General features: G+C 61.5%; 97 protein-coding genes, 1 tRNA gene, 4 pseudogenes and 1 riboswitch (1 of these 103 running past the window's edge). Of the genes and pseudogenes, 53 read left to right on the top strand and 49 right to left on the bottom strand.

Features of this window, described 5'->3' with window-relative positions:
* From AACY45_RS05480 to AACY45_RS05445, 8 genes are all read left to right on the top strand, one after another.
* A protein-coding gene (locus AACY45_RS05480; protein ID WP_339544515.1) for an AraC family transcriptional regulator crosses the window boundary here: on the top strand, positions 1–379 show its end. The gene continues 557 nt to the left of window position 1, outside the view; 379 of the gene's 936 nt are visible here — the last part of the coding sequence; its start codon lies off the left edge, out of view; the stop codon is at positions 377–379.
* Between the two features lie 182 nt (positions 380–561).
* Entirely contained in the window at positions 562–3228 is a 2667-nt protein-coding gene (locus tag AACY45_RS05475; RefSeq protein WP_339544514.1) for a helix-turn-helix transcriptional regulator, read from the top strand.
* Between the two features lie 162 nt (positions 3229–3390).
* Positions 3391–4554 (top strand): thiolase C-terminal domain-containing protein, encoded by a 1164-nt coding sequence (locus AACY45_RS05470; RefSeq protein ID WP_339544512.1) that lies wholly within the window; start codon positions 3391–3393, stop codon positions 4552–4554.
* Positions 4555–4622: 68 nt separating this feature from the next.
* Positions 4623–6452: a DUF1302 domain-containing protein gene (locus AACY45_RS05465; RefSeq protein WP_339544511.1), complete on the top strand. Its 1830-nt coding sequence runs from the start codon at positions 4623–4625 to the stop codon at positions 6450–6452.
* A gap of 33 nt (positions 6453–6485) precedes the next feature.
* Positions 6486–7847 carry a DUF1329 domain-containing protein gene (locus tag AACY45_RS05460; RefSeq protein ID WP_339544510.1) on the top strand — a complete coding sequence of 454 codons (1362 nt, stop codon included), beginning with the start codon at positions 6486–6488 and terminating at the stop codon, positions 7845–7847.
* Between the two features lie 76 nt (positions 7848–7923).
* Positions 7924–8988, top strand: a complete 1065-nt coding sequence (locus AACY45_RS05455) for a WD40/YVTN/BNR-like repeat-containing protein (RefSeq protein WP_339544509.1) — start codon at positions 7924–7926, stop codon at positions 8986–8988.
* Positions 8989–9026: 38 nt separating this feature from the next.
* On the top strand, positions 9027–11462 hold the full coding sequence (locus AACY45_RS05450) for an efflux RND transporter permease subunit (protein ID WP_339544508.1): 2436 nt from the start codon (positions 9027–9029) through the stop codon (positions 11460–11462).
* A gap of 96 nt (positions 11463–11558) precedes the next feature.
* Entirely contained in the window at positions 11559–13193 is a 1635-nt protein-coding gene (locus AACY45_RS05445) for a 3-(methylthio)propionyl-CoA ligase (protein WP_339544507.1), read from the top strand.
* Between the two features lie 4 nt (positions 13194–13197).
* On the opposite strand, the gene AACY45_RS05440 is transcribed toward AACY45_RS05445, so the two are convergent.
* From AACY45_RS05440 to AACY45_RS05395, 10 genes are all read right to left on the bottom strand, one after another.
* Positions 13198–14466 (bottom strand): anaerobic sulfatase maturase, encoded by a 1269-nt coding sequence (locus AACY45_RS05440; RefSeq protein ID WP_339544506.1) that lies wholly within the window; start codon positions 14464–14466, stop codon positions 13198–13200.
* Between the two features lie 59 nt (positions 14467–14525).
* Positions 14526–16889: an arylsulfatase gene (locus tag AACY45_RS05435; protein WP_339544505.1), complete on the bottom strand. Its 2364-nt coding sequence runs from the start codon at positions 16887–16889 to the stop codon at positions 14526–14528.
* Between the two features lie 79 nt (positions 16890–16968).
* Positions 16969–17445 carry a 2,4'-dihydroxyacetophenone dioxygenase family protein gene (locus AACY45_RS05430; RefSeq protein WP_339544504.1) on the bottom strand — a complete coding sequence of 159 codons (477 nt, stop codon included), beginning with the start codon at positions 17443–17445 and terminating at the stop codon, positions 16969–16971.
* A gap of 261 nt (positions 17446–17706) precedes the next feature.
* Complete coding sequence (locus tag AACY45_RS05425; protein WP_339544639.1) at positions 17707–19095, bottom strand: DUF1254 domain-containing protein; 1389 nt, start codon at positions 19093–19095, stop codon at positions 17707–17709.
* A gap of 110 nt (positions 19096–19205) precedes the next feature.
* On the bottom strand, positions 19206–20018 hold the full coding sequence (locus AACY45_RS05420; RefSeq protein WP_339544503.1) for a transporter: 813 nt from the start codon (positions 20016–20018) through the stop codon (positions 19206–19208).
* Positions 20019–20036: 18 nt separating this feature from the next.
* Positions 20037–20501, bottom strand: a complete 465-nt coding sequence (locus tag AACY45_RS05415; protein WP_339544502.1) for a glycine zipper 2TM domain-containing protein — start codon at positions 20499–20501, stop codon at positions 20037–20039.
* 43 nt (positions 20502–20544) lie between these two features.
* Positions 20545–21222, bottom strand: coding sequence for a DUF3313 domain-containing protein (locus AACY45_RS05410; RefSeq protein ID WP_339544501.1), 678 nt, complete (start codon positions 21220–21222; stop codon positions 20545–20547).
* Positions 21223–21373: 151 nt separating this feature from the next.
* Positions 21374–22825 carry a DUF1254 domain-containing protein gene (locus AACY45_RS05405; protein ID WP_339544638.1) on the bottom strand — a complete coding sequence of 484 codons (1452 nt, stop codon included), beginning with the start codon at positions 22823–22825 and terminating at the stop codon, positions 21374–21376.
* Between the two features lie 120 nt (positions 22826–22945).
* Positions 22946–24205 (bottom strand): OmpP1/FadL family transporter, encoded by a 1260-nt coding sequence (locus tag AACY45_RS05400; protein ID WP_339544637.1) that lies wholly within the window; start codon positions 24203–24205, stop codon positions 22946–22948.
* Positions 24206–24511: 306 nt separating this feature from the next.
* Positions 24512–25540 (bottom strand): AraC family transcriptional regulator, encoded by a 1029-nt coding sequence (locus AACY45_RS05395; protein WP_339544500.1) that lies wholly within the window; start codon positions 25538–25540, stop codon positions 24512–24514.
* Positions 25541–25624: 84 nt separating this feature from the next.
* Here AACY45_RS05395 and AACY45_RS05390 point away from each other — a divergent pair, with 84 nt between their 5' ends.
* From AACY45_RS05390 to AACY45_RS05380, 3 genes and pseudogenes are all read left to right on the top strand, one after another.
* Positions 25625–25942, top strand: a complete 318-nt coding sequence (locus AACY45_RS05390) for a hypothetical protein (RefSeq protein WP_339544499.1) — start codon at positions 25625–25627, stop codon at positions 25940–25942.
* 92 nt (positions 25943–26034) lie between these two features.
* The gene (locus tag AACY45_RS05385) at positions 26035–26706 is read left to right on the top strand and encodes a DUF3313 domain-containing protein (protein WP_339544498.1); all 672 of its coding nucleotides are present in this window, start codon (positions 26035–26037) and stop codon (positions 26704–26706) included.
* A gap of 65 nt (positions 26707–26771) precedes the next feature.
* Positions 26772–27017: pseudogene (locus tag AACY45_RS05380) on the top strand (PLP-dependent aminotransferase family protein); the annotation flags it as partial.
* Positions 27018–27342: 325 nt separating this feature from the next.
* Here the strand turns inward: AACY45_RS05380 and AACY45_RS05375 are convergent.
* Positions 27343–28272 carry a LysR family transcriptional regulator gene (locus AACY45_RS05375; protein ID WP_339544497.1) on the bottom strand — a complete coding sequence of 310 codons (930 nt, stop codon included), beginning with the start codon at positions 28270–28272 and terminating at the stop codon, positions 27343–27345.
* A 98-nt stretch (positions 28273–28370) separates the two neighbouring features.
* Here AACY45_RS05375 and AACY45_RS05370 point away from each other — a divergent pair, with 98 nt between their 5' ends.
* The 5 genes from AACY45_RS05370 (at position 28371) to AACY45_RS05350 (ending at position 35347) form a co-directional block, all read left to right on the top strand.
* Positions 28371–29234 carry a helix-turn-helix transcriptional regulator gene (locus AACY45_RS05370; RefSeq protein WP_339544496.1) on the top strand — a complete coding sequence of 288 codons (864 nt, stop codon included), beginning with the start codon at positions 28371–28373 and terminating at the stop codon, positions 29232–29234.
* 98 nt (positions 29235–29332) lie between these two features.
* On the top strand, positions 29333–31159 hold the full coding sequence (locus AACY45_RS05365; protein WP_339544495.1) for a DUF1302 domain-containing protein: 1827 nt from the start codon (positions 29333–29335) through the stop codon (positions 31157–31159).
* Positions 31160–31171: 12 nt separating this feature from the next.
* Positions 31172–32509, top strand: coding sequence for a DUF1329 domain-containing protein (locus AACY45_RS05360; RefSeq protein WP_339544494.1), 1338 nt, complete (start codon positions 31172–31174; stop codon positions 32507–32509).
* Positions 32510–32584: 75 nt separating this feature from the next.
* Positions 32585–33940: a DUF1254 domain-containing protein gene (locus AACY45_RS05355; protein ID WP_339544493.1), complete on the top strand. Its 1356-nt coding sequence runs from the start codon at positions 32585–32587 to the stop codon at positions 33938–33940.
* Between the two features lie 3 nt (positions 33941–33943).
* Entirely contained in the window at positions 33944–35347 is a 1404-nt protein-coding gene (locus AACY45_RS05350; RefSeq protein WP_339544492.1) for a DUF1254 domain-containing protein, read from the top strand.
* A gap of 94 nt (positions 35348–35441) precedes the next feature.
* Here AACY45_RS05350 and AACY45_RS05345 read toward each other — a convergent pair whose 3' ends face one another.
* Complete coding sequence (locus AACY45_RS05345) at positions 35442–37415, bottom strand: alkyl/aryl-sulfatase (RefSeq protein ID WP_339544491.1); 1974 nt, start codon at positions 37413–37415, stop codon at positions 35442–35444.
* A gap of 151 nt (positions 37416–37566) precedes the next feature.
* Between AACY45_RS05345 and AACY45_RS05340 the strand changes: the two genes are divergently transcribed.
* The 4 genes from AACY45_RS05340 to AACY45_RS05325 all read left to right on the top strand — a co-directional run bounded on the left by AACY45_RS05340 (position 37567) and on the right by AACY45_RS05325 (position 42495).
* Complete coding sequence (locus AACY45_RS05340) at positions 37567–38238, top strand: ABC transporter ATP-binding protein (protein ID WP_339544490.1); 672 nt, start codon at positions 37567–37569, stop codon at positions 38236–38238.
* Entirely contained in the window at positions 38235–40712 is a 2478-nt protein-coding gene (locus AACY45_RS05335) for an ABC transporter permease (protein ID WP_339544489.1), read from the top strand. Before AACY45_RS05340 ends, AACY45_RS05335 begins: the two co-directional genes overlap by 4 nt.
* Positions 40702–41775, top strand: a complete 1074-nt coding sequence (locus AACY45_RS05330) for a lipocalin-like domain-containing protein (protein ID WP_339544488.1) — start codon at positions 40702–40704, stop codon at positions 41773–41775. Before AACY45_RS05335 ends, AACY45_RS05330 begins: the two co-directional genes overlap by 11 nt.
* Before the next feature lie 141 nt (positions 41776–41916).
* The gene (locus tag AACY45_RS05325; protein ID WP_339544487.1) at positions 41917–42495 is read left to right on the top strand and encodes a hypothetical protein; all 579 of its coding nucleotides are present in this window, start codon (positions 41917–41919) and stop codon (positions 42493–42495) included.
* A 278-nt stretch (positions 42496–42773) separates the two neighbouring features.
* Here the strand turns inward: AACY45_RS05325 and hglS are convergent, their stop codons facing one another.
* From hglS to AACY45_RS05310, 3 genes are all read right to left on the bottom strand, one after another.
* A complete protein-coding gene (gene hglS, locus AACY45_RS05320; protein ID WP_339544486.1) occupies positions 42774–44171 on the bottom strand; it encodes a 2-oxoadipate dioxygenase/decarboxylase HglS in 1398 nt (465 codons plus the stop codon).
* 180 nt (positions 44172–44351) lie between these two features.
* Positions 44352–45281, bottom strand: coding sequence for an alpha/beta fold hydrolase (locus tag AACY45_RS05315; RefSeq protein ID WP_339544485.1), 930 nt, complete (start codon positions 45279–45281; stop codon positions 44352–44354).
* Positions 45282–45301: 20 nt separating this feature from the next.
* Positions 45302–46756, bottom strand: a complete 1455-nt coding sequence (locus AACY45_RS05310) for a flavin-containing monooxygenase (RefSeq protein WP_339544484.1) — start codon at positions 46754–46756, stop codon at positions 45302–45304.
* A 227-nt stretch (positions 46757–46983) separates the two neighbouring features.
* Between AACY45_RS05310 and AACY45_RS05305 the strand changes: the two genes are divergently transcribed.
* On the top strand, positions 46984–48057 hold the full coding sequence (locus tag AACY45_RS05305; protein ID WP_339544483.1) for a diguanylate cyclase: 1074 nt from the start codon (positions 46984–46986) through the stop codon (positions 48055–48057).
* A 3-nt stretch (positions 48058–48060) separates the two neighbouring features.
* Here the strand turns inward: AACY45_RS05305 and AACY45_RS05300 are convergent.
* The 4 genes and pseudogenes from AACY45_RS05300 to AACY45_RS05285 form a co-directional block, all read right to left on the bottom strand.
* Positions 48061–48993: pseudogene (locus AACY45_RS05300) on the bottom strand (ABC transporter substrate-binding protein).
* Positions 48986–49357, bottom strand: a complete 372-nt coding sequence (locus AACY45_RS05295; protein WP_339544482.1) for a (2Fe-2S) ferredoxin domain-containing protein — start codon at positions 49355–49357, stop codon at positions 48986–48988. Before AACY45_RS05295 ends, AACY45_RS05300 begins: the two are co-directional and overlap by 8 nt.
* 13 nt (positions 49358–49370) lie before the next feature.
* On the bottom strand, positions 49371–51236 hold the full coding sequence (locus AACY45_RS05290) for a TonB-dependent receptor plug domain-containing protein (protein ID WP_339544636.1): 1866 nt from the start codon (positions 51234–51236) through the stop codon (positions 49371–49373).
* Positions 51237–51441: 205 nt separating this feature from the next.
* Positions 51442–51646, bottom strand: a riboswitch (cobalamin riboswitch).
* A gap of 119 nt (positions 51647–51765) precedes the next feature.
* Entirely contained in the window at positions 51766–52377 is a 612-nt protein-coding gene (locus tag AACY45_RS05285; protein ID WP_339544481.1) for a glutathione S-transferase, read from the bottom strand.
* 363 nt (positions 52378–52740) lie between these two features.
* On the opposite strand from AACY45_RS05285, the gene AACY45_RS05280 reads away from it, so the two are divergent.
* Both AACY45_RS05280 and AACY45_RS05275 read left to right on the top strand, forming a co-directional pair.
* Complete coding sequence (locus AACY45_RS05280) at positions 52741–53145, top strand: TraR/DksA family transcriptional regulator (protein WP_166589039.1); 405 nt, start codon at positions 52741–52743, stop codon at positions 53143–53145.
* 240 nt (positions 53146–53385) lie between these two features.
* Positions 53386–53607: a hypothetical protein gene (locus tag AACY45_RS05275; RefSeq protein ID WP_339544480.1), complete on the top strand. Its 222-nt coding sequence runs from the start codon at positions 53386–53388 to the stop codon at positions 53605–53607.
* Here the strand turns inward: AACY45_RS05275 and AACY45_RS05270 are convergent, their stop codons facing one another.
* On the bottom strand, positions 53608–53838 hold the full coding sequence (locus tag AACY45_RS05270; RefSeq protein ID WP_339544479.1) for a hypothetical protein: 231 nt from the start codon (positions 53836–53838) through the stop codon (positions 53608–53610).
* Between the two features lie 662 nt (positions 53839–54500).
* A complete protein-coding gene (locus AACY45_RS05265; protein ID WP_339544478.1) occupies positions 54501–54680 on the bottom strand; it encodes a hypothetical protein in 180 nt (59 codons plus the stop codon).
* Between AACY45_RS05265 and AACY45_RS05260 the strand changes: the two genes are divergently transcribed.
* The 4 genes from AACY45_RS05260 to AACY45_RS05245 all read left to right on the top strand — a co-directional run bounded on the left by AACY45_RS05260 (position 54675) and on the right by AACY45_RS05245 (position 57031).
* Positions 54675–55124, top strand: coding sequence for a hypothetical protein (locus AACY45_RS05260; protein WP_339544477.1), 450 nt, complete (start codon positions 54675–54677; stop codon positions 55122–55124). The two genes, AACY45_RS05265 and AACY45_RS05260, sit on opposite strands and share 6 nt — an antisense overlap.
* A complete protein-coding gene (locus tag AACY45_RS05255; RefSeq protein ID WP_339544476.1) occupies positions 55124–55327 on the top strand; it encodes a hypothetical protein in 204 nt (67 codons plus the stop codon). Before AACY45_RS05260 ends, AACY45_RS05255 begins: the two co-directional genes overlap by 1 nt.
* A gap of 119 nt (positions 55328–55446) precedes the next feature.
* Positions 55447–56460: an ABC transporter substrate-binding protein gene (locus AACY45_RS05250; protein WP_339544475.1), complete on the top strand. Its 1014-nt coding sequence runs from the start codon at positions 55447–55449 to the stop codon at positions 56458–56460.
* 133 nt (positions 56461–56593) lie between these two features.
* Positions 56594–57031, top strand: coding sequence for a DUF3995 domain-containing protein (locus AACY45_RS05245; RefSeq protein WP_339544474.1), 438 nt, complete (start codon positions 56594–56596; stop codon positions 57029–57031).
* Between the two features lie 8 nt (positions 57032–57039).
* On the opposite strand, the gene AACY45_RS05240 is transcribed toward AACY45_RS05245, so the two are convergent.
* The 7 genes from AACY45_RS05240 to AACY45_RS05210 all read right to left on the bottom strand — a co-directional run bounded on the left by AACY45_RS05240 (position 57040) and on the right by AACY45_RS05210 (position 64472).
* A complete protein-coding gene (locus tag AACY45_RS05240) occupies positions 57040–57408 on the bottom strand; it encodes a Na+/H+ antiporter subunit G (RefSeq protein ID WP_339544473.1) in 369 nt (122 codons plus the stop codon).
* Positions 57405–57683, bottom strand: a complete 279-nt coding sequence (locus AACY45_RS05235; RefSeq protein WP_339544472.1) for a K+/H+ antiporter subunit F — start codon at positions 57681–57683, stop codon at positions 57405–57407. The genes AACY45_RS05240 and AACY45_RS05235 overlap by 4 nt, the downstream gene beginning before the upstream one ends.
* A complete protein-coding gene (locus tag AACY45_RS05230; RefSeq protein ID WP_339544471.1) occupies positions 57680–58168 on the bottom strand; it encodes a Na+/H+ antiporter subunit E in 489 nt (162 codons plus the stop codon). Before AACY45_RS05230 ends, AACY45_RS05235 begins: the two co-directional genes overlap by 4 nt.
* On the bottom strand, positions 58165–59850 hold the full coding sequence (locus tag AACY45_RS05225) for a monovalent cation/H+ antiporter subunit D (RefSeq protein WP_339544470.1): 1686 nt from the start codon (positions 59848–59850) through the stop codon (positions 58165–58167). Before AACY45_RS05225 ends, AACY45_RS05230 begins: the two co-directional genes overlap by 4 nt.
* Positions 59847–60191, bottom strand: coding sequence for a Na+/H+ antiporter subunit C (locus tag AACY45_RS05220; RefSeq protein ID WP_005789164.1), 345 nt, complete (start codon positions 60189–60191; stop codon positions 59847–59849). Before AACY45_RS05220 ends, AACY45_RS05225 begins: the two co-directional genes overlap by 4 nt.
* Complete coding sequence (locus tag AACY45_RS05215) at positions 60191–63109, bottom strand: monovalent cation/H+ antiporter subunit A (RefSeq protein ID WP_339544469.1); 2919 nt, start codon at positions 63107–63109, stop codon at positions 60191–60193. The genes AACY45_RS05220 and AACY45_RS05215 overlap by 1 nt, the downstream gene beginning before the upstream one ends.
* A 352-nt stretch (positions 63110–63461) precedes the next feature.
* On the bottom strand, positions 63462–64472 hold the full coding sequence (locus tag AACY45_RS05210; RefSeq protein ID WP_339544635.1) for a DMT family transporter: 1011 nt from the start codon (positions 64470–64472) through the stop codon (positions 63462–63464).
* On the opposite strand from AACY45_RS05210, the gene AACY45_RS05205 reads away from it, so the two are divergent.
* Both AACY45_RS05205 and AACY45_RS05200 read left to right on the top strand, forming a co-directional pair.
* Positions 64467–65030, top strand: coding sequence for a helix-turn-helix domain-containing protein (locus tag AACY45_RS05205; protein WP_339544468.1), 564 nt, complete (start codon positions 64467–64469; stop codon positions 65028–65030). The genes AACY45_RS05210 and AACY45_RS05205 overlap by 6 nt on opposite strands.
* A gap of 63 nt (positions 65031–65093) precedes the next feature.
* Positions 65094–66527 carry an FAD/NAD(P)-binding protein gene (locus AACY45_RS05200; RefSeq protein WP_339544467.1) on the top strand — a complete coding sequence of 478 codons (1434 nt, stop codon included), beginning with the start codon at positions 65094–65096 and terminating at the stop codon, positions 66525–66527.
* A gap of 98 nt (positions 66528–66625) precedes the next feature.
* On the opposite strand, the gene AACY45_RS05195 is transcribed toward AACY45_RS05200, so the two are convergent.
* From AACY45_RS05195 to AACY45_RS05175, 5 genes and pseudogenes are all read right to left on the bottom strand, one after another.
* Positions 66626–67393, bottom strand: coding sequence for an SDR family oxidoreductase (locus tag AACY45_RS05195; RefSeq protein ID WP_095171437.1), 768 nt, complete (start codon positions 67391–67393; stop codon positions 66626–66628).
* Between the two features lie 38 nt (positions 67394–67431).
* A complete protein-coding gene (locus AACY45_RS05190) occupies positions 67432–68499 on the bottom strand; it encodes a phosphotransferase family protein (protein WP_339544466.1) in 1068 nt (355 codons plus the stop codon).
* 145 nt (positions 68500–68644) lie between these two features.
* Positions 68645–69610: a 2-hydroxyacid dehydrogenase gene (locus AACY45_RS05185; RefSeq protein ID WP_339544465.1), complete on the bottom strand. Its 966-nt coding sequence runs from the start codon at positions 69608–69610 to the stop codon at positions 68645–68647.
* A gap of 215 nt (positions 69611–69825) precedes the next feature.
* Complete coding sequence (locus AACY45_RS05180; RefSeq protein WP_339544464.1) at positions 69826–70266, bottom strand: hypothetical protein; 441 nt, start codon at positions 70264–70266, stop codon at positions 69826–69828.
* A gap of 102 nt (positions 70267–70368) precedes the next feature.
* Positions 70369–70894 (bottom strand): annotated as a pseudogene (locus AACY45_RS05175) (DUF4822 domain-containing protein).
* Positions 70895–71541: 647 nt separating this feature from the next.
* On the opposite strand from AACY45_RS05175, the gene AACY45_RS05165 reads away from it, so the two are divergent.
* Entirely contained in the window at positions 71542–72822 is a 1281-nt protein-coding gene (locus tag AACY45_RS05165; protein WP_339544463.1) for an HAAAP family serine/threonine permease, read from the top strand.
* Between the two features lie 249 nt (positions 72823–73071).
* Entirely contained in the window at positions 73072–73320 is a 249-nt protein-coding gene (locus tag AACY45_RS05160; protein ID WP_339544462.1) for a hypothetical protein, read from the top strand.
* 113 nt (positions 73321–73433) lie between these two features.
* On the opposite strand, the gene acnB is transcribed toward AACY45_RS05160, so the two are convergent.
* Positions 73434–76034, bottom strand: a complete 2601-nt coding sequence (gene acnB / locus AACY45_RS05155; RefSeq protein WP_339544634.1) for a bifunctional aconitate hydratase 2/2-methylisocitrate dehydratase — start codon at positions 76032–76034, stop codon at positions 73434–73436.
* Between the two features lie 406 nt (positions 76035–76440).
* Between acnB and AACY45_RS05150 the strand changes: the two genes are divergently transcribed.
* Complete coding sequence (locus AACY45_RS05150) at positions 76441–76911, top strand: DUF1289 domain-containing protein (RefSeq protein WP_159996767.1); 471 nt, start codon at positions 76441–76443, stop codon at positions 76909–76911.
* A gap of 65 nt (positions 76912–76976) precedes the next feature.
* Here the strand turns inward: AACY45_RS05150 and AACY45_RS05145 are convergent, their stop codons facing one another.
* Positions 76977–77843 (bottom strand): universal stress protein, encoded by an 867-nt coding sequence (locus AACY45_RS05145; RefSeq protein ID WP_339544461.1) that lies wholly within the window; start codon positions 77841–77843, stop codon positions 76977–76979.
* Positions 77844–78067: 224 nt separating this feature from the next.
* Between AACY45_RS05145 and AACY45_RS05140 the strand changes: the two genes are divergently transcribed.
* The 3 genes from AACY45_RS05140 to AACY45_RS05130 all read left to right on the top strand — a co-directional run bounded on the left by AACY45_RS05140 (position 78068) and on the right by AACY45_RS05130 (position 80835).
* Positions 78068–78676, top strand: a complete 609-nt coding sequence (locus AACY45_RS05140; RefSeq protein WP_339544460.1) for a tRNA-(ms[2]io[6]A)-hydroxylase — start codon at positions 78068–78070, stop codon at positions 78674–78676.
* Between the two features lie 164 nt (positions 78677–78840).
* Positions 78841–79548, top strand: a complete 708-nt coding sequence (locus tag AACY45_RS05135; RefSeq protein WP_339544459.1) for a winged helix-turn-helix domain-containing protein — start codon at positions 78841–78843, stop codon at positions 79546–79548.
* Complete coding sequence (locus tag AACY45_RS05130; RefSeq protein WP_339544458.1) at positions 79549–80835, top strand: ATP-binding protein; 1287 nt, start codon at positions 79549–79551, stop codon at positions 80833–80835.
* A 148-nt stretch (positions 80836–80983) separates the two neighbouring features.
* Here the strand turns inward: AACY45_RS05130 and AACY45_RS05125 are convergent, their stop codons facing one another.
* Both AACY45_RS05125 and AACY45_RS05120 read right to left on the bottom strand, forming a co-directional pair.
* A complete protein-coding gene (locus AACY45_RS05125) occupies positions 80984–81784 on the bottom strand; it encodes a MipA/OmpV family protein (RefSeq protein ID WP_339544457.1) in 801 nt (266 codons plus the stop codon).
* 111 nt (positions 81785–81895) lie between these two features.
* A complete protein-coding gene (locus AACY45_RS05120; protein ID WP_339544456.1) occupies positions 81896–82300 on the bottom strand; it encodes a PaaI family thioesterase in 405 nt (134 codons plus the stop codon).
* Positions 82301–82664: 364 nt separating this feature from the next.
* Between AACY45_RS05120 and AACY45_RS05115 the strand changes: the two genes are divergently transcribed.
* From AACY45_RS05115 to AACY45_RS05100, 4 genes are all read left to right on the top strand, one after another.
* Entirely contained in the window at positions 82665–83303 is a 639-nt protein-coding gene (locus AACY45_RS05115) for a cytochrome b/b6 domain-containing protein (RefSeq protein WP_339544455.1), read from the top strand.
* Entirely contained in the window at positions 83300–84091 is a 792-nt protein-coding gene (locus AACY45_RS05110) for a molybdopterin-dependent oxidoreductase (RefSeq protein ID WP_339544454.1), read from the top strand. Before AACY45_RS05115 ends, AACY45_RS05110 begins: the two co-directional genes overlap by 4 nt.
* A gap of 72 nt (positions 84092–84163) precedes the next feature.
* Positions 84164–84475 (top strand): pentapeptide MXKDX repeat protein, encoded by a 312-nt coding sequence (locus AACY45_RS05105; RefSeq protein ID WP_339544453.1) that lies wholly within the window; start codon positions 84164–84166, stop codon positions 84473–84475.
* A gap of 177 nt (positions 84476–84652) precedes the next feature.
* On the top strand, positions 84653–85006 hold the full coding sequence (locus AACY45_RS05100; RefSeq protein ID WP_339544452.1) for a BON domain-containing protein: 354 nt from the start codon (positions 84653–84655) through the stop codon (positions 85004–85006).
* 59 nt (positions 85007–85065) lie between these two features.
* Here the strand turns inward: AACY45_RS05100 and AACY45_RS05095 are convergent, their stop codons facing one another.
* The 7 genes from AACY45_RS05095 to AACY45_RS05065 all read right to left on the bottom strand — a co-directional run bounded on the left by AACY45_RS05095 (position 85066) and on the right by AACY45_RS05065 (position 92179).
* Complete coding sequence (locus AACY45_RS05095) at positions 85066–86037, bottom strand: oligopeptide/dipeptide ABC transporter ATP-binding protein (protein WP_339544451.1); 972 nt, start codon at positions 86035–86037, stop codon at positions 85066–85068.
* Complete coding sequence (locus AACY45_RS05090) at positions 86037–87026, bottom strand: ABC transporter ATP-binding protein (RefSeq protein WP_445261163.1); 990 nt, start codon at positions 87024–87026, stop codon at positions 86037–86039. Before AACY45_RS05090 ends, AACY45_RS05095 begins: the two co-directional genes overlap by 1 nt.
* Before the next feature lie 2 nt (positions 87027–87028).
* Positions 87029–87910, bottom strand: a complete 882-nt coding sequence (gene ddpC, locus AACY45_RS05085; protein WP_339544449.1) for a D,D-dipeptide ABC transporter permease — start codon at positions 87908–87910, stop codon at positions 87029–87031.
* Between the two features lies 1 nt (position 87911).
* Positions 87912–88928 (bottom strand): ABC transporter permease, encoded by a 1017-nt coding sequence (locus tag AACY45_RS05080; RefSeq protein ID WP_339544448.1) that lies wholly within the window; start codon positions 88926–88928, stop codon positions 87912–87914.
* 75 nt (positions 88929–89003) lie between these two features.
* On the bottom strand, positions 89004–90584 hold the full coding sequence (locus tag AACY45_RS05075) for an ABC transporter substrate-binding protein (protein WP_339544447.1): 1581 nt from the start codon (positions 90582–90584) through the stop codon (positions 89004–89006).
* Positions 90585–90745: 161 nt separating this feature from the next.
* The gene (gene ddpX / locus AACY45_RS05070; RefSeq protein WP_339544446.1) at positions 90746–91282 is read right to left on the bottom strand and encodes a D-alanyl-D-alanine dipeptidase; all 537 of its coding nucleotides are present in this window, start codon (positions 91280–91282) and stop codon (positions 90746–90748) included.
* A 36-nt stretch (positions 91283–91318) separates the two neighbouring features.
* Positions 91319–92179 carry a MurR/RpiR family transcriptional regulator gene (locus AACY45_RS05065; protein ID WP_339544445.1) on the bottom strand — a complete coding sequence of 287 codons (861 nt, stop codon included), beginning with the start codon at positions 92177–92179 and terminating at the stop codon, positions 91319–91321.
* A 234-nt stretch (positions 92180–92413) separates the two neighbouring features.
* Here AACY45_RS05065 and AACY45_RS05060 point away from each other — a divergent pair, with 234 nt between their 5' ends.
* From AACY45_RS05060 to AACY45_RS05035, 6 genes are all read left to right on the top strand, one after another.
* The gene (locus AACY45_RS05060; RefSeq protein WP_445261165.1) at positions 92414–93373 is read left to right on the top strand and encodes a helix-turn-helix transcriptional regulator; all 960 of its coding nucleotides are present in this window, start codon (positions 92414–92416) and stop codon (positions 93371–93373) included.
* A gap of 276 nt (positions 93374–93649) precedes the next feature.
* Positions 93650–95392 carry an amidohydrolase gene (locus AACY45_RS05055; RefSeq protein ID WP_339544443.1) on the top strand — a complete coding sequence of 581 codons (1743 nt, stop codon included), beginning with the start codon at positions 93650–93652 and terminating at the stop codon, positions 95390–95392.
* 116 nt (positions 95393–95508) lie between these two features.
* A complete protein-coding gene (locus AACY45_RS05050; RefSeq protein ID WP_339544442.1) occupies positions 95509–96249 on the top strand; it encodes a TorF family putative porin in 741 nt (246 codons plus the stop codon).
* A gap of 53 nt (positions 96250–96302) precedes the next feature.
* Positions 96303–97709 carry a purine-cytosine permease family protein gene (locus tag AACY45_RS05045; protein ID WP_339544441.1) on the top strand — a complete coding sequence of 469 codons (1407 nt, stop codon included), beginning with the start codon at positions 96303–96305 and terminating at the stop codon, positions 97707–97709.
* Between the two features lie 88 nt (positions 97710–97797).
* On the top strand, positions 97798–98250 hold the full coding sequence (locus tag AACY45_RS05040; RefSeq protein WP_339544440.1) for a hypothetical protein: 453 nt from the start codon (positions 97798–97800) through the stop codon (positions 98248–98250).
* Between the two features lie 41 nt (positions 98251–98291).
* Positions 98292–98816, top strand: a complete 525-nt coding sequence (locus AACY45_RS05035) for a transporter suffix domain-containing protein (RefSeq protein WP_339544439.1) — start codon at positions 98292–98294, stop codon at positions 98814–98816.
* Between the two features lie 343 nt (positions 98817–99159).
* Here AACY45_RS05035 and AACY45_RS05030 read toward each other — a convergent pair whose 3' ends face one another.
* Genes AACY45_RS05030 through AACY45_RS05020 form a run of 3 tightly spaced genes read right to left on the bottom strand, consistent with a single transcriptional unit; the run spans position 99160 to position 103096 of the window.
* A complete protein-coding gene (locus tag AACY45_RS05030) occupies positions 99160–100320 on the bottom strand; it encodes an iron-containing alcohol dehydrogenase (RefSeq protein ID WP_339544438.1) in 1161 nt (386 codons plus the stop codon).
* 3 nt (positions 100321–100323) lie between these two features.
* Positions 100324–101715, bottom strand: coding sequence for an aldehyde dehydrogenase family protein (locus AACY45_RS05025; RefSeq protein WP_339544437.1), 1392 nt, complete (start codon positions 101713–101715; stop codon positions 100324–100326).
* A gap of 7 nt (positions 101716–101722) precedes the next feature.
* Positions 101723–103096 (bottom strand): glutamine synthetase family protein, encoded by a 1374-nt coding sequence (locus AACY45_RS05020; RefSeq protein WP_339544436.1) that lies wholly within the window; start codon positions 103094–103096, stop codon positions 101723–101725.
* A 355-nt stretch (positions 103097–103451) separates the two neighbouring features.
* On the opposite strand from AACY45_RS05020, the gene AACY45_RS05015 reads away from it, so the two are divergent.
* The 6 genes from AACY45_RS05015 (at position 103452) to AACY45_RS04990 (ending at position 111441) form a co-directional block, all read left to right on the top strand.
* A tRNA-Gln gene (locus AACY45_RS05015) sits at positions 103452–103526 on the top strand.
* A gap of 155 nt (positions 103527–103681) precedes the next feature.
* Entirely contained in the window at positions 103682–104062 is a 381-nt protein-coding gene (locus tag AACY45_RS05010; RefSeq protein ID WP_339544435.1) for a RidA family protein, read from the top strand.
* Positions 104063–104184: 122 nt separating this feature from the next.
* Positions 104185–106188, top strand: coding sequence for a peptidase U32 family protein (locus AACY45_RS05005; protein WP_339544434.1), 2004 nt, complete (start codon positions 104185–104187; stop codon positions 106186–106188).
* A 508-nt stretch (positions 106189–106696) separates the two neighbouring features.
* Positions 106697–107869, top strand: coding sequence for a DUF2252 domain-containing protein (locus tag AACY45_RS05000; protein ID WP_339544633.1), 1173 nt, complete (start codon positions 106697–106699; stop codon positions 107867–107869).
* A gap of 43 nt (positions 107870–107912) precedes the next feature.
* Complete coding sequence (locus tag AACY45_RS04995; protein ID WP_339544433.1) at positions 107913–108611, top strand: dihydrofolate reductase family protein; 699 nt, start codon at positions 107913–107915, stop codon at positions 108609–108611.
* 37 nt (positions 108612–108648) lie between these two features.
* On the top strand, positions 108649–111441 hold the full coding sequence (locus tag AACY45_RS04990) for an RHS repeat domain-containing protein (protein WP_339544432.1): 2793 nt from the start codon (positions 108649–108651) through the stop codon (positions 111439–111441).
* A gap of 50 nt (positions 111442–111491) precedes the next feature.
* Here AACY45_RS04990 and AACY45_RS04985 read toward each other — a convergent pair whose 3' ends face one another.
* Together AACY45_RS04985 and AACY45_RS04980 are read right to left on the bottom strand one after the other, a co-directional pair.
* Positions 111492–112409, bottom strand: coding sequence for a DUF2950 domain-containing protein (locus AACY45_RS04985; protein WP_445261162.1), 918 nt, complete (start codon positions 112407–112409; stop codon positions 111492–111494).
* The gene (locus tag AACY45_RS04980; RefSeq protein ID WP_339544431.1) at positions 112406–113884 is read right to left on the bottom strand and encodes a DUF3300 domain-containing protein; all 1479 of its coding nucleotides are present in this window, start codon (positions 113882–113884) and stop codon (positions 112406–112408) included. The genes AACY45_RS04985 and AACY45_RS04980 overlap by 4 nt, the downstream gene beginning before the upstream one ends.
* A gap of 272 nt (positions 113885–114156) precedes the next feature.
* Here AACY45_RS04980 and AACY45_RS04975 point away from each other — a divergent pair, with 272 nt between their 5' ends.
* Positions 114157–114723 (top strand): nucleotidyltransferase family protein, encoded by a 567-nt coding sequence (locus AACY45_RS04975; RefSeq protein WP_339544430.1) that lies wholly within the window; start codon positions 114157–114159, stop codon positions 114721–114723.
* A gap of 409 nt (positions 114724–115132) precedes the next feature.
* A pseudogene (locus tag AACY45_RS04970) lies at positions 115133–115343 on the top strand (IS110 family transposase); the annotation flags it as partial.

The raw sequence follows: 115343 nt of genomic DNA, 5'->3' as shown, positions 1-115343 counted from the left end.
GGTGTATCGTGCGCTGCGAGTTGACGTGAGCCGAGGTATTTATCCGCCGCATATTCATCTGGCGCGCCTGCATACCGTACTGGTCTACATTCGCGAGCATCTGGGGCAGGAACTCTCGATCAGCACGCTGGCTGACCAGGCGGGTGTCAGCCCGGCTCATTTCCGACGGCTGTTTCAGCGCGCCATGGGTATGCCACCCCATCGCTATGTGATGAATCTACGACTCGAACATGCGCGTGATCTGCTCATGCAGACCGATCTCCCTATTTTGCATGTGGCACTGGAGTGTGGCTTCAGCTCTCAGAGCCACCTGACTGCAGCGTTCAAAGTTGCGCACGCCAGTACACCGGCCGAATACAGAGCCCTGGCTGGAAGGTAGCGGATACTTTGGCGTGGCGAGCAGGTCACTGCACCGAAAGTACGCAAGCGGCTTGCGTTGGATTGCACCGGGGTTCAAGCCCTCGGGCTATTCCATGGTAGTGTTCGACCGTTTGGAACTGTATCCAGGGACCTTCAGACGCTCCTTGGGTAAGCGTCTCTCAACCACTCAGGTCTGAAACAATGGACTGCATAGAGCCCCAACTGATCCTCAAAACGACGCCGCCGCGTAGTCAGAAATCAGCACGGATACGAAGCCGCCTGGGTATTCATACCCAGGAACTGACAGACAAAGTGGTGATCGCCGTCCAAGCGCCGGCAGGCTTCGGCAAAACCTTTCTGCTGACCCAATGGCGCCGTGAATGTTTGTCTCACGGCGCCGTGGTGGCCTGGATGACGCTGGATGCACAGGATGATGGCGCGCGTTTTGTCCAGGGGCTGGGAGTTGCCATGGCCATTGGCAGCGGTCGGCCGTCGTTTGCCCGCGCATTCGAGCCTATTGCGGGACTGGGGCGTGACGAACAGGAAGGGCTGACGCAATGGTTGGCGGAAGTGGCTGATCTGGGTAGTGAAACCGTATTGATTCTGGATGAAGCGGATACCTTGCCCAAGCTGACGATCCGTTACTCCCTGACGTACCTGTTGCACAACGCGCCAGCCAATTTGCGCATCATCATGGCCTCTCGCACACGGTTGAATCTGCAAGTGACGGACCTCGCGGCAAGAGGGCTTTTCACGACGATCATGACTGCGGCTTTACGACTGAATGTGGAAGAGGCGATCGCCATCCTCAATGACCGTTTCGGCGCAAGGGTTGATGCCGACCTCTGCGTGCGGCTGCACGAGATAACCGAAGGCTGGCCGCTCGGCCTGCAATTAGCGATTTCGGCGTTGGAGAAGAGCTCGAATCGGAGTGCGGCAGTCGAAGAACTGTCGACTTGTCTGGGGGACATCCAGCGTTATTTCGTCGACAGTTTGCTCGCACATCTTCGGGAGGAGCAGGTTCGCTTTCTGACCGGCATTGCAGTGTTGGAAATGGTCCAGCCCTTGTTATGCGAGGCGCTGACGGGCAACGCTCGCTCGGGTGAATTGCTGAAGGAACTGTGTGCCTCGACACCGATTTTTGTTGAAAGTATCGACAGTGACTGGGTGCGCATCCATCCATTGGCGCGGGAATTTCTGCTTGGCCGCTTTGCCGACTTGTCGGTGGAGGAACGTCAGGGTTATCACCGGCGCGGCGCTGTGTGGCTGGAGCACCACGGTTTCCTGGAGCAGGCCGCCCGGCAATATCTGTTGGCCGGCATGCCCCAACCGGCCTATACGTTGATCGGCAATTGCCTGTACGAAGTCATGTTGCAAGGGCAGTTCAGTCGGGTGCTGGAGTGGGTCGAGGAGCTTGGTCCCGCTGACGTGTTGTCGCATCCGCGCATCTGCCTGGCGGCGGCCTGGACATTAGCCATGGGAGAGCGTCAGGCAGAAGCGGCGCAATTGATTGCGGCTATTGAACAGCATCCGTCCGCCGACGAGGCGACACGCTGTGAAGCGGCCGCCATCGCCGCCGCCGCTGCCTACTTTGCGGACCATCCGGATCAATCGCATGAACTCATCATGCCTTGGGTCGATCGATTGCCTTCATTCTCAATCAAGGTGCAAGCCATTGTCGCGAGCCAGATCGCCCGGCTGACGCTGTTGCAGGGACAACCGGAGAAAGCCCGGCGAATCCTTCAGCGAGCACCGCGTTACGCGGGTAGTCCTGGCCTTGATGCCATTCGCGGGTATGGCGAGTGGGTGGTCGGTCTTGCTTATTTATACGAGGGTCGAATGGTGTCGGCGCGTACGGCGTTGCACGACAGCCTGTTGCATGCCGAACGGGACATCGGTCGGCGCAGTCCGGTGGCGGTCATGTTAGCGAGCGCTCTGGCGACGGTGTTGCTGGAACAGGGGGAAGTCCAGGAGACCGCTACGGTGCTGGCGAACAGGCTGGATATCGTTGAGCGATTGGCCTCTCCCGATGCGATTGTGCAGGGTTTCCTCGCCGCCTCTCGACTGGCCTCACTCCAGGGGCAGGGGCATCGCGGGCAGGATCTGCTCGAGGCGTTATTCGCCCTTGGAGAAGAGCGAAATATCCCACGATTTTGCATTGCCTCCCTGGGAGAACAAATACGCCTGCATGCCTTGCAGGGACGCAGTGATACCTGTCAGGCATTATGGCGACGGCTGGACAGTTTCACGCCAGTTATTACCCGTGAGCGAGCAGGGTTGCTGGGTCCGGAGCTGGACTTGCTGGCCGGGGTAGCCAACGCTTATGCCTTACTGGCCCAACGTGATTGGGAGGCGATGCTGGCGGTGCTGGACAAGGTTAGTGAAACAGCCGAATACCTGCGTCGTGGGCGAGACATCGTGCAGATCAAGCTGCTCAGGGCACTGGCACTCAGGGCGACCGGACAGGGCGGTACTGACTATTTGCTGGAGGCTGTCAGCCTCGCGCAAGAAAACGGTATGTTGCGTGTGGTGCAGGACACCCATCCGGACCTGATCAAATGGGAGCGGACGCTCCAGGGTGAAACGGTCCCATTGCTTGCGACGACCTCTACGCCCGCACCTGTTGCGCGACCGGAATCCACCCCATTGAGCGTGTCCGCGAGTCGTCTCCTGACGCCCAAGGAACGCGAGGTGTTGCAGTTATTGGCTCGCAACCTGTCCAACAAGCAAATCGCCCTGGCGCTGAATGTCGGCGAGGAAACCGTGAAGTGGCACTTGAAAAACCTGTTTGGAAAATTCCAGGCCGGTACAAGACAGCATGTAGTCGCGCGCGCATACATGCTGGGAATTCTCGAGACAGCGAGCTGATGCGAACTCACCACCCGAGGTGATCCGTTCGGATCATCCTTTAACTCCCCCCCTAATCCGATTTCCAGCCACCCCCCCAGTCAATGGGGGGGTACGCTTTTCGACTTCGCAATAGTCTGAATCCACAAAAGCACCAACGTATCGGTGAGTGGGAGCAGGTTTATGTCTGTAAAAGTGCTGATCGCCGGTGCAGCAATGGTGCCGTTTCTACCGCTGGGTGGCTCTGACAGTCATGCGGCGTTGGCGGGGCAAGCCATCCGTGCGGCGCTGGCCGATGCGCGGATCGACTATGACCTGGTCGACCAGGTGTTTACTTCCTGCGTACACGCAGAAGCCGGTATCGCCGAGCAAATGTTGTCGCAGATTGGCTACTCGGGGGTGCCGACTTTCAGCCTCGGCGATGGCTGTGCGTCGGCCAGTAGTGCTTTCCATCTGGCCCGCAATAGCCTGCTGTGCGGCCAGGCTGAATGTGTCCTGTTGGTGGGTGTCGAGTGCATGCCGGCACACATCTCCAATCGTGAGTTTTTCGGTTTGAAAGATCACGCTCACGATGAGTCGGCAACGGTCAGGCTGGATGAAAACCCCATCGGCTTTATCGAGCGTCGACAACAACCGGCGCTGCTGTTCGCTGCCCAAACCCGCTGGTTATTGACACGCATGGGCATTGCTCAAAGCAGCTTCGATCAAGTGATTGAGCGGGCACGGGCCCAGGCTGGGCGCAATCCCTATGCCGTATTGAACCGCATGCCGGATCGCGACGACTGGCTCCCGCCTTATCTGTGCCCGCCCGCCTGCGGTGCGGCGGCCATCCTGCTCTGTACCCCGGCCTTCGCCCTGCGCTTCGGCGCTCGGGCGGACGTCACCGTGCTGGCCAGTGTCAGGGGCAGTGACAGCGCTTCAGAGCAGGAAGCGGGTTGCGTGCTGGATGTGCTCGGACAGGCGACTACCCGACGAGTCGCGCAGTTGGCCTATCAGCAGGCGGGCCTCGGTGCGGAAGACATCGATGTGGTTGAACTGCACGACCAAAGCGTCGGCGACTTCATGGTCAGTAGCGCCGCGCTGGGTTTTTGCCGGGAGGACGAGATCGATCGATTCGTGCAGCAAGGACACCGCTTGAAAGGACAGATGAATGCGGTGTGCCCATCGGGTGGCTTGCTGGGACGTGGTCACGCCCCGGGTGCCACCGGGTTGGCGCAACTGGTCGAGTTGGTCTGGCAACTGCGCGACATGGCTGACGGCAGGCAAATTGCCGGTGCCCGTACGGCTTTGCAACATAGCACTGCCCTGGGCCGGGCGGTGTCGGTCACCCTTTTGCAGCGCACTTGAGAGGAGGCTCATTACGCCGTGATTCAACCCATGACTTTTCGTAAACCATAGAGCAGGTGGCAAGCTAGATGAACAAAAATAATAAGATCTGCCATGCAAACCTTCGCAAAGGGTTGTTGGCCTCCGCCATTCTCACCGGCCTGGGCATCGCGCCCGTGGGGGCTGTGGAGATCAACACGGGGAATGAAGATTTTGCGGTTCGCTTCGACAACACGCTGAAGTTCAACTACGCCCAGCGCGTGGAAGCCCCCAACAGTAAGTTGGCCAATTCATGGAACAACAATGACGGGAATCGCAACTTCTCCTCCGGCAGTCCCGTTGCTCAGCGACTGGATGTGCTGTCCGAACTGGACGTGGTTTACAAAGAAAAAGCCGGTTTTCGTGTCAGCGCCAACACCTGGTACGACCATGCCTACGACGATATTGGCCGTGACAACGCCTCGACCAATCAGCTCAACAACGGTAAGCCGGACTCTCGTCATCAAAGCGGTTACGCCGATCGGTATTACAACGGCCCTTCTTCGGAAATCCTTGATGCCTTCGTCTTTGGCAGCACTGAAGTCGGCGATGAATCACTGCTCAGCGGCAAGCTCGGCAAGCACACCGTTTACTGGGGCGAAAGCATCCTCGCCTTTGCCCATGGCAACAGTTATGGCCAGTCCGGCCTGGATATTTCCAAGTCGCTGGCGGTCCCGGGAACAGAAGCCAAAGAACTGTTCATTCCGCGTAATCAGTTGTCTACCAGCTTAACGGTCAACCCGGAACTGACCCTCGCCGCGCAGTACTTCCTGGACTGGGACGCCGCGCGGTTGCCGGAGTCGGGCACTTATCTGGGGTTCAACGACGGCATTCAAAATGGCGGGCACAACCTGTCGTTGATCGGCGGCCAAAACCCGCTGTTCGGCGCACCTGGCCCACTGGGTGCCAACCGGTTTTTACGGCTGTCCAACGGGCATACGTTTACCCCGGACAACCAGGGTGACTTTGGCCTGATGGCCAAGTGGAGCCCGGAATGGCTGCAGGGTACGCTGGGTTTCTACTACCGCAAAACCTCCGACATTCTGCCCAACCTGGTGTTGCAGCCAACGGCGGTCGGCCCTGCGCAACTGATTTCCGGCAATGCCGGCAGCTACAACCAGTTCTATGTCGACGACATCGATATCTATGGCATCAGCCTGTCGAAAAGCATCGAAGGTGTCAGCGTCGGTCTCGACCTGAACTATCGCCACAACATGCCGCTGGCCAGCGTGCCGGCAACGGTCAGTCCGGCAGCCGGTGCTGCCGGTTTGCCTGGCTTCATCAGCAGCTTTGATGGTGATAACGGCGTGGCGCGAGGCAACACCGTGCACGCGGTGCTCAACGGCTTGACCACTTTCGGTGCGACACCGGTCTGGGACAGTTCGACCTTGCTGGTTGAACTCGCCTACAGCCGCTGGCTGGACGTCACCGAGAACAAGCAGCTGTTCAAAGGCGAAGACTGGTATCGCGGTGTCGACAAGGTCACCAGGGACAACTACGTCCTGGGCGTCAACTTCAACCCGACCTGGTATCAGGTGTTCCCCGGCATCGATATGTACCTGCCGGCCAACTACAGCGTCGGCCTTGCGGGCAACTCGTCGGTTCAGCTCGGGGGTAACAAGGATTCCGGCAGTTACTCGGTGGGCGTTGGCATGGACGTGCACAACCAGTACCGGTTTGACCTGAAGTACGTGGACAACTTTGGTCCGTTCGACACCTGCGGCTCAGCCGGTGGTGCAGGTGCACAGGGCGAGGGTGCCGCACCAGGGGCCAACGGCCAATACAACTGCGTACCGGGGCAGACCACTGCTTTCGGCGGTACTCAGCCTCAGCTCAAGGATCGGGGCATGGTCACTTTTACCTTCAAAACGACCATTTGATCGAAGTCTTTGCTTGATAGCAGGAGTCACTCCATGAAGTTCGTCAATACGCTTTTGTCCACTGCCTTGACCGTTGCCATCGCGGGTGCGGCACACGCAGCCGTGTCCCCTGATGAAGCAGCCAAACTCGGCAACAGCCTGACAGGCGTCGGCGCTGAAAAGGCCGGCAATGCCGACAACACCATTCCGTCCTACACCGGCGGTCTCACCACGGCGCCGGCCAGTTTTCAACCCGGTAGTTCGTTCCGTCCGGACCCTTACGAGGCCGACAAGCCACGCGTTGTCGTCGATGGCAAAAACGTCAGTCAATACATCGACAAACTGACCGCAACCACGCAAGAACTGCTCAAGCGTTACCCGACGTTCCGGGTCGATGTGTTTCCGACCCATCGCAGCGTTGCGCTCCCTCAACGGTTGCTGGACAACACCGCAAAAAATGCCGTCGGCACCCAGACACTCGAAGGCGGGGTAGCACTGGAAAACGCGTTGCCGGGCGTTCCGTTCCCGATCCCGAAAGATGGCTATGAGGCCATGTGGAACCACCTGCTGCGTTATCAGGGTTATGCCACCAATATCAAATATGACTCCTGGAACGTCGACAGTTCCGGCCGGGCGATACTGGCCACGACCGGTAATGGCTATCTGGAGTACCCGCTATACGATCCGAAGCGTACGGAACCGGCGAAAGAGACGGATCTGTTCTTCAAGACCAAACTCTACTACCAGGCCCCGGCCCGTCGCGCAGGCGAAGCCATCCTGGTGCAGGATGCCGTCAACCCTCTGAAAATGGAGCGTCGTGGCTGGCAATACCTGCCAGGTCAGCGCCGCGTGAAACTCGCACCGGATATCGCCTACGACACGCCAAACCCTGGCTCGGCCGGTGCTTCGACCTATGACGATGCCTGGGTATTCAACGGCGCAATGGACCGTTACGACTTCAAACTCGTCGGCAAAAAGGAAATGATCATTCCTTACAACACGTACAAGTTGAACTACCACAAGGTCGCTGCGGAGATCACCACGCCGCATCACGTCAATCCGGACCTGGTGCGCTGGGAGTTGCACCGCGTGTGGGTGGTTGAAGCCACGCTGAAACCGGGCAAACGCCACATCTACAGCAAGCGCACCTTCTACCTCGACGAAGACAGTTGGATCGCCCTGGCCTCGGATGAATATGACGCCAGCGGCAAGCTGTACCGCGGGTCCTTTGCACACCTGGCATACAGCTATGACGTGCAGGCGCCGAATTCCGATAACCACATGATTTATGACCTGGTCTCTGGCAGCTACAACATCACCGGCATCTACGGGCCGTACGGCGGCGTCAAGTACATCGACCCGCTTTCGAAAGCGCAATGGGCACCTGAGTCATTGGCCGGCACGGGTATTCGCTGAGCCATAACGCAGGTGTTTTCTTGTCGCCGACAGTGTGTATCGCACTGTTCGGCGGTTTTTTTGCCGAGTAGACCTCATGAATACATTTAGATGGATTGCGCTCACTGCGCTAATTTTGGCGTTGGCTACCCCATTCACCAGATCCGTCGTCGCCGCTGACGTTGTCGACGTGCTGTCGAGCCCCGCGATTCAGAGTGACAAGGCGATTGGCGGGGTGTTCACCGGGTTGACCCGTGCAGGTCAGCGCCTGGTCGCCGTGGGCCAACGCGGCCATATTTTTTATTCCGATGACAACGGCGTCCGCTGGCACCAGGCAGACGTGCCGGTGAGTTCCGATCTGGTGGCCGTGCATTTTCCGAGCCCGACGCAGGGGTGGGCGGTCGGGCACGACGGCATTGTGTTGCACAGCGACAACAGGGGTGAAACCTGGAAGCGTCAGCTCGATGGCCGTCAGGTGGGGCAGATCATGCTCGAACATTTTCAGAGGCAAGAAGGGCAACAGCCCAATGATGCGTTATTGGCCGAGGCTCAACGAATGGTCGATGAAGGGGCTGACAAACCTTTTCTGGACGTTTGGTTCGCCAATGATAAAACCGGCTATATCGTCGGCGCGTTCAATCTGATTTTCCGCACTGAAGACGGCGGGCGGAGCTGGGTTCCGTTGATGGATCGCACCGACAATCCGGGAGCACTGAATTTCTACGGGATACGAGCAATCGGCGATGACCTGTTCATTGTCGGCGAGCAAGGCCTGGTATTGAAACTGGACTTGGCAACGCAACGCTTCATCAACCTCCCGACGCCCTACAGCGGCAGCTATTTCGGCATCACCGGCAAGCCGGGCTCGGTGCTCGTTTATGGCCTGCGGGGCAATGTTTATCGCAGCGTCGATCACGGCGTGAACTGGGACAAGGTTGAACTGGGGCTGGCCTCAAGCATCACCGCGAGCACGATCACCGCCGACGGCCGAATCATCCTGGTCAGCCAGGCCGGGCATGTGCTTGTCAGCACCGACGACGGCGCCAGTTTCACGCTAAAGCCACAAGACCGCCTGGGGCCCGCCGCTGCGGCGCAGGTCATCGCATCAGACGTCGTGGTGGTCGCGGGCGCACGGGGCTTGCGCCAGTTGCCCTTCGAATGAGCCCACATCCCACATAATAAAAAGAGACGAGCCACTTCATGGGTAACTACAACCTCGATACGATGCCGGTGATCCGAGAGCTGAAGGGCTTCGATGCACGCTCCGGCAATGTCCTTGAACGCCTGATTTTCAACAACCGCCTGCTGGTGGTGCTGACCTGCCTGATCGTGACGGTAGTGCTGAGCTATTTCGCGGCCACTGGGCTAACGCTCAATGCCAGCTTCGAAAAGATGATTCCGCAGAGTCAGCCGTACATCAAAAACTACCTTGAGAATCGCCAGTCGTTACGCGGGCTGGGCAATACGGTTCGGGTGGTGGTGGAAAACACCGACGGCGACATCTACGACCCGAAATACCTGGAGGTGCTCAAGCAGGTCAATGACACCTTGTTCCTGACCCCGGGCGTGGACCGGGCCTGGATAAAGTCATTGTGGACGCCTGCCGTGCGCTGGACCGAGGTCACGGAGGAGGGCTTCCGTGGTGGCCCGGTCATGCCGGACTCCTACGACGGCTCGGCCAGTGGGGTCGAGCAACTGCGCTTGAACATCGCCCGTTCCGGCATCATCGGCAGTCTTGTCGGCAATAATTTCAAATCGAGCATGATTGTGGTGCCGCTGCTGGAGAAGGATCCGGTCACGGGCGCCGCAATCGACTATCACCATTTTTCGCGGATGCTTGAAGAGCAGCTACGCAACAAGTTTGAGTTTGCCGGCAGTAGCGCGGTACACCTCGCCGGTGAAGAGGGCAAAGGCCCGATCAAGATCCGCGTGATCGGTTTTGCCAAACTGGTGGGCGATCTGATCGACGGCCTGATGCTGATCATGATGTACTTCGGCGCCGCAGCGCTGATTGCCACCGCCATCATCTTTGCCTTTACCCGTTGCGTGCGCAGCACCGCGCTGGTGATTCTGTGCTCGGTGGTTGCGGTGGTCTGGCAACTGGGCCTGATCACCTTGTTCGGTTATGTACTCGACCCGTTTTCGATTCTGGTGCCGTTTCTGGTGTTCGCCATCGGCGTGTCCCACGGTGCGCAGAAAATGAACGGGATCATGCAGGACGTCGGACGCGGCACCCATCAGTTGATCGCCGCGCGTTACACCTTCCGTCGTCTGTTCCTGGCCGGACTGACCGCATTGCTGGCCGATGCCGTGGGTTTTGCGGTGCTGATGCTAATCGACATTCCGGTGATCCAGGACCTGGCCGTCACCGCCAGCATTGGCGTGGCGGTGCTGATCTTCACCAACCTGGTGCTGCTGCCAGTGCTGCTGTCTTATTGGGGTGTCAGTCCCAAGGCGGCGGCGCGCAGCTTGCGTCAGGAAAGTCAGGAACTGAAAGGGAAAGGGCTGGGCAATGTGTGGAGCCTGCTTGACCGCTTTACCGAGCGTCGTTGGGCAACAGTGGCGGTGGTGGTGGCCGGGTTGCTGGCGGTAGGTGGCTTCATGGTCAGCACGCAGTTGAAGATTGGTGATCTCGATCCGGGCGCACCCGAACTGCGCGCCGACTCACGTTACAACCGCGACAACGCCTACATCACTGCCAATTATTCGCTGTCCAGCGACCAGTTTGCGGTCATGGTCAAAACCGCCAGCGAAGGTTGCCTGAAGTACGAAACCCTGGTGGAAGCCGATCGTCTCGGCTGGCTGCTGCAACAGCAACCGGGTGTGCAGACTACCGTGTCGCTGGTCAACGCTGTGCGCCAGATTACGGCGGGTTCCTATGAAGGCAACCCGAAAATGCTGACCGTCGCGCGCAACCAGAACGTGTTGAACTACGGCGCGCAACAGGCCTCGGTGAACAACCCGGAACTGTTCGACAGTGATTGTTCGATGATGCCGGTGATCGCTTATCTCTCCGACCACAAGGCCGAAACCCTCGATCACGTGGTGAAAGTGGCCGATCAGTTCGCCCGTGAACACAGTAACGACGATCGGCAGTTCATGCTCGCCGCCGGTAGCGCCGGGATCGAAGCGGCGACCAATATCGTCGTGCGCGACGCCAATCGCACCATGTTGTTCTACGTGTATGGCGCGGTGATCGTGCTGTGCTTCATCACCTTCCGCAGCTGGCGGGCGGTGGTGGTGGCAGTCGTGCCGTTGATGCTGACGTCGATTCTCTGCGAGGCGTTGATGGTCTGGCTGGGCATGGGCGTGAAGGTCGCGACCTTGCCGGTGATTGCCTTGGGTGTCGGCATCGGTGTCGATTACGCGCTGTACCTGCTCAGTGTTCAGTTGGCTCAGCAGCGTGCCGGTCTGTCGTTGACCGAAGCCTACAAAAACTCCGTTGCGTTCACCGGCAAAGTGGTGGCGCTGGTTGGCATCACCCTGGCGGCGGGCGTCATCACCTGGGCCTGGTCGCCGATCAAGTTCCAGGCCGACATGGGCATCCTGCTGACCTTCATGTTCATCTGGAACATGGTCGGCGCCTTGGTGCTGATCCCGGCGCTGTCGTATTTCCTGCTCCGTCGTGCTCCTTGAAGCGGCTGCTTGCATGCTTTATCCGCTCGGCTACCAGTGAGTCTCCGCCGCTTCTGAAACATCGACATCAAACAAGAATAAAAGGAACACAAAACCATGTTGGGCTTGATGCAAGATCAACCGCTGTTGATTTCTTCCGTTCTGGAACATGCGCTGAAGGCGCATCCGCACACCGAAATTGCCTCACGCATGGCAGATGGAGCGGTGCATCACTGCACTTACGCCGACATCGGCGAACGCGCTAAACAAGTGGCCAATGCGCTGGTTGCGTTGGGTGTACAACCCGGCGAGCGAATCGGCACCCTGGCCTGGAACGGTTACCGGCATATGGAATTGTATTTCGGTGTGTCGGGCATGGGCGCGGTACTGCATACGATCAACCCGCGGCTGTTCGCCGAGCAGATCGAATTCATCGCCAACCACGCCGAGGATCAGTACCTGCTTTTCGACCTGTCGTTCGCTGAGTTGGTCGAGCAGATCGCGCCGCGCCTGAAGACAGTCAAAGCGTTCATCGCTCTGTGTGAGCGGGAGCAAATGCCGGCAATCGATGTGCCTGGCTTGATGTGCTACGAAGACCTGATCGCCGGGCACAGCAACGACTTCATCTGGCCTGAGTTCGATGAGCGCACGGCGTCGTCCATGTGCTACACCTCGGGCACCACTGGCAATCCCAAGGGTGTGCTGTATTCGCACCGTTCTTCGATCCTGCATTCGCTGGCGCTGTGTACCTCGGATGGCTTCGGTCTATCGGCGGCGGATTCAGCGTTGTTGGTTGTGCCGATGTTCCACGTCAATGCCTGGGGAATGCCGTATGCCGCCGCAATGTGTGGCGCAAAATTGGTGTTGCCGGGCGCCGCACTTGACGGTGAGAGCCTCTACACGCTGATGCGAGATGAGCAGGTGACCCTGGCGCTGGGTGTGCCGACGGTGTGGATGATGCTGCAACAGCATGTTGAGGCGCAGGCTTTGCAACCGGCGACAGAGCTGTGCCTGAACCGGGTGGTGATCGGCGGAGCCGCCGCGCCGCGCAGCCAGGTCGATACGTTTGAAACCCGTTTCAATGCGCGTGTTTTGCATGCCTGGGGGATGACCGAGATGTCCCCGCTGGGCACCATCTGCAATCCGTTGCCCAAACACCGTGATGCTCCGCTGGAAGCCGTGCTTGACCTGCAGGCCAAACAAGGGCGGGCGTTGTTTGGGGTGTCGATGAAGATTGTCGACGAGCAAGGCGCTGAACTACCGCGAGATGGCAAGGCAAGCGGTCTTCTACTGGTCAAGGGACCATGGATCGCCAGCCAGTATTACGGCGGCGAGGGAGGGCAGATTCTTGATAGCGAGGGCTGGCTCGATACCGGTGACATCGCAACGATCGACACTGACGGCTACATGCAGATCACCGACCGCGCCAAGGACGTTATCAAGTCGGGTGGCGAGTGGATTTCCTCGATTGATCTGGAAAACGCTGCCGTCAGTCACCCGGCCGTCGCCGAAGCGGCGGTGATCGGCATCCCTCATCCCAAATGGCAGGAACGGCCGTTGTTGGTGGTGGTGCTCAAACCTGGTAGAACCGCGAGCAAAGACGATCTGCTGACGGTGTTGCAAAGCCGCGTGGCGAAATGGTGGCTGCCGGACGATGTGGCCTTCGTCGAAGCGCTGCCGCATACCGCCACCGGCAAACTGCAAAAGATGAAGCTTCGCGAACAGTTTCGCGACTTCAGATTTCAGAGCTGAAAGGCTATTTATCCAGGGGCACGATCAGCGGGCCGGCGAAGGCCTGCATGATCAACGCCACGGGTTGGTTGTGGCTGACCAGTTGGGCCATGGCGTTCATGTAGGGCGTCAGGTGACGAAAGTATTTCTTGTAGCTCGGACACAGATAGTTCAGACCCGGCTCGCCGTTGGGCGCGTTCATGAAGCGGTTTTTCGGGCATTCGCCATGGCAGGCGAAGCGGTAATCGCACTGCTGGCAATACGTCGGCAGTGTCTCTTCCTTGGCGGCGCCAAAGGCTTGTTGCGCAGCAGAGGCGAGTAGCACGGCAGGATCATCGGTCTTCAGGTTACCCAGCAGATACTCGGGATACATGTAGTGATCGCAGGAGTAGACATTGCCGTCGTGTTCCACGATCGCCGCTTTGCCGCAGCGGGGGCTGAACAGGCACACCGAGGCCGGCAGCTGGCACCATGAGGCCAGTGCCCATTCGAAGTTCATGACATGAACCTCCCCGACATCCTGGCGCACCCACTCGTCGAAAATCGTAATGAGAAAATCGCCATAGGCCTCGGGGGCGACCGTTTGCTCCGTCACCATCGCGGGCTCCGGCACCACGTGCAAGCGCAATTCCGGCGGGATAGCGAAATGCAGACCCAGGCTGACCTGTGAGGCGCTGGGCTCGCGTTCCACCACGGGGTTGAACTGAATATGACGAACGCCTTCAGACTTGAGGAATCGATAGATTTCCAAGGGAAATCTGGCGACATCGTGCGCCACGGTAACCAACACATTGAAGTCGACGCCATGCTGCTTGAGCAGTTCCAGACCGTGCATCACGTCATCGAAACTGGAGTGCCCGCGCTTGTCGGGGCGATAGAGGTCGTGAACGAATCGCGGGCCATCGAGGCTGATCCCCACCATGAAGCGTTCACGGGCGAGGAACGCGCACCAGTCGTCATCGAGTAACGTGCCATTGGTCTGCAGCGTGTTGCGAATGACTTTGTTCCCTGCGAACTGGCGTTGATACAGGACCGCGCGTTGAAAAAAATCCAACCCCAGCAACGTCGGTTCGCCGCCTTGCCAGGTAAATTCGACCTCAGGCGTGGGCTGGGCCTCGATGTAGCGCTGCACATACAGACGCAGCACCTCGTCGGTCATGCTGAAGCGTTCCCTGGGCGGGTAAAGCTGTTCTTTTTCGAGATAGAAACAGTAACTGCAATCGAGGTTGCAGATCGGCCCGACGGGTTTGGCCATGAGATGCAAGCCCTGGGGCGGGGTTTCGTGGGTAGGCATGGGGGGCAGGGTCCGGGAGTCATCAGTCTGCCGCCCGGTTTTCCGGGCGGCATTGAGGGTCAAGGCAAATACGTCACGTGTACATCCTTGACCTTGCCATTGAATGCAAAGGGCGCACGTTCGAAATAGTCCAGGGTGACGGGGGAACCGAGGTCTTGAGCGACGTCGAAGGTTTCGCTGGCGGTGAACGTCAGTGCCGGCGTGAACGGTGTCACCCCTTTGGCGGCTTCCTGCCCGTCAAGTCGCAAGCTCAGATTGGCCGGCGCTCCGGGCTTGGCTGACGACAGGGTCGTCAGCACTTCGATACTGACTTTGCCTGCGGGTACTCGTTCGGCCGAACGCAGTTTGACTCGAGAGATAGCCAGCGCGTTGTACTCGTAGTTCAGGAAACCGTCATCCATGTACAGGCTGACCCCGCCACCGATACCGCCCAACGCATACAACACGCCGGTGGCGTTAGCTGGAACCTCGGCGTCGACGACAACTTTGCTGTTCTGATTGCGCAGGTTGGGGGCCGCAAATTCCGGAAAGCGCTGGATGCGATCACTGAAATGCCATTCGCGTTGGCTGCTGGAGATTCGTGCAGTCGGATCGAGGAAGGGGTAGAGACCGGCACCAATCGGATAGACATGGTTAGCCTTGGCCTGCACGTCAAACTCGGCCTTCAGCTCCGCAAGTTTTTCCGGATTGCTCGCGGCTACGTCGTTGGCCTGGGAGTAGTCGTCTTGCAGGTTGTAGAGCGACCATTGATCGTTCACCGGATTCCAGCCCATGAACTGCGCGAAGCCTTGCACCCAGGGTTTGCGCGGGCCAAAAACCGAGGCCATCCAACCATCCTTGTAGACGCCGCGACTGCCGAAGACTTCGAAGTATTGCGCCGGTTTTTTCGACTTCACCTGAGCGTCGTTGAAGGTGTAGCGCAGGCTGACGCCATCCATTGGGTCCTGAGCGATACCGTTGACCTCTTTGGGTGGCGTGATCGACAGCACGTCATAGACCGTCGGGACAATGTCGTTGACATGGTGGAATTGTCCGCGAACGCTGGCGTCGGCTTTGATCTGTTTCGGCCAGGAAACAGCCAGCGGTGTGCGCGTACCACCGAAGTAGCCAGCGACCAGTTTAGTGCCGACGAATGGCCCTGAACCTGCCCAGGCCCACGCGGCGTTGTACATGCTTTCAAGTTTAGGGCCGCCGAGCGCGGACAAGCCGCCATACATCTCGTCGAGGACTTTCAGCTGCTGCTCTTTGGGAACTGGAATCCCATTTTGGGCCAGCAACTCATTAATCGTGCCCTCCATCCCTTCGGAAGAAGCGCCGTTGTCGCTGAAGACATAAAAGATCAGCGTGTTGTCGCGCTTACCTTCACGCTCCAGTTCGTCGAGGATCTTGCCGGCCTGCGTGTCGGCATGTTCCAGGAAGCCGGCATACACCTCCATCAACCGCGCCTGATACTGTTTCTGTTCGGAAGACAAGCTGTCCCAGGCTGGGAGTTCCGCCGGGCGTGGGGTGAGGACGGCGTCCCGGGGGATAAAGCCCAGCGCTTTCTGGCGAACGAACGTCTGTTCACGATAGGCGTCCCAGCCACCGTCGAACTTGCCTTTGTATTTATCGGCCCATTGCGCATTCACTTGGTGCGGGCCATGCACGGCACCCGGTGTCCAATACATGAAAAATGGTTTTGCCGGCGCGTAGGTCTGATGGTCTTGCAACCAGTTTACGGCCTGATTGGCGAGGTCTTCGCTGAGGTGATATTTCGGATCTCGCGCCGGTTCGATTGGCGTTGTGTCGCGGTACAGACGCGGTTCGTACTGAGAGGTTTCGCCGGCCAGGAAACCGTAAAAATGTTCAAAACCGTAGGCCGTCGGCCACGTATCGAAAGGACCGGCCACCGTGGTGTTCAGGGGGGGCGTGTTATGCCATTTGCCGAACGCGGCGGTGCTGTAGCCATATTGCTTGAGCACCTCGGCCATGGTCGCCGAGCTTTTGGGGATCTTGCCGGTGTAGCCTTCCCAATCGGTGGCCAGCTCTGCGATGACGCCGTTGCCAACCCGGTGATGGTTGCGTCCGGTGAGCAATGCGGCGCGAGTAGCGGAGCTGATGGCCGCGGTATGAAAAGCGTTGTAGCGCACACCACTGTCGGCGACTCGACTCAGGGTCGGCGTATGGACTGCGCCGCCGACGGTGTCGGACTGCGCGAAGCCGGCGTCATCGAGCATGATCACCAGAATATTGGGGGCCTCGGCAGGAAGCCGGGATTGCTGCTGACGTTTCTGGTGCTTGGATTCTTGCAGCGTCGGTTTGGCGTCACTGGCCGAAGGCGTCGGCGGGAAGGGCAGCGAGTCTTGTGCGGATGCGACCGAGCTGGCCAACAGTGCGCAGAGTTTCAGGGTGAAACGTCCGGCGGGTTGCAGCTTCTGGGACATGGGTGTCTCCGTTTTTTATTCATTGCAACGGCGCAGCCGCCCGGTCGAACACCGGACGGCCGAGAGATTGGAAGGCTGGTCAGACCGCAAAGCTGGTGATGTCTTTGGGCTCGATATCATTGGCTTTGCAGAACGCCAGGTAACGATCCACGCTGGATTTCCAGTTCTCGATGGCCACGACGTTGTTGTTATCGTCGTAATACAGCAGGTCGCCCTGGGTGATATTCAAGGTGATCAGTTCATCGCCATATTCACTCAGCACGATCGGCGTATGGCTGGAACCTGCGGTTTCGAACACCACGCCGCCCGGTTTTGAGATCCAGTCGTGCTCCAGGTATTTCCAGCCACCCTTGATGGTGTAAACGATGACCGTGCCGGAGTGATGGTGCTTGGGCAGAGAAGACCCGGCCGGGGCCTTGAGCAGGGTGATGGTTTCCCCGCGAACCGGGTCGCATTTGATGTATTTGATGAAGATTTCATCGCTGTAAGGTGCGAACGGAACCCACGGCAGGTCCTCGTCGTTGATGGAGGAGGTGTCGATGTTTTCATAAAACATGCTTGTTGTTCTCTGTTGGACGGTGGAAGGATATACACGGTGCGTCAAGCGCATCGTGAACACGCCGTGCTCACACCGCCCCCCTCTTGAGGAGGGGGATCCATCCAATGGCGTTGAATCGCGGCATGCGCAGTGCCGTGCAAATAACGCCAAAACAACAATATCTACGGTTTGCGGCCACCGTCGGCCTTTGGGTATCACTGCGCACGTCAGGGCCTGTGCGAAACCCTGACGCCCACTACAACTGATCGTCAGGTGAACTCAATTGATTTTAACGATCGCGGGCGGACTCCACGTGCCTTTGCCAGGCGGCAGGACGGAAGGGTTTTGCGTCTTCGGCCAATACAGGCGCATCACCATGTAGATCAGATCATTCGGTGCGGGCAGCCAGTTGCTTTCCTTGTCCGCGCCGGGCGAGTCCTTCTGGATGTAGAGCGTCAACGAGCCGTCTGCGTTCTTCTTCATGTCGGGTAGCATCGGCGAGTTGATGAGGTAGCGATTGATCGGGTTTTTAATCAGCAATTGCGACTTGCCGTCGTACATCGTCACCGACCAGAAAGCATTGACCGGCGGAAGCTGTCCAGCGGGAAAGGTGATGGTGTAGTTGTGTTTGCTGCCGTCAAGCGGCGTACCATCGGACAGGATCTTGGCCATCGGATACGTGGCCTCTTCGGCGTCGTTGGCATAGATGCCTGCTTGTGCGATGGCGGCGCGCTTTAGCCAATCACCCTTGTAGAACGCGGCATTACCGCCGGAACTCACGATGTTCCAGCCATTGACCTGCGTGCCGAGATGATTGACCGCGTCCTGGACCTTCGCATGCCCAGCCTGCATGCCCTCGACCACTGCGGCTTTTTGCTCGGCGGACAGATCCTGGAAGTTGAAGTCCTTGCCGGCGCCAATGCCCAGGCGGGCCAGCTTCGCGCGGATCGCCGTTTCTTCCGGTGTAGCAGGGGCAAGCTGCATTACAAGACCCAGATATTTGAAGAAGTCGGTCTTCATCAAGTCTTTGTCGATCTTCGGCAAGTCGAGCGCCGGCGCGGCAGGCGGCGCAGGCTGCTTGAGATAAGCCGATAGCGGCCGGGCCGCATAACCGGACTGGATCTTCTCGACGTTTGGCATGTCCGCCGGGTTGTAGAGCTGAGTGCGAAAGATCACGAAGGGCAGTTGTGTGCTGGAACGAAAAACCTTCTTGATGCCTGTCGGGGTCACGCCCTTCCAGTCTGGGCCGACCAGCATGTAATCGCCGGCTGCGTTGCCGGTGGTACGGCTGCCGATGTAACCGAAGTTGTTGGTGCTGTTATCGATGAGCTGCACCGAGTAGTACCGCGGTTTCTCTACCGCCGGTACCGAGAGCACGATCGGCTCGCTACGCAGGTCCATGAACATTAAGGAATACGGGGTGTCGCTGTTCGGCGAGACGATGGCCGTGTCCTTGTAGGTAAAAACATTGTGCATGCTGTGAATGTGGTTGAACGGTGCCTTGTACTGGCCGGAGCTCTTGTCCACGGCATAGTCGTACATGATCGCGTAGTTCATCACGATGGGCAGACCGTAGATATAGCCTTCTTCGGCGATGGCTTTCGTTTCGGCAGGAGTGATGTCCGCTGTTTGGGCGTGCGTAAATCCAATGGACGCGAGCAATACCATCGCACAGCCAAATGTTCTCCGGAGTGTGGTTATCATGAACTTGAAACTCCATTTTTCGTATTGGATGAGTGAATCGGACAGTCAACTGCCGGTCCGCTGATACTCTAGTTTCACTTAGGAAAAAGTAGGGTGTACGCCACTCGAAAGCCCCAGCCGTGTGCACCCTCTTCAGGACTGTCCGCCCAATATCGCGGTCCCATCTGAAGGCTCATGGGCTGCTTGCCGACTTTGAACAATTGCGTCACGAACAAGTTGATCGGCACATTCCACTCCCTGGCTTCCCAGTCGTAAGTGGATTCGGTATTAATTCCATAACTGGTGTACGACGTTGTCGTATAAACCAGGAAGGGTTGTAGATACGTCTGGTTGACCTTCTCCTTGTCATCGGCCGGGTCGTTGTCCAGTGACCAGATATGGTTCGCCAGAATACCGGTCGTCCAACCGTTGGCTTGCTTCAATGCCACCGCTGTCGGTCCAATTCCCCATTGTTCGCTACTCAGAAGCTCATCACTGCCGGTCGGTAACAACAACGCGGGGCCTGCGCCCCAGATCCAGCCGTCCTCGGTGGGCTTTTTGGGCGAGAAAAAGAAGCTTTGAGAGGTGTCGCCCACTCCGCTTTTATCGGCGATACCCCTCGGAGCCAACCCGTGCTGATCAATGATCGGGAGGATCGTGCGAGAAATCAGATTCCAATCTTCATTAAGTGTGAAGGGTAATACCGGCTGGATATTGGTTACGCTCTGGATTCCATTACCGGAGGGACCCATTTTCTGATTCCAGTTGTATTGAATGGGCAAGCTGTACAGTGCCGCGACTGGATTTAATGACTGCTTAGCCAGTTCCGCCTGATCGTCAGCCTGGCTGGAAACGGAAATACCTAAACACAAAGGTGATAGCAAGAGTCGTTCAACGTACTTGTTCATGTCGAGTTCCGTTTACAGTCAGCCTTCACTGCCTTGCGGCACAACGCGGGCATCATTGCCTGAGCCCTGGATATACACCTTCGAGCCCTTGGCCAGGGACGGATTGATCGGTTGAGTCACCGATACGAGCACGCCACTGCTGACCCGCACGATGATCTGTTGCGCCTCGACCGGTTGGTCATACTTTTTCTTCTCGGCGTAGTTACCGCCAGCAGCACCGGCGAGCGCGCCGGCAACCATGGCGACGTCACGCCCGGTGCCACCCCCGACCAAGCTGCCAAGCGCCAGACCGCCAAGGCCACCGAGTACGGCGCCGACACCACTGTCGTGGTTGGTCTGCATCTGCGTCAGCGATATCTGCTCGATCTTCCCTGAGCGAATCTCGATTTCACCAGCGCCGCCATCGGTTGACCCGACGGCGGAACAGGCACTTATCAGCACCGTCATCAACGTGACTGACAGCCAGGACAGGATTATTTTCATTACGGTTCACCTCGTTATTGGTATCTGGCAGTTCAATCAAGGCTTAACTGCGAATGAACGCCCAGAGATCGACATTCAACTTGTCGATCGCCGCTTTGAAGTCCTGGGCGGTGATCTTCTGGCTTTCGTTTTCCAGCGTTGTACCAAACACCTTGCGTACTACCTTGGCTACCGTCTGGTTGGTTCTCGCATCGATAATCTCGGCCTCGATGAACAAAGTGCTGTCCTGATCACGGTGGCCGGTGGCGGCTTGTGTTGCTCCGACCACGGCGGCGATCGGCACCACTTCGTACCATTTCATCCCTTCGTTTTCGGCGTTCACCCCGGTGATCGCCGCACGCATCAGCAGGGTGTTGGAACCCACCGGCGCGGCGCTGGTATTGGAAACCACACGGTATTTCTGACCCAGGGTGCCTTTAACCTTACTGGTCATGTAGTTCTGGATGTCGGTCAGCGTTTGCTGGTTGACCCGCTCATCGGGCTTGGGCGCGGGATAAAGCTCCAGATTGTTGAACACCACCGTGTCATAGGCATTCGGGTTCCACGATGGACTGACCCAACGCATTGTTGTACCGCCGCTTGCCGTTTTGACTTCCTGCAAGTTGTTGTAGTTGGACAGGTAGCCCGAGTATTGCTCAACTTCAGTGACTTTCGATACGCAGCCGGTCAATAACAAGCTGCTCAGTGCGGCACCCGTTATCCATTTGTGCGAGAAGTTCATATAACGGTACTCCTTGAGAGATATGTTCCTGAATGTCTTTTATTCAAGGTCAGACCCTGTGGCCTCAGCCCTTTCGGAATAGGGTCCATTGGATCTCAGCCTGAGCAATCAAACGACTGCTTGCCAACTGCAAGCAGTCGCAAGCGTCGCGTTACTTCGATGCCACCACTGCCGGCGGCTGCCAGCTGCCCGCGCCAGCGGGAAGAATTGAAGGCGGCGTGGCCTTCGGCCAATAGAGGCGCATCACTAGATAGGCCGTGTCGTCAGGCGCGGGCAACCAGTTGGACTCCTTGGTCTTGCCCGGCGAATCCTTCTGGATATACAGCGTCAGTGAACCGTCCGCGTTCTTTTTCATGGCCGACAGCATCGGCGAATTGATCAGGTAGCGGTTGATCGGATTCTTGATCAGCAGTTGGCTCTTGCCGTCGTACATGGTCACCGACCAGAAGGCATTGACGGGCGGCAATTCGCCGGCAGGGAAGGTCAGCGTGTAGTTGTGCTTGCCGGTATTCAACGTCTGGCCAGTGCCATCGGTACGCGTAATGGGGTACATCGCCTCGGCAGCGTCGTTACCGTACAGACCAGCCTTCGCGGCGCCAGCCCGCATCAGCCAGTCGCCTTTGTAGAACGCCTGGTCGCCGAAGAACGCGCCGACGCTCCAGCCGTTGATGTTTTTCATGCCGCTCGAGAGGAACTTGTCGACTTTCTCATCACCGGCCTTCATCCCGAGCAGGACCACGGCCTTGTGCTCGAGCGAGAGGTCCTTAAATTCGAAGCTGCGACCGGGACCTACCCCGATGCTGGCCAGCTTCGCACGGATCGCCTTGTCCTCAGCCGATGGCGGCACATACTGCAACGCCGCCGACAGGTACTCGAAGAAGTTGGCCTTGATGCCCTCCGTGGTGGCTGGCACGAAAGCGATCTTCGGCGCAGCGGGCGGCGCGGGTTGATGGAGGAAAGCGGACAGCGGCTGGACCTTGTAACCCGCCTGCACCTTCTCGACATTCGGCATGTCGGCCGGATTGAACAGCTGGGTGCGGATCAGCGTCAGTGCGAAAGGGGTCGTGGAGCTGAACACCTTGTCGATGCCTGGAGGTGTCGCCCCCTTCCAGTCGGGGCCTGCAATCAAATAGCTCCCGGGTGCGCTGGCCGTGGCCCGACTGCCGATGTAGCCGTAGTTATAGGTGTTGCCGTCGATCAGTTGCACCGAGTAGTAGCGTTTTTTGGAGATGGCCGGCACGTTGATCACCAACGGCTCGGCGCGCAGGTCGGTCCAGAGAAAGGAGTAAGGCGTGTCGCTGTTGGGGGTAATGATGGCTGTGTCAGCGGGGGTCGCGACCTTATGATCGTGGTGCAGTTGGTTGAAGGGGGCCTTGAACTGGCTGGACTTGGAGTCCACCGCGAATTCGTTCATTACGGCGTAGTTCATGACCAGCGGCAAGCCGTAGATAAAGCCTTCCTCGGCGATCGCCTTGGTTTGCTCCAGGCTCGGGGCGGGAACGCCCTTGGCTACATCCGCCTTGTCTGCTTGCGCGATCGGATCGTTCTTGTTCGCACACCCCGCGAAAAGCGTTGAACCTACTACGACGAGTGCTGCAGCCATTGTCCAGCTACTGTGAGACTTCCTGTTCATTTTCACCTCGTTGGTTTTGTGCAAGCTGGCGTCGTGAGTGTTCATATCTACGGTTAAGTCATCTGAAGATCTGAAACGCTCGCCGACTTTTTAGTAGCGCCAAGTCATGTTCGCGGTCAGGGCTTGAATCCAGGCGTTGTCGAACTCGCCTGAGACACGATTGCCTGACAGCGTTTTTTGCTGATCGACGGACATGTCCCCCATCCATACCGTGACCCAACTGAAATTCACGTCTGTCTCTTTATTCAGTGAATAAGTAAAGCCTGTGGCGAAGCGCCAGGCGGCGCCCATGGGCACGGTGAGCGTACGATTACCGTCGGACACAGCGGACGTGTCATAGGCGACACCGAAATCCCAGGCCCAGTCCGGGTTCATCTGGTATTGAGCGCCAAGCGCCAATTGATACGTGTCTTTGTAATGCGCATCGATCGAGGTAGACCGGGAACCGGTTCTGGAAGTGTCTACGTCAATGCCGATGTCACCGAATTTCGACCAGTCCTGCCAATTAACCGAGGCCAGGACCGCCCATTGCGTGTCCAGTTGCTGGTACAGGCTGAGGGTCGCCGTTTGCGGTACTTTCAGGTCGATCTTGGTGTTGAGGCTGTTGAGGCGACTCACCAACGGAGCACTGCTCTCCACATCCAGGCGATCCTCGAAGTCGAGGTCAACCTGACTGGTGTAAGCCAAGCCGATCCGGGTACCGGGCTTTGGGGCATAAATTACGCCTGCGTTGGCGCCGTAACCCCATGTGCTGTCCCGGTATTTGTATTGGCCGTCACCCCGTTGTGTCAGTCCGAGCGGCGCTTGATCGATGGCGGCTTCGCTCTTCAACATCCCGTACATGGCTTTGAGTCCGACGCCGACGGACCATTGATCGTTGAAGCGATAGGCGACACTGGGTACCAGTGACAGTCCCGCAATGCTCGCGTTTTGCACGAAATAACGGCCGGACCAGTCGTTGTCGTAGTTTTCAGCGAGGCCGAAATCGCCATAGGAACCGAAGCCGACGGACCACCGATCATCCAGTTGATGGCTGATGAAGAAACTGCCACCCGGTATGGGATCGAGCGCGTTACCGCTGCCAGTGCCCGGCGTATTGGTTTCACTGTCCCGATCGAACGATAAGTCACCAAAAAGAACCTGAGCGCCAGCGGAGATCTGTGTTCCGCTGAGATAGCTTAAGCCAGCGGGGTTGCTGGCTATGGTCGAAGGACCCTGTGCCCGGGCCGCTGCACCGGCATTGGCCAGTCCGACGTTGTCGGTGGCGATTTCGTACAACATCAGGCCACCGGCAACACTGCGACCACTGGTAAAGAGTGTCAGCGCACCGAGAACAGTAATCGACAACATACTTTTATTTAATGGCATGAAATCCCTCTCTATCAGATCACTCAATCGATATAGCTTAGATCGCCCCAAGGCCAGGGCATCGACTTTTTTTGTGCGGCTTTTTTGAGTGTCTGCGCGGAGCTCCAACCGCATGTGCAACTAATCGCCAGCCTCATGAACAGCACAAAAAAACCGAAGGTCAGCTTTGCAACCAGTCTGTTGTTGCGTTCACTTTACGGCAATCATCAGAAAGGCACCTTGCATTTTCGGACAGTGCGCGCGGTATCGCGGGGGGTATGGAAGTTGTTGAATCAACCCCAACGGAGGCTATCCCAGCTCATTTCTCCAATGCTGTGGTGACGTGTTTGTCCATGTTTTGAATGCGCGGGAGAAGGCGTTTGGATCCTGGTACTGAAGGGCCTGAGAGATTGTGGATATCGGCAAATCCGTATTTTTCAAGAGCTGCCGCGCGAAGTTGCTTCTGGAGTCGGTGATCAGTTCTTTAAGGTGAGAACCTTCCGCATCCAGCCGGCGTCGTAGCGTTCTTTCATTTAATGAGAATTGACCGGCGATGTGCTTGGAGTTTGCCTGGCCTTTCAATAATAGAGCGTATGTCTGGCTCTTTATTTGTTCTGAAATCGTCAAGGGTGACGTGGCGGTCGAAATGGCCAGTTTAAGAAAGTGGTGTAAGCGTGGATTCGCCGTACATTGAATTTGCCGGAGTTGCTGATTGTTTATTACAAGCCCGGAGATGCTTGCATTGAACTGAATGTTACAGCGAAATTTTCTGACGTACGGGGTGATATCGGATGGCTTGCGATATGAAAACTGAACACGAACGGGTGTCCAGTTAGCGCCTAACAATGTCCGCAACATTTGCAGGCCAACCATGACGGCAGTGTCAACGAGTAATGATTGATTGGGCAGGTCGTGGCGATAAATGACATACCCCAACAAACTGTGTTGACCCGCCAAGGGAAGAAGGAGTGGGGTCGCGCCACGATCATAGAGATTGGCATGCCCAACCAGGTCGATCAATGCGTCGCCTGGTGTAGTCGCGAGACGCATAAGCTGACCGACCGGCCCCAAATTATCCAGCGAAAAGCGCTCACCGATCAGCAGGCCAATATGGGGGCACTGAGTGTGTTTGAATGCCGTGTTGAACAAACGGGCAACATCAATGTAGGCGAGGTGGTTGTCTTCATTTGCAAATTGCTCAAGGCTGATACCAGCGTCTTTGAAAACGCTTCGCGAGGAACCCCCTATCGCGTCAACTACTTCCGGGAACCTACGCAATGGGCTTGTACTAATTTCTCCAGGCCCGCTCATTCTTAAAGATGATTTTTTGGAGGGCATATAAGCTCGCTATCATTCCTGAAATGGGCGCATTGGCCACGTTGGTGACGTCTAACACATGACGAGCAAAAGAGCAGAGCGCCCATGAGCCAGCGCCTGACACCTCTCGGCTGTGCTGCGACGCCCCCTCAGTCCTTGGGCGAATCATCGAATAGGCGAGTCGTGTGCATTGATTGCATCCAAAAATACATAGTATTGAATACATTGGTTTTAGCACGGATGCGCTTTTTTTCAAATGGTCCATACAGACTCTGCTCCACCCTGATAGCCGCTTCCATAGATGATTTTGTGCGTGACGGCGGACAGTTACAGGCGGCCACCGGCTCTCGTTATTCGGCAGGGTCAAAAATCGTCGTTCTGTCGTTCCACCCAAGCGGGTTCGGCAGCGAGCACGCCGACTGATAACGAATCAAAAGATGACGCTCCCTTGTCGATTCGCGCACAGCACTCACGTACAGTTCGATGGCTACGCTACCCAATAAGGAAGACCGTATATGGCGTGTTCAACTAATTTGTCGATGGTTATTGCTCTCAGTTGTCTCCTGCTATCCGGTTGTGTCTCAAGGACGACTGATAAAGGACAGTATTCAGGTTATCTGGATCGATACGATGTACTTAAATCGACCCTTTCGCCGAGTGGCGCTCCCACCCTGCGCTGGGTGTCGCCAGCGTTCAGATCTAAAAATTACGACACGGTAATTTTTGACCCCCTCATCCTGTACCCCGCGCCGAAGGCTACCGACCGCGTCGATATCCAAACCTTTGAACGGTTGCGAAGAACAGCTGATACCCGTGTGTATGAAGTGCTGTCCAAACGATATCGAGTACTTGGATCGCAGGACCCCATTCCATTCGCCTCAAGACTTTTGGTGCTGCACACCGCGATCACAGGCGTCAGTGCATCTAACGAGGAGATGAGGTGGTACGAGGTGATTCCGGTAGCCGCGGCTATTGGTGGTGTCAATGTCGCTACCGGGCAGCGGAATCAGAATTCAGAGCTTTATGTCGAGGCTTTACTGGTCAACGCCGCGAATGAGCCAATGTTCAGAGTCGCACGCAAGGTGTTCGGCAAGACTTTGGACAATAACAAGACTCCGATCACCGCAGACGACTTCACTGAGGCAATAGAGGAACTTGTTGCTGATATGAATGAGCATCTAAAGTAAAAGTAATGCGTACGCAACTTCTTCTTGTTCGAGGACGAGGCGAATCTCAACCCTTTGATTTGGTGCTCGGGTATCGCTGGCCATTGAGGCGACGGCTTCTACTGCTCGAATGGGCAGCCTCCAACGACGCCTGGATCATCGAAGATGACTACCTCAGCGAGCTGCAGCTGTAGGGCAGGGCGGCCCCGGCGCTGGCGTCTTTAGACAGGAGCAACCGGGTTATCCACATCGGTTCTTTCAGCAAGACGATAAGCCCGGGACTGCGACTTGGATTTGTAGTAGCTCCAACCGACCTGGTAACTGCGCTCAGCCTGCCGATGGGGCGGGTGGATCAAAATCAAAAGCCAGAGCACGGCGACCTGCCGGTCGGTCTGAGTGGTAAAGGCGTCCGAGGCGGTCTGCCGGCCGGCCTGTTTGCCCGCGCTGGATTTTCCCTGTGGGAGCGAGCCTGCTCGCGATGGCGATCTGCGCCACACCGTAAATTTTTGCCATACTCCCAATCCCCCGTAGCAGCTGTCGAGCCCGCGAGGCTGCGTTCGAGGACGCAGTCCTCGCCGCCTTTCAATCCTGCCGACGGTGCAGGGGGGATCAAGATCAAAAGTCGCCGCACGGCGACCTGACAGTCGGCCGGGTGGGTTATACCATTGCGCCTTCCAGTTCCAGCAAGCGCCGATCCACCCGCACAATCGCATCGACCATGGCCAAGGCCGCCGGGGTCAGGGAGTGTCCGGCGCGGCTGACGATTCCGTAATGCAACTGCAGTCCCGGGTCGTCCGTGGGGATGTCGGTGAAGCTCAGCAGGCTGATTTCGCCCTTGATCGCCAACTCGCTCAAGGCCTCCATGGTGGCGAGGCCCACGGCGTCGGAGCGCATCACGACGCGGCGGATCGCGTCGAACTGGGCACATTCGACGCGGGTCTCGAAGTCGGCTTCACCCTGCACGTCGGCGAGGATCTTGCGGATCATCGGCGGGATCCGTGTGCCCACCACCGGGTAGTCGAGCAGGGTCCGCAGTGCCAGCGGCCGGCCGTGGCTCAAGGGGTGTCCGGCGCGACAGAAGAACCGTCCGCGACGGGGGCGCAGCAACTGCACCTGATACTGCGGATCGCCGGTGAAATAGCGCGAGTCTGCGACCAGGAACTCGATCTGCTGCTCCTTGAGCCAGCCCGCCAGTTGCTCCCAGTCGCCCTGGTGAAAGCGGGTGCGGATGGCCGGGTGGGCGCTGATGAATTCGGCCAGGGCTTCAGGTACCAGCAATTGCGCGGGGTAGGGGCCGCAGCCGAAATGCAGCTCACCACCGGTCAGGCCGTTGTACTGCCTTAACTCGTTGTGCAACGCCTGGCTGCCCGCCAGCAGGCGTCGAGCGTGCTGCAGCACCAGTTGGCCCTGGCCGGTCAGGCGAAACTCGCGGCTGCTGCGCTCCACCAGCGCACAATCGAGGTCGCGCTCCAGGGTCTGGATGCTGCGACTGAAGGCCGGTTGGCTGGGATTGATCGCCTCGGCCGCCCGCACAAAACTGCGGTAATCGGCCAGGGCCACCAGGTGGCGAAGCTGACGGAGGTCCACGATGCGTCTCCTGCATTCATTGGATACTTTTAATGCATTTGATCGATAACATACGGGCTGGCATAAGTACAACCCTCCTTTGCCTGCAGCGCCTGCTCATGCCTGATCAAACGTTCGCCTCCAGCGCTTTCACCCGCACCATCCTCAGCCATGCCCGCCAGCTTGGGCTGTGTGAGCAGGCCTTGTTGCAGCGCGCTGGCATCAGCCTGTCCTGGCTCGATGACCAGCACCGGCACATCCCGGCGCACCTGGTGGAACAGTTGTGGCGTGAATGCGAAAACGCTGGCGTTGGGCGCCATTTCGGCTGTGACCTGGTCAATGGCATGGCCACCAGTTGCCTGCAAGGCATGAACATCCTGCTGGACTCGGCGGCCACCTTGCGCGCCAGCCTGCGCTGCTTCACCGACTACCTGCCGCGAGTCACCAACTATGTAGTGGCCGCGCTCGAGGAAAGCGCCGACGAGGCCCGCTTGCACCTGCGTCCGGCCCGTCAATTGCCGCATTTTTTTGGTCTTGATGCTGCCACCCTGAGCCTGGTGCGCAACATCTCGCGGCGAGTTGGCCAGGCACCGGCCCAGTTGTTCAGCCGCGTGCACTTGGCCCCCGGGCAGGCGGCTGGCGAATGGCTGGACGGGCAGGGGGTGAGCACCGAGGTGGCCGAGCACCCGTGCCTGATCCTACCAAGGCTAAGCCTGGCGCTGCCGGTGCTCAGTGCCCATGCCTTTTTGCACCAGAGCATGCTGCGCCACTGGCAAGCGGCGGCGCCCAACGAGACCCGCACCGACAGCCTGGAGTTGGCGCGGCACTGGCTGACTGCCGGTGACCAGCCGATCGAGCGAATTGCCGAGCGCCTGGGGTATCGCCAGCCGAGCAATTTCATCCGCGCCTTTCGCAAGCAATTCGGCATAACTCCCAAGCAATTTCGCCTCGGGCACTTCCAAGGTTGTGCTGAATCGGCCTAAAAAACCGGATGATCATTTTTTGTCGCGCCGCGCTTGCGCCTGTTGTTGGATCGTTGGGCATTTTGACTGGGCTGAGTACATCCGACCGGAGCCTAATAATGATAAAAACATGCTCGGCCAACGCCTGCGTCGCGCCACGACGCAAAAGGCTTGGCCACACCCGACCGCAACCGCTAGCCCTGGCCATCCTGGCGGCCATGGTTGCGCCTGCCCAGGCGAGCACCTTCGAGTTCAACGAAGACTGGAGCCTGTCGACCAAGACCACCCTGTCGATGGGCAGCAGTTGGTCGACGCAAAATCCCGACAAAAGCATGATGACCCGGGCCAATGCCCTGCAGGCGCAAAATGTGCAGGTCAATGGCAGCAGCGTCAGCGCCGATGACAACCGGCTGAACTTCGAGAAGGGCGACCAGATCTCGCAGATCTTCAAGGGTCTGACCGATTTCAGTCTGGACGGACAAGGACAGGGGGCCTTCCTGCGGTTCAAGTACTGGTACGACGAGGCCTACGAAAACGGCGAAGGACGCTTCAAGCCGTTCGACGATTCGGGCTGGGACGACCTGTCCAAGTTCAAGGGTTTCAAGACCCTGGACGCCTACCTGTGGAAAGACTTCGTGGTCGCTGACCGGCCGCTCAACGTCAAGGTCGGCAACCAGGTATTGTCCTGGGGTGAGTCGCTGCTGATCCAGAACGGCATCAACGTGATCAACCCGCTGGACGTCTCGGCGTTCAACCGTCCCGGGGTGGAGATCAAGGAAGGCCAGTTGCCGGTGGAAATGCTCTCCTTCAGCCTCGGCCTGACCGACACCCTGAACCTGGAAGGCTTCTACCAGTACAACTGGCGGCCCAGCGTGCTCGACGGCTGCGGCACGTTCTTCGCCAGCAGCGACGCGATCCAGAAGGGCTGCGGACCGCTGTACCTGAGCCAGGTGCAGACCGACCAGCAAATGCAGAACGCCGGGCTGTACGCCACCTCCCGTGGCAACGAGTCGCCGTCCGACAACGGCCAGTTCGGCTTTGCCCTGCGCAATATGATCCCTGCACTGAACGACGCGGAAGCGGCGATCTACTTCATCAACTATCACTCGCGCCTGCCGTACTTCACCCTGAACGCGCGGGATGTCACCGAGCCCGGTACGTTCCCCGGCGGCATCCAGAACCCCAGTTATGCGGCGGCATTCCCCGAGGATGTTCGCCTGTACGGTTTCAGCCTCAATGGTGTCGAGCCGAATTCAGGGATCTCCCTGGCCGGCGAAATCAGCTACCGGCCGAACATGCCGCTGGCGATCAACGCCCCGGACATCAACGTCGCGGTGATTTCCGGGCCGGGCGGCAGCTCCTGGGTCGACCTGCCGAGCGGGTTTGATAACACCCACGGCGACCGCTATGACGGTTGGGTGCGCAAGGGTGTGTGGCAGATGACCGGTTCGGCGACCCAGGCCTACGACAACATCCTCGGCGCCACGCGCCTGAGCCTGTTCGGCGAGGCCGGTGTGGTGCACATCGAGGACCTGGGCGACGAGCGTCTGGGTCGCAACGCCGCCTTTGGCCGCAGCAGCCCGAAAAACGGTGCGCAGTGCAACACCATGGCTTCGGGTGTGACCAACCAGTATTGCACCGACAAGGGCTTCGCTACCGACTGGTCGTGGGGCTATCGCCTGCGCGCCAGCCTGGAATACAGCGACGTGTTCCCGGGGGTCAACCTGATCCCGGCGGTCAACTGGCGCCACGACGTCTCGGGTTATTCCTATGACCCCCAGGGTCCGTTCCAGGAAGGCCAGCAAGCGCTGGGCCTGAGCCTGACCACCAACTACCTCAACGACTACAGCGTGGAGCTGGCCTACAACAGCTTCTTCGGCTCGAACGACTACAGCACCCTGGACGACCGCGATTTTGCCTCGGTCAGCTTCAAGGTCGACTTCTAAGGAGTATCAGTGATGCGTATGCAACTTTGTGTGCTGGCCTTGGCCTGCGCCGCGAGCCTGGCGCAAGCCAAAGGCAGTGATACGGCGGCCCTGGGCAAGACCCTGACGCCGATGGGTTCGCAAATGGCCGCCAACGCCGACGGCAGTATTCCGGCCTGGACCGGTGGCCTGGCGAGCAACGCCGGCACGGTCGACGCCAAGGGCGGGTACAGCGACCCCTATGCCAACGAAAAGCCGTTGTTCACCATCACCGCGCAAAACCTGGCGCAGTACCAGCAGTTCCTGAGCCCGGGGCAGGTGGCGTTGTTCAAGCGCTATCCCGATACCTACAAAATGCACATCTACCCCACGCACCGCAGCGCCAACCTGCCCAAGTCGGTGCTCGAGCAGAGCCGGGAAAACGTCGCCAAGACCAGCCTGGCCGATGGCGGCAACGGCCTGCACGACTACGTCCACGGCATTCCGTTTCCGCTGCCCACCGAAGCCCTGGAGGTAATGTGGAACCACATGACCCGCTACCGTGGCGGCAGCTACGAGCGCATCAGCAGTTCGGCGCTGGTGCGCGAGAACGGCGCCACCAGCTACGTGCGCAACCAGTCGTTGATCAACTTTGCCGACACCATCAGCGGGCTGGAACCGGGCAACAACACCCTGTTCATGTTCAAGAGCCGGGTGCTGGAACCGGCCCGTCTGTCCGGTGAAGCAGTGCTGGTGCACGAGCCGATCGACCAGGTGGCCGAGCCGCGTTCGGCCTGGCAGTACCTGCCGGGGCAACGCCGGGTACGCCGCGCGCCGATGATCGCCTACGACAACAGCGCCCGCTACAGCAACGGCCTGATCACCGCCGACAACATCGATGGCTACAACGGTGCGCCGGATCGCTTCGACTGGAAGCTGGTGGGCAAGCAAGAGCTGTACATCCCCTACAACAGCTACAAGATCGGCAGCCATGACCTCAAGTACGACGCGGTGATCAAGCCCAACCACGTCAACCAGGACCTGGCGCGCTACGAGAAGCACCGGGTCTGGGTGGTGGAAGCCACGCTCAAGCCCAACGCCCGGCACATCTACGGCAAGCGTCGGTTCTATGTCGATGAAGACAGTTGGCAGATCGCACAATCGGACCAGTACGACAGCCGTGGCGAACTGTGGCGCAGCGGTGAGTTGCACGCGATCCAGCACTACGATCACGGGTTCACCTACAACGTCCTGGAAACCTCCTACGACCTGATCGCCGGGCGCTACTACGCCGGTGGCCTGGCCAACGAAGAGACCGAGCCGATGCGCGTGGGTTTTGCCGCCAAGACCGACGACTACACCCCCTCGGACCTGCGGCGCTGGGCCAAATAACCTCGCCCAGCCCCTGCTGCCCAACAATGTCGGCAGGGTGCTGGGTCATTTGTGTATCAGTCAGGAGATTGTGCCGTGCGCCACTGGATAACCGCCTTAACCCTGGGGATCTGCGCCAGCACCGCGCACGCCGCCAGCCTCGATCAACCGCAAGCTCGGGCACTGGCCCAAGAGGCTTATGTGTTTGCCTACGCCACCGGCGAACATCTCAAGGTGCTCAGCGCCATCGCCGCCAAGCTGCCGTTCAACGTGCTGTACAGCGAGCCACGGCTGCTCGGCCCGCAAGACAACAAAGTGGTCTCCCCGAACAACGACACCTTCTATTCCCGCGCCTTGCTCGACCTGCGCGGCGAACCCCAGGTGCTGCAGGTGCCGGCCATCGCGCAGCGCTATTTCAGCTTCCAACTGGTGGACATGCGCACCGACAACCTCGACTACCTTGGCACTCGCGCCACCGGCAGCCAGGCCGGGCGCTACCTGATCGCCGGCCCCGACTGGCAGGGCCAGGTGCCGGCTGGTTTTGACGGGGTGATCCGCTCGCCGAGCCGGTTGGTATTCCTGCTGGGTCGCACCGAGGTCAAGGGCCCGGCCGACCAGGCCCAGGCCGCACAGGTGATGCAGGGCTACCGCCTGCAGCCGCTGTCAAAAGTCCTCGGTAGCAACGCGCCAGAGGCCTTGCCCGCACTGCAATTGCCCGTCTACGAAGACAGCAAGCAGGGCCCGGCAGTGGCCTTGTTCAGCCGCTTCAACCCCTTGGCCGCCCTGCACCAGTGGACCCCTGGCGAACAACAGAAACTCGCCCGGTACGCCGCGATCGGTATCCAGCCAGGGGCCCCTTTCGTGCCGCCGGCAGCGTTGCAGGAGGCGATTGCCGAAGGCGCCGAGGCGGGCCGCGAACAAGTGCGCCTGGCCTCCAGCAAACTGTCGCTGGAGCAGCAGGGCTGGTTCCGCTCGCCGGCCAACGTCGGCAAGTTTGGTGACGACGACCTGACCCGCGCCGCCGTGGCCTGGCGCTACATCTACGCCAATGACCCGGTCGAGGCGGTGTACCCGCTGGCGCTGCACGATGCCCAGGGTCAGGTGCTCGATGGCAACCGTAGCTATCGCCTGCATTTCGCCGCCGGGCAGTTGCCGCCGGTGAATGCCTTCTGGTCCCTGACCCTGTATGACGGCAAGACCCAGTTGCTGGTGGCCAACCCCCTGGCCCGGTATGCCCTGGGGGATCGCAGCGCGGACCTGCACTACGACGCCGACGGCGGCCTGACGCTGACCCTGGCCCACAGTGCCCCGGCCCAGGCGCCCCAGAGCAATTGGCTGCCGACTCCCCAAGGGCCGTTCAACCTGCTGCTGCGCCTGTACTTGCCACAACAGCCGGCACTGGATGGCAGCTATCCGTTACCGACCATTGAACCGATCCAGGGCGAGGGCTGAGTCATGACGATTGCTATGAGTCGGCGCCGCCTGCTCGGTGGCCTGAGTGTCTGTGGCGCCGCGCTGGTCTGCCCGAGCTGGGTGCTGGCGGCCAGTCAGGTCCGTGCCACCAGCGCCGAGGCGTTCCAGGCGATTACCCGCGAGGCCTGGATCTACGCGTTCCCGATGCTGATGCACTACCAGACTATGGAAAAACAGGTGCTCAATCCGGCGGCCAAGGCGTACGTCGGCGGCTTCAATCGCTTTCGTCACTACAGCAGCCTGTACACCCCGCAGAACCGCGAAATCGTCACGCCGAACAACGACACCCCGTATTCCTGGGCCTGGCTCGACCTGCGCAGCGAACCCCAGGTCCTGAGTGTGCCGGCGGTGTCGGCCGAGCGTTACTACGTGCATCAACTGGTGGACCAGTACACCCACAATTTTGCCTACGTCGGCGTGCTTAGCACCGGACGCGAGGCCGGCGATTACCTGGTGGCCGGGCCTGACTGGCAGGGGCCGACCCCGCCGGGGATCAAGGCGGTGCTGCGCAGTGAAACCCAGATCGTGATGATCCTCGGGCGTACCGCCCTGGAGAGCGCCGAGGACCTGCCGGCGGTGCGCGAGTTGCAGCAGCAGTATCGCTTGCGGGGGGTGCACGAGTACCTGGGAACCGCGCCACCACCCGCCGCTGCGGCAATAGCCTGGCAGGCGTGGAACAGCCAGACCGGCCTGGGGCCGGGGTGTATCGCGCAACTGAACCAGATCCTCACGCTGTGCCCGACCGTACCTTCGGAGCAGGCCCTGCGCGCGCGGTTTGCGCGGATCGGTATCGTCCCCGGGCAGGCGTTCGATCCGGCGGCCTTGTCCACCGCACAGTTGCAGGCGCTGCTGGCTGGGATCCAGCAGGCGCAGGCCGAGATGAAGGCGGCCGGGGCCAAGGTTCGCACGACCCTGGGCCTGTTCGGCAACCGGGAAGCCATGCACAACAACTACCTCAACCGCGCCCTGGGGGCGGCCATGGGTATCTACGGCAACAGTGTCGAAGAGGCGTTCTACACCGGCAGCCAGCGGGACAACCAGGGTCAGCCGTTGGTGGGCGGGCGCCGCTATCGCCTGCGCTTTGCCCCGGGGCAGTTGCCCCCGGCCAGCGAATTCTGGTCGCTGACCCTCTACGACCTGCCGGACCGGCAACTGGTGGCCAACCTCATCGACCGCTATTGCCTGAGCAGCCGCGATCACCTGCAGCCGGACGCCGACGGCGGCCTGACCCTGCTAGTACAGAGCACCGCCCCCGAGGTCCCGAGCAACTGGCTGCCGACCCCACAAGACGGCGCCTTCACCCTGATCCTGCGCCTGTATGGCCCAGAGCAACAGGTGATCGAACAGCACTGGCAGATGCCGGCGGTAGAGATCGCCCCGGCTTGAATCTCACCTGGGTGGGTGCATGCACAACCTGTGAGCCCCCCAAAACCACTGTAGGAGCGAGCAAGCTCGCTCCCACAGATACGCCTGCCAGCCCTCAGGGCGTGACGATGTTGAACTGCGGGCTGAATGTGTCCAGGCTGCCGAGCAGTTCGCCGAGTTTCTTGCCGTTACCCTGAACCTTGACCAGGCCTTTCTGGATCGCCGTCGGGAAGTCCAGTTGCTTGAGGCTGATCTGCTCCAGGGTGGCCTTGCTCATGCTGATACCGGCATCGGCCTGGGGGTTGCTGCCAGCGCGGTGGGTCAGTACGCCATTGCGCAGGGTCAGGTTGTAGGGCTGGTCGGGGTTCTCGAACGTCCAGTTCAGGGTCAGGTCATGGCCAACGGCTTTTTCGCTGTCCAGGCGGATCGCCAGGTAATCGAAAAACATCTGCGGGGTCATCGCCCGCACCATGTCCACCGACACCGAACTGCCGCTGTTGCTCGGCACGCCATGGCGCAGTTCCATGGCACCGGTCAGGTACATGTTGCGCCAGGTGGCGTTTTCGCTCTGGTAGCCCAACTGCTCCAGCGCCTGGGCCTGGGTTTCGCGACCTTCGCTGTTGTCCGGCTCGGCGAACAGCAACTGGTTGCCCAGTTGCGTGGCCCAGCGGTAATCGCCCTTGGTCATGGCCTCGCGCATCTTGCCGATCACGGCCGCGCCACCGCCGATGGCCTCGACATAATGCTTGGCGGTTTCCACTGGCGGTAGCGGGTTGAGGTTCGCCGGGTTGCCGTCATAGAAGCCCATGTAGCGCTGGTACACCGCCCGCGAGTTGTGGCTCAGCGAGCCGTAGTAGCCACGGGTGTACCACTTGTTCTCCAGCGCGCCGGGGAGCTTTTGCATGTTCTGCGCGATCTCCATCGGTGTCAGGCCCTGGTTCAGCAGGTGCAGGGTGCGGTCATTGAGAAAGGCATACATATCGCGCTGGTCGGCGAGGAAGGTACGGATCCGCTCACCACCCCAGGTCGGCCAGTTGTGCTGGGCGAACAGCACGTCGGCCTTGTCGCCGTAACGCGCCAGGCTGCTGTCCAGGTACTGCGCCCAGGCCTTGGCATCCCGCACTTGTGCACCGCGTGGGGTGAGGATGTTGTGCATCATCTGCGTGGCGTTCTCGGCCATGCACAGGGCCCGCAGTTGCGGCAGGTAGAGGTTCATCTCCGACGGTGCTTCGGTGCCCGGGGTCAACTGGAATTGCACCTCGATCCCGGCGATGGTGCGCGTCTCCAGTTCCTGGCTGATCAGGTCGGTGGGTTCGATCAGGGTTATGGTGCCGCCGGAGGGCACGGTCTTGCCCATGCCAGCGTCCACCTGGCCCTGGTCACCGCGGGGCAGCAGGCTGCCGAACTGGAACTGGGCGCGGCGGCTCATGGCGTTGCCGGCGTAGACGTTTTCGCTCATCACATGTTCCATGAACCCCGAGGGTGCGAACACCTTGACCTTGCCGGCCTTGACGTCGGCTTCGTCGATCACCCCGCGCACGCCACCGAAGTGGTCGACGTGGGTGTGGCTGTAGATCACTGCCACCACCGGCTTGTGCGCACGGTTCTGGTAGTACAGGTCGAGGGCGGCCTTGGCGGTCTCGGCCATGGTCAAGGGGTCGATGATGATCAGCCCGTCATCGCCTTCGATGATGGTCATGTTGGCCAGGTCCAGGCCGCGCACCTGATAGATCTTGTCGCTGACTTCAAACAACCCGGCGTGGGCGCTGAGCTGGGCCAGGCGCCACAGGCTCGGGTTGACGGTGTCGGGGGCCTGGTCCTTGTCGAGGAAGGCGTAGGCCTGCATGTCCCAGATCACCTTGCCCTCGGCGCTCTTGACCTGGCCCTTAAACGGGGCGATCAAGCCGCGGTTGACCGACTCGTAGTCGGTGCGGTCGCTGAACGGTAGTTGCTTGAGGACGGCGGCGTTGCTGGCGGCGGTCAGGGGGCTGGCGGCGACGGGGGGTTGGCTGGCGCCAGCGGACTGGGCCAGGCAGGCGGCGATCAAGGCGGCCAGGAGGCCACGGGTAGACAGTGTGAAACGAGGCATGGAGTCTCCGTTTTTATCGTTATGGCTATTGCAGTCTTGAGCTTAGGGCGTGCACCTGGCGCCCCGGCAATCGTCAAACGACAAAAACCATGCAGGGCCGAGGAGCTGGTCCGCTATCCTTGAGCTCTCTGTGACCGAGTGAGCGTTGCCCATGCTGGAGGTTCAAGGGGTGTTCAAGAGCTACGCCACTGCCCAGGGCCCGTTGGCGGTGTTGTTGGGGGTCGACCTGCGCCTGGAGCAGGGCAGCAGCCTGGCGCTGATGGGCGAGTCGGGCAGCGGTAAAAGCACGCTGCTGCACTTGGTGGCCGGGTTGGATCAGGTGGACCGCGGCAGCATCCGGATCAACCAGCAGCCGTTGGAGCGGATGAACGAACGCCAACGGGCCCACTGGCGGCGCACTGAAATCGGCCTGGTGTTCCAGCAGTTCAACCTGATCGGCAGTTTGCGCGTGGAAGACAACCTGGCCTTCCAGGCGCGCCTGGCCGGGCGCCTTGATCCGGCCTGGCAGGCGCAACTGGTGGAGCGCCTGGGCCTGGGGGATCTGCTCAGGCGCTACCCGGAACAACTGTCCGGCGGCCAGCAGCAACGGGTGGCGCTGGGTCGGGCGCTAGCCTCGCGACCGGCCTTGTTGCTGGCCGATGAACCCACCGGCAGTCTCGATGAAAGCACCAGCGATGAGGTGCTCGACTTGATGCTGGAACTGCTCGCCGACAGCCCCAGCAGTTTGCTGATGGTCACCCACAGTCCGCGGATCGCGGCGCGGCTGGCGCAGCGGGTGGTGTTGCACGGCGGACGCCTGGTCGACCCCGGCCCGCGACCATGAAGGTCTGGCGGGAAACCCTGCGGGCGCTGCTCAGCCACTGGCGTCGGCACCCGGTGCAGTTGTTCAGCGTGCTCACCGGCTTGTGGCTGGCCAGCGGCCTGCTGACCGGGGTCCAGGCGCTGAACAGCCAGGCGCGCGACAGCTACGCCCGGGCCAGTCAGTTGATTGGCGGCGAACCCCAGGCCAGCCTCGTAGCGGCCGATGGCGCGACCTTCGGGCAACAACTGTTCGTCGAGTTGCGCCAGGCCGGCTGGCCGGTGTCGCCGGTGTTGCAGGCGCGGGTGCAGCTCAAGGATCAGCCCAGCCAACGTTTGCAACTGCTGGGCATCGAGCCCCTGTCGTTGCCCGTGGGCTCGGCGCTGGCCGGGCAAGCCCTGACGCTGGAGCGGATGCTCGACTTTGTCAGCCCGCCGGGCCGGACCTGGATTGCCCCGACGACCTTGCAGGCCCTGGGGCTGCAGGAAGGCGACCGGCCGTTGACCACCACGGGCCGCACCTTGCCCGCCCTGCACGGGCAAGCCGACATGGCGCCCGGCGTGCTGTTGGTGGACATCGGCGTAGCGCAGCAAGTGCTGGCGTTGCCCGAGCAGCTTTCGCGCCTGCTGCTGCCCAAGGATTTCGCCGCCAGCGCGCCGCCGCTGCCCGAGGCGTTGAGCGCTCGTTTGCAGCTCAGACACAGTGGCGAAGAACACAATCTGGGGCGGCTCACCGAGAGCTTTCACCTGAATCTGGATGCCTTGGGCGTGCTGTCGTTTGTCGTCGGTCTGTTTATCGTCCACGCCGCCATCGGCCTGGCCCTGGAGCAGCGCCGTGGCCTGTTCCGGACCTTGCGTGCCTGTGGCGTGAGTGCGCGGACGCTGATCGGCTGCCTGTGCCTGGAACTGGCAGGCCTGGCTTTGCTCGGCGGTCTGCTGGGGGTGGCCAGTGGTTATCTGTTGGCCAGCGTCTTGCTGCCGGACGTCGCGGCCAGCCTGCGTGGGCTGTATGGCGCCGAGGTGGCGGGGCAGTTGAGCCTCAGCCCCTGGTGGTGGTTCAGTGGCCTGGGCTTGAGCCTGCTGGGCGCCTTGTTGGCGGGGGGCAACAGCCTGCTGCGGGCGGCGCGCATGCCGCTGCTGGCGCTGGCCAATCCGCAGGCCTGGCACCAGGCCCACGCCCGCTGGCTGCGACGCCAGGCCTGGATCGCCCTGGGTGCTGCAGTCATTGGTCTGCTGGCATGGGGCTGGGGTGACAGCCTGGCCAGTGGCTTTGTGCTGATGACGGCGCTGTTGCTGGGGGCTGCCCTGGGTTTGCCGGTGCTGCTCGACGCGCTCCTGAAGCTGTTGGCGCGGCGCCGTACCTCGGTGCTCGGGCAGTGGTTTCTCGCCGATTGCCGCCAGCAACTGCCGGCCCTGAGCCTGGCCCTGATGGCGTTGCTGCTGGCGCTGGCCGCCAACATCGGTGCCGGCAGCATGACCGCCGGCTTTCGCCTGACCTTCAATGACTGGCTGGAGCAACGGCTCAGCGCCGAGCTCTATGTCAATCCGCAGAGCCCGGCCCAGGCCACGGCATTGCAGCACTGGCTGCCCCGGCAAGACCTCGACGCGGTGCTACCCAGTTGGCAGGTCGCACTGTCGTTGCAAGGCTGGCCGGCGGACCTGTACGGGGTGATCGACGACCCGAGCTACCGGGCGCACTGGCCCTTGCTCGAAGCCCTGGGGGACCAGCCCTGGGACCAGTTGGCGACGGGGGACAGGCTGATGCTCAGCGAGCAATTGGCGCGCCGGCTCAAAGTGCGCCTGGGCGATCACCTGAACATTGCCACGCCCAAGGGGCCGTGGTCGGTGCAAGTGATCGGCATCTACGCCGACTACGGCAATCCCAAGGGGCACCTGTTGGTGAATGCCGAGCAGTTGCTACGGCATTGGCCAGGGCTGGCCCCCAATCGTTTCAACCTGCGGCTGGCGCCGGCACGGATTCCCGCGCTGGTCAGTGCCTTGCACAGGGACTTTGCCCTGGATGACAGCCGCATCGTCGATCAGGCCCGGCTCAAGGGCTGGTCGAGCGAGGTCTTCGAGCGCACCTTTGCCGCCACGGCGGCGCTCAACAGCCTGACCCTGGGGGTGGCCGGTGTGGCCTTGTTCATCAGCCTGTTGACCCAGAGCCACAGCCGTCTCGGGCAACTGGCCCCCTTGTGGGCGCTGGGGGTGACCCGGCGCCAGTTGATGCTGCTCAACCTTGGCCAGACCTGGCTGCTGGCACTGTTGACCCTGGTGCTGGCATTGCCCCTGGGGATCGCGTTGGCCTGGTGCCTGGACACGGTAATCAATGTGCAGGCATTCGGCTGGCGCCTGCCGTTGCGGGTGTTTCCCCTGCAATTAGCGCAACTGATGGGGCTGGCGCTGTTGGCCACGTTGCTGGCGTCGGCCTGGCCCTTGTTCAAGCTGTACCGCAGCCAGCCTGCGGACCTGCTCAGGCGGTTTGCCCATGAAGATTAACCGGCTGGCAGCGTTGCTGATGCTGGTATTGGCCGGCTGCGATGAGCCGTCGCCTGACGACCAGGGGTTCGCCGGGCTGGGCAGCGACGCGGCAGCCTTCAGCCAAGTGACACCCGGGCGTACGTTCAGCTTCCCCGCCGACCACGCCGCCCACGATGGCTACCGCGTTGAATGGTGGTACCTCACCGCCAATCTCAAGGACGCCCAGGGGCGGGAGTTCGGGGTGCAGTGGACGCTGTTTCGCAACGCCCTGAAGGCCGGTCCCGAACAGTCGGGTTGGGCCAGCCAGGTGATCTGGCTTGGTCACGCCGGCGTGACCTCGGCCACCGCGCACCATGCGGGCGAGCGCTATGCCCGCGGCGGTGTGGGTCAGGCCGGGGTCCAGGGCGTGCCCTTTGCGGCGTGGATCGATGACTGGCGCCTGAGTACCCGGGCTGGTGCCCAGGAGCCGCTGGCCGAGATGCAGGTGCAGGCCAGTGGCGCGGGCTTTGCCTATCAACTGCAACTGACGACTCGCCGGCCGTTGGTGCTGCAGGGCGAGCAGGGTTTCAGCCGCAAGTCCGAGCAGGGTCAGGCTTCGTACTACTACAGCCAGCCGTTTTTCCAGGCCCGTGGCACCCTGGACATCGACGGCGTGCGTTACCAGGTCAGTGGCCCGGCCTGGCTCGACCGGGAGTGGAGCAGCCAACCGTTGACGGCCGGGCAGAGTGGCTGGGACTGGTTTTCCCTGCACCTGGACAGTGGCGCGCACTTGATGCTGTTTCGGGTCCGGGAGAAGGAGGGGCCAGGTTACCTCAGTGGCACCTGGATCAACCCGGATGGCAGCCGCCGCAGCTTGTCGCGCCAGGACATCAGCCTGACGCCCTTGGCCCGTAGCGAAGTGGCGGGGCGCCGCCTGCCGACCCAGTGGTCGCTCAAGGTGGCGGGCGAGGGGCTGGACATCCGGGTCTCGGCGCTGAACCCCAGGGCCTGGATGGCTTTGCGCATTCCTTATTGGGAAGGACCGGTGCAATTGAGTGGTACTCATTCGGGCACCGGCTACCTGGAAATGACCGGTTATTGAAGGGGCAGTCGCCGTCCGCGGCCGGGTGCAGGAATGTTTTCGGAAAAGTGCTGATCTATGTCTATGCTCACTCGACACACAAGACTTTAGGCTTGCGTAGTAAGTCACTGCCCACATTTATTGCACAGGGAATGTATCGCCATGAAGCTACATACACTGACCACAGCCATCACTCTTGCCACCCTGCTTTCTGCCGGTAGTCTCAGTGCCTACGCTGCAGAGATTCCGCTGTCGGAAGCGGTTGAGGCCAACCAGGTGATCACCAAGGTGTTGTCTGTCGATGCGGCCAACCACGAAGTCGTTATCGAAGGCGCCGAAGGCAAGCCGGTACACATCCAGTTGAGCGACAAAGCCAAGGACCTGGGCAACCTCAAGGCCGGTGACAAGGTGCAACTGGACGTTATCCGTTCGATCGGCACTTTCCTCGACACCGATGTCGACAAGAGCCTGCCAGGCATGGTTGAACGGGTCGGCGAAATGCGCGCCACCGAGAACAATCCGAACCCGGGCGGCACCGCCTATCGCCAGGTCAAGGTCCAGCTGAAAATCACCCACATCGACCTGGCGAAAAACCAGGTAACGCTGCAGAACCCGGCGGGCCTGAAAAAGACCGTGACCGTGGAAAAACCTGAGCTGCAAGCCAAGCTCAAAGACCTCAAGGTCGACCAGAGCGTGGTGGTGGTCTACACCGACGTGCTGAAGGTCACCACGGCGCACTAAGACCCACGGCGGCACGATAAACCCAACCCGGCGATGGTGACCCCAACGCCGGGTTTCGTTTTTTTCGCTTATGAGTTCTGTTGAAATATGGCGTGCAGAATTATTCAGAATTTGTCACCGGACATATCTGCCAACCTGCATTAAAATTCGCCACGTTCGCCCAGTGTCATGGCTCTTTACCAGTGCAAGGATTGCCAGGCCATGACTTTGGGCGAACTCCTCTCTACACAGTTCGACAAACAACATTCAGAGGTACAACATTTTTGAATGTTCGCCCCTCAGTTGCGCGCGGGTAGTTTCAACGCCGCGTAACACGCTTCAATCGAACGCTGCTGCGTTTGCGCATACAACCCCAGTTCATCGATGGTCGAGCGCCCCAGTGCCTGTTCGAACGCGGCCTGGTTGGAGTGCTGCGCATAGTGGGTCTGTGCGGCGTCGCCCAGGTTCGACTGGAAGATTCCGGCGGCGCTGACCGGCAGGAAATCCTCGTACACCAGCGGCTCGAACCGCAGGAAACCCGCCTGCAGCAGAGCGTCCAGGCTCAGGCCCTTGAGCGCATCGGCAGGGGCCGCACGGCCGTGTTCGGTGACGAAGTAACGGAAGTAGGCCAGGTCTTGTTCGCGCAGGGCGGCGTAGCTGTCCGGGAACGCTTCGAAGTGCTGGTGCATCAGGCGGTTGTAGCGTTCGGCGTTGGCTTCGTTGGGGAAGTCCTGGAGTTCGTCGCGGGCGGCATTCAGTAGCCGGTCGTACAGGGCGCGGCCTTGAGGCGTCAGGGCCGCGCCGCGCTGCTCGATTTCACCGAAGCGCGCGCTGTGGCTGCCACTGGCCTGCTGCTGGTCGGTGAAGGCGATGGCTTCATCCAGTGCCTTGAAACTGGTCTGGCGCAGCAGGATCGGGCACTGGCGACGGGGCGGGCCTTCGATGACGGCTTTAGGGGTGATGCCATGCTTGGGCATCTGCGCCTGCACGATGTCGATGTCCAGGGTGCGCGGAGTCAGGTGGTTGATGTGCGGGCCCTTGAACGCCACCACGTCGGCGACCAGCCGGTGCTGGGCACTCAGTTGCTGGTACTGCGCGGCGGTGACGGTGGCGTGGTGGTGCCAGCGGAAGGTTTCCAGCGCCTGTTCGACAAACGCGTCGGCCTGAACCTCGTCGAGACCGCCTTGCTGTTCGGCCAGGGCGATCAGTTGCAGGGCCTGGGGCGTGAAGATCGAACGCCGGGCCAGCACCGACTCGGCAAAGGCACGCAGTTCGGGGTCGGCGATCAGTTCCAGGCGCAGCAGCGAGGTGAACACGCGAAACGGGCTGATCTGCAGGGCACTTTCATGCACCGCGCGAAACGCCGTGGAATGCACCGGCACCCCGGCCGGGGTGAGGTCGTAATAGCCCACCGGTTCCATGCCCATCACCGCAAACAACCGGCACAGGGTGGTCAGTTCGCCGACGCTGCCAACGCGGATCGCGCCATGGCGCTCCAGGTCCAGGCGGTCGATTTCGCCCGTAGCGCGCAGTTGCCGGGCGATGGCCGGATCCTGCTCCAGCACCTGGGCGTTGGTCTGGGCGACCAGCTCCATCAAGGCGCCGTACAGCGGCACTTCTTCGCGGTACATGTCCGACATTGCCCGCGAGAAGCGTTGGCGGATCAGGTCAGGGCTGACGACGTTCTGGTTGCTCATGAATAGGAATCCCGGCGCAGTGACAGTGAAGTAGGCCGATTCTGTTCGGCGCTGGCAGGGCTTGCAAACGAAGTTTCTTCCGAACTTCATTCTGCAAACGACTGCTGCACAGGTCGTTATGGCTTCTCTGGCTGTTGCCTTTGCGGATCAGTAGTTTTTCGACTGTCACCAGGCGTCGGGCTAACGCCGCGGGCGCTCAAGAAACTGCCGATACAAGGCTGCCGTCTGCGCGGGGCGCTCGACCATCGGCATATGGCCAATACCGTCCCAGATTTCCAGGCGGGCGCCGGCGATGCCCTTGGCCCAGACGTGGGCGCTGCTGACATGCAGCAAGCGGTCTTCACGCCCCCACAGCAGCAGAGTGGGGGCGTGGATCTGCGCCAGCCGGGAGCCGATCGGCTGGCTGGCGTGAAAGTCCTCGAAGATCTCCGCCAGCTCATCGCGCCGGTCCTGGTAACGTTCGGCGATGGCCGCCAGCACCACGCCCGGGACCCAGGGCGGGGACGCCATGGTCATGCCGTAGAACCGCTTGAAGTCGGCGGGTGAGTGGATCAGGAACGGGTTCGTGCCAGCGGCCAGCAGCCGCTCCATGTCGCTGGGCTCGGGCGAGCTCAGGCCCGCGGGGTCGATCAGCGTGAGAGACGCGACTCGGCCCGGGTGGGCGGCCGCCAGCCACGCGGCGACGTAGCCGCCCATGGAGTTGCCGATCAGGTGGACCTTGCCGATCCCGCAGGCATCCAGCAACTGGATCATGCGTTCGGCCTGGATCGCAATGTCATAGCCGCCGCCGGCCTTGAACCCGGTTTCGCCATGGCCGGCCTGGTCGGGGATGATCACCCGGCAGTCGTCGACAAAATGCCGGGCGAAGCGCAGCCAGATGGTCTTGTCGGCGCTGTAGCCGTGGAGCATCAGGAGAGTCCGGTCCGGCGTGTCCGGCCCGCCCTGATAGGTGACCATGCCCATTTCGGCAATCGGCATGGTGATTTTTTCCAGGCGATACAGGCGCGCCTCCAGCGCCGTGCTGGCGTCGTACAGCAGGTGGCCGATGCGCGGCCAGGTTCGCCAGGTCCAGTAGGCCAGCAGCAGGGCAAGGATCAGCACAATTACCATCGCGTTCTCCCCAGTACACGTCAGGACAGGATGTGGTCGCCCGGTTTCAGCCGGCGCGTCAGTTGGTGGTAGCTGAAGCTGAATCCGGGAAACATGGCGATCACGTGACCGCTCTTGCTTTGATACCAACTGTGGCAGCCACCGGATTTCCACACGGTGCGCTGCATCTGTTGGTGGATCATTTGGGTATAGGCGCTTTCGGCTTCCTTGCGTACTTCAATGCTGCGCAGGCCCTGCGCCTTGAGGGTGCGAATGCAGTCGAGGATGTAGTTCATCTGCGACTCGATGATGAACAGTGCCGAGGTGTGGCCGATGCCGGTGTTGGGGCCGGTGACGATAAACAGGTTGGGAAAGTCCGGCAGACTGGTGCCCAGGTAGGCCCGCGGGTACTGCGACCAGACGTCGCTCAGGCGGGTGCCGTGTTTACCCAGCACTGGATAGTTGATCACCCCGTCGGTGGCGTCGTAGCCGGTGGCCCAGACGATGAGGTCGAGGTCCAGGTGCTGGCCGTCCAGGGTGCGGATGCCTCGTTCGTCCAGGGCGGCGATGCCTTGGTCGCGGCCGTGCAGCGTGACGTTGGCGCGGGTCAGCGCCGGGTACAGGGTGCTGGACAGAATCACCCGCTTGCAGCCGATGGTGAAGTCCGGTGTGAGCTGTTGTCGAAACCGTGGGTCCGGCACCTGGCGCTTGAGATGATTGAGCGCCTGGCGCTGCACCAGCTTGAGGGCGGTTTTCGAGTATTTGAAGGCGATCACCCGGGTTTCGAATTGCCAGTAGATCAGCCAGCGCAGCAGTGTGTAGGCCGGCTTGAGCCCCAGCAGCCAGCGCTGGAAAGGGCCGAAGCGGCGATCGGCGCGGGGCAGTACCCAGTGTGGGGTGCGCTGGAACACATGCAAGTGGGCCACCTGCGGCGCAATGCTGGGAATGATCTGCGCCGCACTGGCTCCGCTGCCGACAATCGCGACCCGCTTGTTGCGGTAGTCGTAGCTGTGATCCCAGGCATTGCTGTGAAAGGTTTTGCCGGCAAAGCGTTGCAGGCCGTCGAACGCCGGGATCACCGGTTGGCTCAGCGGCCCGGAGGCGTTGATCAGGAATTGCGCCCGGAAGGTGCCTTTGCCCCGGGTGAAGACCTGCCATTGCCGGGCGTCGTCGTCCCATTCGACCCGCTCGACATCGGCCTGCAACTCGACCTTGTCGCGCAGTTGGTAGTGCTCGACCACGTGTTGGGTGTAGCGATGCAGTTCGGCCTGTTCGGCGAACATCTGCGTCCAGGGCCAGGAGGCGAACGACAGCGAGTAGAGCGGGGAGGGCACATCGACGGCGGCGCCGGGGTAGGTGTTCTGACACCAGGTGCCGCCAAAAAAATCACGTCGTTCCAGCAGGCGGAAATCGTCGATGCCAGCCTTGAGCAGGTTGACCGCCGCACACTGGCCGCCAAACCCGCTGCCGATGATCAGTACCTGATAGGTGTGCATGCTCCTCCTCGTTTATCGTTGCGCCGCCCACGAGCGCCGGCGGTGCGATGAGTCCCCCTCATTTATAGTCAATCTTTCGGCGCCGGGTACGCCAGGTCGGCTTTTTCTGGCTGCTGGACGGTGATGGCTATTTGCCGTTGCCCTGATAGACTCCGATGTGTTGCCGTCTGCGGGACTAGCCGTCGCAGGGTTCCCATTTGCCGTACCAAGAGGAGCTTTGGCCCCCTATGCAACCTGTTGCAGGAAAGGGACTTTCAATGGCCAGGAGGCTGTACACCTCGCGCTCCCTCGGCCTGGTACTGGGTCTGTTGTGCATAGGTGCGGCGCTGCTGCCCCTCAAGCCGCCGGTGTGGCTGGTGGCATTGATGCTGTTCAACGGCCTGGTATGGCCGCACCTGGCGTACCAGTGGACGCGCCGCTCGGCGCTGCCCTATCGCGCGGAACACCGCAACCTGCTGATCGACTCGTTCATGGGCGGTTTCTGGGTGGCGGCCATCCAGTTCAACCCGCTACCCAGCGTCGCCACGCTGTCGATGATGGCCATGAACAACGTGGCCATTGGCGGCTTGCGTTTCCTGCTCGCCGGTCTTGTGGCCCAACTGCTGGGTCTGGGGCTCGGGCTGTTGTTGTTCTGGCCGGCCTTTATCCCGCCGACCAGTTCCTTGCAGATGTACGCCTGCTTGCCGTTGCTGACCTTCTACCCGCTGGCACTGGGTTGGATCTGCTTTCGCCAGACCCACGCCCTGGGCAAAAGCAAACGTGAACTGCTGGCCCTCAGTCGCACCGACAGCCTGACCGGGTTGTTGAACCACGGGGCGTGGAAAGATGCGTTGGAAATCGAGTTCCAGCGCTGCCAGCGCCAGCAGGCCGGTGGGGCGATTGCCTTGATCGACATCGATCATTTCAAGGCAATCAACGACACCTACGGGCATGTCGCCGGGGACATTGTGCTGCGCCAGTTGAGCAAGATCCTCAAGCAGAACCTGCGTGCCACGGATGTCGCGGGGCGTTATGGCGGGGACGAGTTCTGCGTGATTCTTCCCGACGTGCCGCTGGCCCATGCGGTCCAGGCGATGGACGCCCTGCGCGATCGGTTCTCGGGCCTGGGCTACGAACAGAACCCGGCCCTGAAAGTCAGCCTGAGCATTGGCCTGGCGGCATTCAACCCGATGCACAGCGACGCCACGCAATGGCTCAGCGACGCCGACCTGGCGCTGTACGCCGCCAAGACCACCGGCCGCAACCGAGTCATCTGCCACGCCGATGGACTGGTCCAGCGCGTGGCGATGGGGATCGTGTAGCCGCTACGGTCTACTGCCCTCAACTCCCATTTCCTTTAAACGCTGCGCCAACTCCAGCGCCACGCGCCCGCTGGCGAACGTTGGCACCAGGTGGGCGAATGGCACGTCGAGCATCCGGTTTTCCTTCACCGCCCGCAGTTGCGAGAGCACCGGGTCGTGGCGCAGCAGATGACGTTTGCGGCTGGCCGGGGACCAGATGGCGTCGGCCAGCAACAGCACGTCGGGGTCACTGGCGAGCAGGGTCTCGCGGCTCACGCTCAGGCGGCCCAGGTCGACCTCGGCGAAGGTATTGCGTGCCCCGGCGGCGCTGAGCAGGGCCGTGACGAAGGCGTGTTTGCCGACGCTGTCCAGGCCGTCCGCCTCGCTGTCCAGGTAAAACACCGACAACGGTTTGGCACCGCTGTGCACCGCTGCGGCCCGGGCCAGGTCGGCGTCGAGGGCGGCGCTCAGTTGTTGCGCCTGCTCCGGGCGTTGCAGCAGCGCACCGAGGGTTCGCAGGTCGGCGCGGATGTGCGCGAAAAAGTCCGGGGAGCGCTGGTCGCAGGCGGACTCCAACAGGTAACTGGCAATGCCCTGGCGGGCCAGCATCGGCCGTGAGCCCAGGTGTTGCGCAAAAGCCGAGGCAAAACCACCCACCACCAGGTCGGCGCGCTGGGTGTACAGCACTTCGGCCGAGGGATAACGCTTGGAGATGAGCGGTATGCCGCGGTAGGCACCTTGTTTGATTGCCCCCTCGTCGTCATCGATATAGGCCACGCCGATCAGCGCCGGACCGACACCCAGGGCCAGCAAGGTGTCGGCGCTGTGCTGGTTGAGCGCGATGATGCGTTGCGGTGCCTGCTAGATCACCCGGGTTGTTGCGCAGTTGTCGTAGGCCTGCGCCAGTGCAGGTAGCGGGGCACAGAGCGACGCACTGAGCAGCAATCGCCTAAGCATCGGGCGGACCTCCCGCACGCGCGCCGATCAGCAAGTGCGCGACCACCGCACCCGCCACCAGGTGCCCGTCCACCAGTTGCTTGACCTCCTGCTCATCGCGCACCCGGTACCAGCAAGCATCCGGATAAACAGTCAGGACCGGCCCCAGGTTGCAGGGGAACTGGCAGGCGGTGCGGGTCAGCAGGACGCCCCCGGGTGTTTCGATCCGGTCGTGCTTGAGCAACTCCCGGCGCAGGGTTTTCCATAAGGCCAGGGAACCCCGGGCCACACACCGCGGGCCGGTGCACAGGAACACCTGGCGGGCGTGCGGCGGGACAGTCGACCAGGCCGGGTCGCTCGGTACGCCGTTGACGTCATATTCCATGGCAGGCACTCCCTCAGAAACGGTAGGTGTAACGCACCTCGGTGGTGAACGGCCGGCCGAGGTTCTCCACGGACGGGCTGCCGGTGGTCATGCTGGTGGCGTAGTCGCGGTCGAACAGGTTTTCCACCAGCAGGCTCAGGCGGTGGCGGCGGGCGTTGTCCAGGTAGCGATGGGCGTCGGCATCGACCACCGAGTAGTGGCCGTAGTCCACGTCCTTGGCACTGACCACCGAGCGGATGTAGCGCAGCGCGCCCCCGGCACCCCACCGGCGGTTGTCCGACTCATAGCCCAGGCGCGAGCGGGCGAAGAAGCTGGGGATGTTGCTGATGGTCACGCCGTTGCGGCCCTCCACCAGGTTGCGGGTCACGTCGCCTTGCAGGCGCCAGCGTTCATTGAGTTGCCATTGACCGTCGACTTCGATACCGCGCACCAGGATCTCGCCGTTACCGTTGACCCACTGGTCGCCGTCGAGGGCGATCAGGTCGTCGATTTCCCGGCGAAAGCCGGTGATGCTGGCGCTGAATTCGCGGTCCAGCAGAGTGCCCCGGTAATCCAGGCCCAGTTCGGCGTTGCGGCTTTTCTCGGCCTTGAGGTTGGGGTTGCCCATCTCCTCGCCGGGTTCGTTGACGTACAACTGTTCGGCATTGGGCAGCTTGTAGGCGCTGCCGAACTGGCCCCGCAACGCCCAGTGCTCTGTCAGGTCGTAGCGCGAGGTCAGCATGCCGACCGTGGCGCTTTCACCGCCGCTCAGGTGCTCCTGGCGTACGCCGATGCTGGGGTGCCAGTCGGGCAGCGCGGCGATCACCGGGCGCAGTTGGGTATAGAGCGCGTGGGCTTCGGCCTGCTGGTTGTCGATGACCATGACATCGTCCTGGCCCTTGAACCATTGGTTGTCGCTGCCGAACACCAGCACGTGGCCACCGGACAGCTCGGCCTTGCCCTCGGCTTGCAGGCCCCAGTCGGTGAAGCCCCAATAGTCGTTGTGATTGAGCACCCGGGTGCCGCCGCCATCGAGGTTGTAGACCCGGGTGTAGCGGGTGTCCCAGTCGTTGACGTGGCTTTTGACGAAGTAGCTCAGGGCTTGATTGACCTGCTGTTCGAAGGTGGCCGTGGCGATCTGTTGCACGCGGTCGTTGGTGGTGTGGCGGTTGTCGGTGGGGCGGGCGAAGTCCAGGTTGGCGTCGCTGTACTGGTAGAACAGTTCCAGGCGCGAATCGTCGCCGAAGGCCTGGGTGGCCTTGGCGCCGAAGGTGCTGACTTCGTAGCCGCGCTTGCGGTCGGTGGCGGTGCTGCGCATGTCACTGCTGCGAAATGGCTGGTAGCCGTCGGAGACGTTGTGGCTGACGTAGGCCAGCAAGCCAAGGTCGCCAAAGCCGTTGCTGACAATCTGCTCGGCCCGCGCATCGCCACTGCGGCCCATGAAACTGTCCAGGCCCATGTTGACTTCACCGGAGGTCTCGCGGGTCTGGGCGCTGCGGGTGACGATGTTGATCACCCCGGCCACGGCCTGGGTGCCGAACAGCAGGCTTTGTCCGCCCTTGAGCACTTCGATGCGTTCGATGGCATTGGCTGGCAGGGTGTCGAGGTAGAGCCCGCCGTACAGGCGGTTGTTCAGGCGCACGCCATCGAGCAGGATCAGCGTGTCGTCGTTGCGCCCACCCAGCAGCGAATAGTTGGCGTAGTCGAAGGGGCCGTTTTTCGGCGCGACGTAGAGGCCGGGCACCGACATCTGCAGCACACGGGTGATGTCGGCATCGGGGCCGGCGCGTTCGATCTGGGCGCGGTCGATGATCTCGACCTTGCTGCCAAAGCGCGCCATTTCGGCGACGGTGGTGGATTCCACCGAGGGTGCGCTGACGAGTTGCTGGTCGAGGGTCATGGCCGGGGTATCGGCCACTGCGGGTGGGCTGATCAGGCAGAGCAGGGCGCCACAGGCATACAGTCGCACAGGACGCCGGTCCTGGCTGGAAGGAGTTGGAATCTGAGTCATTGTTGGTCTTCTCGAAAAAAATCTTCGCAGAAGCACGCAGGAGAAAGTACCGGACACGCGCCAATACTGGCCCATGCCCGCCCACCGCAGGTTTGCCAAACAGAAATTCCAGGCCGGTCTCCGGGCTTGCGAGGCTAGAGGCGTTCACCTTCCCAGGCCCGTGGGCCCAGTGGTCTGTCGAACGCGTCACTCGCTTACCGTTGCGGGGGCAGCACCGGACTAACCCTGAAAAGGGCGCACCGGTTTCCCGTTTCACCTCATGCACGGCGGCATGAGGCACCTGAAACTGGGCGGTATCTGAACACTCGGATGACCGTTCGTCAAATAGCCAGGTCAGCGGCAGGCGCCAGGCGTGCGCGCGATGGCGATCTCAAGGACGCCATCGCGGGCACGTCATGCGCCCAGATCAGGCAGGGCCTCAGGTCATGGGGGTCTCGACAAACGCTGGCTGTTGTTCGGCATAAGCGGCAAAGGCGCTGATCCGTGGAAACTGCGCGGCATCGACCTGGTCAGGCACCACCAGCAGGGTGAAGCTCCAGGCCACGGCGAGGGTGATGCCGTCCTGTTGCAAGGTGCCATCCATGGGCAGCGGTTGCCTGGCCAGTTCCTGCTCCAGTGCCGAGTACGCTGCGTGCAATTGCCCGCTGACCCGCTCCAGCCAGGGCGCATGTTGCTTCTCGGCGGGGCGCAGGTTGCGTTCGTAATAGATCTGCACCGACTTCTCGCACGCGGCCAATGCCAGGCCGATCAGCCGCAGGGAGCGCAGGCGCTGGTCCAGGGACACCGGCATCAGGCTGTTACCCGGGGGGCTCAGGGCTTGCAGGTAGTCGATGATCAGGGTCGAATCCATCAGCACTTCGCCGTCGTCCAGCACCAGCGTGGGCGCCTTGACCACCGGGTTGATGGCCTGGAACGCCTCGAAACCGCGGAATACCGAAATCGAGGCGTGCTCGAACGGGATGTCCAGGGTCTTGAGGCTGATGGCGACACGTCTTACATAAGGTGAATCGAGCATTCCGATCAGCTTCATGTACAGCTCCTTGGAAAGGGGGGGGCAGCGGCCTGAATCTAGCGCTAAACGGCGGGCCTTGAACACTTCTGTCGAGTGTCCATGGCCGTTTGTCTTCTATATACAGCCGTTGGATTGAATTTCTTGCTATAAACGCACTCCGATGAACGCCCAAAGCTTGCCGCAGAGCAATTTAAGGGCTTTGTCAGACAAATTCCCTGTCTTTTCAGTTGCTGAGGCCGCCCCTCGGCCTTAGACTGCCGCCCCCTCGTAAATTGAGTGCCGGGTGGCGCGTGGAATGTATGGCGCCTTTGCGAAACCTGGCAGGTTGACCGGAACGCATCCTGATTCGCCTTAATGCACGTATTTTTTATAGAGAAATCAATGACAAAGGATAAGTTGCTGGCCATGCCGGCGGATGACTACATGAATGCCGAGCAACAGGCTTATTTCACTGAGCTGCTGCAAAACATGAAGGTGGAAACCCACGAGCGTATCGAGCAGAACCGCATCGCCATTGAAAGCCTGGACACCCCGGCTGATCCGGCTGACGCGGCCTCGGTCGAAGAAGAGCGCACCTGGCTGGTGAACGCCATTGATCGTGACCAGCGCATGCTGCCGCAACTGGAACGTGCCCTGGAGCGCATTGGCGACGACACGTTTGGCTGGTGCGACGACAGCGGCGAGCCTATCGGCCTCAAGCGCTTGCTGATCAGCCCGACCACCAAGTACTGCATCGAAGCTCAAGAACGCCACGAGCAGATCGACAAGCACCAGCGTCAAGCCTGATTCGCGCGGGTCACCCTTAGCGGGTCGACGCAGAAAAATCGCAGCCTGCAACAGCGTCCGAGCGGACGTCGGTGCAGGTTGCGATTTTTGCGTTATGCGCCCGGGAAAACCTTCCGCTACCGGCGGGATTGTTACCGGTTATGCAACTAAATAGTGCAGGCTCATCGCTATTTCTCTCCCGGGCTATTCATTACCATAGGCTTATTGTTAGGAAGCTAATGAATATCCCGAGGTGGGTGCATGCAATGTAAAGTCGATGTCGCCGTGATGATTGGCACTGGGGTGCCTGCCGGACTGCGGGCGTTGGGGCAAGCGGTGTGCTGGGTGGTCCTGCTCAATGGCGAACAGTTCGGGACGGCCTTCGGCAGTCGCGCCGAGGCCCAGGCGTGCAAGGATGCCTGGCTGGCGCAATTGAGTGTCCGGCCACCCGAGGTGGCTCGGGCCGCTGCGGCGAAAGCCTGATCAGCCCTTCAGGGCGCCTTGATCCACGGCGAGCTTGAGGGCCTTGGCCGACTCCCTGGCCGCGACAGCTGCCACTTCGCAGGTCTTGAACCAACGGTCTTTTTCGACCTGGTGATAGGTGACGGTGGTCAGCGGTGGTTTGGCACGCATCACAATCACTGCCTGGAATTCGCCGTCGATTTCTCTGGCTTCGCCCCGGATGAAAAACTCGCCGATATCAAATTCGGTCACGTGCGCCTTCCCTTGGAAATTATTCTATTGATTGCAACGCAGTCCGCCGAAGAGGCTGGGTCTCGATGGTCGGGCAGTATGGCAGTTGTTGCAGGGAGGCGGCGCAGTTATGTCATGGGTGTGACGAAACGCCTGCGCCGGTTTTCAGGGCGATGACTTAGTGGCTGACTTCGAGAGTACGGGCGAGGGCACAGGCTGCGTTGTGGCTCATACGGAAACCTCTTACACGACCTGTCGCGGTTTCTGTGATATGAAAGAAGCCATTCCCCGCGAGTACTACTTGATAACGCAGTTGAGGTGGCGCGGGTAGATGGCCGATCATTGCCTGGTAAGTCCCGCCGTGTGCGGTTTGTGGTGAATAGTTGAGGCTGTTGGGGGTTGGGCTGGGAAGGTGTTGTGGGTACATAGGAATTCCTTTTCTATGGTTTGCCGACGGTCGCACGTCACTTTCAGTAGTCTAGAAGCGCTTGGCTGCTCTAGAATCCCCTCCACTGACTGGAGGTAGGTGCTCATCTAAAGCAATTTTCTTCAGGCTATATGTCAGAAAAAATGCTTTTTTTTAAGCGTTTTTTCCCTGAAGTTGATAGTCCAGTAATCTCTGATTGTTAGAGGGAACATTTCCCTCAACATCTGACGACTGCCAGAGACGACGGCACGAGTGGTTATCCAGTAGCCTGCTCTTGCCTTGCGATGAAGCGGTGTTCTACCGGCTTCACGATGACAGCCTGGGTCATTGTTGCGACATCTTCGGTACGGCCGTTTTTTTGCTGCCTGTTTTCTGCCGGCAGTGTCATTTCTGATGTGGAGATATTTCGTTGGCAGTAAGTAATCTCGATATGCACGCTTTGTTTGTGCTGGGTGATTTGCGCGCAAAGCTGGTTAAACAGTTTCAATCCCGTTTTGTCTACATCACCGAGCAAAACCCGGAAGGTATCTACGTCGCCGAGATCGATACCGAATCGGCCCTGGTGGTGGATGACAAACAACGCCTTGAACTCAAGGTCGGCGATCATTTTCGCGCCGCGGTATTACCCAGCCGCGAAGGCGGCAAGTTGGAAATCAAGTTTCGCGAAATCAAACTGACGGTCTATGGCCTGGGTGATTACGCGTTCGTCACCACGGCCGACGGCCACGCCATCGTGTTCAAGGAAGGTCACAGTGTGGTCACCGTGTTTGCTGCGCACCAGCAACTGCAGGAAGGCCTGACCAAGACCCTGAAGGCCGTGACCGCCAAGGCGGCGAAATTCCGCAAGGGTGAGTTGGTGTCGTTCAAGGCCAGTGAGTAATGAGCCTGTCCCGGGCTGATTTTCATCAGCAGCACCTGGCAAGCGCCCGCGATCACGCATTGCAGTTGTTCGCCCAGAAGGCGGTCATGCAAGGCGCCTGGCTGAACTGGGTGGCATCACAGCTTTACCTGTTGCGCCCGGCAGAGTACGCCAGCATGGTGCGCCGAGAGTTGCAGCAGCTGCAGGAACCGCCCACCCGATAAACCTCGTCCCGCGATCACTGGAACCTCTACTACAGTCAATTGACTGAGTAAGCAGAGGCTGGCGTTTTTCCTGCGCCAGGCCGTCCTGTCATCGCTGTGAACAGAACGAGGTGCGAGGCATGAAAGGATTTCGACTGCTGCTGGCCAGCACGTTGACCGCCATTGGCCTGCTGACGTCGCCGACGGCCGCCACGGCCGCCCAGGCGCCGATCCACTTTGCCGACCTGAACTGGGAAAGCGGCAGCCTGATCACCGACATTTTGCGGATCATTGTCGAAAAGGGGTACGGCCTGCCCACTGACACCTTGCCGGGTACCACCATCACCCTGGAAACCGCCCTGGCCAACAATGACATCCAGGTCATCGGCGAGGAGTGGGCCGGTCGCAGTCCGGTCTGGGTCAAGGCGGAAGCTGAAGGCAAGGTGGTGAGCCTGGGGGATACCGTCAAGGGGGCTACCGAAGGCTGGTGGGTGCCCGAGTACGTGATCAAGGGCGACCCGGCCAAAGGCATCAAGCCCCTCGCGCCAGACCTGCGCAGCGTCAGCGACCTGCCGCGCTACAAGGATGTCTTCAGCGACCCGGAAACCCCCGGCAAGGGGCGCTTCCTCAACAGTCCGATTGGCTGGACCTCGGAAGTGGTCAATCAGCAGAAGCTCAAGGCCTATGGCCTGAGTGACAGCTACGTGAATTTTCGCAGCGGTTCGGGGGCCGCACTGGATGCGGAAATCACCTCGTCGATTCGCCGGGGCAAACCGGTGCTGTTCTACTACTGGTCACCGACCCCGCTGCTGGGGCGCTTCAAGCTGGTCCAGTTGCAGGAGCCGCCGTTTGACGCCGAGGCCTGGAAAACCCTGACCGATGCCGACCATCCCAACCCGCGCCCGACCCGTTCGCTGCCCTCCAAGCTGTCGATTGGGGTGTCCACGCCCTTTCAGAAACAGTACCCGCAGATCGCGCAATTCTTCAGCAAAGTCGATCTGCCCATCGATTCGTTGAACAAGGCGCTGGCCGAGATGAGCGAGAAACACAGCACTGCGCGCCAGGCGGCCGAAGCCTTCATGACCGATCATCCGGATGTTTGGAGAGCCTGGTTGCCCCAGGAGATCGCCGACAAGGTGGCGGCGTCGCTGTAGCCGGCGAATCTGCTTTGGCAAGCACATGAAGCATTCGTAATACCGATCGGCATTTCATTGATAAATCGCAAAGCATTGAAGAGTAGTCTGGTCTAGGCTGTTTTTTCTGCCAACGATTCAAGGAATTTCGATCATGACCTTCGTGCTTGCTCAGTGGCTTGCAGGGGCATTTGTGGTGATCAGCCTGATCCATGTGTACTGGGCGCTGGGTGGTCAATGGGCCAATGATGCGGTGGTGCCTTACGTCCCGACGCCCGAGGGCAAGGGGGTGCGCCCGGCCTTCAAACCTTCGTCCCTGGGTACCCTGGCGGTAGCCGTCGGACTGCTGCTGATTGCCCTGATGGTGAGTTTGCGAGTGGGGCTGCTGGTGCCACAGATTCAGCATTGGTCGCTGCAATGGCTGATCAGTGCCATCGCCCTGTTGATGTTTGCCCGGGCCATTGGTGATTCGGACCTGGTGGGGTTTTTCAAGGAACAGGTCGGGTCGAAGTTCGCGCGCCTCGACACCTGGGCCTTTTCACCCCTGTGCGTCGTCCTGGGGGCGGGGCTGCTGACCGTCGCCTGGGTCTGATCAGTCCCTCAACTGCCGCTCTCGTGGCGCCGGCTGCTGACTTCGGCCGGCACGTCATCGCCCGCCATGCGCTTGCGGAACAAGGCCGCGCGCGCCAGCAGCAGGGTGGTCACCGGCATGGTGATCGCCAGCAGCACCGGGATCAGCCACGCATGGAGCACCGGGCTGGATTTAAGCGTCGAAAAATAGATGATCGACGCCAGCGCTACGCACCAGGCCCCCAGGGTCGAGGCCAGTGCGGGCGGGTGCATGCGCTGGAAGTAGTCCTTCAGGCGCACCAGGCCGATGGCACCGATCAGGGCGCACAGGCTGCTGATCACCAGCAGAATGGCCACGGTGATCTCGACCCACAGGGGCAATTGAGCAGCCTGGTTCATTCGATCACCTCGCCACGCAGGAGGAATTTCGCCAAGGCAAAGGAGCCGACGAAGCCGAACAGCGCAATCAGCAGCGCCGCTTCAAAGTAGGTGTCGCTGGCATAGCGGATGCCCAGCACCAGCATCATCAGCATGGCGATGATGTACAGGTAGTCCAGCGCCAGGACCCGGTCCTGGGCCGAGGGGCCCTTGAACAGGCGGACCAGGGTCAGCACCATGGCCAGGGAAAACACAAACAGGCTGAACAGAATCGCATTGGCGAGCAGGGCACTCATTCGAAGATCTCCATCAGGGGGCGCTCGTAAGTCGCCTTGAAGTGCTCGATGAATTGCGCCTCGTCATCCAGGTCGAACACATGCAGCAGCAGAATGCTGCGATCCAGTGCCAGCTCCGACCAGACCGTGCCGGGAACCACCGTGGTGATCATCGACAGCGCCGCCAGGCCGTTGGCGTCGCGCAAGTCCAGCGGCACCTTGACGAACCGTGAGTGCGGCGGGCGTCGCTTGGCGTTCAAGACGCTCCAGGCCACGGCCAGGTTCGATCCCAGCACGTCACGCCCCACCAGCAGGAACAGACGCAGGATCACCCCTGGGCGGCGGATGCGGATCGGTAACGGGCGCAGCTTGCGCATCATCAGCGGGGCACAGAAGCCCAGCAGCGCACCGAGCAACAGGTTGCCCGGGCTGACCGACAGGTTCAGCACCAGCCACAGCACCCACAGCGCCAGGGATAACCAGGGAGCCGGAAACAGACGCCTCATGGGTGTACCTCCTGCGCCGCGGCCTGGGCGTCGGGGCTGGGCACGGCGTGGGTGCCGAGCACGGCCATGACGTATTGCTGGGGATTGTTCAGGGTGTCGGCGGCGGCCTGGGTGAAGCGCATCAGCGGTTCGGCCTTGAAGGTCAGCAAAATGCTCAAGGCCAGCAAGCCGAAGATCGGCACGCACTCCAGGCGCCGCAGTACCGGTGGCTGGCGTTCTTCCGGGGTCCAGAAACGCTGGATGCCCAGGCGCGAGAACGCGATCAGTGAGGCCAGCCCGGACAGGATCAACAGCGCCAGCAGGCTCCAGGCCGCGGTCGACACCGGCTGCCCCGAGGACGCGCCCAAGCCCAGCGGATTGAGCAGGGCGCTGAGCAGGCTGAGCTTGCCGATAAAGCCCGAGAGCGGCGGCATGCCGATGATCAGCAGGGCGCAGGCAATGAAACTGAGGCCGAGAAAGGCCATGGTCCAGGGAATGACCTGGCCGACCACGGCTTGTTGTTCGTCATCGAGGTTGATGCCTTTGGTCGGCGAGCTCACTCCTAGTGGGCGCGGCAAGGCTTCGGCTTCGTCATCCAGAGGGATTTCCACCGCCGTGCGCGAGCGCTCGATCAGTTCTGCCAGGAGAAACAGCGCACTGAGGGCCAGGGTCGAGCTGACCAGGTAGAACAGCGCCGCGGCCACCAGGTTCGGCTGGGCAAAGCCGATGGCCGAGAGCAGGATGCCGGCCGAGACCAGGATGCTCAGGCTGGCCATGCGTTCCAGGCGGCGCGCGGAGAGGATTGCCAGCGCCGCGCAGACAATGGTCGCCATGCCGCCGTAGATCAGCCAGTCACCGCCGAAATACGCCGAGGCGCCGGCCTGGCCGGAAAACAGCAGGGTCCACAGCCGCAGCAGGGTGTAGACGCCGACCTTGGTCATGATCGCGAACATCGCCGCCACCGGCGCGCTGGCCGAGGAGTAGGCGGGCACCAGCCAGAAGTTCAGTGGCCACATCCCGGCCTTGGCCAGGAACGCCACCGCAAGAATCGCCGCGCCGGCATGCAGCAGGCCGCGATCGGCTTCGGACACCAGGGGAATCTTCAGCGCCAGGTCAGCCATGTTCAGGGTGCCGGTGACGCCGTAGATCAGCGCCGCGCCAATCAGGAACAGCGAGGAGGCCAGCAGGTTGATCGAGATGTAGTGCAGGCCCGCTGACACCCGGGTGCGTCCCGAGCCGTGCAGCATCAGGCCGTAGGAGGCCGCCAGCAGCACTTCGAAGAACACGAACAGGTTGAACAGGTCGGCGGTCAGGAAGGCGCCGTACAGGCCCATCAGTTGAATCTGGAACAGCGCATGGAAACTGGCCCCGGCCCCGTCCCAGCGGGCCATGGCGAACAGCAGGGCGCTGACGCCAATGATCCCGGTCAGGACCAGCATCAAGGCCGACAGGCGATCGACCACCAGCACGATGCCGAACGGCACCGGCCAGTTGCCGGGCAGGTACACGCCGATGGAATTGGCTACGCCCTGTTGCTGAGTCCAGTACAGCAGCATCACCGAGATCCCCAGGCCGATCAGGCTGGAAAACAGGTTCAGCCGGGCCTTGAGCGGGCGATGTTTTTCCCCCAGCAGCAGCATCAAGGCCGCCGTCAGCAATGGCAGGAGGATGGGGGCGGCGATCAGATGTTGCATCCAGTTCATTCTTTAGGCTCCCGGCCATCGACATGGTCGGTGCCGGTCAGGCCCCGGGATGCCAGCAGCACCACCAGGAACAGCGCAGTCATGGCAAAGCTGATGACGATGGCGGTGAGCACCAGCGCCTGAGGCAGCGGGTCGGTGTAGTTCAGCAAGTCCTGGGGCACACCGTCCTTGATGATCGGCTCCTTGCCGATAAACAGGCTACCCATGCTGAAAATGAACAGGTTGACCCCGTAGGACAGCAGGCACAGGCCCATCACCACCTGGAAGGTCCGCGGGCGCAGTACCAGCCAGACCCCGGAGGCCGCCAGTACGCCGATGGCAATTGCGATGACTTCTTCCATCAGGCCGCTCCTGGCTTGGCAATGGGTTTGGACTGGCTGCTCGGCTTGTGGCCGCGCACCGATTGGTGCGCCAGGGCCGTCAGGATCAACAGGGTCGAACCGACCACCACGGCATATACGCCGATGTCGAAGAACAGCGCGCTGGCGATATGGATATCACCCAGCAGTGGCAAGCTGAGGTGCCAGGTATGGGTGGTCAGGAACGGATAGCCCGCCGCCATGGCACCCAGGCCGGTGACGCTGGCGAACAACAGCCCGGTGCCCATCCAGCGCAAGGGACGCAGGCTCATCTGCGCCTCGACCCATTGGGTGCCGGCGACCATGTATTGCAGGATGAACGCCACCGACATCACCAGGCCAGCGACAAAGCCGCCGCCAGGCTGGTTGTGCCCGCGCATGAACAGGTAGAGCGAGACCACCAGGGCAATCGGCAGCAACAGGCGCACCAGCACTGCCGGGACCATCATGAAGCCCAGGGCGGTGTCGCTGGCCTGGCGCGGGTTGACCAGGTCGGTGACCACGTCCGGCGCCAGTAGGCGCTGTTGCGCCGGCAGCTGCATGCTTTCCTTGGGCGGGCGGAAGCGTCGCAGCAGGGCGAACACGGTCAGCGCCACGGCCGCCAGCACGGTGATTTCGCCCAGGGTGTCGAAGCCGCGGAAGTCCACCAGCATCACGTTGACCACGTTGCTGCCGCCACCTTCGGGCAAGGCGCGGCTGAGGTAGAACGAGGAAATGTCGTTGGGTGTCTGGCGGGTCAGCATGGCGTAGGACAGCAGCGCCATGCCGGCACCGACCGCGATCGACAGCAACAAGTCGCGCAGGCGGCGCACCTTGGCCCGGGCTTCGCTGCCCGGCAGTGGCGAGACGTCCTCGATCCGCCGTGGCAACCAGCGCAGGCCCAGCAGGATCAGCACGGTGGTCACCACCTCGACCACCAGTTGGGTCAGGGCCAGGTCCGGGGCCGAGAACCAGACGAAGGTGATGCACGTCATCAGGCCGCAGACACTGACCATGGTCAGGGCGGCAAGACGGTGGTACTTGGCCTGCCAGGCGGCGCCGAGGGCGCAGACAATCGCCAGCAGCCACAGGGTGACAAAGACAATCGACCCCGGGATCTTCGGCCGGTCGCCCCAGCTGATACCGCTGCCGAGCATCGGGATCAACCCGGCCAGCACCGCCGCCAGCACCAGCAGGAACAGTTGTGCCTGCAGGCGCTTGGTGCTGATCCGACGCTCCAGGCGGCGGGCCAGACGCATCATCACCACCAGGCTGCGTTCGAACAGGCGCTTGCCGTTGAACCGGCCAATCAGCGGTGGGTACTTGAAGCGCCCGTGCTTGAACTGGTTGCGCAGCAGCAGATAGAGAACGATGCCGCAGGACATCGCGATCAAGCTCATGATCATCGGCGCATTGAGGCCGTGCCAGATCGCCAGGCTGTACTCGGGCAAGGTGCCGCCGACGACCGGCAAGGCGGCCGCGGCCAGCAGCGGGCCGACCACCTGGGCCGGGAAAATCCCCACCACCAGGCAGGTGAACACCAGCAACTCGACTGGCGCGCGCATCCAGCGCGGCGGCTCGTGGGGGGGGTGGGGCAGGTCGGTGGCAGTCGGGCCGAAGAACACGTCGACGGTGAAGCGCAGGGAATACGCGACGCTGAAGGTGCCGGCGATGGTCGCGATGATCGGCAGGCTGGTCTCGACCCAGGCGGTGGCGTTGATGAACACCGTTTCGGCGAAGAACATCTCTTTGGAGAGGAAACCATTGAGTAACGGTACGCCGGCCATCGAGGCGCTGGCGACCATGGCCAGAGTGGCGGTGAACGGTATCAGGCGGATCAGGCCGCTGAGCTTGCGGATGTCACGGGTGCCACTTTCGTGGTCAATGATACCCGCGGCCATGAACAGCGAGGCCTTGAAAGTGGCGTGGTTGAGAATGTGGAACACCGCCGCGACCGCTGCCAGCGGACTGTTCAGGCCCAGTAACAGGGTGATCAGGCCCAGGTGACTGATGGTCGAGTAGGCCAGCAGGCCCTTGAGGTCGTTCTGGAACATGGCGCAGTAGGCGCCGAGCAACAGGGTGCAGGCTCCGGCCCCGCTGACGATGTAGAACCATTCTTCGCTGCCGGACAGCGACGGCCATAAGCGCGCCAGCAGGAACACGCCGGCCTTGACCATGGTTGCCGAGTGCAGGTAGGCCGAGACCGGTGTCGGCGCGGCCATGGCGTGGGGAAGCCAGAAGTGGAAGGGGAACTGCGCGCTTTTGCTCAAGGCGCCGATCAGGATCAGGGGTAACAGGATGGGGTAGAGCGCGTGGGCACGAATCAGATCACCGGCGGCCAGGACCTGGTCCAGGTCATAGCTGCCGACGACATGGCCAAGCAGCATGACCCCCGCCAGCAGGCACAACCCACCGGCACCGGTCACCATCAACGCCATGTAGGCGCCGCGGCGGGCGTCCGCACGGTGGTGCCAGTAGCCGATCAACAGGAACGAGAAGAGGCTGGTCAGTTCCCAGAAGAACACCATTTGAATCAGGTTGCCGGAAATCACCAATCCGAGCATGGCGCCCATGAACGCCAGGAAAAATGCGAAGAAGCGCGGCACCGGGTCTTCGGGCGACATGTAGTAACGGGCGTAAAGCGACACCAGGGTGCCGATGCCCAGCACCAATATGGAGAACAGCCAGGCGAACCCGTCCATGCGCAGGACGAAGTTCAGGCCGAGGCTGGGCAACCAGGTAAACTCTTCGCGAATAACCCCGCCATCGGCGATTTGCGGGTACAGCAAGGCTACCTGGAGGGTGCCGATGAGGGCGACCAGTCCAGCAAGAATCGATTCAGCATTACGTGCATTGTGGGGCAGCAAAGCCGCCAGACAGCTGCCAATGAATGGCAGAAGCAGTAGAACTATCAGGGACATAGGCTTCTATTCTGCGCAAGTTTGTGAAGGATCATACTTGCCGAGGCCAGGATCACCAACTGCCAAGCTGTGGCGGGATCCTACAAGTTAGACCGAACATGGCTGTGTAACATTGTTTCAGTGGGGGGTGGGTATTGGGGGCATATCCGTTGCTGCGGTAACAGCTACTTAGGGTTTCGCCCTTGCGGCGAGGCACTTTTGGCAAACGCCGGAGTGCCGGCCCAGCCCAAAGTATCCAAAAGGTCTCGTCCCAAGCGTTTGAACAGCGCTTCGCGCCAATCCCCGGATGGATACCTTCGCTCAGCCTGCAACGCGTCGAATCGGATTTCCCTGCGGGGAAATACCCCTGCACCTACACGGCGTCCGGCACCTGAGCTTCAGTCTTCACCCTGGCCTTCCGCTCGCTAACGATCACCGCCAGCACGATCAACGCCGCGCCAACCAGCGCAAGTCCCGGCAGCCGTTCCCCGGCAATCCTTCCGACAATCCCGGCCCACACCGGTTCGCCGGCGTAGATCAGGGTCGCGCGGGTCGGTGAGACGCTTTTTTGCGCCCAGTTCATCGCCAGTTGAATCACTGCGCTCGCGGCGCCCAGGCCCAGGGCGCTGGCCAGCAGGAACCAGGAGAACCCGGGGATGACTTCCCCGGTCGGTACAATCATCAGCATCGCCAGGATCGAGGCAGTCGCCAGTTGCACCACCGTGACCCGCCGCACATCGACACGGCCGGCGTAGCTGCTGATCAGGATGATCTCGGCGGCGATGGCCACGGTACTGATCAAGGTCACCATCTCGCCTGCGTTGAAGTTCAGTGACGCCCCGGCTGGGCCGCAGATCAGCATCAATCCGGCAAAGGCCAGCATGATGCCGATGCTGGGCATCAGCCCTGGCCGGCGCCCCATCACCAGCCATTGCAGCAAGGGCACGAAGGGTACATAGAGTGCGGTGATGAAGGCCGACTGGCTGCTGGGAATGGTCTGCAGACCAACCGTTTGCAGGCCAATGCCGATCATGATCGCGACGCCGATGAAGAACCCGGCCCTGAGCTCGAACAGCGTCAGGTCACGCAGGCTGCGCCAGGAGAACAGGGCGACCAGGCCTGCGGCGGCGGCAAAGCGCAGGCCGACGAAGAACATCGGTCCGCTGACGGTCATGGCGTGCTGCACCAGGAGGAAGGTGCCACCCCAGATCATGGTGATCAGCACCAGCACGCACTCAGCCTTGCTTAAACGCAGGCGCGGGGAGGAGGGTTTGCAAGGGGTTGCTGGCGTCATGGTCTTGCGCGCTACCTGAGTGGGACGCACAATGCGTCGACAGTTGGGCAGTATACTGCGCAACCCATACAAGTGAGCAATATAGTGCACAAAGACAACGGCCAACGCGCCTCCGTCCTGCAACACGTCAGCCAGAATGTTCGCCGCCTGCGCCATGCCGCCGAAATGAGCCAGAGTGCGTTGGCAGAAAAGTCCGGGGTCAGTCGGCGGATGTTGGTGGCGATCGAGGCCGGCGAAAAAAATGTCAGCCTGACCACCCTCGACCGGGTCGCCGAAGCCCTGGGCGTGGCGTTCAGCGACTTGATCCAGGCCCCCGATGCCCGTGACCCGAGCCGCATCAACGAGCTGGCCTGGGCCGGGGCGATCCCGGGCAGCCAAGCGGTGTTGCTGGCCAAGGCCAGCGCCAGTCGCGAGGTGGAGTTGTGGCAATGGCGGCTGGAACCCGGTGAAAACTATTTGTCGGAAGCAGATGCCGACGGTTGGAGTGAGCAGGTGTATGTCTTCGAGGGCAGCCTGACGGTGGTGCTGGGCGATGAGGAACGGGTATTGTCGAGCGGCGAGTTCATCAGTTTTGCCAGCAACTGCACCCACGCCTATCGCAACGATGGCGCCGTGGCGGTCAGGTTTGTCCGTAACGTGGTGATTTGAACTTCATCCAGATTCTCTAAAAGCCACATAACTAATTGAATTTTAAACAATTATGATGGATTCATGAGCGAAATCCTCTGCGAGCAGACACCACCGCACGTCCGTTGCGCCGATATCCTGATCGTCGGTGGTGGCTTGAGCGGGGCATTACTGGCGGCGCAATTGCTGCGCCTGCCGGGAGGGCGCCAGGTGCTGGTGATAGAGCCTCGCGCCGAACTGGGCCGTGGCGAGGCCTACAGCGCCGTCGAACTGGGCCATACCCTCAATGGCAACGCGGCACGGATGAGCGTCGACCCGGACAATGCCGATGACCTGAGCCAATGGCTCGGCGCCTTCATTGCAGATGGTGGCTGGCCGGAATCGGCGGAGCAAGCGGTGCCGGTCGCCGAACTGTTCCCGCCGCGGGGGCTGTTCGGGGTCTACGTGCAACAGCGCCTGGCGCAAGCGCAGGAGCAAGGTGCTCTGCAGGGCTCGAGCGTCGAGCATGTGCGCGGCGAGGTGGTGGATTTGCAGGTCGATGACCAAGCCACCTGGTTGACCTTGAGCGACGGTAGCTGGCTACGGGGTGATTTTGCCGTGCTGGCTACCGGTATGTTCCCAGCGGCGAGAACCCCACAGACCTGCTCCAGTGGGCTCAACGCAGCGGCACTCGACCCCTGGGACGTGGCGGCCATGGCCCGACTCGATCCGCAAGCGACGGTGATGATCATCGGCTCCGGCCTGACCATGGTCGATGCCGTGGTCTCGTTGGAGCAGGCCGGCCATCGTGGGCCCATCGAAGTGTTCTCCCGGCACGGCCTGTTGCCCCATGTGCGGCGGCAACCGCCGGAGTGGGTGGACTTCCTGGCCCTTGACCGGAACATCCGCAGTCCCCGGCAACTGCTACGTGAGCTACGCCACCAATGCCGGACGGCGCAGGCCCAGGGCATCGACTGGCAAGCCCCTCTGGACACCGTGCGCGCCCATATCGCGCGCTTGTGGAGCCAGGCCACGGACGTGCAGCGACGGCAGTTCGTGCGGCATGTGCGGCCCTGGTGGGAAAGCCATCATCACCGCTCGCCGCCCCTGAGCGCCGAGTTGGTGGCGCGCCTGCATGAGCAGGGGCGGTTACGGATTCACGCGGCGTCGTTCAAGGGGCTGCTGCCGGCGCAGGAGGGGCGGCTCCGCCTGGCGCTTCGGCGGCGCGGCGAGACTGAAGTGTCGGTGGTCAGCGGCGATGCCTTGATCAACTCCAGTGGCATTGAATACGACTGGCGTCGGGTCGCTCGGCCGTTACCCCGGCAGTTGCTGGCCCGAGGCTTGATCCAGCCGGGGCCGCTGGCCCTCGGAATCGCGGCGGGAGCGGACGGGGCGGTGATCGACGCCCAGGGCCAGGTGGCCCGACGGCTGTTCGCCATGGGGCCACCCTTGCGCGGCATGTGGTGGGAAAGTACTGCGGTGACGGATGTGGCAAGCCAGGCCAAGGCGCTGGCGCAGCGGTTGGTGCGAGGGGGCTGATACCCCCCCGTAGGAGCTGCCGAAGGCTGCGAGCTTTTGATCTTGTTCTTTTGTCGGCCTAAAGATCGCAGCCTCGCGGGCTCGGCAACTGCTACAGGTCAGGACAGGAAACCACCGTCCACGTTCAACGAAACCCCGGTGGTGTAGCTGGACGCATCGCTCGCCAGGTACAGCACCGCGCCCGCCATTTCACTGGGGGCGGCCACGCGCTTGAGCGGGATCTGTTGCAGCGCGGTGTTGAGGATCGCGTCGTTCTTGACCAACGCCGAGGCGAACTTGGTGTCGGTCAGGCCCGGCAGCAGGGCGTTGCAACGAATGCCGAACTGCGCGCACTCCTTGGCAAAAACCTTGGTCATGTTGATCACCGCGGCCTTGGTCACCGAGTAGATACCCTGGAAGATGCCCGGCGAAATTCCGTTGATCGACGCCACGTTGATGATGCTGCCGCCGCCGTTCTCGCGCATCAGCTTGCCGGCTTCCACCGACATGAAGAAGTACCCACGGATGTTCACATCGACGGTTTTCTGGAAGGCGCCCAGGTCAGTGTCCAGCACATTGCAGAATTGCGGGTTGGTCGCGGCATTGTTGACCAGGATGTCCAGGCGTCCGAATTGTTCGCGGATCCCGGCAAAGACCTGGCTGATCTGCTCCATTTCCCCGATATGGCAAGCAATTGCAGTGGCCTTGCCGCCCTCGGCGATGATGGCGTCGGCCACATGCTGGCAACCCTCGAGCTTGCGGCTCGACACGATCACATGGGCGCCTTGCTGGGCCAGCAGCCGGGCAATGGCCTCACCGATGCCGCGGCTGGCGCCGGAGACAAATGCGATCTTGCCGTCGAGGTCGAACAACTGAGTCTTGGACATGGTTTTTCCTTGTGAGGGGCGTGGCGCTGGGAGGGCGGTCAGAGGCTGGATTTGTGGATCACTTGCAGGCTCATCTGCTCCAGCAGCTTGTTCATCGAGATGAACTGCGCGAAGCGTTTGTCCTGGGTCTGGCCATGGAAGAAGCGGTAGTAGATCTGCTGCACGATACCGGCCAGGCGGAACAGCCCGTAGGTGTAGTAGAAGTCGAAATTGTCGATCTGGATGCCTGAGCGTTCGGCGTAGTAGTCGACGAACTCACGCCGGGTCAGCATGCCGGGGGCATGGCTGGGTTGGCGTCGCATCAATTGCACCGGCGCCGGGTCGGCGGCTTCGATCCAGTAGGCGAGGGAGTTGCCCAGGTCCATCAGCGGATCACCCAGGGTGGTCAGCTCCCAGTCCAGCACGCCAATGATCTGCATCGGGTTGTGGGGGTCGAGGATCACGTTGTCGAAGCGATAGTCGTTGTGCACGATGCTCGATGTCGGGTGGTCGGCCGGCATCTTGTCGTTGAGCCAGGCCTTGACCGTCTCCCAGCTCGGCGCATCCGGGGTCAGGGCTTTGTCATAGCGCTCGCTCCAGCCACGAATCTGCCGGGCCACATAGCCTTCAGGCTTGCCCAGGTCGGCCAGGCCACAGGCCCGGTAGTCGACGCGATGCAACTCCACCAGTTTGTCGATGAAGCTCTTGCACAGTGCCTGGGTCTTTGGCGCATCCAGGCCCAGCTCCGCTGGTAGTTCGGAGCGCAGGATGATGCCCTTGACCCGTTCCATTACATAGAATTCGGCGCCGATCACCGCGTCGTCGGTGCAGTGCACGTAGGCTTTGGGGCAGTACGGGAAACCGTCCTTGAGCTGGTTGAGGATGCGGAACTCGCGGCCCATGTCGTGGGCGGACTTGGCCTTGTGGCCAAAGGGTGGGCGACGCAGGACAAACTCCTGCTCGGGGTATTCCAGCAGGTACGTCAGGTTGGACGCGCCGCCGGGGAACTGGCTGATCTTCGGTAACCCGCTCAAGCCTGGAATGTGGGCCTTGAGGTACGGGTCGATCAGGCTGGCATCAAGTTCTTCGCCTGCGCGAATACGGGTGGACTGGTCGTTAAGCGCCATGCTTATCCCTTCTGCTTATTCTGGAGGCCAGGAATTATTGGCTAATCTAATGCGCACACCCGGCACCCACAACCATGGCGTTCCTTTATAGGTGAGCGTGTTGCCGGTTAATCATTGTTTTTGATACAGGCGTTTGAAAAGTGCTTCAGCGTGTCGCGCGCCGAACCGCTGGCGGCAGCTCTATGGGGGTCAATAGCGGGCGATTGGAGAAGAACGCCAGCAGGTTCTGCCCCACCAATTCCACGGTGCCCTGGGTTGCCTCGGGCGACAGGCCGGCGACGTGGGGGGTGAGAATGACGTTGTTCAGGGCCTTGAGTGCATCCGGCACCTGGGGTTCGGCATCGAACACATCCAGGGCGGCACCGGCGATCCGGCGCTGTTCCAGGGCGCTGATCAGGTCGGCGGTGGCGATCACGCTGGCGCGGGCGATGTTGACGATAAAGCCGTGGGGCCCGAGGGCGTCCAGCGCCTGCTTGTTGATCAGGTGCTGGGTGCTCAGGCCGCCTGGGGTGCAGACGATCAGAAAGTCCGAGGCCCGCGCCAACTCGGTGGGGGTGGAGCAGAAGTCATAGGGCACGTCGTTACGCACCTGGCGGTTGTGGTAGCTGACGCTCATGTCGAAACCGTTGGCCGCGCGCTTGGCGATGGCCATGCCCACCGCACCCAGCCCGAGGATGCCCAGGTGCTTGCCGGCCAGGGACGGGCGCATGACTTTCGGCCATTCGCCACGACGCACCGCCGAATCGGCGCGGGGAATGTCACGCACCAGCGCCAGCAACAGGGCCATGGCATGGTCGGCCACTGAGGAGGCGTTGACCCCCGCCCCATTGGTCACGCGAATGCCCCGGTCGCTGGCGGCCTGCAAATCGACCTGCTCATAGCCGGCGCCGATCACGCAGATGATCTTCAGGTTGGGCAGGGCGGCGATTTCTTCGGCGTGCAGGCCCAGTGGCCCGCGTGTCAGCACGGCGTCGATTTGCCCGCCGTAGGTGCTGATGGCTTGGGTGCGTTCGGTGGGGGTGGGGGCGAGAATCAGGTGAAAGCCTTGGTGTTCGAGAATCGGCAGGTAGTCGTTGATGGTTTCAACCAGTACCAGGACGGTTGCGGGCATTACTTTACTCCTGTAGTCGGCTGCGTGGCGGGCGTCATGCGTCGTTTCAGAGTGCTGATTCCAGAACCACTTGGCAATGGTGGTTAATCGCAGTTGCGGTGTTCTCCAGTCTGGCCTGCTTCGCGCAAGAAGCAAATGTATGACGCTGGGCCACCGCAAGCGCAGTGACGTCTATTATGCGCAGCACACTGCAAAGGCAGTGTGCTGCTGCAATGTCACTGGGCTATTGGCGACTGGTTTGCCCTGTTTTGTTCCGCCAGTGCGATGGCTTTGAAATCATAGGTCGGATAAAACTCGGTCCTGTATGCTCCCCACGCCGTATTTTCGAGTGCGAGATTTACTTCTGCCAAGCGAGAGGCTGGAAGTCGCATTGTGACCACTTGCCCGATGCCCATCATGATGTTCCAACTGACAACCTCGACTCCCGCAGGTGGAAATGTCTTGTAAAATCCTTGACTGGCAAGCTGAGTCTTTAGTTCGCCCAAGGGCCTTGACTGATCATGTTTTAAAAAAACAGTCAGCATGACTGCATTCTCTGGCGTAGCAACGGCATTTTTTGCGGCGGGAGTTGTTGTGGGCTGCGCGCTGACCGCACTGCAGAAGACCGAAGTAACAAGTAGTGTGGGTACCAGCAGTGTTCTGATCGTTTTCTGCACGGTGACTCTCCATGTTTTGGTTTGGTGGCTGAAGTATTTCAAAGGAAGTTACAATTCAGCTGAGGTCTCTCAGGTCGATAACATAAAGGCGATCGATTGATATTAGTCGGTGGCAGGTGTGCCTGGTCTAAGCGCGGATTTAGTTTCTACTGAGCCAGTGTAAGGGGCATGAACGACATAGATGCGTACAGGGGGGGTATTTTCTCCCGTGTGGTGGGGGACTTCACGAGAGTAAGTGAACTCACTTCGATTCAAGGTTTCCAGGCGCCTGACCACTGTCTTGGTTGGCCCGACATCGGGTACCAGAATGTGGGTCTTATGATCGCCAGTGATGAAAAAGTACCCGCCGCCGCCATTGCTGTACTTGGATTCGCCTGTGTCAGTGTAAAAAAACTCGTAGCGATTTCGTTCCGGGTCCCACGTTGATATTCCCACCACGCCTGGATAATTGTCTTTCACGTCCGTTTGGGGGGGCGCCCTCGATATACACCTTGGTTGTCAGCCATCGAGCAGAGGAGGCGAATTCCCGGATATCGGCAGTGGCCGGGAGTTGCTGCGCAAAGCTACTAAATGGACATAACAGCGCCGCGAGAAACAGGCATTTAAAAGTCATCTTGTTTTTTTGCATGAGGTTATCGCCTTCTCAGGATTTTGCAGGTTACTGTTTATTAATGATCAGCATTAAAAGCGCAAAAATATAACCCTGGAAGACCTGTTGCTCAATAGTGGGGTGGTGGCTTGTAACAAATAAGTGCTTTTTATTTGAAGTAATATTTTGTCTTATTTTATTTGTGTTCGGATTGTAGGGCTGCTCCTGCCTATATAAATTGATAGATGATGTTGCGTTGTAATTCGTTCAGTCCCGGTTCAGAAAACATCGTGTTGCTCAAGGATTTCATCGGATAACGGTTTCCCCTGAGTGGCTCGGGCCAGGGTGGCTGCATCTACCATTGGCGAATACTTTATCAGCACCTGCTGTCGATCCTGAGCGTCGTCGCCGGTTGCCAGCAACGAGTCAGAAATTTGCGGCTATTGGCTGAGCCCAACATTTAATCGCTGCTGCTACACATTTCAGTATCAACACCAACGCTTCAGCAGAACAGAAAACCCCCTGTCATTTATCTGATCCGCACCACCGCTCCTCAGCTAAGTCTTTGCTTCTGTTCATTAATACCGGACAATCGCGCCCCTGTTTCGGCCAGGGCGCTGCCTGTCAGCTATTTCTGACTCGTCCTGACCGAGTGGCAAGTGACCGGAATGCGGAGATCCGACCGGATGAATGATCAGGCCAATAGCGTTGATGAACGTTATGAAGCGGCGGCACCAGCAAGCCTCACCAGCTGGAATCGTCATGACACCACCTGGATGCTGGGCCTGTTTGGCACGGCGATTGGTGCGGGCACCTTGTTTTTGCCGATCAACGCAGGCGTTGGCGGTTTCTGGCCGCTGTTGATCCTGGCGCTGCTGGCATTCCCCATGACTTTCTACGCACACCGTGGCCTGACCCGCTTCGTGTTGTCCGGTCGCGAGGGCGCCGACATCACCGAGGTGGTCGAGGAGCATTTCGGGATCAAGGCTGGCGCGCTGATCACCTTGCTGTACTTCTTCGCGATCTTCCCGATCCTGCTGATCTACAGCGTGGCCTTGACCAATACCGTGGGCAGCTTCCTTGAGCACCAGTTGCACATCATGCCGCCGCCACGGGCCATCCTCTCGTTCGTGCTGATCCTCGGCCTGCTGGCGGTGGTGCGTTGCGGCGAGCAGGTGATCGTCAAGGCGATGAGCCTGATGGTCTACCCGTTCATCGTCGCGCTGCTGTTCCTGGCGGTGTTCCTGATTCCGCACTGGAATGGCGGCATCCTCAGCACCGCGAGCACCCTGCCAGAGCCTTCGGCGTTGCTGCATACCCTGTGGCTGGCGATCCCGGTGATGGTCTTCTCGTTCAACCACTCGCCGATCATCTCGGCCTTCGCGGTGGACCAGAAGCGTCGTTATGGCGTTCACGCCGAAGAGCGCAGCTCGCAGATCCTGTCCCGCGCTCACCTGTTGATGGTGGCGATGGTGCTGTTCTTCGTCTTCAGTTGCGTATTGACCCTGTCGCCGGCGCAGTTGGCTGAAGCCAAGGCGCAGAACCTGTCGATCCTGTCGTACCTGGCCAACCATTTCAGCAACCCGACCATCGCGTTCGTGGCGCCGTTGATTGCGTTCGTGGCGATCTCAAAGTCGTTCCTGGGGCACTACATCGGTGCCAGTGAAGGCCTCAAGGGGCTGATCGTGAAAAGCGGCAAGCGCCCGGGTGCCAAGGCCCTGGACCGCATGACCGCGGCGTTCATGCTGGTGGTGTGCTGGATTGTCGCGACGCTGAACCCGAGCATCCTGGGCATGATCGAGACCCTGGGCGGGCCGATCATTGCGGCAATTCTGTTCCTGATGCCGATGTATGCGATCCGCAAGGTGCCGGCGATGGCGCGGTATCGTGGCCACGCGTCGAATGTGTTTGTCACGGCGGTGGGGTTGGTGGCGATTACGGCGCTGATTTATTCATTGAGCGCCTGATTTGCTCTTCTGATCGTAGACTGTCCGATTGACTGCAAGTGACCGCTACGCGTAATTCGCGTAGCGGTTTTTTTTTCGGCTGGCGCTGTCCCACCCCATACGGGAAAGTATAGAAATATTCAGCTCCTATCATGAGCTGATAGCAAAGCGTTCTAAAAAACTGTCATTTCTTACAGGTTACGCTCGAGGGCTGCCTTCGTATCCTTACGTCGCACTATCTTATTCGCCACTTAACGAAGAGAGGACGGTATGAATACTGCCAGTTTGAAAATTATCGCTTCGAAAACAACAAACTCTGGGCTTGACGATATTAAAATTGCCTATGCAGAGGGCAATAGACTGGATGTTCAAACGGGTGATGATGTCACATTCATCAATAAGGCTGGAGAAGTGACGCTTGAAGGTCGTGTTGTCGGTAGGGCAGTCAGCATTCACTATGAAGAAAAACCAGCCGTAGTCACTGGGCCTGTTCTTTATGTGGAGGAAAGCAACAAATGAAAAAGCCTTGATTGCGAATGCACTCTCTCTGTCTTACACGCTGTAGCGTCAATGCCAGAAGTAAAAACGCCGCTCATCTCACGATGGGCGGCGTTTTTCATTGCGTTGCAACGTTAGGCTTGAACAACCGGGATCTTGGCGTTCGCAGCGGCTTCACGGAACTCGGCGATCTGGTCGAAGGACAGGTAGCGGTAGACATCGGCCGCCATGCTGTCGATCTTGCCCGCGTATTCCATGTACTCCTCGACGGTCGGCAGGCGACCCAGGATCGATGCCACGGACGCCAGCTCGGCCGAAGCCAGGTAGACGTTCGCGCCGTCGCCCAGACGGTTCGGGAAGTTACGGGTCGAAGTCGACACCACGGTCGAGTTCGGTTCTACCCGTGCCTGGTTACCCATGCACAGCGAGCAGCCCGGCATTTCCATGCGCGCGCCAGCCTTGCCGTAGATGCCGTAGTAGCCTTCTTCGGTCAGTTGGTGAGCGTCCATCTTGGTCGGCGGCGACAGCCACAGACGGGTTGGCAACTGACCCTTGACCTGATCCAGCAGTTTACCGGCAGCGCGGAAGTGACCGATGTTGGTCATGCACGAACCGATGAACACTTCGTCGATCTTCTCGCCAGCAACGCTGGACAGCAGACGGGCGTCGTCCGGATCGTTCGGCGCGCAGAGAACGGGCTCCTTGATCTCGTTCAGGTCGATCTCGATGATTTCCGCGTATTCGGCGTCAGCATCGGCAACCATCAGCTCAGGGTTGGCAATCCAGGCTTCCATCGCTTGGGCGCGACGTTCCAGAGTGCGCGCGTCGCCGTAGCCTTCGCCGATCATCCAGCGCAGCAGGGTGACGTTGGAGCTCAGGTACTCGGTGATCGACTCTTTCGACAGCTTGATGGTGCAACCGGCAGCCGAACGTTCGGCCGAGGCGTCGGACAGCTCGAAAGCCTGTTCGATGCTCAGGTTGTCCAGGCCTTCGATTTCCAGGATGCGGCCGGAGAAAGCGTTCTTCTTGCCTTTCTTCTCTACGGTCAGCAGGCCAGCCTGGATCGCGTAGTAAGGAATGGCGTGAACCAGGTCACGCAGGGTGACGCCTGGTTGCATTTCGCCCTTGAAGCGCACCAGGATCGATTCCGGCATGTCCAGTGGCATGACGCCAGTGGCTGCGGCGAAGGCTACCAGGCCGGAACCGGCCGGGAACGAAATGCCCATCGGGAAACGGGTGTGGGAGTCGCCACCGGTGCCGACGGTGTCCGGCAGCAGCATGCGGTTGAGCCACGAGTGGATGATGCCGTCGCCCGGACGCAGGGATACGCCGCCACGGGTCATGATGAAGTCAGGCAGGGTGTGGTGGGTGGTCACGTCGATCGGCTTTGGATAGGCCGCGGTGTGGCAGAAGGACTGCATGACCAGATCGGTCGAGAAGCCCAGGCACGCCAGGTCTTTGAGTTCGTCACGGGTCATTGGACCGGTGGTGTCCTGGGAGCCGACGGTGGTCATCTTCGGCTCGCAGTAGGTACCAGGACGAACGCCTGCTACGCCGCATGCCTTGCCGACCATTTTCTGCGCCAGGGTGAACCCCTTGGTGCTTTCGGCAGGTGCTTCAGGCTTCTTGAACAGGTCCGAAGGTGGCAGGCCCAGTTCGGCACGTGCTTTTTCGGTCAGGCCACGGCCGATGATCAGCGGAATACGGCCGCCAGCGCGAACTTCGTCCAACAGCACCGGCGTCTTCATTTCGAAGGTGGTCAGGACTTCGTCGGTGCCGTGCTTGCAGACTTTGCCAGCATGCGGGTACAGGTCGATCACGTCGCCCATGTGCATGTTGGTGACGTCGAATTCGATTGGCAGTGCGCCAGCATCTTCCATGGTGTTGTAGAAGATCGGAGCGATCTTGCTGCCGAAGCAGAAGCCGCCAGCGCGCTTGTTCGGCACGTAGGGAACGTCGTCGCCGAAGAACCACAGCACCGAGTTGGTCGCCGATTTACGCGACGAGCCGGTACCGACCACGTCACCGACGTAGGCGATCGGGAAGCCTTGGCCGCGCATTTCTTCGATCTGCTTCATCGGACCGGTGACGCCTTGCTGGTCAGGCACGATGCCTTCACGAGCCATTTTCAGCATGGCCAGGGCGTGCAGCGGGATGTCCGGGCGGGACCAGGCATCAGGGGCAGGAGACAGGTCGTCGGTGTTGGTTTCGCCGGTGACCTTGAACACGCGCAGGCTGATCTTGTCGGCCAGGGTCGGACGGTTCTTGAACCACTCGCCGTCAGCCCAGGATTGCAGGACGCCTTGGGCATGCACGTTGCCGTTCTTGGCTTTTTCCGCGACGTCGTGGAACGCATCGAACATCAGCAGGGTGTGCTTGAGTTGGGCAGCAGCGACCGGGGCCAGTTCGGCGTCGTCGAGCAGGTCAACCAGGGTCACGATGTTGTAGCCGCCCTGCATGGTGCCGAGCAGTTCTACAGCGCGTTTTTTGTCGATCAGAGGGGAAGTGGCTTCGCCCTTGGCCAGGGCGGACAGGAAACCGGCCTTGACATAGGCTGCTTCGTCCACGCCAGGTGGAACGCGATTGGTGATCAGGTCCAGCAGAACGGCTTCTTCGCCAGCCGGGGGGGTCTTCAGCAGCTCGACCAGGCCTGCAGTTTGTTCGGCGTTAAGCGGCTGGGGAACGATACCCAGTGCTGCGCGCTCTTCGATATGTTTGCGGTAGGCTTCAAGCACAGTTATTACCCTCATCAGTGGTCCCAAATGGGTGTCCGGGACGCTCATCCCGAAATTGCCGTACTCATGCGCTGCGTGGCGTTGTGGGCCGCTTAGCCAGAATTACCGACAATTCCTTACAGAAGCTGCTTTCAAAGTTTTACGCCTGCAGAACGGGAGCTGATGAGGGTTGGCGACAGGTTTTTCACCGCTGAAAAACCTTTCGCCAACACCGCTCTGAAGGAACGACTGTGCTCGTGACGCTTTGAAAACAGCTTCTAACGGACATTGGCGCCTAAAAAGGCTGGCTGATTCTACGGCAAAAAAAAATTAAAGGTAAGTTCGCCCCTGAACTTTGAGGGGTGATGAATGTTAGACAAAGGGCTAACATGCCGGCCTGTCCTGCTTCCTCGCGTCCTGCCTACCTATGCCCAATCAGACCATCAAGACCCCCTGCATCGGCCTCTGCTCCACTGTTTACGGGGATCTGGTGTGCCGTGGTTGCAAGCGTTTCCACCATGAAGTGATCCACTGGAACGGTTACAACGAGGAAGAAAAACGCGCCGTGTGGCTGCGTCTTGAGCAACTGCTGGTGCAGGTGATGGCCGGCAAGCTGGAAATTTTCGATGCCAAGCGCCTGCGCGAGCAGCTGGAATCACGAAAAATCCGCTTTGTGCCCCATCAGTCGGAATATTGCTGGGCCTATCAGTTGATTGCCCGTGGGGCGCGGGTGATCAACAACCTGGAGGCCTATGGCATGGTGCTGCTGCCGGAGTTTCGCGAGTGGAACCTGCCGGAGTTGCGTGATGCCATTGATCGGGAATTTTTCCTTTTGTCCGAGGCCCATTACCAGCGGTACATTGCCCCGGGTTTTCTCAAGGATGTATTTGGCGGCTAGGTCAAAAAACCTCTCGGGTGAGCCGGCTCCGATGGTGGAACTGGCTCACCAGTGAAAGCGCGCCCTCAGGTCTCGCTAGACACCAATTCCTCCAGGTGGTCCATGATCTCCTGCGGCTTGAGTACCAGCACGTCGCTTTCCAGGGCGTCGAGTACCACTTCCGCGGTATTGCCGATCAACGCCCCCGAGAATCCGGTCCGCGCCACGCTGCCGATCACCGTTACCGCCGCCTGCAGCTTGTGGGCCATGTGCGGAATCAATACATCCGCCGGACCTTCCTCGACATGCAGGTGCTCGTCATCGATGTCGAACTCGGCCTGGAACGCCTTGCAGTCGTCGCGGTAGCGCGCCTCGATGGTTTCCTTGAGCTGGAACACCGGGTCGGCAGCTGAAAGCATCGGCGACGGATGCGCGGTGATCACATGCAGTTGGGCCTTGGCCAGATAGGCGATGTCGAACCCATGATCGACGATGGTGGCGTGCAATACCCGGTGTTCGGGGTCATTGTTCCCCACATCGATGGCCGCCAGGATGGTCCCGCCGGTCCAGGGCTTGGCGGTTTTCACCAGCAGTACCGGGCTTGGGCAATGGCGCAGCAGCTTCCAGTCGTCCGGGGTCAGGAGGAATCTTTTCAGCGGATTGTCGGCAAAGTGCTGCTTGACCACCAGCCCGCAGCCTTCGGCCAGTTGCACATCGACAATGGTGTCGTGCACGGTTTCATTCCAGGCCTGCTCAGTGGTCACGCTGTGGCCTTCGTTCACCAGGCTGGCCTTGAGCACGCTCAACAGCGCCGAGTGATCATGCTTTTTATCGCAAATCAGCAAATGCAGGTGCGCCTGGGTGACCCCGGCGATCAGCTTGGCGCGCTTGAGCGCCAGGCTTTCGTCGGGGGAGGGCTCAATCACCACCAGAATGCTGCGGATGTCTTGCATGGTCGGGATCTCCGATGACAGAAAGTAACCTTGTTGAACAACTATAGATGCTGGTGGTGATCCAGGGCCTTGATGTATATCAAGTGTCGCGACTGGTGGTCTGTCGGCAGCCCGGTATAATCGCGCCTCGCTTTGAACCCATTGCCCGTGAGCCCCATGTCATCGATCCCTGAAATCTTCGCCGTCCTGCCCCATGGTCCTGTTGAACTGCCGGAAGTGAGCCAATGATCCTTCCCGAGATTCATGAGTTCCTCGGTTGCCGGACGCCGGATGGTTGGGTTCAGGCGGCGCTGGCCGATCAGGAAACCCTGCTGATCGACCATAAGAACTGCGAGTTCAAGGCCGCCAGCACGGCGTTGAGCCTGATTGCCAAGTACCACTCCCATGTCGACCTGATCAACCTGATGTCGCGCCTGGCCCGTGAAGAACTGGTGCACCACGAGCAAGTCATGCGCCTGATGAAGAAGCGCAAGATCGAGCTGCGCCAGCTGTCCGCCGGGCGTTACGCCTCGGGCCTGCGCAAGGTGGTGCGCAGCCACGAACCGGTCAAGCTGGTGGACACCCTGGTGGTCGGGGCCTTTATCGAAGCCCGCAGCTGCGAGCGTTTCGAGGCGCTGGTGCCACACCTGGACGAGGAACTGGGCAAGTTCTACTTCGGCCTGTTGAAAAGCGAAGCCAGGCACTTCCAGGGATACCTGAAGCTGGCCTACCAGTACGGCGACGCCAAGGACATCGCCCAGGTGATCGACCGGGTACGCGCTGCCGAGAAGGAGCTGATCGAGTCGCCGGACGTCGAATTCCGCTTCCACAGCGGTGTACCGGCCGCCGCCTGAGCGATTGTCAAAGAATCCGGGGCAATTGTTAAAAACTCTTAAGAGTATGAAAGATCACTGAAAACCGTCCGCCAAGGGCGGTTTTTGCCGTCTGGCATCTGCGTCCCGCCGCCGATTGGCGCCATAATGCTGCCCCTTCACTCAAGGCGTAGTCGACGGTCGTTATGGATAACCTGGGTTTTGGCAAAGTATTGCTGGTGGAAGACGACGAAAAGCTCTCCGGGCTGATCGCTTACTTTCTGTCCCAACACGGCTTCGAAGTGCGGCAGGTGTATCGCGGCGACCTGGCCCTGGCCGCGTTCCTGGAATTCCAGCCAAAGATCGTCGTACTCGACCTGATGCTACCGGGCCAGAGTGGGCTGCACCTGTGCCGTGAGATCCGCAGCCTGTCCGATACCCCCATCGTCATCCTCACCGCCAAGGAAGATGACCTCGACCACATCCTCGGCCTGGAGTCCGGTGCCGACGACTACGTGATCAAGCCGATCAAACCGCCCGTGCTGCTGGCACGCCTGCGGGCCCTGCAACGCCGCCAGGTTCCGGAAAGCACGGTGCGCGGCGCGTTGGAGTTCGGTGGCCTGCTGATCGATCGCAGTTGCCGCGAAGTGCGCCTGGCCGGCGAACTGATCGAGCTGACCACCATGGAGTTCGAGTTGCTGTGGCTGCTGGCGAGCTCGGCCGGCAAGACCCTGTCTCGGGACGATATCCTCAATCGCATGCGCGGCATCGCCTTCGACGGCCTTAACCGCAGCGTCGACGTGTACATCAGCAAGTTGCGGGCCAAGCTCAAGGATAACCCGCGCGAGCCGGTGTGCATCAAGACCGTATGGGGCAAGGGCTACCTGTTCAACCCGTTTGCCTGGGAGCTATAGATGCTGCGTCTGTTCTTTGGCCTGTTCCTGATGCTGGCAATTGGTCTGGTGGCGGCCCTCGAGGTGGTGGACCGGACCTTTACTGCGCTCCTCGACGGCACCCTGAAAACCTATAACCGCGAGGCCGTGCGCGGGCCCGTCTATTCACTGGTGGAGCAACTGCGTGAGCTGGATGGGCCGGGCCGGGAAGCACAACTGGAAAAACTGCGGCCCCATTACGGCCTGCGCCTGCAGTTGGTCGAGCCGGCCGAGCTGGCACTGAGCGACACCGAACGGGCCGAGCTGGCGGATAACCTGATGGTGATCCGCGAGCAATACACCCAATTCATCTCGCGCATCGACGACGGCGAGCAACTGCTGAGCATCACGTTGCCGGAGGAACCCAGTCGCACCACCATCTACATGGTCCTGGCCTACAGCATGCTCGGGGTGTTGCTGGGCATCGTGCTGTTCTTCTGGGTTCGCCCGCACTGGCGTGACCTGGAAAAACTGCGCCTGGCCGCCGAGCGCTTTGGCGACAACGACCTGACGGCGCGGATCCAGCTGTCCAAGCGCTCGAATATTCGTGACCTGGCGGAACACTTCAACCAGATGGCGGCGCGCATCGAAGGCCTGATCGCCAACCAGCGCGAGCTGACCAACGCAGTGTCCCATGAGCTGCGCACGCCGATTGCGCGATTGTCGTTCGAACTGGACCAGCTCAAGCAGCAGGCTGACCCGAGTGCCAACAAAGCCCTGATCGCCGACATGTATGCCGACCTCGGCGAGCTGGAAGAAATGGTCTCCGAACTGCTGACCTACGCCAGCCTGGAGCGCGGCGCGACGGTCATCAGTCGGGAGAGCATCCAGGCCAACAACTGGCTCGACAGCGTGGTCGGCAGTGTGACGCTGGAGGCCGAGGCTGCCGGGGTGCAGCTGCTGATCGTCGAGTGCGACCTGGAGCAAGTGCGCCTGGAGCCGCGCTTCATGGCCCGGGCGGTGATCAACCTGCTGCGCAACGCCATTCGGTATGCCGAGCAGCGGGTGGAAGTGTCGCTGGTGCGTAACGGCGATCACTATGAAGTGCGGGTCAATGACGACGGGCCTGGCGTGCCGGTGGAGGGCCGGGAAAAGATCTTCGAGCCGTTCTCGCGCCTGGATGCCAGCCGCGACCGCCGCACGGGCGGCTTCGGCCTGGGCCTGGCGCTGGTACGGCGCGTGTCGCAATCCCATGGCGGGCACGTGCACGTGACGGATTCACCGTCGGGCGGGGCGTCGTTTCGCATGACCTGGGCGCACCTGGATTAATCAGGAAACCAGCGAACCCCAAACCCAGTGGGAGCGAGCCGGGCGGCGTTCCGTATGCTCGCGATGGTCGCCAACGATCACGCATGTATTCAGGATAAACGCGGCGTTCTCCAGGTCATCGTGGGCAAGCCCACAATGACTGTGGCCCTCAAAAGGTGTACACCGCCTGGCCAGCCAGCGACGTCTGCCACCGCCGCTCGACCAGTGGGCTGTCGGCGGCATCGCCGTTGAGGTACTGCAGCGCCAGCACCGTCGACACGCGCCATTGTTCGTCGATCGGCAGGGACCAGCTCAGGTCCGCGCCGCGACTGACCAGCCCGCCATGGGTGTCATGGACGCGGAACTGGCTGCGCGAAGCCTGTTGGGGGCTGACGCCATACCAGGTGCGCACATAGTTGCCGTCACCGAACTGGCTGTTGAGACTGCCCAGCAACTCGCCGTAGGCACCCTTGTACAGCGGCGCGCTGATGCTCAGTTTCAGGTGGTTGTAGGCTGAACCGGTGTCATGATCGTCGTCCTTTTCCAAGGCGTATTCGAAGGTCGCGCCAAGGATGGCCTCGCCCAGGGGGTAGGTGGCCTCGAGGCCGAACACCGGGCGCGACTGGATCGAACCCATGCCGTTGAGTGCGTCGCTGCCGTGGAACTGCGATCTGCGGTCCTTGCGTGCATCACTGGCGCCGACGTACAGGCTCAGGCCAAAGTCGTCCTCGTCAAAGGCCCAGCCCACGCCCTTGTCGCTGTCGAGGAAGAGCCCATAAGGGCTGCTGATCTGCACCCCCAACAGCGGTGTACTGACTCGCTCGTCGCTGCCGCTGTAGCGGGGCAGGTTGGCGATGCCGGCGTGCACACGGGCGTGCCAGTCTTCGGCAGGCAGCGGGTCGGCGCCGGTCAGCAGGCCGAGGGCGGTGAGGGAGAGGCACAGGCACTTGCGGTTGTTCAGGGAGGACATGGGGCATCCAGGGGAAATGAGGATGCCGCCATGCTAGGCGCGCGAACGCAGGCAATCTTTGACAGCTTTGTCGGGAAACTGTCAAAGACTGTGCAGTGGCCCGGCCGGTCCTCAGCCCGCCTCGATCGGTACCAGGATCGCATCCCCGGTGGCCACCAGTTTCAATTGCTCGCCGCTCTGGGCAAACAGTTCGGCGCGGGCGAACACCTGCTTCTTGCCGGCCTTGATCACCTTGCCCCTGGCGATGAATACCTCACCCACCGCCGGTGCCAAACAGTTCACCGAGAAGTGCGAAGCCAGCACGTTACCGGCCACCGTCCCGGCGGCAAAACCGCAGGCGGTATCCAGCAGGGCAGCGATCATCCCGGCATGCAGGAAGCCGGCATATTGCGCCATGTCGGCCTCGCGAAAGGCCATGGACAGTTCCACCTCGCCACTCTCGGCGCGGGTGACGTGCAGGCCGGCCCAGCGGTTGAAGGCCGAACGTGAATTGATCTGTTTGAGTGTGTTGAGCATGTCGAATCCCTCCGGTTGAAGCATCACCCTGCGCCTGGGGCAACCGGAAGTCATCGACGATAGAGCAGGGTGATAGGCCACCAGGAGGCGGGTGAATGCCGGCGAGTGGATAGCTGGTGCACGCCGGGAGATTCATCACACCCGAGGCGGGTTACCGCACCCTCCCGAGGGGAGCGCGCGGGGAGGCGGGGTGTTTCGGCGGCCCGGCGGCCGGGCATTGAAGCCTATCCCGGGGCCTGGGTCCAGAGGGCGGAAACCCAAGGAAACAAGTGCGCAGTTATCACATTTAGTTGAACTTTCCGTGAGGATTTAGCGATCTATTGGCCGGCATACTCCCTCGCAAATCCACCGTCAGGAACTGATCATGTCAGTGCTGCCAGCCCCCACCCGCGTTCCTGTTGCGAACCTGCATCCCAGCCATCCCCGTTGGCTGAGAGTGACCCATTGGCTCAATGCCCTGGCCGTGCTGATCATGGTGACCAGCGGCTGGCGCATCTATAACGCCTCACCTCTCTACGACTTCAGTTTTCCCCTGTCGATCACCCTCGGTGGTTGGCTGGGCGGCGCGTTGCAATGGCATTTTGCGGCGATGTGGCTGCTGCTGTTCAACGGTCTTGCGTACCTGCTGATCAACCTCGCCAGTGGCCGCCTGTCACGGCAGTTTTTCCCGCTGTCGGCCAAGGGCGTGGCGCAGGACCTGTGGGCCGCCTTGAGGGGGCGCCTGGGGCATGCCGACCTGAGCCACTACAACCAGGTGCAACGGCTGGCCTACCTATTCGTGATGCTTGACATCGCGGTGACGGTGGTCTCCGGGTTGGTGCTCTGGAAGTCGGTGCAGTTCGCCACGCTGCGCGAATTAATGGGAGGCTACGAAGGCGCCCGGCATGTGCATTTCGTGGCGATGGCGCTGTTGGTGGGGTTCACGGCGGTCCATCTGCTGATGGTCGCCCTGGTGCCTAAAACACTCTGGGCGATGATCGTCGGCCGCAAGGAGCGCCCATGAACAAGCATACGCAAGGTCCACAGTTGGATGAGTCCTCCATCCTGGCCGATGCCAGGAAAATCCTCGCGCCACAGTTGCAGATCGAGGACCGCTCGCGCCGCTCGTTCCTGCTCAGGGGCCTGACCCTGGGTGGCGTGGCGATGTTGTCCGGTTGCAGCTTGAGCGACAACGACAGTGTCGAGACCGCGTTGTCAGCGATGTCGCGGTTCAATGACCGGGTGCAGGGCTGGCTGTTCAATCCCAACGCACTGGCACCGACTTATCCGCAGTCAATGATCACCCGGCCGTTTCCCTTCAATGCCTTCTACGGCATCGACCAGGTACCGGTGGTCGAGGAGGCCGAGTATCGGTTGGAAGTCACTGGCCTGGTGGCAGACCGGCGCAGTTGGCGCCTCGAGGAATTGCGCGCCATGGCGCAGATCGAACAGATCACCCGGCACATCTGCGTGGAAGGCTGGAGTGCGATTGGCCGCTGGGGCGGGGTGCGCTTCAGCGATTTCCTCAAGCGGATCGGTGCTGATACCGACGCCAAGTATGTCGGTTTCAAATGCGCCGACGACTACTACACCAGCATCGACATGGCCACCGCCCTGCATGCGCAAACCCTGCTGGCCCTGACCTATGACGGCGAGGTGCTGCCGCGCCAGTACGGCTTCCCGATGAAGCTGCGCATGCCGACCAAGCTGGGCTACAAGAACCCCAAACACATCCAGGCGATTTTCGTCAGCAACACCTACAGCGGCGGCTACTGGGAAGACCAGGGCTACAACTGGTTCGGTGGTAGCTGACGGGCGCCGATTTTACTCACGGCGCAGCGCCCGCTGCGTCGATTCGCAACCTGAGCATCAAGGAGTTACACCATGAAAAAGATCACCACTGCAGTCCTGTCCATGTGCCTGGCACTGGGCGCCGCCAGCGTTTATGCCGCTGACACCATGGGCAAGGACAACATGTCCAAAGATGCCATGAGTAAAGATGCCATGAGTAAAGACGCCATGAGCAAGGACTCGATGTCCAAGGGCGCCATGAGCAAGGACGCCATGCACAAGGATTCGATGTCCAAGGATGCAATGGGTAAAGACGCTATGAGCAAGGATGCAATGGGCAAGGATGCAATGAGCAAGGATGCAATGAGCAAAGACGCCATGAAAAAAGACGCCATGGCGCAGTAATTCCCTCCGGGCACGCAAGCGAGCCATCCCGGCAGATCCCTTAGGCCGCCTTCCAGGCGGCCTTCTTGCGTGGCCAGTCGGCACCGCGCGCCACGCACTATAATCAATCTGTGTTGTGGCGTGTATTGCCCGGCGAGCCTGCTGGCCATACGACGGCTCACAACAGAGGGTTCTGCCATGAAAAATCATTCCTTGCAGCATTTGTCCCACGACCTGGGCATGGCCGTTCACGACACGTGGACCACCACCCGGGTGAAATCCGCCCTGGCCTTCTTTGACAAGACGTTGAGCCTGAATGTCCACGTCAAGACCCACGCCGGCACGGTGACCTTGAGCGGCAGGGTGCTGACCCATCGCCAGTGTGAACAGGCCATTGAACTGGCGCGCGGCGTGCCCGGGGTCATGGAGGTCGACGCCCGGGCACTGCTGACGAACGTATTCATGCCGGGCAGCAACATGGAGGCACCCGACGCCGAGGAACGCCACGAATACCGCTCGCCGTTGTCGGGTAAAAAGGACGATGAGCTTTAACTGATCCGCAACTCAACCTTAGCAGCCGGGGAGTGGTCCCCCCGGCTGGCCCCGCCCGATCACAGCTGGACGTGACACCTGACTCGCTGCTGCTCACCGCCACGCAGCACCTGCGGTTGTTCACAGCCGTGGGTGCTGAGACTGCAGCGCTCACGGAAAAAACAGCCTTCGGGCAGTCGCCGGTTACCGGGCAACTCGGTCGGCGCGGCGACCTGCTCGGCGTGCAGGGCCACTCCCAGGCGGGGCACCGCTTCGAACAGCAGGCGGGTGTAGGGATGGCGCGGCTCTTCGAGGACCTGGGCGGCGCTGCCCAGTTCGACGATCTGTCCCAGGTACATCACCGCCACACGGTCGGCCATGTGCCGCACCACCGAGACGTTGTGGGAAATTAATATGTACGTCAGGTTGCGTGCCCGTTGCAGTTCGGCCAGTAGGTTGAGGATCTGCGCCTGCACCGAGATATCCAGGGCCGAGGTCGGTTCGTCGAGGACGATGATATCCGGGTCCGAGGACAGGGCCCTGGCGATGGCGATCCGTTGCCGCTGGCCACCGGAAAACTGGTGGGCAAAGCGGTCCAGGTATTCCGGGCGGATCCCCACCTGCGCCGCGACCTTGGCCGCGATCTCGCGCATCTCGCTGCGGTTGCGGTTGCCACGGGCGTACAGCGGTTCGGTGATGATCCTCCAGATGGGCAGGCGGGGATCGAGGGACGATTGCGGATCCTGGAACACGATCTGCACGTTGCTGCTGCCTGGGCCCTTGCTCCCGGCAGCCCAGTTCAACTCACCGCTGCTAGGCGTGAGCAGGCCCATCAGCAACTGAGCCAGGGTGCTTTTGCCGCAACCGGACTCGCCGACGATACCCAGGGTTTCCCCGGCCCGCACCTGCAGGTCGATGCCGTTGAGGGCGTGGGCGTAACCCCGTGGTCGCCCCAGCCAGTCGTTGCTCACCGGGAAGCGCACACGCACATCCGTGAGCCGCAGGATCTCGGCTGCGGCGTCGGTAACGGGGTGAATCAGCGCGCTGTTCATCACGCAAACTCCTTGAGCGGCAACCAGCACGCGCTTTGGCGTTGCTCATTACCCTGGATGGGGGTCAGGACCGGACGTTTGCCGCACATCGGCATGCTGTGGGGGCAGCGTTCTTCGAAGGTGCAGCCCACGGGCAGGGAGGCCAGGTTGGGCACTTGCCCGGGGATGGTCATCAGCGGCTGTCCCGGCTCGACCATTTCCGGCAGGCCGCTGAGCAGCCCTTGGGTGTAGGGGTGTTGTGGGTTGCCCATGACCTCGGCGGTGCTGCCTTGCTCGACCACGGCGCCGGTGTACATCACATAGACCCGGTCGCAGAACTGCGAGACCAGCGCCATGTCGTGGGTGATCAGCAGGATCGCCGTGCCTTTTTGCCGGGCCTTCTCGCGCAGCAGCAACAGCACCTGGCGTTGCACCGTGACGTCGAGGGCCGTGGTCGGCTCGTCGGCGATCAGCAGTTGCGGTTCGCAGGAAAACGCCAGGGCGATCATCACCCGTTGGCGCATGCCGCCGGACAGCTCGAAGGGATAGCTTTCCAGCACCTGTTCAGGGCTGGCGATGTGCATGTCACGCAGCAACGCAATGGCCTTGGTGCGGGCTTCGGCGGCGCTGATCTTCTGGTGGTGGATGATCACGTCGAGCATCTGCCGGCCAATGCGCCGGGTCGGGTTGAGGGCGGTCATCGGCTCCTGGAAGATCATCGCCGCATCGCGACCGCGAATCTGCAGCAAGTCTTTTTCCGGGGCGGCGAGCATGTCGCGGTTGAGCATGTGCAGGCTGCCACCGGTCACGCGATAACTGCGCTCGGGCAGCAGGCGCATGCTGAGCATCGCGGTGACCGACTTGCCCGAACCGGACTCGCCGACCACGCCGACGATTTCCCCGGGATTGACGTGCAACGACACACCGTTCAAAGCCTTGACGTTGTTCTTGTAGGCCGGGAATTCCAGGCTCAGGTTATCGATGGCCAATACAGGCGTAGCGGTGTGCATGGTCATTTCCCCTGTTGCCGTGGGTCGAGCAGGTCGCGCACGCCATCGCCCAGCAAGTTGAAGCCGGTGGCGGTGATCAGAATCGCCAGCCCCGGGAAGGTCGAGTACCACCAGTTGTCGAGGATGTAGTTGCGCCCGGTGGCGACCATGGCGCCCCATTCGGCGGTGGGTTGTTGCGCGCCCAGGCCGATGAAGCCCAGGGCCGAGGCCATGAGGATGGCGCTGCCGATATCCAGGCTCAACTGCACCAGCAAGGGGGGCATGGCATTGCGTGCGACGTGCCAGTGCACCATGTGCCAGCGCCCGGCGCCGAACGTTTCGGCGGCCTTGACGTAGCCCATCTGGCGGATGCTCAGGGCCTGGCCGCGGGCCAGGCGCACATAGGACGGAATCCGCACCAGGGTAATTGCCAGCATGGCATTGAACAGGCTGGCGCCCAGCGCGGCGGCCAGGGCCATGATCAGCACCAGGGAGGGCACCGACAGCATGATGTCCATCAGGCGCATGGTCAGGGCATCGAAGCGCCCGCCGATCACCCCGGAAAAGCAGCCCAGCAAGCCGCCAATGAAACATGAGGCAAAGGCCACGAACAGGCCGACGCCCACCGATTGCTGGCTGCCGTACAGCACCCGACTGAACAAGTCGCGGCCGACTTCGTCGGTGCCGAACCAGTGTTCGGCCGAAGGGGGCGCCAGGCGTTCGGCGAGGTTCAGGGCATTGGGGTCATGGCTGGCCAGCCAGGGCGCAAAGATCATGCACAGCAGCACCATCAAGGTGATCGCCAGGCCGGCCATGGTCAGGGGGCTGCGGCGAATCTGGTAGGCCAGGTAGGCGAGTTTTTCGCGCCAGCGCGGACCACGCGCGGCTGTCAGGGTCAGGGACATTTCAATTCACCTCGCCAATGCGTGGGTCAATCACGCGGTACAGACGATCGATGGCCATGTTCAGCAGTACATAAATAAACGACACCAGGATCGCGAAGCCCATTACCGCCGGGAAATCCAGGGACTGGATCGACTTGACCACATAGGCGCCCATGCCGGGCCAGGCGAACACGGTTTCGGTCAGCACTGCGCCATACAGCAGGTCGCCCAGGGTCAGCCCCAGCACCGTCACCGACGGAATCAGGGCATTGGGCAGGGCATGACGCAGGATTACCGTCCAGCGCGACAGGCCATAGGCGCGGGCTGTGCGGATGTAATCCTCGCCCAGTTGATCGAGCATCGCCGAACGGATCTGCCGGGCGACCACCCCCAGGGTCACGAACCCCAGGGTAGCGGCCGGCAGGATCAGGTGTTCCAGGGCATCGAGAAACAGCCCGAAGTCGCCGGTCAGCAGGGCGTCGATCAGGTAGAACCCGGTGAAGGTCGGCGGCGGCGCCACGCCTTCGGACAACCGGCCGCCGCCGGGCAGCCAGCCCAGGTGACCGTAGAACAGCACAATGGCCCCCAGGCCCAGCCAGAAGGCCGGGGTGGAGATGCCCGTGACTGCCAAGGTCCGCGCGATCTGGTCAATCGCCCGGTTGTGATAGACCGCCGACAGCACACCCAGGGGCACACCCACCAGGATCGCCAGGAACAGCGCCACCAGGGCCAGTTCCAGCGTGGCGGGGAAGAACGCCTGCAAGTCTTCCAGCACCGGACGGTTGGTGCGGATCGACGTCCCGAGGTCGCCGTGCAACAGGTCCATCAGGTAGCGGCCGTATTGTTGGTACAACGGCAGGTCCAGCCCCAACTGGTGACGAATGCCCGCCACCAGCGCATCGCTGGCCCGGTCGCCGGCGATCAGCCGGGCCGGATCCCCGGGAATCAAGTGGGAAATTGCAAAGGTAATCAGCGAAACGCCGAACACGACCAACACCAGGCCGAACAGGCGCTTGCGCAACAGAGTCAGGAAGGCCATTGGGCACCTCAGTCACAGCAACGACAAAATTCAACAGCCGCGCCAGCCATCGCTGACTGGCGCAAGGGAGCGGATTTACTTGCTCATGCCGGCGAGGTTGAACACCTGTTCCAGCATCGGGTTGAACACGTAGCCCTTGACCGAATCACGCATCGGCAGGGTGTAGCTCTTCTGATAGAGGTAGGCGTAGACGCTGTCCTTGAGCACCATTTTTTGCGCGCTCTGGTACAGCTCGACGCGCTTGGCCGTGTCGCTGGTGGTGGCGGCCTCGCGGATCAAGGTGTCGACCTGGGGATTGCTGTAGAACGAACGGTTGCCTTGCAGGCCCTGCATCTTGGAGTCGAACCAGAAGTTCATGAACATGTAGGGGTCGGCGAAGTCCGGGCTCCAGGTGCCCACGGCGATGTCGTAGTCGGCCTGGCCGACGCGCTCACGCAAGGTGGCGTTGGCGGTTTTCTCCAGCTTGAGGTTGATGCCCAGGGGTGCCAGGGCCGCTTGCAGGGTCAGGCCGATCGGCTCCCAGTTGGCGTCCTTGTCCGAGTACATGTAGCTCAGGTTGGTGATCTTCTGCGGCGCCTTGGCCAGGCTCTCCTTGGCGGCCGCCATGTCCTGCTTCATCTCGGGCAGGGAGCTGTCGTAGGCCCACATGCCATCCGGGATCGGCCCGTTCAGCAGCTTGGCCTTGTCCTTGAGAATGCCCTTGACGATGCCGTTGTAGTCCACCGCTTCGGTCATTGCCCGGCGGGCGTCGACGCTGGTCAGCGGGCCTTTCTTGTTGTTCAGGTACAGGTAGGTCACCCGCAGCGACGGGAACTCCTTGACCACCACGCCCGGCTTGCTGGCGAGTGCGCCCAGTTGGTCTTCGGGCATGTCCTCGATGATGTCCAGGTCACCGCGTTCCAGTTGCAGGCGGCGCACCGACGGCTCGGCGATGATCTTCAGCACCACGGTTTTCAGCGCAGGCTTGGGCCCGGCGAAGTGCGGGTTGGGTTCCATGGTCAGCGACTGGCCTTTCTGCCAATTGCTCAGGCGGTAAGGGCCGGAACCTGCGGTGTGGCTGGACAGCCAGGCGTTGGTGTCGGCGCCCTTGCTGGCCACGGCCGGGTTGACGATCGAAGCGCCGTTGTGGGCCAGGGTGAACAGGAACGGGGCGAACGGCGTCTTGAGGGTGAAGCGGATGGTCTGCGGGTCGATCACGGCGACCACCATGTCTTCCGGGAACGCGCCGGACGGCCCCTGCTTGAGGGTCATCAGGCGGTCGAAGGAAAACTTCACGGCGGCGGCGTCCACGCTGGCGCCGTCATCGAACTTGTTGCCGGGCTTGATCTTGAATTCCCAGACCAGGTTGTCCGGGGAAACGGTCCAGCTTTCGGCCAGGTCGCCCTGGACTTCGGTGCTGCTCTTGTCACCCTCGATCTTGTAGCCCACCAGGCGCTGGTAGGACGGGTAGGTGATGGTCCAGTCGTTGTTGTCGAAGGTCACGGCCGGGTCGAGGGTCTGCGGGTCGGCGGGTTTGCCGATGACCAGGGTGTCCTGGGCGACGGCGGCGGTGGCGGCCTGCCAGGCGCCGAGGCTCAGCGCGCTGCACAGCACGCTCAGCAGCAGTTTGCCGACGCCGGGGAAAGGTTTGCGGGTCACGGTGGTGATTGGGGTCATGCCGGTTTCCTTGATCATTCGATGTATGGAAGTACGTCAGGTTTGTTTTTATAAAATCTATAACCGGGCAGTAGCAGGTGAAGCAGGGGTGGAGCCTTTTGTTGTTGTAGGTCGCGGCAGAAACTCTGCGGTTTCTTCGGTACGTCTTGGCCAGGGGTGGTTCATTCCTCCAGCAGGGGGTAGTCGTCGGCGTTCGGCAACTCGAAATGCCACCACTCGGTGGCGATGGCCTGGAAGCCCGCGCCGAGCATGATCCCCAGCAGCAGCAGGCGATTGCGCTGCACGCTCGCTGGCAGGTCGGGGTAAAACTGGTGGGACTTTTCTTCCATCGCGTCGAAGGCCGTGCCCATGTCCAGCGGCTCGCCGTCGCTGTCCACCAGGGTCAGGTCCACGGCCACGCCGCGGCTGTGGTGCGAGCCCAGGTGGGGATCGCGCACGTAGTCGTTGTTGGGCAAGGCTTCCCATAACAGGTACTGGGCATACGGCGGGCGGTAGGCGTCATAGATGCGCAGGGTATAACCGGCCAGGCGCGCCAGTTGGCTGGCCTTGTCCAGGCACTCGGCGGCCGCGGCGTGCAACAGGCAGCGCGCCGTTGGGTAGATCACTTTTCCAGCCAGGTTGTCGGCACTGGCGTAGATCAGATCGATTTGCACCTGATAACGCTGGGCGTCAATTTCTACAAGGGGGCTGTGGCTCACGCAAACACTCCAGTTGGGATTCAGTGGGGCGGGGGATCAGCCTTCGAACTGGCCGAAGGCTTTTTGCAGTTGGCGGTTCCTGGCCAGGCGTTCATCGAGGCGCTCGCCGTATTTCTCCGCGACGGCCGACACCATCAGGTTCAACAGGCACGCCAGGGGCGCTGGGGAGTCCCAGAACTGCCCGACATCGGTTTTCAACTGCAACAGGTCAAGGGGGTAGTCACGGGCCCAGGGGCATTGCAGGTCGGTGATCAGCGCCAGGGGCAGGTCGTTGTCGATCGCCGCGTCGCAGAAGGTCTGGGTCACGCTGGAGTACGCGCGAAAGTCGGCAATGATGGCGTACGGGTTGTCGAAACCGGAGTTCAGGGTTTCGGCATAGATGCCCGACAGGCCATCGACGTAGTAGACCTTGGGGCGAATGTATTCCAGGTGACTGTGGAAGGCCGTGAGGATCCCCCGCGTGGACTGGATCCCGAGAATGAACACCGCATCGGCTTCGTAGATGCGCTGCACGATCTGGCCGAAGGTCTCACTGCGGGCCAGGGCGTAGACCATCTGGATTGCTTCGATCTCGCGATGCTGGGAGCGCTCCAGGGCATCGTCGGCATTGGCTTCGGCGCGGAAGGCGGCAATCCGGTCGGTGATCAGCCAGGAAGTCGGTGCTTCGCCACGCAGGCTCTGCTTGACCTCATCGATGTTCTGGTAACCCAGGGAGCGCAAGAACCGCCCCACGGAAATTCCGGTGGTGGAGGTCTGCTGGGCGATGCTGTCGGCCGACTCGAACGGCAATTGCTCGGGATTGCCGAGCAGGTAACTGGCGATGCGCTTGCCGGTCGGGGTCAGGCTGGAGAACTTGAGTTCCAGCAACTGCAGAAAACTGTTCTTTTCCATGGACATAGGGGCGCGCCAGGTACGGGATTGTTATGTTTATGTCATTTATTGTTACTGTGTTATTAACATAACATTCGTGATCGGGGGAACACAACGCCTTTTTACTCAGTGTCCGCAATGACCCGGCTGGACGCTGTTGCGCCGCCTGTGGCATGGTCCAGCGCTCAGGTACGTCAGGCTTGTTCAGTAGTCGGGGTTGTCGTGATGGTTGCGGGTGAGTCAAGCGCTGCACAGATGTCGATGGCCACGCTCGAGGCATTTAATAGTTGCCTGCTCCAGCTGGCACGGGTTGCGCGGGAGCGGGGCGGCTCGCACTTCATTGCCGAGGGCTTGCAGGCTTTTCGCCAATTGGTGCCATTTGCCTCGGGGTGGTGGGGCGAGATGTCGGCCTCCCACGCCAGCGCGCCGCCGCAAAGCTGGATGCACGGGCGTATCGACCTGCCGGAGTCCTTTGTCCAGGAGTGGAGCCAGGTGGCGGAGCTGGACTGCTTCGCCAATGACACCTTTACCCGGTTGGGGCAGGTGATGCGCGACAGCGAGTTCACCGACCCCAGCGAGGAAGTGAACGACTTCGCCCGCCGGCATGATCTCTATCACCTGATGAGCATCACCTTCGAGTTGCCTGAAAGCGGCCTGTACTTTTTTGTCTGCCTGTACCGAGGCGTCGGCGATGCGACCTTCAATGAGTGCGAGGCCGGATTGTTCCAGGCCTTCTGTGATCACTTGTTGCAGCTGTGGCGATTCCAAGTGCAAGACATGATCCGCCTCGACACCGGCAACGGCGCCAGCGATTTCGGCGTGGCGCGCCCGGACGGCAGCCTGCTGTACGTGGGCGCGCAGTTATGTGCCGCGATTGGCCGCGAAGTGCCAGGCTGGAACGGTTCGATCCTGCCGCCCCAGGTCATCGCGCAACTGGCCAAGGTGCCCTGTGTGATGCGCCTGGGCCGCTGCGCCCTGACCCTGAGCCCGAATGCCGAGCATGTGATTCTGTCCCTGGAAGCGCCGCCGCGCGGGGTGGTTCTGGCCCCCCGCGAACGCACGGCGGCGATGCTGTTTGCCGCGGGCCACTCCTACAAGGAAATCGCCAGGATCCTCACCTTGAGCCCCGCCACCGTACGCACCTACCTGCGCAACTGCTACGTGCAGTTGGGGGTCAAGAGCAAGGTTGAACTGGGCTCGGCGTTGCGCTCCAACAGCTGACACGCAGCAAACTTGTGGGAGCGAGCTTGCTCCGGGCGGCGTTCCGACGATAGCGGTGTGTCAGGTGCCTTGGTTGTTGGCTGTGCCTGCCTCATCGCTGCATAGGTATCTACACGACTTTGTAGCGGCCCAGAGGTCACTACGCAAGCAGGTTCTCTCTCCACAGGTGCAACGTCGCACCACGGTTTGTGTACCCCCTCCTCATTTGTAGAGGTCCGTTCTACGCGTGCGTTCTATAGGGTGATGCCAGCCCGATAACAACAAGAGAGCGTCCCGATGCAACGATTGATTCCCAACCTGTTGGCCGCTGCGCTGGCCCTGACGGCGGTACCGGCGATGGCCGCGGCTGACCTGGTGCTGTTCAATGGCAAGGTGTTTACCGCAGAGCCCGGCCAGGGGCTGGTGCAGGCGGTGGCGGTGCAAGATGGCAAGATCCTGCAAGTGGGCAGCGACGCCGAGATCCAGGCCCTGGCCGACGCCAACACCCAGCGCATCGACCTGGCGGGCAAGGTGCTGATGCCGGGGCTGATCGACACCCACAGCCACCCCGTGGTGGCGGCCTTCGACAGCATGGGCGCCAACCTGCTGGACGAGGTCAAGCCGCTGGCGGAGCTCGAACAATGGATCATCGAGCAGGACCAGGCCGGGCGCGCCCGGGCCGGTGACGTGATCAACATTGCCGGGGCCAGTTCGGCCTACTGGGAAAAAAACCGCGAACTGGGCCAGCGTTTCAACCAGGGGCGCTGGGCCGATCAGCCGCTGGTGCTGAGCGGTATCGACGGTCACACCGGTTGGGCCAACAACGCCATGCTCAAGCGCCTGCAGATCGACGCGGCCCTGGTCAAGGGCATGTCGGAGCAGGACCGCAGCTTTGTCGGGCACGAGGCGGATTTCACCCCCAACGGCTATTTTGCTGAATCGCGCTGGGACCAGATCCGCAGCCAGATTCCCGCCCCCAGCGCAGACACCATGCTCAAGGCCGCGCGTGAAGCGGTCAGGGTCAACAACCAATATGGCGTCACCGCCTGGATGGACGCGGCGGCGAACGCCGGCAGTGGCGATTCCCTGCTCGACTTCAAGGCGACCGCCGACAGTACCGGCGTCCTGCCGCTGTACCGGGCACTGGCCGAGAAGGGTGAGCTCAGCGCTCACGTTGCGGCCTTGATGTTGACCAATTCCAAGAGCCGGCCGGCGGACCTGGAAGTCCTGGCCACGGTGATGAAACAGTTCGAGGGTGTACCCAACCTGACGTTCCCCGGGATCAAGGTGTTTGCCGATGGCATTCTCGAGTTTCCCGGGCAAACGGCGGCGGTCATCGTGCCCTTCAAGAACAGCCAAAAAAATGGCCAGTTGCTGATCGACCCGGAGCACTTCGGTGAACTGGTGGTGGCGGCGGAGAAACACGGCTGGATTCTGCACATGCATGCGGTCGGTGACCGTGCGGTGCGTGAAGCCCTGAATGGCGTGGCCTACGCGCGCACGCTCAGCCCGACGCCGGTGCCCCATAGCATCGCGCACCTGCAACTGGTCAACCCCAAGGAATTCCCGCGCTTCAAGCAACTGGGGGTGATCGCCTCGATGCAACTGCTGTGGGCCACCGGCGAGTCCTACACGGTGGAACTGGTCAAGCCCTACATCAGTGCGTTTGCCTACGGTTACCAGTACCCCGCCCGCTCGTTGCATGACGCCGGCGCGGTGATTGCCGGTGGCAGCGACTGGCCGGTGTCCGGTCCCAATCCGTTCAATGCCATCGCCCAGGCCAGTACCCGCAAAGGCCCGCTGGGGGTGCTGAATGCCAAGGAGAGCCTCGATCGCCAGAGCATGTTCTACGCCTATACCCTCAACGCCGCCAAGACTCTGCGCCTGGAGCAAAAGATCGGTTCGCTGGCACCGGGCAAGCAGGCCGACCTGATCATTCTCGACCGCGATGTGTTCAAGGTCAGTGACGACGAGTTGTTCGACACCCAGGTGCTCAAGACCTTCTTCGCCGGCAAGCAGGTGTACGCCCCCGCGTCCTGAGCCACGTTACCCCCACACCCCGTGATCCTCCAGACCGCCGGGCACCTTGCCTGACAAGGTGCCCGGCAACGTCGTGCCTGCAATAACCCGCACACTCATAACAACAAGGGTTTTCCATGAACGCACTTTCACGCTTCGCCCTGGCCAGCCTGGTCCTGATGCCCATCACCAGCCAGGCGTTGCCCCTCAACGACGACTTCAGCCTGGACATGAGCCTGACCGCCGCCAGTGACTACCGCAGCCGCGGCATCTCTCAGACCCTGGGCGACCCGGCGCTGCAGTTCGGCGCCACGCTGCAACACAGCAGCGGTCTGTACCTGGGCGCCTGGACCTCGAATGTGGACTTTGGCTATGACTACAAGACCCGCCAGGAAGTGGAGTACTACGCCGGTTATTACTGGCAGGCCACCGACGCCATCAGCCTCGACCTGGGGTACGTCAAGTACGACTACCCGAAGGAGGGCCAATTCAACCTCAGTGAGGTCTACGCCATCCTCGACCTGTATGGGGTCAAAGTGGGGGCTTTCTACTCCAACGACACCCCCAATGTGTTTGGCCAAGACCAGGACACCCTGTATGCCTATCTGGGCTACACCCTGCTGTTGCCGGCCGAGGTCAGCCTGGACCTGCGCCTGGGGCGCAACGACACCAAGGATCAAGCCTTCCTGGCCACCAATGGCAACGGGCGTTCGGCCTACAACGAATGGGAGGCCAAGCTCAGCCGTGAGTTCGTGGGCGTCACCTGGGGCCTGAGTTATGTCGACACCAACCTGAAAAAAAGCGAATGTGCCAGCTGGTATGGCTATGAAGACCTGTGCACGGCCACCGTCGTGGTCACTGCCAGCAAGGCGTTCTAAGTCGACGCCGCAATAACAACAACAGTGTCTGCTCCTTCAAGGAAAAGCCGTTCATGACCCAGGTCATCGAGAGTTCCAAGCGCAATCCACTGATCGAGACCCGCTCGATCGACTACATCCCCGAATCCGAACGCCATGGCAGCCTCTACAGCCAGTTCACCCTGTGGCTGGGGGCCAACCTGCAGATCACCGCGATTGTCACCGGCGCCCTGGCGGTGGTGCTGGGCGGCGACGTGTTCTGGTCGCTGATCGGCCTGTTGCTCGGCCAGGTGCTGGGCGGGGCGGTGGTCGCCCTGCACGCGGCGCAAGGGCCGAAGCTGGGCCTGCCGCAGATGATTTCCAGCCGGGTGCAATTCGGGGTCTATGGCGCGGCCATCCCGATTGTCCTGGTGTGCCTGATGTACCTGGGTTTCAGCGCCACGGGCGCGGTGCTGTCGGGGCAGGCGATTGCCCAGTTGATTCATGTCAGCGACAGCGCCGGGATCCTGATCTTTGCCGCGTGCATCGCGTTTCTGACGATCTTCGGCTATCGGGTGATCCACCTGGTGGGCAAGGTCGCGAGCGTGCTGGGGATCATTGCCTTTGTGTACCTGTTCACCCGGCTGCTGACCCTCAATGACATCGGCCTGCTCCTGGAAAACCGCCACTTTGCCTGGGGCACCTTCCTGTTGGCGGTGTCGCTTTCGGCCTCCTGGCAGATCGCCTTTGGCCCCTATGTGGCGGACTATTCGCGCTACCTGCCGAGCAACACCTCGTCCTGGAAAACCTTCACCGCCGTCGGCCTGGGCACCGTGCTCGGCGCCCAGGCGTCGATGGTCCTGGGGGTGTTCGCTGCGGCGTTGGCGGGGGCCGGTTTCCGAGGGCATGAAGTGGCGACCATCGTCGGCCTGGGCAGTACCGGCGTGATCGCCTCCTTGCTGTATTTGAGCGTGGTGCTGGGCAAGGTCACGGTCTCGACCCTCAACGCCTACGGCAGCTTTATGTGCGTGGCCACCATCATCAGTGGTTTCCGCAGCCGCCTGCAGCTGACGGCCCGGCACCGCATGGTGTTCGTGCTGCTGATTGTCGCGGCGTCGACCACGCTGGCGTTGCTGGGGCAGTACTCGTTCCTCAACTCGTTCAAGTACTTCATCCTGTTCCTGCTGACCTTCTTCACCCCCTGGAGCGCGATCAACCTGGTGGATTACTACTTCATCAATAAGGAGCGCTACGACATTCCGGCCTTGTCCGACCCTGCGGGCCGCTACGGGCGCTGGAACGTGCTGGGCATCAGCGTCTACGTGATTGGCGTGTTGATCCAGTTGCCGTTTGTCGACACCCACTTCTATTCCGGGCCGATGGTCGCGCAGTTGGGCGGGGTGGATATTTCCTGGATCGTCGGCCTGGTGGTGCCGGGCATCCTTTATTACCTGCTGGCCAGGTCGACGGCCCTGACGGTGGTGGCGCAGCGGCCACTTTAGGGGGCATTTTTGTCGAGGAGGGTAACCGTGGTTGATCTACACTGGATTGACTGCACCGAGCCGGTGCAACGGCCTGTGGGAGGTCATCATGAGTAGGTTGTCATCCATTAGCCTGTGCGCCGCCTTGTCGCTTGCCTGTACCCTGGGATGGGCGGAAACGGTGGTGCCGACAAAGGGTCAGAGCGCACAGCAAACCCAGCTCGATATCAGTGAATGCCATAACGTCGCGGCCAGCCAGAGCACCAGCACCCACTCGGCTTCCGGGGGGCGCCTGCGCGGCGCCGCTGTCGGTGCCGCAGCCGGTGCGACGGGGGCCGCGGTGCGCGGCAACCAGCATGACGAGGTGTACGACCGGGTCGACGACGATGTGAAGCAGGACTATCGTCAAAACCGCGCCAAGCAGACCGCCGCCGCTGGCGTGGTGGTGGGAGGCTCGCGGCAACGGCAGGAGCGCCGCGAGCAGGAAAAGACCAGCGCCTCGACCAGCTCCACCGCCTATACCAGTTGCCTGCAGGGCAAGGGTTATCAGGTCACCCCCTGACGGTTGCCAACGCGCGTGAATTCAAGTGAGGGACGCGGTTCATGAAGACCCCCGAGGATGTCGCTCAAACCCCTGCCGTCGGCTGGCGCTTCAAATTGGGCATCGGCATCATCTGCGTGATGCTCGGCTCCTGGGCCATGGTGCCGATCGCGGCGTCGCTCGGGGTCGCAGGTTCGAAAGTTGCGGCCCTGACCGGCGCGCTGTTCATCAGCAACAAGATCCTGCTGATCCTGGTGATCGCCGTCATGGGCAAGGCCGGTTTCCAGCGGGTCAAGCGTAGCCTGTTCGGCTACGTCTCCGGGTTGGCACCCAGTGCCGATGTGGAAGTGGGGCCGGTGCGCCATGCCATCGGCATCGTGATGTTCTGTCTGCCGCTGATCTCCTCGGTCCTGGAACCCTACGTCGACAGCCTCTGGCCGGGCTTGCGGCCCAATGTCTGGCAGATCCAGTTGCTGGGCGATGCCATGTTGGTCGGCAGCTTTTTTGTCCTGGGGGGCAGCTTCTGGGACAAGGTACGGGCCTTGTTCATGCGCAACGCCCGGGTGGTCACGGGCCAGGCGGGTTGAGTCCGGGCTCCGCCAGGGAGCCTCGGACTCGAACTGGCGGCAGCCTTGTTCGTGCTGTTTCCTAACGATGGCGCGTGGTGTCTGATGGTGGTGTGGGAGCTGCCGAAGGCTGCGATCTTTTGATCCTGGCTTTGGGGGCATATCCGCTGCTGCGGTCACGGCGGCTTAGGGTTGCGCCCTGCCGACTACCTGTCCGGTCGTCTCAATTTCAGCCAACTCTGTGCGGCTCACAGCATCAGTCGCGAGCAGGCTCCCACCGCTATCTACCCGGCTCAACTTCCCGTGGTTTTGTTCAACGCCGCTTGCCCCCGAGGTGCCATGGGCCATGGCCAGGTGGCTGCTCTTAGAGTCGACCGTGGTAGGCCGCGGCGAATATCTGTGCTGCGCCCTCGCGGGTCAGTGGCAACGGATTGCCTCCTGCACAGGGGTCGGCCACGGCCATGTCGGCGATCAGGTCGGCCTGGCGATCATCCACCCCCAGCTCGATCAGGGTATGGGGCACGTCGATGTCCTTGCGCAACTTGAGGACGAACGCCAGGAAGCTGTCGAACCCGGGGGAAGGCAGGCCGAGGTAGGCCGCCAGGCGGGTGATGCGTTCCTCGATGGCCGGGCGGTTGAACTTCAGGACATAGGGCATGAAGGTGGCGTTGGTCATGCCGTGGTGGGTGTCGTACAGCGCCCCCACCGGATGCGACAGCGCGTGCATGCCGCCCAGGCCTTTCTGGAAGGCGGTGGCGCCCATGGCGGCGGCCGCGAGCATGTTGGCCCGCGCTTCGAGGTCCGCTGGGGTGCGCACGGCACGGACCAAAGCCCCGGCCACCAGGCGCATGCCTTCGACCGCAATGCCGTCGGCCATGGGGTGGAAGCCGGGGGCGCAATAGGCTTCCAGGCAGTGGGCAAACGCATCCATGCCGGTGCCGGCGGTGACCTTGGCCGGCATGCCGACACTCAGGGCCGGATCACTGATGACCACCCGCGGCATCATTTTCGGATGGAAAATGATGCGCTTGGTGTGGCTGTGTTCATCGATGATCACCGCGGCCCGGCCGACTTCGGAGCCGGTCCCGGCGGTGGTGGGCACGGCAATGATCGGGGCGATGCGACTGTCGTCGGCGCGGGTCCAGTAGTCGCCGATGTCTTCGAAGTCCCAGACCGGCCGGCTCTGGCCGCTCATGAAGGCGATGAGCTTGCCCATGTCCAGGCCGCTGCCGCCGCCGAAGGCGATCACCCCGTCGTGCTGGCCGGTGCGCCAGGCCTCCAGTCCACCGGCCAGGTTGGCTTCCACCGGGTTGGGCTTGAGATCACTGAACAGCGCCACGCTCAGGCCGGCCGCGCGCAGGGCGTCGACTGCCGTGACCGTGATCGGCGCCCGTGCCATGCCGCTGTCGGTGACCAGCAACGGGCGTTGGATGCCCTGGCTGCGGCAGGCGTCGGCCAGCTCGGCAATGCGCCCGACACCGAAGCGCACGCTGGTGGGGTAGTTCCAGTTTCCCGTCAGGCTCATGGTTCAGATCTCGTGGCGCAGATGAAAGGATTTGGCGCGGGTCAGGTGCTCATAGCCCAGGCTCGACAGGGTGACGCCGCGCCCGCTGTTTTTGACCCCGGTCCAGGCCAGGGTCGGGTCCAGGTAATCGCAGCGGTTCATGAACAGGGTGCCGGTGTCGATCGCGTGGCCCAACTGCTCGGCAGCGGCCAGGTCCTGGGTCCAGATCGAGGCGCTGAGGCCGAATTCGCTGTCGTTGATCAGGGCGAGGGCCTCCTCGTCACTGCCCACCGGCATGATGCCGACCACCGGGCCAAAACTTTCGTCGCGCATCACTGCCATCCGATGGCTGACGTCCACCAGGACCTGGGGCGCGAGGTAAGCGCTGCCCGGCACGTCGGCGGGAAAATCTTCGGCGTTGATCAAGGCCCGGGCACCCTGGGCCAGGGCCTGGGCGATTTGTCCGCGGACAAAATCCGCGGCCTGGGGCGTGACCATCGGGCCCAGCGTGGTGGTTTCGTGCAGCGGGTTGCCCAGCACGTACTGGCGGGTCAGGGCGACAAAGCGTTCGACGAAGGCTGGGTAGAGGCTGGCAGCGACGTAAATGCGCTCGACGGCGCAACAGCTTTGCCCGGAATTGAAGAAGCTGCCATCCACCAGGTTCTCCACCGCGTGGTCGAGGTGGGCGTCCGCGCGAACGTAGGCCGGGTCCTTGCCGCCGAGCTCCAGGCCGACGCCGATGAAGGCGTCGACGGCCGCCCGTTGCATGTCCCTGCCGCCGCCCACGGAACCGGTGAAGTTGACCCGCTGGACCTGACCGCCAGCAATTATCTGCCCGGTGTCCAGGTGGCTGAGCAGCAGATTGTGGAACAGCCCTTCGGGCAGATGGGCGCGGCGAAAGGCCTCGGCGAAACGCTCGCCCACCCGCAGGGTTTGCGAGGCGTGCTTGAGGATCACGCTGTTGCCCGCCATCAGCGCCGGAATAATGCTGTTCACGGCGGTCAGGTAGGGGTAGTTCCAGGGCGCGACCACCAGCACTGTGCCCAGTGGCTCGCGACTGATCCAGCGGCGAAAGCCGGCGATTGGTTCAGGCTCCACCGCCGCCAAGGCCTGCGGTGCCAGCGCGATCATGTGCCGGGCCCGTTCGGCAAAGCCGCGTAGCTCGCCCGCGCCAAAACGCACCGGCCGGCCCATCTGCCAGGCCAGCTCCGGGACGATCTCGGCCTGCATCGCCAGCATCGCGTCCACGGCGGCGCTGCACAACGCCGCGCGTTCATCCAGCGGGCGGCGTTTCCACAGTGCCTGGGCGCGGGCGGCGCTTGCCAGGGCCTGCTCGATTTGCCCGGCATCGGCGCGCTGGCGCTCGGCGTAGACCCGGCCGTCGACCGGGGAAATCAGTTGGATAGTCGACGTCATGGCGGTCTCAATAGCGCTCGAAGCCGCGCTGCAGTTCCCAGTCGGTGATCCGTCGGTCGTACTCTTTCTGCTCCCATTCGGCGGTGTGCACGTAATGGTCGATCACGTCGTCACCGAACGCCTCGCGCAACATGCCCGAGCCCTTGAGTGCGCTGCAGGCCTCGCGCAGGGTCTTGGAGACTTCCGGCAAATGGCTGTCGACATAAGCATCGCCTGCAAAGGGCGGGGCCAGTTCGAGCTGCTCGTCGATCCCGGCCAGGCCGGCGGCGATCAGGGCGGCGAAGGCCAGGTAGGGGTTGAGGTCGGCACCGCCGATCCGGCATTCGATGCGGATGGACTTGCTGCCCTCGGCGCACAGGCGAAAGCCGGCGGTGCGATTGTCCAGGCTCCAGACGGCTCGCGTGGGCGCAAAGGTGCCGGCCTGGAAGCGCTTATAGGAGTTGATGTAGGGCGCGAGAAAACAGGTGATGTCGTTGGCGTACTTGAGCTGCCCGGCCACCCAGGCGCGCATCAGTGTTGACATGCCGAACTCGGCCTTGGCGTCGAAGAACAGCGGCTTCTTGCCGTTCTTGTCCCACAGTGAATTGTGGATGTGGCTGCTGGAACCGGCGGCGTCGTAGCGCCACTTGGCCATGAAGGTGATCGCCTTGCCCTGCAGTTGGGCGATCTCCTTGCAGGCGTGCTTGATGATGACGTGGTGGTCGGCCATGGTCAGGGCATCGGCGTAACGGATGTTGATCTCTTCCTGCCCCGGCCCCCATTCCCCCTTGGAGTTCTCCACGGGGATGCCCGAGGCTTGCAGGTGCTTGCGGATCGCCCGCAACACCGGCTCCTCACGGGTGGTCTGCAGGATGTTGTAGTCCTCGATGTAGTGCCCGGCGGTTTTCGGCTGGTGGTAGTTGCGCTGGTGGATCGCCTCGTAGCTTTCGTCGAACAGGTAGAACTCCAGTTCCGAGGCGAACATACCGGTGTAGCCGCGCTGGCGCAGGCGTTCGACCTGTTTTTTCAGGATTGCCCGCGGGCTGTGGGGCAGGTCCTGGCGATGGTGATGGTCGAGCACGTCACACAGCACCAGGGCCGTGCACTCAAGCCAGGGCACGCGGCGCAGGGTGCTCATGTCGGGCTTGAGCACAAAGTCGCCGTAGCCTTTGCTCCAGCTGGCGGCTGCATAACCGGGCACTGGCTCCATGTCGATGTCGTCGGCCAGCAGGTAATTGCAGCAGTGGGTTTCTTCGTGGCCGCTGTCGATGAAAAACTCGACCTGGAAACGCTTGCCCACCAGGCGCCCCTGCATGTCGACCATGCACACCAGCACGGTATCGATTTCGCCATTGGCAGCGGCGCGCTTGAGTGATTCGAAGCTTAGGAGGGGCTCGGTCATCACGGCAAATCCTGCGGCAAGGAGGAGGGCAGTCTGATCAGTCGTTGCAGACGCTCTCCAGAAAACCCCAAAACCTGCAGCATGAGCATCGTGTGCAATGAGCTGCTCAAAGCTTAGCTGACTGTCGGCAAGTGCAAGTCTGGCCGAGCAAAAGCGGGAGAAAACTGCCCCGCAGGGCCGGTAACCGCCATGACTTATGAGCAAGTAGCTGTTTTCAAAGAAATTTGTTGAAAAAAAGCTTCCCAGATCCAAACAAACTTGGTAAATTTCCGCGCATTCTTGCACTGGCCTTTACCGGTCGTCAGTCGTGCAAGGGTTCAGCAAGTGAGTGCCCGGCACTCGTCGCTACATCTACAGGGGCGTCGCCAAGCGGTAAGGCAGCAGGTTTTGATCCTGCCATGCGTTGGTTCGAATCCAGCCGCCCCTGCCATTTTCTCTACATATCTGTCTCGTAAAATCTGCTGCGCCGGCCTGGGCCGTGACGCGGGTTTTTCCGTGCCTCGGATTTTTTCCGGCGGATCACTCAGCGTTGGCGCGAGGGGGCGGTAGACTGCGGGACTTTTTCCCCCTCAAGCAGGAGCACCCATGGCTAACCAAGACCTGACCTTCATCCCTGATCCGGATGCCGATTCCATCTCTTCCGACGTCGTCGGTTTCGCCGGCCTGCTGGTCTCGACCCAGATTCCTACCCGTGCCGACGGCAGCCTGGAACTGGGCGATATCGTGCTGCAGAGCGAGTGCACCTTGCAGGCGCTGAAAGTCGCGCTGGAAAAGGCCGGCAGTTCCATGGACCGGGTGCTGCACCTGACTATCTACCTCACCGACATGGCCGACCGCGCGGCTTTCAACGAGGTTTACCAGCGCTTCTTCGCCAAGCCATGGCCGGTACGCGCCGCCGTGGGCGTGGCCGCCTTGGCTGTTGAAGGCATGCGCGTGGAAGTCACCGCGATGGCTGCCAAGGCCTGAGTCGGTGGGCTTGGACGGCGGCTTTGCCCTGGCAATGGCCGCCACCTTGCAGCACACGGGTGCCGCTCAGGAGATTCGCCGCTACAATGCGCGCCTGACCGTGACAAGCCGACTAAAAAAATATGTCCCTGCCTAAACATCATCTGGAATTACTCAGCCCCGCCCGCGATGTCGCCATTGCCCGCGAGGCCATTTTGCATGGCGCCGACGCCGTGTACATCGGCGGCCCGAGTTTCGGCGCGCGCCATAACGCCTGCAATGAAGTGAGCGAGATCGCAGGCCTGGTGGAATTTGCCCGGCGCTACCATGCCCGGGTGTTCACCACCATCAACACCATCCTGCACGACAACGAGCTGGAGCCGGCCCGCAAGCTGATCCATCAGCTCTACGACGCCGGCGTCGACGCGCTGATCGTCCAGGACCTGGGGGTGATGGAGCTGGATATCCCGCCGATCGAGCTGCACGCCAGCACCCAGACCGACATCCGCACCCTGGCCCGGGCGAAGTTCCTCGACCAGGCGGGTTTCTCCCAACTGGTGCTGGCGCGCGAGCTGAACCTGCAAGAGATCCGCGCGATTGCCGACGAGACTGACGCGGCGATCGAGTTCTTCATCCATGGCGCCTTGTGCGTGGCCTTTTCCGGCCAGTGCAACATCTCCCATGCGCAGAACGGTCGCAGCGCCAATCGGGGCGACTGCTCCCAGGCCTGCCGCCTGCCGTATACCCTCAAGGACGACCAGGGGCGTGTGGTCGCCTTCGAGAAGCATTTGCTGTCGATGAAGGACAACAACCAGAGCGCCAACATCCGCGCCCTGGTGGAAGCCGGCGTGCGCTCGTTCAAGATCGAGGGGCGCTACAAGGACATGGGCTACGTGAAGAACATCACGGCCTACTACCGCCAGCGCCTGGACGATGTGCTCGAAGACCGCCCGGACCTGGCCCGCGCCTCCAGCGGCCGCACCGCGCACTTCTTTGTGCCGGACCCGGAAAAGACCTTCCACCGTGGCAGCACCGACTACTTCGTCAGTGACCGCAAGATCGACATCGGTGCGTTCGACACGCCGACCTTCACCGGCCTGCCGGTGGGCATCGTCGAGAAAGTCGGCAAGCGTGACCTGCAAGTGGTCACGCAAGAGCCGCTGTCCAACGGCGACGGCCTCAACGTGCTGATCAAGCGCGAAGTGGTGGGCTTTCGGGCCAACATCGCCGAGGCCAAGGGCGAGTTCGAGGAAGACGGCGAGAAGCGCTACCGCTACCGCGTCGAGCCCAACGAGATGCCCGCGGACCTGTACAAGGCCCGGCCCAATCATCCGCTTAACCGCAACCTGGACCACAACTGGCAGCAAGCCCTGCTCAAGACCTCCGCCGAACGCCGGGTGGGCGTTGACTGGAACGTGCGCCTGCGTGAGGAACGCCTGGAATTGACGGCCACCAGCGAGGAGGGCATCCGTGCCAGCGTTGCCCTCGAAGGCCCGTTCGGCGTCGCCAACAAACCGGAGCAGGCCCTGGAGCAACTGCGCGACCTGCTCGGTCAGCTGGGCACCACCCAGTACCACGCCGCAGCGATCAAGCTGGATGCGCCCCAGGCCTACTTCATCCCCAACTCCCAGCTCAAGGCGGCGCGCCGCGACGTCATCGAAGCCCTGACCGCCGCCCGGGTCGACGCCCACCCACGGGGCGGGCGCAAGGCCGAGACCACGCCGGCACCGGTGTACCCGGAGTCTCACCTGTCGTTCCTGGCCAACGTCTACAACCAGAAAGCCCGGGACTTCTACCATCGCCACGGGGTCAAGCTGATCGACGCGGCCTTCGAAGCCCACGAGGAGACGGGCGAGGTGCCGGTGATGATCACCAAGCACTGCCTGCGGTTCTCCTTCAACCTGTGCCCGAAACAGGCCAAGGGCGTCACCGGCGTGCGCACCAAGGTCGCGCCGATGCAGTTGATCCACGGCGACGAAGTGCTGACCCTGAAGTTCGACTGCAAACCCTGCGAGATGCACGTGGTCGGCAAGATCAAGGGCCACATCCTCGACCTGCCGCAGCCGGGCAGTGGTGTGCAGCAGCAGGTGGTCGGGCACATCAGCCCGGCGGACCTGCTCAAGACCATCGTCCGCGCCCCGCACTGAGTGCCAGGCGAACGTGACGCTACGGCGTCGCGTTCGCCTGTCGGGCGCCGCTGGAGCCCCGGGGCGGGTTGATTGACACCCTTTACCCAGGGTTATTCCGTTGCTCTCCATGATGGCCACCAGGACAAGAGCTGCTACGCTTGAACCATTAGCTTTGGCGCTTTCAAGCCTACCGCCGCACCTGTTTTCTGCGGGCTGATGGAACAGTCGAATTATCAGGTCCTGTGCCCAAGCGAATCACACTTCGTTGAGCGTAGGAGTGGACATGCCCCCGCCAAAAAGCAGGCCTGCCGCCAGCCACCCTGAGCCGTCGGACGACGCCGGGGACGAACGGGTCTTTCAGTCGCGCAAGGAACGCTTGTACGCCGGCGCGTTACTGCGCGAGCGGCTGCCCCACGGGCTTCATGCCCCATGGAAGCCCGTGCGCAAGCAGCGGGATGCCATCGAGCTGCTCGAAGAATCCAACCGCTATCGACTGCCCAACCTAGTGCCGGTGCGCTATGGCCGCATGTTGCGCAGCCCCTTCACCTTCTTGCGCGGCTCTGCCGGGTTGATGGCCCATGACCTGGCGGCTACCCCGACTACCGGCATCCACGTACAGGCCTGTGGCGATTGCCACCTGATGAACTTCGGCTTGTTCGCCACCCCTGAGCGCAACCTGATCTTTGACATCAACGACTTCGACGAAACCCTGCCCGCGCCCTGGGAGTGGGATGTCAAACGCCTGGCGATCAGTTTTGCCGTGGCCGCGCGTGACAACGACCTCGGCGACAAAGAGGCGCGCGCCATTGCCGCCGGCTGCGTGGGCGCCTACCGCGAGAATCTGCGCAGGTTTTCCAGGATGAACCCGATGGATGTCTGGTACGACCGCCTGGACGCGCAAACGATCGTCGACATGGCACCCAATGCGCAAATCAAGAAAATCCGCGAACAGGTGGTCGCCAAGGCCAGGATGCGGGTCGGCGATTACCTCTACCCCAAGATCAGCGGTGAAGTCGGCGGGCGCCGGCGCCTGATCGATCAACCGCCGATCCTGTTTCATGTGTATGAAAAGGGCTTCGTGCGCAACGTCCATCTGGCGCTGCAGGACTATCGACTGTCACTGCCCCATGAGCGGCGCGTGCTGTTCGATCGTTACCGCCTGGAAGACATTGCGGTCAAGGCGGTGGGCATTGGCAGCGTCGGTACCTACTGTTTTGTCGGCCTGTTTTTTTCCGCGGAAAATCACCCGTTGCTCCTGCAATTCAAGGAGGCCTGTCCCTCGGTCCTGGCGCCCTATGCCGGCAAGAGCGACTACGACAACCAGGGCCAGCGGGTGGTCACCGGGCAGCGCCTGATGCAGTCCTCCAGTGACATCTTCCTGGGCTGGACCCGCAGCCAGAATGGTCGCTGTTTTTTTGTACGGCAGTTGCGCGACATGAAAATGTCCGCGCCCATCGAAGGCGTATCCGCCGCCCGGATAAAAATGTACGCCCAGTGGTGCGGCCTGACCCTGGCCCGTGCCCACGCCAAATCCGGCGATGCGGCATTTATCAGTGGTTACCTGGGCAAGACCGACTCCTTCGACCAGGCCATCGGCAAATTTTCCATCGCCTATGCCAACCAGAATGCCGCCGACCATGCCACGCTGCTGGCCGCCGAAAAATCCGGGCGGATCATCGCGTTGAGAGAAGAGGAGTGAGGCGCGCCGCGGATGTTGCACCAGGCCCTGGCACGAGACAGCCATGCGCAAACTGATCGTTGCTGCGTTCATCAGCCTCGATGGCGTGATGCAAGCCCCCGGCGGGCCGCAGGAAGATACCTTCGGCGGCTTTCGCTACGGCGGCTGGATCGTGCCCTACGCCGACACGGAGTCCGGCCAGGCGATTCAGGCACTGTTTTCCCAGCCGTTCGAATTGCTGCTGGGGCGCCGAACCTACGACATCTTCGCGGCCTATTGGCCGCAGCACGGCCAGGACGACGCCGGCCACCGCAACATCGCCGAGCTGTTCAACCGCGTGCCCAAGCACGTCGCCACCCATCACCCCGATACGCTGGCCTGGCACAACAGTCATGGATTGCAGGGCAACCTGGCGGAGTCGATACACGCGCTCAAGCAGGGGCAGGGCGGCCAGTTGTTGACCCAGGGCAGCGGCGACCTGGTGCGCCAACTGCTGGCCGCAGGCCTGGTGGACGAACTGCGGCTGATGATATTTCCCCTCGTACTGGGAAAGGGCAAGCGCCTGTTCGACCACAGCGCCCAAGCGGCGGCTTTCACCTTGGTGGAGTCGAGCAGCACCCCCGGCGGCGTGCTGCTCACCCGTTATGAGCGGTGCGGGGAGGTGCGCTGGGGCAGCTTTGACGAAGCTGTGCAGGATGACCCAAGAGGCTGTCGGTCGGTGGGCGTGGGGGGGCGGAATAATCCGACTAATATCATCAAATAGCCTGTTCTACCGAGATCACCGTACAAGGAGGTAACCGATGGACCTCGCCCTGCACTGCGGCACGCCCGCCCTCGCGGTTATCGACCCGCGCGGCCTGGTGGTGATGAATGTGGCCTACCACCGACTGGAGGCAGGGCTAAGGCCTGAGGCGCGAGTGGCACGTCGAGGGTTCGACGCGCAGGGCGATTTGACTGCCCAATGGGACGCGCGACTATGGGCCGACGGCGGCGCGAGCGGCGAGCCGAATCTGCGCTTGGCGTACGGCTTATCCGGACGGTTCTTGTGCTCCGAGAGCGTGGATGCCGGCTGGCGGATAGCCCTGTTCGGTGATGCAGGGCAGGCCGTGGAGGGCTGGGACGGGCGCGGTTCGCACCGGCGAACGGTGTATGACATCCAACTACGTCCCACCAGCGAGCACGAGCAACTGGCCGGTGAGGCATCGCGCTGTGTGGAGCGTCTGGGCTACGGTGGTCCGCAAGAGGCGGCAGCCAACCGCTGTGGTCGGGCGATCCGCCATGACGACCCGGCCGGTAGCCGTGCGTTCGTCGACTATGGACTGTTGGGCCAAGGACTGGTTCAGACTCAGCGTTTCCTGAGCGCCCTGCAGATGCCTGACTGGCCTGAAGTCATAGCGGGGCGTGAGGCATTGCTGGAGGGCGGCCAGGAGGCTGCAGTGGTCTACACCACTGGCTGGAGACACGATGCCCTGGGCGGGCAACTGAGCCAGACCGATGCTGTCGGCAACACACAGACCAGCGCCTACGATGTCGCCGGCCAGTTGCACCAGATAGGCCTGCAGGCGGCGGGCGAGTCGCAAGCCACGCTGGTGCAGCACTCACTGGCGTACAACGCTTCGGGCCAGGTGACGGCGCAGGCCGGCAACAATGGGGTCACCACCACCGCCGTGTATTCGGATGACGATGGCCGCTTGCAGCATCTGCGGGTTCGGCGCCCGGACCAGATTCTGCAAGACCTGGCGTATGCCTACGACCCGGTGGGTAGCGTGCTGAGCGTGCGCGATCACGCCCAGGCCACCGACTGGTTCAACGGCGAGCAGCTCGAGCCACTGTGCACCTACCGCTACGACACGCTTGGCCAACTCATCGAGGCGACGGGTCTAGAGAGTGCTCAGGCGGGTATCGGCCCGGACCTGCCGCCGGTGACGCTGCCCGGTGGCGGCGATACCAGCCGGCGGCGTCGCTACACGCAGGCCTACACCTATGACGCCGGGGGCAACCTGCTGCAATTGGCGCACAGCCAGGCGGCGACCCGCACGATGCGGGTCGCCGAGCGCAGTAATCGTAGTCGCTATCAACTCGACTCGGCCCATCCACCGGACCTAGTCAACAGCTTCGACGGCAACGGCAACCTTCTGTTGCTGGAAGGCGCACAGGCGATGACCTGGGATGGGCGCAACCAATTGCGCGGGGTCACGCAGGTGGTCCGGCCAGACGGCAGTCATGACGTTGAGGTTTACGTGTACGGTGCCGACGGACAACGCCTGCGTAAGGTCCGGGTGCAGCAGGCCAAGGCTGTTCAGCACTCGGCTGAGGTCCGCTACCTGCCAGGGCTGGAGTTGCGCACCAACAGCGCCACGGGTGAAACCCTGCAGGTGGCGACGGTGCAAACCGGGTACTGCACGGTCCAGCGACTGCAGTGGCAGCGCAGCCGCAAGGTCCTGCCGCCAGCGCAATTACGCTACAGCCAGGGCGACCACTTGGGCAGCAGTATCCTGGAGCTGGACAGTCAGGGCGCTGTGATCAGTCATGAGGGTTACTACCCGTATGGCGGGACGGCCTGGTGGGCGGCGCGTAGCGCGGTGGAGGCCGACGGCAAGACGCGGCGCTACTCAGGCAAGGAGCGTGACGCGACGGGACTCTATTACTACGGCTTCAGGTACTACGCACCCTGGCTCAGCCGATGGCTTAACCCTGACCCCGCGGGCGATATCGATGGGTTAAACCTGTACGGCTTCGTCGCTAACAATCCGGGCACCAAGCGGGACGTTGACGGGTTGTTTTCAGCCAGTGAAAAAAAACAGATCATCACGGCTTTGACGACGGGCAGGGATGCTGTCGCCCGTGCTCGTTACCTGCTTGAGTCCATGCCCCAGCAGGTGAGCGATATCATGCAAACCTACTTTGGCCCGCAGCATAGTACGGTACGGGATGAGGTCATTGTTGCTTGGACAAAGACCGAAGGTATTCTCAGTCGATACGCCGGGTTGATGTCGGGGAGCGTGCAAGACAAGTTTGTTGACAAAACACTGATCAAAAGCGACTCGCTGGCTGGATGGGTTCAAAGTGCCGAAAAGATTAGCGTGTATCAACAGTTTTTTGATCAGAACGCCACGCCGCGTGTCCAGGCGCTCACATTGGTCCACGAAGTCACCCACGTCGAGCTGGATTCCGATATAGGCCTCGACGGGGCTGGCTCGGAAGATTTTTTCTATCTGATTGACAAATATCCCGCACGTGACTCAACTCGTATCCTGAGTGGTGAAGGGTTACGGGTTGGCGAGATTGAAGATGCAAAGGCTATGTTCAAAAAAATCGCCGCACTGAAAAACTACCCAATCCCGTACATTGAAACGGTGGAGGACGATGATGCCCTCGCCGACACGATGCTATACGGGAACAACCAGTTGTTGACACTCTCCGACGTCGCCACCATGGTCAATGACGATCGGACATTGGGGGCACGGTTCGCTGCGCAGAATGCGGACTCCCTGGGCTATGCAGCCATGGACCTGGGAGACCGGTTCGACTCAATAATGGCCAGCATGCCAACAGCTCGCCCGAACCTGTCAGCAAGCGCCAATTGGCGTTAATGTCCTGTCAGCGCAACCTGGTCTAGCGCGCGGTTCCCGAGCCCTGCGCGCTACTCTTCGTCCGGACTGACCTCCTTCCAGCTGTCATCCGGGTCAAAGAGGGGCATGCCCTGGGCCAGCTTCTCGCTGTCCGGCCCCAGGTCTTTTTCGAACACCTGGCCGTCATGGCTGATCATGAAGCTCATCACCCCGGTGTCGGCGTATTTCGCCGGCCAGGCGATCAGGGCAAACCCCCGGCTCATCTTGTCGCCGATCAGGTAGCTGTAGGCACCGCCCGGTGCCGAAGGTCCCTGGCCATGCAGGATGCGCAAGTGATAACCGTGCCAGTCTTCACCGCCGACGGTCTTGCCGAACGAGGGGCCCAACGGGCTGATCTGGCCGCTGTCGTCGTCTGCCCAGTAGAGCCCGTCATGCTGGCCCGGGTGGCTGAAGAGGTTTTGCGCATACTCCAGGGCGCCATCGCCGTCACGGTCGATTGACGCATATTCCATCTGCGCATCGTGATAGGCCAGTGCCGCCTGCACCGCGGAGAGCTCGTTGCGGCCTATGCGCCGGGCCCGCACTTCGGCACTGCCAGCCTGGATATCGAAGCGCCAACCGTTGGCGCTTTTGACCAGGGGAATCGGCAGCGTCCAGTGGTCGCTGCCCACTGACAGCAGCGCCTTGCCGTCGCTGGTTTTCTCGATCTGGTGCTGTTCGTGGTACTGCTTGATGAACGCATCGACATCCTGGCGTTCAGCGCCTTCGCGGGGGATGAAACTGCGCCATTCATTGCCCAGTAATTCCGTCAGGCGCTGGTGATCGGCGTGTTTGCTGCCCAGTGCCTCGACGAACGACTGGGCGGCCTGTTCGGGCGTGGCAAATTCCTGCTGGGCACTGGCCAGGCACGACCAGGCCAGGCCGGCAGTCAGCGCCAGGGTATGCAGGAGTCGGCCGGTAAGTGGCTTGATACGAGGATGGTTGTTCAACGACGGCTCCCCCGTTGACGCGCAGGTGCGCTGGTTGGCCGACTGACCTGATGGCCGACGGCTCGCGAGGCGCTGGGACGCTGTGCGGACAATTGACTGGCGCGGCCACGATTGGCTTGGGCGTTGACCTGGGACGGAGCGCGCGCCCCGGCAAAGGCATTGTTGCGCGCCGTGCCCTGAGTGGCGGCCGGGCGTTTTTTTGTGCTTTGCCGGGCCTGCGCGGGACGCGGGTCACGCTGATTGACCTGCGGGTTGTGCTTGCTCGATTGCTGGTTGTCGCGGGTGGTCCTGGGCGTGCCCTGGCTGCGGTCCGTGGTCCGTGGCCGCTCGTTACCCGCTTGCAGGCGGTTGCCCGCCGAGGCGCCGGACTGGGCCTCGCGCACCCGGTCACGGGCTTCGCGGTTGCTGGTGGCGGGGCGTTCGATCCCGTGTTGGTCCATCGAACGGCGGGCGTTTTCCCGAGCCTGGGCGCGCTGGGCGTTGTCCCCGCGGTAGGCCTCACGCTGAGTGGCACCGTCCAGTTGGCGACCGTATTGCTGGCGGCTGCGGTTGTCGCGATAGGGCACGCCGTTGCGGTGCGCGGCGTTGTGCTGCCACGTGTTCTGATTGTGGCTGATACGGTTGTTGGCATTGATGTTGTTGTAGCGATCGACGTCGATGTCGATATCGTGGTCGTCCCAATCACAATCGCCCCACAACGCCCCGACGATCGCCACCCCGGTGCCGAACGCCAGCCCGGCCATCAGTGCCGAGCCCGGGTAGTAAGTGGGGGGCGGCGGATAGTAGGCCGGCGGCGAGGCCGGATAGGGCCAGGTGCCGTAGGTGGTGGTCGGGTTATAGGCGGGGACGTACACCACCTGCGGGTCGGCGGGCTGAATGATGATGGTCGAGGTGCTGCTGGCCGGGGCAGGTGCCGAACTACTGGAGCTGGCGGGCGGGGCTGGTGCCGGTGCGGCGGCCTGGACCGTGACGTTCTGGTACTGGTTGCTCTGCAGGTTGCCGGCGGTTTGCGCCTGGCGGCGCAAGCGTTGTACGCCGTCCATGACATCGTCGGGCTGCGCCAGGAAGGCATCTCCCAAGCGTTGCACCCAGACCGGATCCTGGCCCAGGGTGACCATGACCTGGGGAAACGCGACCAGCGCCTGCACGCTCGGGTCCCAGGGCTGATTCGCCACTTGCTTGACCGCGTCATCGCCCTTGGCGTCCGGGTGAGCCTTGGACCAGGTCACCGCCTCGGCGATTTCCCCGGGGTAGGTGCTGGCCATCAGCAGTTGGGCCAGCAGCGGATCGGGATACAGGGCAATGGGCGCCAGCATCTGGTCCAACTGCTCCTGGGTAAACACCGGGTCCTTGGTCGGCGCCGTGACCGGGGCTGCAATGGGGGGGCTGGCGGCCGGCGCCACGCTTTGTGCCTGGCTGGCCGCAGCACTGACAAACAGGAGGGCTGAGAAGGCGTAAATGAATGGAATGCGCATTGCAACTCCATGGGCTCAGGCAGGTTAAGAGGGGTGAAGCCAAACCAGGGAAGTGTCGGCCGACTGGGCAAGCCGCCGGCGTCGGTGTCGAGGCCGTTCGCTAATACTAGCAAAGCAGAAAAATCTGCCAGCAAACGCCTGTACTTTCCTGCATTCGCAGCCTGTTCGAGCGTCTCGCACGGCAGCGGAGGGCTACCAATGGGTGGGAACTGTTCCCCTCCAACGCTAAGCTAGCGCCAGCCCCCGGAGCCCACCCACAACCCAGGATCAACATGACACTGACGGCCAAAACCCTGCTTGAAGTCGCATTGGCCAACCCAACCAACGCACTCATCACCACCCGTCTGCCGACGCTCGGCCTGGACCAATGCATGCTCACCGCCGGCTGCCTGTTCCAGGCCATCTGGAACCAACAGGCCCAGCGCCCCCTGGACTGGGGCGTCAAGGACTACGACATCTTCTACTTCGACCCAGACCTGTCCTGGGAAGCCGAAGACCAGGTGATCCAGGCCGGCCGCCGCTTGTTCCACGACCTCGACGTCAACATCGAATTCAAAAACCAGGCCCGCGTCCACCTGTGGTACCGCCAGCGATTTGGCAGCGACTATCCGCAATTGCACTCCACCCGAGACGGCGTCGACCGCTACCTGATCGCCGGCACCTGCATCGGCCTGGACATCACCACCGGCGAACTCTACGCCCCCCATGGCCTGGACGACACGGAGCAGGGGGTGTTGCGGATCAATCCGAAAAACCCCAAGCCCGAGTTGTTTATCCAGAAGGCCCAGAGTTATCAGCAACGCTGGCCTTGGCTGAGGGTGGTTGATGCCTGCGCTTGAGCGCGTCGGGCAACCGTGGTCGGTGCGCGGCAGCTAACCATAACCGAAGGATCAACCTGTCCTGGCCCCACAGCGAAGCGCGGGAGGGGGGAAGCCCAATCCATCATTGGAGCCAGCCAGCGGCCGCTTTCGGTCGACTCTGTTGAAAAAGTCGGTTCTTTTGGACTGCCCACATACTGACCACTGAAAACGCCTTTTTTGCGCGCTGCTACGCGAAATCCGAGTCCGGAATCCTCTGCTCAATGTAAAGATTTCAATCTCAAGCGCGTACTTTTCTACCGTGGAAACCATGGCCGACTTTTTCAACAGAATCGGCCAGAAGCAATGGGATGGACTCCTCCTCACCTCGGCATCTTGAGTGCCAGACTGAAAGTGCGAACCACAGTCAACAGTGAGAAGGAGTCCACACATGAAGCTTATGCGCATTGGGGTCGACCTGGCCAAGAACGTGTTTCAGATCCACGGCGTGGATTGTCATGAGCGGCCAGTCTGGCGGCAACGTTTACCTCGTGATCGCTGGCTGCAAACGGTGCTGGAGAAGATCGAACCCGGCGGTGAGATCGGCATGGAAAGTTGTGGCGGTGCGCACCATTGGGCGCGGCAGCTACAGGCACGCGGTT

The sequence above is a fragment of the Pseudomonas sp. RA_35y_Pfl2_P32 genome (assembly GCF_963970735.1).
Lineage (GTDB): Bacteria > Pseudomonadota > Gammaproteobacteria > Pseudomonadales > Pseudomonadaceae > Aquipseudomonas.
The sequence above is the reverse complement of the archived record's forward strand: the minus strand, read 5'-3'. Positions and strand labels throughout refer to the sequence as shown.

Bases quoted from the DNA above. Each gene is read 5' to 3' on its own strand.
- AACY45_RS05450 (WP_339544508.1), top strand. From the start codon at position 9,027: ATGGGTAACTACAACCTCGATACGATGCCGGTGATCCGAGAGCTGAAG.
- AACY45_RS05385 (WP_339544498.1), top strand. From the start codon at position 26,035: ATGGCGTGTTCAACTAATTTGTCGATGGTTATTGCTCTCAGTTGTCTC.
- AACY45_RS05050 (WP_339544442.1), top strand. From the start codon at position 95,509: ATGAACGCACTTTCACGCTTCGCCCTGGCCAGCCTGGTCCTGATGCCC.
- AACY45_RS05165 (WP_339544463.1), top strand. From the start codon at position 71,542: ATGAATGATCAGGCCAATAGCGTTGATGAACGTTATGAAGCGGCGGCA.
- AACY45_RS05215 (WP_339544469.1), bottom strand. From the start codon at position 63,109: ATGTCCCTGATAGTTCTACTGCTTCTGCCATTCATTGGCAGCTGTCTG.
- AACY45_RS05475 (WP_339544514.1), top strand. From the start codon at position 562: ATGGACTGCATAGAGCCCCAACTGATCCTCAAAACGACGCCGCCGCGT.
- AACY45_RS05005 (WP_339544434.1), top strand. From the start codon at position 104,185: ATGTCCCTGCCTAAACATCATCTGGAATTACTCAGCCCCGCCCGCGAT.
- AACY45_RS05225 (WP_339544470.1), bottom strand. From the start codon at position 59,850: ATGAACTGGATGCAACATCTGATCGCCGCCCCCATCCTCCTGCCATTG.
- AACY45_RS05325 (WP_339544487.1), top strand. From the start codon at position 41,917: ATGAAGCTACATACACTGACCACAGCCATCACTCTTGCCACCCTGCTT.
- AACY45_RS05260 (WP_339544477.1), top strand. From the start codon at position 54,675: ATGCACGCTTTGTTTGTGCTGGGTGATTTGCGCGCAAAGCTGGTTAAA.
- AACY45_RS05280 (WP_166589039.1), top strand. From the start codon at position 52,741: ATGACAAAGGATAAGTTGCTGGCCATGCCGGCGGATGACTACATGAAT.
- AACY45_RS05290 (WP_339544636.1), bottom strand. From the start codon at position 51,236: ATGACCCTCGACCAGCAACTCGTCAGCGCACCCTCGGTGGAATCCACC.
- AACY45_RS05035 (WP_339544439.1), top strand. From the start codon at position 98,292: ATGAAGACCCCCGAGGATGTCGCTCAAACCCCTGCCGTCGGCTGGCGC.
- AACY45_RS05130 (WP_339544458.1), top strand. From the start codon at position 79,549: ATGCTGCGTCTGTTCTTTGGCCTGTTCCTGATGCTGGCAATTGGTCTG.
- AACY45_RS05250 (WP_339544475.1), top strand. From the start codon at position 55,447: ATGAAAGGATTTCGACTGCTGCTGGCCAGCACGTTGACCGCCATTGGC.
- AACY45_RS05010 (WP_339544435.1), top strand. From the start codon at position 103,682: ATGGCTAACCAAGACCTGACCTTCATCCCTGATCCGGATGCCGATTCC.
- AACY45_RS05195 (WP_095171437.1), bottom strand. From the start codon at position 67,393: ATGTCCAAGACTCAGTTGTTCGACCTCGACGGCAAGATCGCATTTGTC.
- AACY45_RS05020 (WP_339544436.1), bottom strand. From the start codon at position 103,096: ATGACCGAGCCCCTCCTAAGCTTCGAATCACTCAAGCGCGCCGCTGCC.
- AACY45_RS05340 (WP_339544490.1), top strand. From the start codon at position 37,567: ATGCTGGAGGTTCAAGGGGTGTTCAAGAGCTACGCCACTGCCCAGGGC.
- AACY45_RS05470 (WP_339544512.1), top strand. From the start codon at position 3,391: ATGTCTGTAAAAGTGCTGATCGCCGGTGCAGCAATGGTGCCGTTTCTA.
- AACY45_RS05120 (WP_339544456.1), bottom strand. From the start codon at position 82,300: ATGCTCAACACACTCAAACAGATCAATTCACGTTCGGCCTTCAACCGC.
- AACY45_RS05200 (WP_339544467.1), top strand. From the start codon at position 65,094: ATGAGCGAAATCCTCTGCGAGCAGACACCACCGCACGTCCGTTGCGCC.
- AACY45_RS05405 (WP_339544638.1), bottom strand. From the start codon at position 22,825: ATGGCTGCAGCACTCGTCGTAGTAGGTTCAACGCTTTTCGCGGGGTGT.
- AACY45_RS05125 (WP_339544457.1), bottom strand. From the start codon at position 81,784: ATGTCCTCCCTGAACAACCGCAAGTGCCTGTGCCTCTCCCTCACCGCC.
- AACY45_RS05370 (WP_339544496.1), top strand. From the start codon at position 28,371: ATGCCTGATCAAACGTTCGCCTCCAGCGCTTTCACCCGCACCATCCTC.
- AACY45_RS05435 (WP_339544505.1), bottom strand. From the start codon at position 16,889: ATGTCCCAGAAGCTGCAACCCGCCGGACGTTTCACCCTGAAACTCTGC.
- AACY45_RS04975 (WP_339544430.1), top strand. From the start codon at position 114,157: ATGACACTGACGGCCAAAACCCTGCTTGAAGTCGCATTGGCCAACCCA.
- AACY45_RS05230 (WP_339544471.1), bottom strand. From the start codon at position 58,168: ATGAGGCGTCTGTTTCCGGCTCCCTGGTTATCCCTGGCGCTGTGGGTG.
- AACY45_RS05440 (WP_339544506.1), bottom strand. From the start codon at position 14,466: ATGCCTACCCACGAAACCCCGCCCCAGGGCTTGCATCTCATGGCCAAA.
- AACY45_RS05110 (WP_339544454.1), top strand. From the start codon at position 83,300: ATGAACAAGCATACGCAAGGTCCACAGTTGGATGAGTCCTCCATCCTG.
- AACY45_RS05135 (WP_339544459.1), top strand. From the start codon at position 78,841: ATGGATAACCTGGGTTTTGGCAAAGTATTGCTGGTGGAAGACGACGAA.
- AACY45_RS05025 (WP_339544437.1), bottom strand. From the start codon at position 101,715: ATGACGTCGACTATCCAACTGATTTCCCCGGTCGACGGCCGGGTCTAC.
- AACY45_RS05160 (WP_339544462.1), top strand. From the start codon at position 73,072: ATGAATACTGCCAGTTTGAAAATTATCGCTTCGAAAACAACAAACTCT.
- AACY45_RS05235 (WP_339544472.1), bottom strand. From the start codon at position 57,683: ATGAGTGCCCTGCTCGCCAATGCGATTCTGTTCAGCCTGTTTGTGTTT.
- AACY45_RS05140 (WP_339544460.1), top strand. From the start codon at position 78,068: ATGATCCTTCCCGAGATTCATGAGTTCCTCGGTTGCCGGACGCCGGAT.
- AACY45_RS05030 (WP_339544438.1), bottom strand. From the start codon at position 100,320: ATGAGCCTGACGGGAAACTGGAACTACCCCACCAGCGTGCGCTTCGGT.
- AACY45_RS04995 (WP_339544433.1), top strand. From the start codon at position 107,913: ATGCGCAAACTGATCGTTGCTGCGTTCATCAGCCTCGATGGCGTGATG.
- AACY45_RS05360 (WP_339544494.1), top strand. From the start codon at position 31,172: ATGCGTATGCAACTTTGTGTGCTGGCCTTGGCCTGCGCCGCGAGCCTG.
- hglS (WP_339544486.1), bottom strand. From the start codon at position 44,171: ATGAGCAACCAGAACGTCGTCAGCCCTGACCTGATCCGCCAACGCTTC.
- AACY45_RS05285 (WP_339544481.1), bottom strand. From the start codon at position 52,377: ATGAAGCTGATCGGAATGCTCGATTCACCTTATGTAAGACGTGTCGCC.
- AACY45_RS05310 (WP_339544484.1), bottom strand. From the start codon at position 46,756: ATGCACACCTATCAGGTACTGATCATCGGCAGCGGGTTTGGCGGCCAG.
- ddpC (WP_339544449.1), bottom strand. From the start codon at position 87,910: ATGTCCCTGACCCTGACAGCCGCGCGTGGTCCGCGCTGGCGCGAAAAA.
- AACY45_RS05245 (WP_339544474.1), top strand. From the start codon at position 56,594: ATGACCTTCGTGCTTGCTCAGTGGCTTGCAGGGGCATTTGTGGTGATC.
- AACY45_RS05330 (WP_339544488.1), top strand. From the start codon at position 40,702: ATGAAGATTAACCGGCTGGCAGCGTTGCTGATGCTGGTATTGGCCGGC.
- AACY45_RS05395 (WP_339544500.1), bottom strand. From the start codon at position 25,540: ATGCCCTCCAAAAAATCATCTTTAAGAATGAGCGGGCCTGGAGAAATT.
- AACY45_RS05275 (WP_339544480.1), top strand. From the start codon at position 53,386: ATGCAATGTAAAGTCGATGTCGCCGTGATGATTGGCACTGGGGTGCCT.
- AACY45_RS05390 (WP_339544499.1), top strand. From the start codon at position 25,625: ATGAGCCAGCGCCTGACACCTCTCGGCTGTGCTGCGACGCCCCCTCAG.
- AACY45_RS05075 (WP_339544447.1), bottom strand. From the start codon at position 90,584: ATGACCCCAATCACCACCGTGACCCGCAAACCTTTCCCCGGCGTCGGC.
- AACY45_RS05115 (WP_339544455.1), top strand. From the start codon at position 82,665: ATGTCAGTGCTGCCAGCCCCCACCCGCGTTCCTGTTGCGAACCTGCAT.
- AACY45_RS05185 (WP_339544465.1), bottom strand. From the start codon at position 69,610: ATGCCCGCAACCGTCCTGGTACTGGTTGAAACCATCAACGACTACCTG.
- AACY45_RS05060 (WP_445261165.1), top strand. From the start codon at position 92,414: ATGGCCACGCTCGAGGCATTTAATAGTTGCCTGCTCCAGCTGGCACGG.
- AACY45_RS05295 (WP_339544482.1), bottom strand. From the start codon at position 49,357: ATGGAATATGACGTCAACGGCGTACCGAGCGACCCGGCCTGGTCGACT.
- AACY45_RS05065 (WP_339544445.1), bottom strand. From the start codon at position 92,179: ATGTCCATGGAAAAGAACAGTTTTCTGCAGTTGCTGGAACTCAAGTTC.
- AACY45_RS05465 (WP_339544511.1), top strand. From the start codon at position 4,623: ATGAACAAAAATAATAAGATCTGCCATGCAAACCTTCGCAAAGGGTTG.
- AACY45_RS05240 (WP_339544473.1), bottom strand. From the start codon at position 57,408: ATGAACCAGGCTGCTCAATTGCCCCTGTGGGTCGAGATCACCGTGGCC.
- AACY45_RS05425 (WP_339544639.1), bottom strand. From the start codon at position 19,095: ATGGTATTGCTCGCGTCCATTGGATTTACGCACGCCCAAACAGCGGAC.
- AACY45_RS05420 (WP_339544503.1), bottom strand. From the start codon at position 20,018: ATGAACAAGTACGTTGAACGACTCTTGCTATCACCTTTGTGTTTAGGT.
- AACY45_RS05190 (WP_339544466.1), bottom strand. From the start codon at position 68,499: ATGGCGCTTAACGACCAGTCCACCCGTATTCGCGCAGGCGAAGAACTT.
- AACY45_RS05410 (WP_339544501.1), bottom strand. From the start codon at position 21,222: ATGAACTTCTCGCACAAATGGATAACGGGTGCCGCACTGAGCAGCTTG.
- AACY45_RS05000 (WP_339544633.1), top strand. From the start codon at position 106,697: ATGTTGCGCAGCCCCTTCACCTTCTTGCGCGGCTCTGCCGGGTTGATG.
- AACY45_RS05460 (WP_339544510.1), top strand. From the start codon at position 6,486: ATGAAGTTCGTCAATACGCTTTTGTCCACTGCCTTGACCGTTGCCATC.
- AACY45_RS05455 (WP_339544509.1), top strand. From the start codon at position 7,924: ATGAATACATTTAGATGGATTGCGCTCACTGCGCTAATTTTGGCGTTG.
- AACY45_RS05305 (WP_339544483.1), top strand. From the start codon at position 46,984: ATGCAACCTGTTGCAGGAAAGGGACTTTCAATGGCCAGGAGGCTGTAC.
- AACY45_RS05105 (WP_339544453.1), top strand. From the start codon at position 84,164: ATGAAAAAGATCACCACTGCAGTCCTGTCCATGTGCCTGGCACTGGGC.
- AACY45_RS05095 (WP_339544451.1), bottom strand. From the start codon at position 86,037: ATGAACAGCGCGCTGATTCACCCCGTTACCGACGCCGCAGCCGAGATC.
- AACY45_RS05045 (WP_339544441.1), top strand. From the start codon at position 96,303: ATGACCCAGGTCATCGAGAGTTCCAAGCGCAATCCACTGATCGAGACC.
- AACY45_RS04990 (WP_339544432.1), top strand. From the start codon at position 108,649: ATGGACCTCGCCCTGCACTGCGGCACGCCCGCCCTCGCGGTTATCGAC.
- AACY45_RS05430 (WP_339544504.1), bottom strand. From the start codon at position 17,445: ATGTTTTATGAAAACATCGACACCTCCTCCATCAACGACGAGGACCTG.
- AACY45_RS05400 (WP_339544637.1), bottom strand. From the start codon at position 24,205: ATGTTGTCGATTACTGTTCTCGGTGCGCTGACACTCTTTACCAGTGGT.
- AACY45_RS05100 (WP_339544452.1), top strand. From the start codon at position 84,653: ATGAAAAATCATTCCTTGCAGCATTTGTCCCACGACCTGGGCATGGCC.
- AACY45_RS05055 (WP_339544443.1), top strand. From the start codon at position 93,650: ATGCAACGATTGATTCCCAACCTGTTGGCCGCTGCGCTGGCCCTGACG.
- AACY45_RS05220 (WP_005789164.1), bottom strand. From the start codon at position 60,191: ATGGAAGAAGTCATCGCAATTGCCATCGGCGTACTGGCGGCCTCCGGG.
- AACY45_RS04980 (WP_339544431.1), bottom strand. From the start codon at position 113,884: ATGCGCATTCCATTCATTTACGCCTTCTCAGCCCTCCTGTTTGTCAGT.
- AACY45_RS05040 (WP_339544440.1), top strand. From the start codon at position 97,798: ATGAGTAGGTTGTCATCCATTAGCCTGTGCGCCGCCTTGTCGCTTGCC.
- AACY45_RS05335 (WP_339544489.1), top strand. From the start codon at position 38,235: ATGAAGGTCTGGCGGGAAACCCTGCGGGCGCTGCTCAGCCACTGGCGT.
- AACY45_RS05145 (WP_339544461.1), bottom strand. From the start codon at position 77,843: ATGCAAGACATCCGCAGCATTCTGGTGGTGATTGAGCCCTCCCCCGAC.
- AACY45_RS05415 (WP_339544502.1), bottom strand. From the start codon at position 20,501: ATGAAAATAATCCTGTCCTGGCTGTCAGTCACGTTGATGACGGTGCTG.
- AACY45_RS05150 (WP_159996767.1), top strand. From the start codon at position 76,441: ATGCCCAATCAGACCATCAAGACCCCCTGCATCGGCCTCTGCTCCACT.
- AACY45_RS05255 (WP_339544476.1), top strand. From the start codon at position 55,124: ATGAGCCTGTCCCGGGCTGATTTTCATCAGCAGCACCTGGCAAGCGCC.
- AACY45_RS05365 (WP_339544495.1), top strand. From the start codon at position 29,333: ATGATAAAAACATGCTCGGCCAACGCCTGCGTCGCGCCACGACGCAAA.
- AACY45_RS05350 (WP_339544492.1), top strand. From the start codon at position 33,944: ATGACGATTGCTATGAGTCGGCGCCGCCTGCTCGGTGGCCTGAGTGTC.
- AACY45_RS05315 (WP_339544485.1), bottom strand. From the start codon at position 45,281: ATGGTAATTGTGCTGATCCTTGCCCTGCTGCTGGCCTACTGGACCTGG.
- AACY45_RS05445 (WP_339544507.1), top strand. From the start codon at position 11,559: ATGTTGGGCTTGATGCAAGATCAACCGCTGTTGATTTCTTCCGTTCTG.
- AACY45_RS05090 (WP_445261163.1), bottom strand. From the start codon at position 87,026: ATGCACACCGCTACGCCTGTATTGGCCATCGATAACCTGAGCCTGGAA.
- AACY45_RS05080 (WP_339544448.1), bottom strand. From the start codon at position 88,928: ATGGCCTTCCTGACTCTGTTGCGCAAGCGCCTGTTCGGCCTGGTGTTG.
- AACY45_RS05345 (WP_339544491.1), bottom strand. From the start codon at position 37,415: ATGCCTCGTTTCACACTGTCTACCCGTGGCCTCCTGGCCGCCTTGATC.